Origin of the sequence: Pedobacter fastidiosus (genome assembly GCF_014306625.1) — a bacterium.
Taxonomy (GTDB): Bacteria; Bacteroidota; Bacteroidia; order Sphingobacteriales; family Sphingobacteriaceae; genus Pedobacter; species Pedobacter fastidiosus.
This window is the reverse complement of record NZ_JACRYL010000003.1, coordinates 86,803-202,145: the sequence shown is the minus strand read 5'-3', so window position 1 is coordinate 202,145 and position 115,343 is coordinate 86,803. Positions and strand designations below refer to the sequence as shown.

General features: G+C 35.5%; 92 protein-coding genes and 2 pseudogenes (2 of these 94 only partly in view). 35 read left to right on the top strand and 59 right to left on the bottom strand.

The genetic code is table 11. From position 1 onward, the window contains the following. A protein-coding gene (gene rlmF, locus H7U22_RS04500; protein WP_187070153.1) for a 23S rRNA (adenine(1618)-N(6))-methyltransferase RlmF crosses the window boundary here: on the top strand, positions 1-367 show its final stretch. The gene continues 644 nt to the left of window position 1, outside the view; 367 of the gene's 1,011 nt are visible here — the last part of the coding sequence; the start codon falls outside the window, past its left edge; the stop codon is at positions 365-367. Between the two features lie 120 nt (positions 368-487). Here rlmF and H7U22_RS04495 read toward each other — a convergent pair whose 3' ends face one another. Continuing rightward, positions 488-1,177 carry a VIT1/CCC1 transporter family protein gene (locus H7U22_RS04495; RefSeq protein WP_187070152.1) on the bottom strand — a complete coding sequence of 230 codons (690 nt, stop codon included), beginning with the start codon at positions 1,175-1,177 and terminating at the stop codon, positions 488-490. Positions 1,178-1,260: 83 nt separating this feature from the next. After that, the gene (locus tag H7U22_RS04490) at positions 1,261-1,689 is read right to left on the bottom strand and encodes a cupin domain-containing protein (RefSeq protein ID WP_187070151.1); all 429 of its coding nucleotides are present in this window, start codon (positions 1,687-1,689) and stop codon (positions 1,261-1,263) included. Positions 1,690-1,983: 294 nt separating this feature from the next. Here H7U22_RS04490 and sucD point away from each other — a divergent pair, with 294 nt between their 5' ends. The 12 genes and pseudogenes from sucD (at position 1,984) to fabG (ending at position 16,185) form a co-directional block, all read left to right on the top strand. Next, positions 1,984-2,856: a succinate--CoA ligase subunit alpha gene (sucD, locus tag H7U22_RS04485; protein ID WP_187070150.1), complete on the top strand. Its 873-nt coding sequence runs from the start codon at positions 1,984-1,986 to the stop codon at positions 2,854-2,856. Between the two features lie 331 nt (positions 2,857-3,187). After that, positions 3,188-3,525 (top strand): annotated as a pseudogene (locus tag H7U22_RS23470) (GxxExxY protein). Positions 3,526-3,651: 126 nt separating this feature from the next. Continuing rightward, on the top strand, positions 3,652-4,149 hold the full coding sequence (locus H7U22_RS04475) for a methionine-R-sulfoxide reductase (RefSeq protein WP_187070149.1): 498 nt from the start codon (positions 3,652-3,654) through the stop codon (positions 4,147-4,149). A gap of 224 nt (positions 4,150-4,373) precedes the next feature. After that, a complete protein-coding gene (locus H7U22_RS04470) occupies positions 4,374-4,754 on the top strand; it encodes a septal ring lytic transglycosylase RlpA family protein (RefSeq protein ID WP_187070148.1) in 381 nt (126 codons plus the stop codon). A 455-nt stretch (positions 4,755-5,209) separates the two neighbouring features. Continuing rightward, positions 5,210-6,181: a ribonucleoside-diphosphate reductase small subunit gene (locus tag H7U22_RS04465; RefSeq protein ID WP_187070147.1), complete on the top strand. Its 972-nt coding sequence runs from the start codon at positions 5,210-5,212 to the stop codon at positions 6,179-6,181. Positions 6,182-6,398: 217 nt separating this feature from the next. Continuing rightward, complete coding sequence (locus H7U22_RS04460) at positions 6,399-8,783, top strand: ribonucleoside-diphosphate reductase subunit alpha (RefSeq protein WP_187070146.1); 2,385 nt, start codon at positions 6,399-6,401, stop codon at positions 8,781-8,783. A 203-nt stretch (positions 8,784-8,986) separates the two neighbouring features. Next, positions 8,987-9,220 (top strand): cysteine-rich CWC family protein, encoded by a 234-nt coding sequence (locus tag H7U22_RS04455; protein WP_317172936.1) that lies wholly within the window; start codon positions 8,987-8,989, stop codon positions 9,218-9,220. 737 nt (positions 9,221-9,957) lie between these two features. Continuing rightward, positions 9,958-11,922, top strand: coding sequence for an SPFH domain-containing protein (locus tag H7U22_RS04450; RefSeq protein WP_187070144.1), 1,965 nt, complete (start codon positions 9,958-9,960; stop codon positions 11,920-11,922). A 753-nt stretch (positions 11,923-12,675) separates the two neighbouring features. Then, on the top strand, positions 12,676-13,551 hold the full coding sequence (locus tag H7U22_RS04445; RefSeq protein WP_187070143.1) for a carbon-nitrogen hydrolase: 876 nt from the start codon (positions 12,676-12,678) through the stop codon (positions 13,549-13,551). A 153-nt stretch (positions 13,552-13,704) separates the two neighbouring features. Further along, the gene (locus H7U22_RS04440; protein ID WP_187070142.1) at positions 13,705-14,781 is read left to right on the top strand and encodes an agmatine deiminase family protein; all 1,077 of its coding nucleotides are present in this window, start codon (positions 13,705-13,707) and stop codon (positions 14,779-14,781) included. 30 nt (positions 14,782-14,811) lie between these two features. After that, complete coding sequence (locus H7U22_RS04435) at positions 14,812-15,336, top strand: hypothetical protein (RefSeq protein ID WP_187070141.1); 525 nt, start codon at positions 14,812-14,814, stop codon at positions 15,334-15,336. Positions 15,337-15,441: 105 nt separating this feature from the next. Continuing rightward, positions 15,442-16,185, top strand: coding sequence for a 3-oxoacyl-[acyl-carrier-protein] reductase (gene fabG / locus H7U22_RS04430; protein WP_187070140.1), 744 nt, complete (start codon positions 15,442-15,444; stop codon positions 16,183-16,185). A gap of 357 nt (positions 16,186-16,542) precedes the next feature. On the opposite strand, the gene H7U22_RS04425 is transcribed toward fabG, so the two are convergent. Continuing rightward, positions 16,543-17,277 carry a L,D-transpeptidase family protein gene (locus H7U22_RS04425; RefSeq protein WP_187070139.1) on the bottom strand — a complete coding sequence of 245 codons (735 nt, stop codon included), beginning with the start codon at positions 17,275-17,277 and terminating at the stop codon, positions 16,543-16,545. 215 nt (positions 17,278-17,492) lie between these two features. Between H7U22_RS04425 and H7U22_RS04420 the strand changes: the two genes are divergently transcribed. The 3 genes from H7U22_RS04420 to H7U22_RS04410 all read left to right on the top strand — a co-directional run bounded on the left by H7U22_RS04420 (position 17,493) and on the right by H7U22_RS04410 (position 23,694). Continuing rightward, on the top strand, positions 17,493-19,577 hold the full coding sequence (locus H7U22_RS04420; protein ID WP_187070138.1) for a hypothetical protein: 2,085 nt from the start codon (positions 17,493-17,495) through the stop codon (positions 19,575-19,577). 330 nt (positions 19,578-19,907) lie between these two features. Further along, the gene (locus H7U22_RS04415; protein WP_187070137.1) at positions 19,908-22,454 is read left to right on the top strand and encodes a DUF2339 domain-containing protein; all 2,547 of its coding nucleotides are present in this window, start codon (positions 19,908-19,910) and stop codon (positions 22,452-22,454) included. After that, positions 22,444-23,694 (top strand): hypothetical protein, encoded by a 1,251-nt coding sequence (locus tag H7U22_RS04410; protein ID WP_187070136.1) that lies wholly within the window; start codon positions 22,444-22,446, stop codon positions 23,692-23,694. The genes H7U22_RS04415 and H7U22_RS04410 overlap by 11 nt, the downstream gene beginning before the upstream one ends. Before the next feature lie 292 nt (positions 23,695-23,986). Here the strand turns inward: H7U22_RS04410 and H7U22_RS04405 are convergent, their stop codons facing one another. The 7 genes and pseudogenes from H7U22_RS04405 to H7U22_RS04375 all read right to left on the bottom strand — a co-directional run bounded on the left by H7U22_RS04405 (position 23,987) and on the right by H7U22_RS04375 (position 32,111). Next, positions 23,987-24,601: a trimeric intracellular cation channel family protein gene (locus H7U22_RS04405; RefSeq protein WP_187070135.1), complete on the bottom strand. Its 615-nt coding sequence runs from the start codon at positions 24,599-24,601 to the stop codon at positions 23,987-23,989. A gap of 199 nt (positions 24,602-24,800) precedes the next feature. Next, a complete protein-coding gene (locus tag H7U22_RS04400; protein WP_187070134.1) occupies positions 24,801-25,100 on the bottom strand; it encodes an FtsB family cell division protein in 300 nt (99 codons plus the stop codon). Between the two features lie 212 nt (positions 25,101-25,312). Further along, positions 25,313-26,608 carry a phosphopyruvate hydratase gene (gene eno / locus H7U22_RS04395; RefSeq protein ID WP_187070133.1) on the bottom strand — a complete coding sequence of 432 codons (1,296 nt, stop codon included), beginning with the start codon at positions 26,606-26,608 and terminating at the stop codon, positions 25,313-25,315. Positions 26,609-27,188: 580 nt separating this feature from the next. Next, entirely contained in the window at positions 27,189-28,310 is a 1,122-nt protein-coding gene (locus H7U22_RS04390) for an alpha/beta hydrolase-fold protein (protein ID WP_187070132.1), read from the bottom strand. A gap of 55 nt (positions 28,311-28,365) precedes the next feature. After that, positions 28,366-29,772 (bottom strand): annotated as a pseudogene (dacB, locus tag H7U22_RS04385) (D-alanyl-D-alanine carboxypeptidase/D-alanyl-D-alanine endopeptidase). Between the two features lie 9 nt (positions 29,773-29,781). Continuing rightward, a complete protein-coding gene (locus H7U22_RS04380) occupies positions 29,782-30,906 on the bottom strand; it encodes an ATP-binding protein (protein ID WP_187070131.1) in 1,125 nt (374 codons plus the stop codon). Between the two features lie 215 nt (positions 30,907-31,121). Beyond that, positions 31,122-32,111 (bottom strand): aspartate-semialdehyde dehydrogenase, encoded by a 990-nt coding sequence (locus H7U22_RS04375; RefSeq protein WP_187070130.1) that lies wholly within the window; start codon positions 32,109-32,111, stop codon positions 31,122-31,124. 48 nt (positions 32,112-32,159) lie between these two features. Between H7U22_RS04375 and H7U22_RS04370 the strand changes: the two genes are divergently transcribed. Continuing rightward, a complete protein-coding gene (locus H7U22_RS04370) occupies positions 32,160-33,179 on the top strand; it encodes a lamin tail domain-containing protein (protein WP_187070129.1) in 1,020 nt (339 codons plus the stop codon). Between the two features lie 103 nt (positions 33,180-33,282). Here H7U22_RS04370 and H7U22_RS04365 read toward each other — a convergent pair whose 3' ends face one another. From H7U22_RS04365 to H7U22_RS04295, 15 genes are all read right to left on the bottom strand, one after another. Continuing rightward, positions 33,283-34,152, bottom strand: coding sequence for a sugar phosphate isomerase/epimerase family protein (locus H7U22_RS04365; protein WP_187070128.1), 870 nt, complete (start codon positions 34,150-34,152; stop codon positions 33,283-33,285). Between the two features lie 8 nt (positions 34,153-34,160). After that, the gene (locus tag H7U22_RS04360) at positions 34,161-35,033 is read right to left on the bottom strand and encodes a sugar phosphate isomerase/epimerase family protein (protein WP_187070127.1); all 873 of its coding nucleotides are present in this window, start codon (positions 35,031-35,033) and stop codon (positions 34,161-34,163) included. Positions 35,034-35,043: 10 nt separating this feature from the next. After that, entirely contained in the window at positions 35,044-35,937 is an 894-nt protein-coding gene (locus tag H7U22_RS04355; RefSeq protein ID WP_187070126.1) for a hydroxypyruvate isomerase family protein, read from the bottom strand. Position 35,938: 1 nt separating this feature from the next. Further along, on the bottom strand, positions 35,939-37,174 hold the full coding sequence (locus tag H7U22_RS04350; RefSeq protein ID WP_187070125.1) for a nucleoside permease: 1,236 nt from the start codon (positions 37,172-37,174) through the stop codon (positions 35,939-35,941). Positions 37,175-37,328: 154 nt separating this feature from the next. Further along, positions 37,329-38,009, bottom strand: coding sequence for a 3-keto-disaccharide hydrolase (locus H7U22_RS04345; protein WP_187070124.1), 681 nt, complete (start codon positions 38,007-38,009; stop codon positions 37,329-37,331). An 85-nt stretch (positions 38,010-38,094) separates the two neighbouring features. Continuing rightward, the gene (locus H7U22_RS04340) at positions 38,095-39,552 is read right to left on the bottom strand and encodes a Gfo/Idh/MocA family protein (protein WP_187070123.1); all 1,458 of its coding nucleotides are present in this window, start codon (positions 39,550-39,552) and stop codon (positions 38,095-38,097) included. A gap of 30 nt (positions 39,553-39,582) precedes the next feature. Next, positions 39,583-39,963 carry a c-type cytochrome gene (locus H7U22_RS04335; RefSeq protein WP_187070122.1) on the bottom strand — a complete coding sequence of 127 codons (381 nt, stop codon included), beginning with the start codon at positions 39,961-39,963 and terminating at the stop codon, positions 39,583-39,585. Positions 39,964-40,061: 98 nt separating this feature from the next. Beyond that, positions 40,062-41,114, bottom strand: coding sequence for a sugar phosphate isomerase/epimerase family protein (locus tag H7U22_RS04330; RefSeq protein ID WP_187070121.1), 1,053 nt, complete (start codon positions 41,112-41,114; stop codon positions 40,062-40,064). Between the two features lie 9 nt (positions 41,115-41,123). Beyond that, positions 41,124-42,281 carry a Gfo/Idh/MocA family protein gene (locus H7U22_RS04325; RefSeq protein ID WP_187070120.1) on the bottom strand — a complete coding sequence of 386 codons (1,158 nt, stop codon included), beginning with the start codon at positions 42,279-42,281 and terminating at the stop codon, positions 41,124-41,126. Between the two features lie 77 nt (positions 42,282-42,358). Next, positions 42,359-44,059, bottom strand: a complete 1,701-nt coding sequence (locus H7U22_RS04320; RefSeq protein ID WP_187070119.1) for a GMC oxidoreductase — start codon at positions 44,057-44,059, stop codon at positions 42,359-42,361. A gap of 24 nt (positions 44,060-44,083) precedes the next feature. Then, positions 44,084-44,656, bottom strand: a complete 573-nt coding sequence (locus tag H7U22_RS04315; RefSeq protein ID WP_187070118.1) for a gluconate 2-dehydrogenase subunit 3 family protein — start codon at positions 44,654-44,656, stop codon at positions 44,084-44,086. Positions 44,657-44,852: 196 nt separating this feature from the next. After that, the gene (locus H7U22_RS04310) at positions 44,853-45,758 is read right to left on the bottom strand and encodes a sugar phosphate isomerase/epimerase family protein (RefSeq protein ID WP_187070117.1); all 906 of its coding nucleotides are present in this window, start codon (positions 45,756-45,758) and stop codon (positions 44,853-44,855) included. 46 nt (positions 45,759-45,804) lie between these two features. Continuing rightward, positions 45,805-48,735 carry a TonB-dependent receptor gene (locus tag H7U22_RS04305; protein ID WP_187070116.1) on the bottom strand — a complete coding sequence of 977 codons (2,931 nt, stop codon included), beginning with the start codon at positions 48,733-48,735 and terminating at the stop codon, positions 45,805-45,807. A gap of 195 nt (positions 48,736-48,930) precedes the next feature. Then, a complete protein-coding gene (locus H7U22_RS04300) occupies positions 48,931-49,953 on the bottom strand; it encodes a FecR family protein (protein ID WP_187070115.1) in 1,023 nt (340 codons plus the stop codon). Positions 49,954-50,057: 104 nt separating this feature from the next. Next, positions 50,058-50,618, bottom strand: a complete 561-nt coding sequence (locus tag H7U22_RS04295) for a sigma-70 family RNA polymerase sigma factor (protein WP_187070114.1) — start codon at positions 50,616-50,618, stop codon at positions 50,058-50,060. Positions 50,619-50,790: 172 nt separating this feature from the next. Here H7U22_RS04295 and H7U22_RS04290 point away from each other — a divergent pair, with 172 nt between their 5' ends. The 3 genes from H7U22_RS04290 to H7U22_RS04280 all read left to right on the top strand — a co-directional run bounded on the left by H7U22_RS04290 (position 50,791) and on the right by H7U22_RS04280 (position 53,298). Beyond that, the gene (locus tag H7U22_RS04290) at positions 50,791-51,738 is read left to right on the top strand and encodes an NAD-dependent epimerase/dehydratase family protein (protein ID WP_187070113.1); all 948 of its coding nucleotides are present in this window, start codon (positions 50,791-50,793) and stop codon (positions 51,736-51,738) included. 105 nt (positions 51,739-51,843) lie between these two features. After that, positions 51,844-52,572: a YebC/PmpR family DNA-binding transcriptional regulator gene (locus H7U22_RS04285; RefSeq protein ID WP_187070112.1), complete on the top strand. Its 729-nt coding sequence runs from the start codon at positions 51,844-51,846 to the stop codon at positions 52,570-52,572. Positions 52,573-52,722: 150 nt separating this feature from the next. Then, a complete protein-coding gene (locus tag H7U22_RS04280; protein WP_187070111.1) occupies positions 52,723-53,298 on the top strand; it encodes a transposase in 576 nt (191 codons plus the stop codon). A gap of 50 nt (positions 53,299-53,348) precedes the next feature. Here H7U22_RS04280 and H7U22_RS04275 read toward each other — a convergent pair whose 3' ends face one another. The 11 genes from H7U22_RS04275 to H7U22_RS04225 all read right to left on the bottom strand — a co-directional run bounded on the left by H7U22_RS04275 (position 53,349) and on the right by H7U22_RS04225 (position 74,005). Continuing rightward, a complete protein-coding gene (locus tag H7U22_RS04275; protein WP_187070110.1) occupies positions 53,349-54,128 on the bottom strand; it encodes a carboxylesterase family protein in 780 nt (259 codons plus the stop codon). Positions 54,129-54,195: 67 nt separating this feature from the next. Next, positions 54,196-56,493, bottom strand: a complete 2,298-nt coding sequence (bglX, locus tag H7U22_RS04270) for a beta-glucosidase BglX (RefSeq protein WP_187070109.1) — start codon at positions 56,491-56,493, stop codon at positions 54,196-54,198. A gap of 25 nt (positions 56,494-56,518) precedes the next feature. Then, positions 56,519-58,264, bottom strand: a complete 1,746-nt coding sequence (locus tag H7U22_RS04265; protein ID WP_187070108.1) for a discoidin domain-containing protein — start codon at positions 58,262-58,264, stop codon at positions 56,519-56,521. 347 nt (positions 58,265-58,611) lie between these two features. Next, positions 58,612-59,979, bottom strand: coding sequence for a glucoamylase family protein (locus tag H7U22_RS04260; protein WP_187070107.1), 1,368 nt, complete (start codon positions 59,977-59,979; stop codon positions 58,612-58,614). An 18-nt stretch (positions 59,980-59,997) separates the two neighbouring features. After that, entirely contained in the window at positions 59,998-61,665 is a 1,668-nt protein-coding gene (locus H7U22_RS04255) for a glucoamylase family protein (RefSeq protein ID WP_248284680.1), read from the bottom strand. A gap of 72 nt (positions 61,666-61,737) precedes the next feature. Next, positions 61,738-62,562 (bottom strand): LamG domain-containing protein, encoded by an 825-nt coding sequence (locus H7U22_RS04250; protein ID WP_187070105.1) that lies wholly within the window; start codon positions 62,560-62,562, stop codon positions 61,738-61,740. A gap of 17 nt (positions 62,563-62,579) precedes the next feature. Then, positions 62,580-64,064: a RagB/SusD family nutrient uptake outer membrane protein gene (locus tag H7U22_RS04245; RefSeq protein ID WP_187070104.1), complete on the bottom strand. Its 1,485-nt coding sequence runs from the start codon at positions 64,062-64,064 to the stop codon at positions 62,580-62,582. 11 nt (positions 64,065-64,075) lie between these two features. Beyond that, entirely contained in the window at positions 64,076-67,090 is a 3,015-nt protein-coding gene (locus H7U22_RS04240; RefSeq protein WP_187070103.1) for a SusC/RagA family TonB-linked outer membrane protein, read from the bottom strand. Positions 67,091-67,445: 355 nt separating this feature from the next. Continuing rightward, a complete protein-coding gene (locus H7U22_RS04235; protein ID WP_187070102.1) occupies positions 67,446-70,331 on the bottom strand; it encodes a ligand-binding sensor domain-containing protein in 2,886 nt (961 codons plus the stop codon). A 158-nt stretch (positions 70,332-70,489) separates the two neighbouring features. Further along, positions 70,490-71,437 (bottom strand): oxygen-dependent tRNA uridine(34) hydroxylase TrhO, encoded by a 948-nt coding sequence (gene trhO, locus H7U22_RS04230; protein WP_187070101.1) that lies wholly within the window; start codon positions 71,435-71,437, stop codon positions 70,490-70,492. A gap of 120 nt (positions 71,438-71,557) precedes the next feature. Then, positions 71,558-74,005 (bottom strand): DUF5686 and carboxypeptidase regulatory-like domain-containing protein, encoded by a 2,448-nt coding sequence (locus H7U22_RS04225; protein ID WP_187070100.1) that lies wholly within the window; start codon positions 74,003-74,005, stop codon positions 71,558-71,560. Between the two features lie 247 nt (positions 74,006-74,252). Here H7U22_RS04225 and kbl point away from each other — a divergent pair, with 247 nt between their 5' ends. From kbl to H7U22_RS04205, 4 genes are all read left to right on the top strand, one after another. Beyond that, the gene (kbl, locus tag H7U22_RS04220; protein WP_187070099.1) at positions 74,253-75,440 is read left to right on the top strand and encodes a glycine C-acetyltransferase; all 1,188 of its coding nucleotides are present in this window, start codon (positions 74,253-74,255) and stop codon (positions 75,438-75,440) included. 145 nt (positions 75,441-75,585) lie between these two features. Further along, positions 75,586-76,626, top strand: coding sequence for a phenylalanine--tRNA ligase subunit alpha (gene pheS / locus H7U22_RS04215; RefSeq protein WP_187070098.1), 1,041 nt, complete (start codon positions 75,586-75,588; stop codon positions 76,624-76,626). A gap of 2 nt (positions 76,627-76,628) precedes the next feature. Next, on the top strand, positions 76,629-77,039 hold the full coding sequence (locus H7U22_RS04210; RefSeq protein WP_187070097.1) for a Rieske (2Fe-2S) protein: 411 nt from the start codon (positions 76,629-76,631) through the stop codon (positions 77,037-77,039). Between the two features lie 2 nt (positions 77,040-77,041). Next, a complete protein-coding gene (locus tag H7U22_RS04205; protein WP_187070096.1) occupies positions 77,042-77,617 on the top strand; it encodes a TetR/AcrR family transcriptional regulator in 576 nt (191 codons plus the stop codon). A gap of 18 nt (positions 77,618-77,635) precedes the next feature. On the opposite strand, the gene H7U22_RS04200 is transcribed toward H7U22_RS04205, so the two are convergent. From H7U22_RS04200 to carA, 5 genes are all read right to left on the bottom strand, one after another. Next, positions 77,636-78,319, bottom strand: a complete 684-nt coding sequence (locus H7U22_RS04200) for an XAC2610-related protein (RefSeq protein WP_187070095.1) — start codon at positions 78,317-78,319, stop codon at positions 77,636-77,638. 56 nt (positions 78,320-78,375) lie between these two features. Next, positions 78,376-79,332 (bottom strand): Fic family protein, encoded by a 957-nt coding sequence (locus H7U22_RS04195; RefSeq protein ID WP_187070094.1) that lies wholly within the window; start codon positions 79,330-79,332, stop codon positions 78,376-78,378. A gap of 128 nt (positions 79,333-79,460) precedes the next feature. Beyond that, positions 79,461-80,570 (bottom strand): ABC transporter permease, encoded by a 1,110-nt coding sequence (locus tag H7U22_RS04190; protein ID WP_187070093.1) that lies wholly within the window; start codon positions 80,568-80,570, stop codon positions 79,461-79,463. Positions 80,571-80,667: 97 nt separating this feature from the next. Next, on the bottom strand, positions 80,668-81,432 hold the full coding sequence (locus tag H7U22_RS04185; protein WP_187070092.1) for an ABC transporter ATP-binding protein: 765 nt from the start codon (positions 81,430-81,432) through the stop codon (positions 80,668-80,670). Positions 81,433-81,631: 199 nt separating this feature from the next. Further along, entirely contained in the window at positions 81,632-82,744 is a 1,113-nt protein-coding gene (gene carA / locus H7U22_RS04180) for a glutamine-hydrolyzing carbamoyl-phosphate synthase small subunit (protein ID WP_187070091.1), read from the bottom strand. Positions 82,745-83,140: 396 nt separating this feature from the next. Here carA and panB point away from each other — a divergent pair, with 396 nt between their 5' ends. The 3 genes from panB to H7U22_RS04165 all read left to right on the top strand — a co-directional run bounded on the left by panB (position 83,141) and on the right by H7U22_RS04165 (position 85,376). After that, the gene (panB, locus tag H7U22_RS04175) at positions 83,141-83,956 is read left to right on the top strand and encodes a 3-methyl-2-oxobutanoate hydroxymethyltransferase (RefSeq protein ID WP_187070090.1); all 816 of its coding nucleotides are present in this window, start codon (positions 83,141-83,143) and stop codon (positions 83,954-83,956) included. 143 nt (positions 83,957-84,099) lie between these two features. Then, entirely contained in the window at positions 84,100-84,786 is a 687-nt protein-coding gene (locus H7U22_RS04170; RefSeq protein WP_187070089.1) for an RluA family pseudouridine synthase, read from the top strand. Between the two features lie 161 nt (positions 84,787-84,947). After that, positions 84,948-85,376, top strand: coding sequence for a hypothetical protein (locus H7U22_RS04165; RefSeq protein ID WP_187070088.1), 429 nt, complete (start codon positions 84,948-84,950; stop codon positions 85,374-85,376). Between the two features lie 47 nt (positions 85,377-85,423). Here H7U22_RS04165 and H7U22_RS04160 read toward each other — a convergent pair whose 3' ends face one another. The 9 genes from H7U22_RS04160 to H7U22_RS04120 form a co-directional block, all read right to left on the bottom strand. After that, the gene (locus tag H7U22_RS04160) at positions 85,424-85,894 is read right to left on the bottom strand and encodes a hypothetical protein (protein WP_187070087.1); all 471 of its coding nucleotides are present in this window, start codon (positions 85,892-85,894) and stop codon (positions 85,424-85,426) included. Between the two features lie 133 nt (positions 85,895-86,027). Continuing rightward, the gene (locus H7U22_RS04155; RefSeq protein ID WP_187070086.1) at positions 86,028-87,473 is read right to left on the bottom strand and encodes a glycoside hydrolase family 30 protein; all 1,446 of its coding nucleotides are present in this window, start codon (positions 87,471-87,473) and stop codon (positions 86,028-86,030) included. Positions 87,474-87,795: 322 nt separating this feature from the next. Then, positions 87,796-89,211 carry a RagB/SusD family nutrient uptake outer membrane protein gene (locus H7U22_RS04150; protein WP_187070085.1) on the bottom strand — a complete coding sequence of 472 codons (1,416 nt, stop codon included), beginning with the start codon at positions 89,209-89,211 and terminating at the stop codon, positions 87,796-87,798. 11 nt (positions 89,212-89,222) lie between these two features. Further along, positions 89,223-92,135, bottom strand: coding sequence for a SusC/RagA family TonB-linked outer membrane protein (locus H7U22_RS04145; protein ID WP_187070084.1), 2,913 nt, complete (start codon positions 92,133-92,135; stop codon positions 89,223-89,225). Positions 92,136-92,427: 292 nt separating this feature from the next. Beyond that, the gene (locus H7U22_RS04140; protein WP_187070083.1) at positions 92,428-94,332 is read right to left on the bottom strand and encodes a 7TM diverse intracellular signaling domain-containing protein; all 1,905 of its coding nucleotides are present in this window, start codon (positions 94,330-94,332) and stop codon (positions 92,428-92,430) included. Between the two features lie 63 nt (positions 94,333-94,395). Next, complete coding sequence (locus H7U22_RS04135) at positions 94,396-95,700, bottom strand: sensor histidine kinase (protein WP_187070082.1); 1,305 nt, start codon at positions 95,698-95,700, stop codon at positions 94,396-94,398. A gap of 39 nt (positions 95,701-95,739) precedes the next feature. Next, positions 95,740-96,417, bottom strand: a complete 678-nt coding sequence (locus H7U22_RS04130) for a response regulator transcription factor (RefSeq protein WP_187070081.1) — start codon at positions 96,415-96,417, stop codon at positions 95,740-95,742. Positions 96,418-96,559: 142 nt separating this feature from the next. Then, positions 96,560-97,759 (bottom strand): aspartate aminotransferase family protein, encoded by a 1,200-nt coding sequence (locus H7U22_RS04125; protein WP_187070080.1) that lies wholly within the window; start codon positions 97,757-97,759, stop codon positions 96,560-96,562. Positions 97,760-97,787: 28 nt separating this feature from the next. After that, complete coding sequence (locus tag H7U22_RS04120) at positions 97,788-98,498, bottom strand: LytR/AlgR family response regulator transcription factor (protein ID WP_187070079.1); 711 nt, start codon at positions 98,496-98,498, stop codon at positions 97,788-97,790. A gap of 239 nt (positions 98,499-98,737) precedes the next feature. Between H7U22_RS04120 and H7U22_RS04115 the strand changes: the two genes are divergently transcribed. The 7 genes from H7U22_RS04115 to H7U22_RS04085 all read left to right on the top strand — a co-directional run bounded on the left by H7U22_RS04115 (position 98,738) and on the right by H7U22_RS04085 (position 107,227). Next, positions 98,738-98,968, top strand: a complete 231-nt coding sequence (locus H7U22_RS04115) for a hypothetical protein (protein ID WP_187070078.1) — start codon at positions 98,738-98,740, stop codon at positions 98,966-98,968. Positions 98,969-99,036: 68 nt separating this feature from the next. After that, on the top strand, positions 99,037-99,801 hold the full coding sequence (locus H7U22_RS04110; protein WP_187070077.1) for a GLPGLI family protein: 765 nt from the start codon (positions 99,037-99,039) through the stop codon (positions 99,799-99,801). Beyond that, a complete protein-coding gene (locus H7U22_RS04105; protein WP_187070076.1) occupies positions 99,801-102,431 on the top strand; it encodes a peptidase associated/transthyretin-like domain-containing protein in 2,631 nt (876 codons plus the stop codon). Before H7U22_RS04110 ends, H7U22_RS04105 begins: the two co-directional genes overlap by 1 nt. A 147-nt stretch (positions 102,432-102,578) precedes the next feature. Then, positions 102,579-102,935, top strand: a complete 357-nt coding sequence (locus H7U22_RS04100) for a hypothetical protein (RefSeq protein WP_187070075.1) — start codon at positions 102,579-102,581, stop codon at positions 102,933-102,935. 58 nt (positions 102,936-102,993) lie between these two features. Next, positions 102,994-103,737, top strand: a complete 744-nt coding sequence (locus H7U22_RS04095; protein ID WP_187070074.1) for a GLPGLI family protein — start codon at positions 102,994-102,996, stop codon at positions 103,735-103,737. Between the two features lie 103 nt (positions 103,738-103,840). Beyond that, positions 103,841-104,590, top strand: coding sequence for a GLPGLI family protein (locus tag H7U22_RS04090; RefSeq protein ID WP_187070073.1), 750 nt, complete (start codon positions 103,841-103,843; stop codon positions 104,588-104,590). Then, a complete protein-coding gene (locus tag H7U22_RS04085; protein ID WP_187070072.1) occupies positions 104,591-107,227 on the top strand; it encodes a TonB-dependent receptor in 2,637 nt (878 codons plus the stop codon). A gap of 107 nt (positions 107,228-107,334) precedes the next feature. On the opposite strand, the gene H7U22_RS04080 is transcribed toward H7U22_RS04085, so the two are convergent. From H7U22_RS04080 to H7U22_RS04040, 9 genes are all read right to left on the bottom strand, one after another. Next, positions 107,335-107,772 (bottom strand): hypothetical protein, encoded by a 438-nt coding sequence (locus tag H7U22_RS04080; protein ID WP_187070071.1) that lies wholly within the window; start codon positions 107,770-107,772, stop codon positions 107,335-107,337. A gap of 5 nt (positions 107,773-107,777) precedes the next feature. Continuing rightward, positions 107,778-108,434: a hypothetical protein gene (locus H7U22_RS04075; protein ID WP_187070070.1), complete on the bottom strand. Its 657-nt coding sequence runs from the start codon at positions 108,432-108,434 to the stop codon at positions 107,778-107,780. Between the two features lie 33 nt (positions 108,435-108,467). Beyond that, positions 108,468-109,028: an RNA polymerase sigma factor gene (locus H7U22_RS04070; protein WP_187070069.1), complete on the bottom strand. Its 561-nt coding sequence runs from the start codon at positions 109,026-109,028 to the stop codon at positions 108,468-108,470. An 88-nt stretch (positions 109,029-109,116) separates the two neighbouring features. After that, a complete protein-coding gene (locus tag H7U22_RS04065) occupies positions 109,117-110,073 on the bottom strand; it encodes a transketolase family protein (protein WP_187070068.1) in 957 nt (318 codons plus the stop codon). Positions 110,074-110,243: 170 nt separating this feature from the next. Continuing rightward, complete coding sequence (locus H7U22_RS04060; protein WP_187070067.1) at positions 110,244-111,089, bottom strand: transketolase; 846 nt, start codon at positions 111,087-111,089, stop codon at positions 110,244-110,246. A gap of 57 nt (positions 111,090-111,146) precedes the next feature. Then, a complete protein-coding gene (gene bcp, locus H7U22_RS04055) occupies positions 111,147-111,611 on the bottom strand; it encodes a thioredoxin-dependent thiol peroxidase (protein ID WP_187070066.1) in 465 nt (154 codons plus the stop codon). A gap of 261 nt (positions 111,612-111,872) precedes the next feature. After that, positions 111,873-113,606, bottom strand: a complete 1,734-nt coding sequence (locus H7U22_RS04050; protein WP_187070065.1) for a M23 family metallopeptidase — start codon at positions 113,604-113,606, stop codon at positions 111,873-111,875. Between the two features lie 3 nt (positions 113,607-113,609). Further along, positions 113,610-114,221: a fumarylacetoacetate hydrolase family protein gene (locus H7U22_RS04045; protein WP_187070064.1), complete on the bottom strand. Its 612-nt coding sequence runs from the start codon at positions 114,219-114,221 to the stop codon at positions 113,610-113,612. A 78-nt stretch (positions 114,222-114,299) separates the two neighbouring features. Beyond that, positions 114,300-114,833, bottom strand: a complete 534-nt coding sequence (locus H7U22_RS04040) for a T9SS type A sorting domain-containing protein (RefSeq protein ID WP_248284679.1) — start codon at positions 114,831-114,833, stop codon at positions 114,300-114,302. Between the two features lie 180 nt (positions 114,834-115,013). On the opposite strand from H7U22_RS04040, the gene H7U22_RS04035 reads away from it, so the two are divergent. Further along, positions 115,014-115,343, top strand: the 5' end (the start) of a protein-coding gene (locus H7U22_RS04035) for a KUP/HAK/KT family potassium transporter (RefSeq protein ID WP_187070063.1). Its footprint extends 1,629 nt past the window's final position; the window shows 330 of its 1,959 coding nt (coding positions 1-330); the start codon lies at positions 115,014-115,016; the stop codon falls past the right edge of the window.

The window sequence follows — 115,343 nt, the reverse complement described above, 5'->3', positions numbered from 1 at the left end:
TTTGGGTGGAAAAGAGAAAGAAGTGAAACACGTTTTAAATTTTGGTGGAAACAAGGCTGAGCTTTGGTGCCCAGGTGGCGAACGTGCTTTTGTTGAACAGATGATTATTCAAAGCGAGCAAATTAAAAATCAAGTTTTGTGGTTTACCTCTTTGGTTTCTAAAAGTGCCAATTTGAAAAGTATTTACAGCGCTTTGGTTAAGGCAAATGCTTTCGAAGTTACAACTGTTCAAATGTCGCAAGGACAAAAAATAAGTCGTTTTGTAGCGTGGACTTTCCATGATGAAGCAGCGCAGGCCGAATGGGTAAAGGGATGGAAAACAGAGCCGAAAAAGGAAGCTCCAAAACCTGAAGTAAAAAGTATCTAACTTTAAAAATATAAGCAAAGCCGGATTAGCTGTTAAAAGTTGATCCGGCTTTTTTGTGTACTATTTTTTTGTGGATTAAAAATCTGAAGTTAGATGATCTAGAAAAATTTCTATTCTCAATTAACTTGTTTTAGCATCAAAAATATAACCTGCTAAAGCTGTAATAACCATGGCTACGGTTCCCCAAAAGCAAATTCTGATTACACCTTTCAGCATATTAGAACCTCCTGCTTTTGCTGCCAATGCGCCAGATAACGCTAAGAAAACAATTGCAAACCCATACTGATAGAAAACCATTGATTTTATTGGGGCAAAAAACGCCACTAAAAATGGCAGGATTCCACCACTAACAAAAGAAGCACCTGATGCAAAGGCTGCCTGTAAAGGTTTTGGCTGAGTATGCTCGTTAATGCCTAATTCGTCTCTTGCATGAGCTTCCAAAGCATCTTTTTCGGTAAGTTTAAGAGCAACTTGCATGGCCAAATCTTCATCCAAACCTTGGGAAACATAAATTTTTGCGAGTTCTTTTAGTTCAACCTCGGGCATGGTTTCCAACTCCATTTTTTCCCGTTGCAAATCTGCTTTTTCAATATCGGCTTGCGAGCTAACAGAAACATATTCGCCAGCCGCCATAGATAAGGAGCCAGCAACCAAGCCTGCTAAAGCCGCCAAAACAATCGGACTTCTAGTATCGCTTGCTGCGGCAATGCCGATAACCAAACTTGTTGTAGAAATAATTCCATCGTTAGCACCAAGTACAGCAGCCCTGAGCCAGCCGGTTCTGTTTGTGTAATGTTCTTCTAATTGCATTTTCAGTTTGGTTAACTGTTCCAAATTTAACTAAATGCTTCTTGGTTTAATGCTGCGATATTAATCCAGAAAGATTCTAATGTTTACTTCTTTTCGTAAACAATCAAAATTACCAAGTCATTATTTGGATTGGGTGCAATCCCGTGAGCACTTCCTGGACGCGTTAAAATGGCATCACCAGTTTTTACAGGAAACGTTTTTCCATTCATTTGCATTTTTCCGTTACCGCTGATAACATAATAAATTTCATCTTCTTTTTGTAAATGGTAACCTATTGAAGAGCCCGGTTTCAAAATCCTTTTTCTGAAGGCTGTTTTCAAATTCTTTGCTTCTCCAAAAAAATTAAAACCAATGGTTTTGCCACCTCCAGCATGCGTTCCAGGTTCTTCCTTTGCTACATTTATATCATTTTGGAGGATATATTTTGCGGTATCTATGCTTTGTGCTTTAGCATTAAGGCAAGCGATGGTTGCAATAAAGGCAATCGCTATTAGAATGAATTTCTTCTTCATGAGTTTTTTTTAATATTTGGTTTTCAGCTTTGGTCTTTCGACTCTAGTCTTTGGTCTTTCATCTTTCAAAGTAAATTTAGGCGTTTTGTTTGGTTGTTGCCAAAAGCACAGAACTTTGTTATCTAAACCCGATCGGAGCGAGCACGGAGTGTAACGAAGTAAAGTATAGAGCGGGGCTGAATGCGCCATAATGCAATTCCTTACATTTTCCTGAAAAAAGGGCTCAAATAATATGGTTTTAGATTTGAATTCCGTTGCAATAATATTAGCTTTGCACAAAAAAAATATTGATACATGAGCGTTTTAGTAAATAAAGATTCTAAGGTTATCGTTCAGGGTTTTACCGGAAACGAAGGAACTTACCATGCTGAGCAGATGCTGGCCTATGGTACAAACGTAGTTGGTGGTGTTACCCCTGGCAAAGGTGGGCAATTGCATTTAGATAAGCCTGTTTTTAATACTGTTAAAGATGCTGTTGACCAAACGGGAGCAAATGTATCTATCATTTTCGTTCCACCGGCTTTTGCTGCTGATGCGATTATGGAAGCTGCCGAAGGTGGTATTAAAGTTATTGTTTGTATTACTGAAGGTATCCCGACTAAGGATATGATTCAGGTTAAAGAATATATTTCTGATCGTGATGTTACACTTATCGGCCCTAACTGCCCAGGTGTAATTACTGCTGATGAAGCTAAAATTGGTATCATGCCAGGCTTTATCTTCAAAAAAGGTCATGTGGGTGTAGTTTCAAAATCTGGAACTTTAACTTATGAAGCTGTAGATCAGGTTGTTAAAGCTGGTTTAGGGATTACTACTGCAATCGGTATTGGTGGTGATCCAATTATTGGAACAACTACAAAACAAGCTGTAGAATTGTTAATGAACGATCCTGATACACACGGCATCATCATGATTGGTGAAATTGGTGGCGGAATGGAAGCTGAGGCTGCTCGTTGGATTAAAGAACATGGTACTAAGCCTGTTGTTGGTTTCATTGCTGGTCAAACTGCACCTGCGGGACGTAGAATGGGTCATGCTGGTGCTATTGTTGGCGGTGCTGATGATACTGCAGCTGCTAAAATGAAAATTATGCGTGAGTGTGGTATTCGTGTAGTAGAAAGTCCCGCTGAAATAGGTGCTGCAATGGCAGAAGAATTAGCAAAATAAAAGTTTCACCCTGTTAAAGTTTGAGGGTAGGTTTGGTTTGTGCTGTCTCTCTCCAGAAAAGAGGGAATTCGAGTTTATTATTACAACCCAAAGCATAGGGTTTCGTTATAGGAAAGCGCTTCGATTATTCGAGGCGCTTTTTTTATAGCCACAGCCAGTGAAAGGTAAAGCAACTTGGAATTCTTATTTTCAAGGTTGCCACGGAAACACAGAGTACACGGAAATATAAAGGGGAAAAAAAACGAGAAATTTAATTAGCTTAGGTTCAAATTATCTTTTATGAATTATGAATTAGACAAGATAATTTTCCCTTTAAAACGAGACTGATTTAATTATTAATGCTGCAATCGAAGTTCATAAAAATTTAGGTTGTGGTTTCTTAGAGGTTGTTTATAAAGACGCACTTTGTATTGAATTTGAAAGCAGGGGCTACTTTTATGAAAGAGAAAGGCATTATCCGGTGTACTATAAAGATATTTTATTATCGCACAGCTTTTATGCGGATTTTATAATTTTCGATTCTGTGATTTAGAAGTTAAATCTAAGAATGAAATTGCAAATGAAGATTTAGCCCAAACTATAAACTACCTAAAATGTTCTGAGTGTAAAGTTGGTTTAGTTCTAAACTTTGGTAAATCAACTTTAGAAATAAGGCGTGTTGTTTTCTAGATTAGTTAAGTTTTCCGTGTCTTCCGTGCTTCCGTGGCAATATTCTCTTTTATCATCTCTTTGTAAACACTATTACAAACCTTTAAAGCAACAAACCAAAACAAAATCTATAGCGTATATTGTAGCATGAGAATGATGTTAAATAAACTATTTTTAATTTCTGCTGTTGTTTTAATTACAAGTCTTTCTGCCTGTGCACAAAAGAAAGACAAAGCAAAAGAAGAGCAGTCTACAGAGCAAATTATATCAAAGAAAAAAATGAACTGGAATCCGTTAACCCCTGAAGAAGAAAGAGTAATTGTTAATAAAGGAACTGAGTACCCAGGTACTGGTAAATACGAGCATACCACAGATAAAGGAACCTATACTTGTAAACGTTGTAACGCAGCTTTATATCGCTCTGAAAGTAAGTTTGATGCACATTGCGGCTGGCCGGCATTTGATGATGAAATTAAAGGTGCTGTAAAGCGTCATACCGATGCCGATGGTTCTCGTACAGAAATAGTTTGTGCTAACTGTGGTGCACATTTAGGTCACGTATTTTTGGGCGAAGGATTTACCAATAAAGACACTCGTCACTGTGTAAATTCTATCTCAATGAATTTCGTGCCGGATAAAAAATAAGGTGGGTAGAGTAGGGTTAGGTAGAGGCGTATAACGATAAGTTGTACGCCTTTTTTTGTATATGTAGATTTGTGATTTTTTCTTAGAAAACAAGCTCGTTTTTTGCTCCTAATCCAATGCTTTTGGTCACCAGACTTTAGACTTCGGATCTTCGATTTTTCCACAAATTATTGATTATAAACTAAATGCTTATATTTGCAGGCTCGATAAAGAAAATTTAGCCTATGAAGTATCTTCTGTTATTAAGTTTTAGCTTTCTGTTTTTTCAGAGCAATGCGCAAAATTCTGATTCATCAAATGAACCGGATAGTATCAAAAAAACGGTTCTTGCAACTTATTATAATAGAAAATTCGAAGGTCGCCGAACCACAAGTGGCGCAAAATACAGAGCTAAAAAACTCACAGCCGCACATAGATCTTTACCTTTTGGAACCAAGGTTACCGTAACCAATCCAGATAATGGAAAATCGGTAACTGTTAAGGTAAACGATAGAGGTCCTTTTGTAAAAAGATTGGCTATAGATTTATCGGAAAGCGCTGCAAAACAGATCGGTATCTTCCATAAAGGCGTTGCTCGGGTTAAAGTCAGCTACACCCTAGAGTAATACTCTTTTTTGCTCTAAAACCTGTCTATTTTACCTCCAAAATTTAAGTTATTAACACTTATTTTGGTTTCCTAAACCCTTAAAAAGAAATGATTAGCTTTTTTTTCGCTCGAAAATGATAATTAGCTGATTGATTTATCCACTGATTTCAAGGTAGTGTTAACAACTTTGATTCACAAAAAGTACCTCTGCTATATATATTTGTTTAACAAAGTTCTTTAACTTCTTGCGCTTTAAAACAAATATAAAAGCTTAGTTTTTAGTAATTTATAAGTCTATCTCTGTGATTGAAAATTTAAATTTACCTAACTAAAAACTAAGTTGTTTGCTAAGCGGCGAGGTTAGCACTTTCACTACAGCGTTTTGATAAAAGACATTACAATCACCATATAAAATTGGTGGATGCGTGCCTTTGTCGGCTCTGTGCAAATTGAAGATTAAAAAAACATCAGCATATGGAACAGGAATTACTACTACAAGAAAACAAAGATAGATTTGTGCTATTGCCAATTAAATATCCGGCAATATGGGAGATGTACAAGAAGACCGAAGCTAGTTTCTGGACGGCAGAAGAAATCGATCTTTCTGACGATCAAAAACACTGGGACAACTTGAACGATGGCGAAAGACATTTCATTTCTCACATTCTTGCTTTCTTTTCTGCTAGTGATGGTATTGTTAACGAAAACCTTGCTGTAAACTTCATGAGCGAAGTTCAGTTACCTGAAGCTCGTTGTTTTTATGGTTTCCAGATTATGATGGAAAATATCCATGCTGAAACCTATGCCTTATTAATTGATACTTATATTAAAGATCCAGAAGAGAAAGACCGTTTGTTCCATGCGATTGATACTGTTCCGGCAGTTAAAAGAAAGGCAGAATGGGCATTACGATGGATTGATAATGGAACTTTTGCAGAACGCTTAGTGGCGTTTGCTGCGGTTGAAGGTATTTTCTTCAGCGGAAGTTTCTGCTCCATTTTCTGGTTAAAAAAACGCGGCTTAATGCCAGGATTAACTTTCAGTAACGAGCTAATTTCTAGAGATGAAGGTTCTCATTGCGAATTCGCCTGCTTGTTATACAGCATGTTGAGCAACAAATTAAGCGAAGAACAGGTTCACGGAATTATCAGCGATGCTGTAGAAATTGAAAAGGAATTTATTACAGAAGCTTTACCAGTTGCTTTAATTGGTATGAATGCGAAATTAATGAGCCAGTATATCGAATTCGTAGCCGATAGATGGTTACAAGAATTGGGTTACACAAAAATTTACAATGCAACCAACCCATTCGATTTTATGGAAATGATTTCATTGCAGGGTAAAACCAATTTCTTCGAGAAACGTGTTGGAGATTATCAAAAAAGTGGTGTATTAACCTCTGCTGATAATAACAAACAAGCGTTCTCTTTAGACGAAGACTTTTAAGAAAGCTTAAAGCAAAAAGACTAAAGCTTAAAGCCCCCATGCATCGTGATTGCGAGGAACGAAGCAATCTTTTGTGTAGAAAACTAATAATAATTATAAACGCGAAAGGTTAGGTCTTAATACTTGACAATCGCTACTTGATACTAAAATAAAATACACGCCTTAAAAAGCCCTTTCCTTTTGGGGAGGGTTGGGAGGGGCTTAAATCTCATAAATTATGTTCGTACACAAAAGAGATGGCCGCAAAGAAGCGGTACAATTTGACAAAATAACTGCCCGCATTCAAAAGCTATGCTACAGTTTAAATTCAGACCTTGTAGATCCAATCGATGTAGCCAAAAAGGTTATCGAAGGTTTATATGATGGCGTAACAACCTCTGAATTAGATAACCTTGCTGCTGAAACTGCCGCATCGTTAACTACAAAACACCCAGATTATGCGTTGTTGGCATCGCGTATTGCGGTTTCTAACTTGCATAAAAATACCATCAAATCATTTTCAGGTACGATGAAGATGTTGCATGAGTATTTTGATCCCAAAGCACAAAAATCTGCTCCGCTTATTGCAGATGATGTTATGGAGATCATCACCAAAAATGCAGATATCTTAGATAGTACGATTATCTACGATCGTGATTTTGGTTTCGATTATTTTGGTTTTAAAACATTAGAGAAATCTTATCTTCTAAAAGTTAACGGTAAAATCGTTGAGCGTCCGCAACATCTTTTCATGCGTGTATCAGTTGGTATCCACAAAGAAGATATTGATAGCGTAATCAAAACCTACAACTTAATGAGCGAGCGTTGGTTTACACATGCTACACCAACCTTATTTAACGCTGGTACACCTAAACCTCAAATGTCATCGTGTTTCTTGTTAACTATGCAAGATGATAGCATTGAAGGAATTTATGATACATTAAAACAAACCGCTAAAATTTCTCAAAGTGCTGGTGGTATTGGTTTAAGCATCCACAACATCCGTGCAACGGGTTCATATATTGGTGGTACAAATGGTACAAGTAACGGCATTATTCCAATGTTGCGTGTATTTAACGATACCGCTCGTTACGTAGATCAAGGTGGAGGTAAACGTAAAGGTGCCTTCGCAATCTATTTAGAGCCTTGGCATGCAGATGTTTTCGAATTCTTAGACTTGCGTAAAAACCACGGTAAAGAAGAAATGCGAGCCCGTGATTTGTTCTACGCCCTTTGGATTAACGATTTGTTTATGCAACGTGTTAAAGATAATGGCGAATGGACTTTATTTTGTCCGCATGAAGCACCAGGTTTGGCAGATTGTTTCGGTGCAGAATTCGAAGCTTTGTACACTAAATACGAAGCTGAAGGTCGTGGTCGTAAAACCATTAAAGCACAAGAACTTTGGTTTGCTATTTTAGATTCGCAAATTGAAACCGGTACACCTTATATGTTGTTTAAAGATGCAGCGAACAGCAAATCTAACCAACAAAATTTAGGTACCATTAAGAGCTCTAACTTGTGTACTGAGATTATCGAGTACACCTCTAAAGATGAAGTTGCAGTTTGTAACTTAGCATCATTAGCTTTGCCTCGTTTCGTAATCGGCGGTCAGTTCGATCACCAAAAATTATACGATGTAACTTATCAAGCTACGTTAAACTTGAATAAAATCATCGATCATAACTACTATCCTGTTGTAGAGGCAGAAAACTCAAACATGCGTCACCGTCCGGTTGGTTTAGGTGTGCAAGGTTTGGCTGATGCTTTTATCTTAATGCGTTTACCTTTCGAAAGTGATGAGGCAAAACGTTTAAACAAAGATATTTTCGAAACGATTTATTTCGCATCGATGACGGCATCTCATGATTTAGCGGTAAAAAATGGTGCTTACCAAACTTTCAAAGGCTCACCATTATCTAAAGGTAAATTCCAATTCGATTTATGGAATGTAACGCCAGATAGCGGTCGTTGGGATTGGAATGCATTACGTAAGAAAGTAGTTAAAGATGGTGTTTATAACTCATTGTTAGTTGCACCGATGCCAACAGCATCTACATCTCAAATTCTAGGCAACAACGAATGTTTCGAGCCTTATACCTCAAATATCTACACTCGTCGTGTATTAAGTGGAGAATTTGTGGTGGTAAACAAACACTTATTGAAAGATTTAGTTGCTTTAGGTTTGTGGGATAACGATATGAAAAACAAAATCATATTGGCCAATGGATCGGTTCAAGCAATTGATGCAATTCCAGATTATATCAAAGAATTGTACAAAACAGTTTGGGAAATTAAAATGCGTAATATCATCGATATGGCTGCCGATCGTGGTGCTTATATCTGCCAATCGCAATCATTAAACTTGTTTATCAATGCGCCGAATACTTCAAAATTAACTTCAATGCACTTCTACGCATGGGAGAAAGGATTGAAAACCGGTATGTATTATTTACGTACTCAAGCAGCATCACAAGCGGTTAAATTTACGGTAGAAAATCAAGGTGGTAAAGCAATTGAGGCGGTTATTCCAGCTGAAATGACACAAGATCAAGTTGCAGAAGAAATCGTTGACGGACCAGTTTGTTCAATGGAAGAAGGCTGTATCAGCTGTTCAGGTTAAATTAACACGTCATTGCGAGGCTGGACAAGAGTGAGCCGAAGCAATCCCCGTGTTTCTTTGCAGAAACTTGAATCACATATTCAAAATTAAGTAAGGTTTTGAGCAAACGCTCAAAACCTTATTTTTTGTCGTTACTTTTGTAGCGCAATAGTTCATTTGTCAATGGTTCACTAGTCTCAACAGCGCCAAATACCAATGAACTAATGACCGATGAACCAATGAACACTCACAAACATAGCAAGCACGAAATCATTCCCTGCGAAAGATGCGGAACCGCTATTGAATGCAAGGCTAATTCTTATACCAAATGCCAATGTAGCGCAGTACAACTCAGCATTAACGAAGTACAATATATCTCAGAATTGTACGACGGTTGTTTGTGTGCTAAATGCCTGTTCGAATTACAACAAGAATATCGAGAAGAAATAGGGGTTTAATCCACTTAACCTGAGTTCGATCATTAAAATACCTTTTACAATCGCCGTGAGCACTACTTTATAAGAACGGTCGTCATTGCGAAACTGGCCACATGTGCGAGCTGAAGCAATCTTTTTTGTCTAACAGATTGCTTCGTGCCTCCCAATGGCGGACACAGTGCTTATACCACTGTTTTCAAGAAATATAAATTTAACTCAGATTATTACGCAGTTTCTTAGTATATGTGTTTGAGAAAATTCGCAAGTTTTAATCCTTTTGAAAAGAATGTTTCTGTGCGTTTCGGTTACCGTAGTCCCGCTTTCCCTACAAGCACAATGAAAAATTGTGGCTTTTCGTCCAATAAGGTTTAAATAACAGAATACATTCGCTCATCTCAACACCTTTCCGCATTCCTAACCTGTATCATTTTTGACCCAAGTGTCTAGGTCCGAAACAGGACATGTTTTTTTAACTTATTAACAATTCCTAATTATTCTCTATAGGAGTATTCGAGATGAAACCTAAAACGTTAGTTTTGGTGTTTTTGATGAGGTTTAAACAGTGATTTCGAGAAATGTCAAGTACAGGTGGTATTTATACTTATATCGCTCTCAAATCATCCTTGAGGCCTTAAAATCGATGAAGATATATATTGAAAATCGATGTTAAATCTCATAACAAAGCACTTCATTTGCTATCAATATCATGCTTAATAAATGGTTTATTAGGTTAAAAAAAATAGAAAATACATAATATTATGGAAGCGCTCATTTCTAATTACTGGTGGGTTTTAGTGGCACTGTTGTGCGTAGTTTTATACAAATATATTTTACGGTTTTTATTTGGGATGGTAATCGTTCCCGAAGATAGAATCGGGTTAATTACCAAAAAATTTGTGCTCTTCGGTTCGGATAAAGAATTGCCAGATGGAAGAATTATTGCCGTAAGAGGCGAGGCAGGTTTTCAAGGCAAAACATTAGCACCGGGATTATATTTCGGGATGTGGTTTTGGCAGTATAGCGTAACCATGGAACAATTCACCATCATTCCCGAGGGTAAAATTGGGTTGATTATGGCCAAGGATGGTTCGGAAATCCCGACAGGAAATATCCTCGGACAGAGAGTAGAATCTGATAATTTTCAAGATGCTGTGAAGTTTCTTGATAACGGCGGACAAAGAGGCCGGCAGACTTCTTACATCACCTCTGGTTCCTACCGGATTAACACCATGTTGTTTCAAGTATCGGTTACCGATATGATCCGGATTCAAGAAAGTATGGTTGGTATTGTAACCACTTTAGATGGTTTGCCAATCGAGGCCAATCAAATTGCGGGTAAACTGGTCGATGGACATAACAACTTCCAAAACTTCGATAATTTTATTAAAAACGGCGGTAATCGTGGTTTGCAACCTCAGGTAATTTTGGCAGGTTCTTATAACTTAAATCCATGGGCAATCCAAATGGAAGAAATTCCAATGACAGAAATTGCAATTGGTTATGTTGGGGTCGTTATTTCTTACATCGGTACCGAAGGCAGCGATTTAACGGGCGCCGATTTTAAACACGGTAACATAGTTGGAAAAGGTTCTAAAGGTGTTTGGTTAGAACCGCTTGGACCAGGGAAATACCCGATTAATAAATACATTATGAAGGTAGAATTGGTGCCAACAACTAACTTGGTATTAAATTGGGCATCTGCTCGAAGTGAAGCACATAACTTGGATAAGAACTTATCAACCATCACAGTGCGTTCAAAAGATGGTTTCCCTTTTAACTTAGATGTGGCACAAATTATTCACGTTCCAACAACTGAAGCGCCAAAAGTTATTGCCCGATTCGGTAACATGGTAAATTTGGTTTCGCAGGTTTTAGAACCCACAATTGGTAACTATTTCCGTAACTCGGCACAGGACAGCGATGTAATTGCTTTTTTGAGTACCCGTAAAGAGCGTCAGGAATCGGCGAAAGAGCACATTCGTAAGGTATTAGATGAATATAATGTGAATGCGGTTGATACCTTGATTGGTGACATTGTTCCGCCAGAAGCGCTAATGAAAACGCTAACGGATCGTAAAATTGCCGAAGAGGAACAAAAAACCTATCAAACGCAAAAAATGGCGCAAGAACAGCGTCAAGGGATGGAGAAAGAAACCGCGATTGCCGATATGCAGAAAGATATTGTTAAGGCGCAACAAAGTGTTGAAATAGCTGAGCGTACCGCAAGTGCTACAGTTAAAAAATCAGAAGGTGATGCCGCCGGCGTAAAACTAGCCGTTGGTGCAGAAGCTGAAGCCACAAAAATGCGGGCACATGCAGAAGCTGAAGCAACAAAAGCAAGAGCACAAGCAGATTCTGAGGCAATTAAATTAAGAGCTTCAGCAGAGGCAGAACAAATTTCGCTAACGGGTAGTGCTGAAGCGGGTAAAATTTTAGCCGTTGGTAAATCTACTGCAGAATCTTACGAATTGGCAGTTAAAGCTTTAGGTGGCGAAAACTTTACGCGGTATAAAATTACAGAAGAATTATCGAAGGGTAATGTTAAGTTAATCCCTGATGTATTAATTGGAGGCAATGGAAACAACGGTGGCTCAGCGATGGATGGTTTGTTGGGTCTGAAATTAATGGAGCTTATGGATCCACAACAGCGAAAAGAAGTAGTAGCAGTTGCTGAAATTATAGAAACAAAACCAAAACCAAAAAGGGACAACATTAACCCTTAATTTTATTTTAATACTGAAAGCCTCGATGAAAATCGGGGCTTCTTTTGTTTCCGTTGACTGAAGCCAAACGGCAATGACATCGAACGTGATTATAAACCCGAGTTCCTTAATATTTCTTGAAAACAATAATTATAGGCGCCATGTCAGTCCTTGCGGGGCACGAAGCAATCTATTTTAGGCAAGAAAGATTGCTTCAGCTCGTAAAAGTCCAGCTTCGCAATGACGAGCGTTCTTATAATATGCTCACAGCGATTGTAAAAGACATTTTTAATTAGCAAAATCAGGTTATCTGATATGAATTCATTGCAGGCTGCTTTAGCTGCCTGAACATAAATAAATTTCCATCGGCTTTAGCCAAAATTATACATCCTGCAACCTCAAATATTTCCAACACTTTAACCTCTCTAAACGAGATAGAAGTAGCAGCCTATTGGTTTTACTTTAAGTTTTGACAACTCTAATAGCGTTGTAGAAAGAGAGTTGTCAAAACTGAAACCACTAGTTACAATTGATAGTTCGACTAACAATTAATCAGAATTATTGTCTTTGTTCCAAAGAAACTCCTTCGGAGCTTTTCTAAAAAACAATTACACAATTATGCCGTTCTACTTTTAAACAAAATAGTAACTTTGACGAAAATTTTGAATGAATGAATTTTGTGCCAAAGGCATCCCTATGGGAAATGAGTGAATGGCGTATTAGCAGTAACATTCTATCATTTAATCGTTCTTTCATTCTATCATTTCAATAAACATGAAGAAAGTAAAAGTTGGCTTGGTACAAATGACTTGTACTAAAAATAAGCAGGAAAATTTAGATAAAGCGATTGTTAAAGTAAGAGAAGCAGCTTCAAAAGGTGCTCAAATTGTGTGTTTACAAGAACTTTTTACTTCATTATATTTCTGCGATGTGGAGGATTATGACAATTTCGATTTAGCTGAAGCTATTCCTGGTCCATCTACGGATGCTTTACAGGTTGTGGCTAAAGAATTGGGGGTTGTTATTATCGCCTCATTATTTGAGAAACGTGCAGCTGGTATTTACCACAATACAACTGCAGTTTTAGATGCTGATGGTTCTTATTTAGGCAAGTATCGTAAGATGCATATTCCAGATGATCCAGCTTTTTACGAGAAATTTTATTTCACTCCCGGCGATTTAGGCTATAAGGTTTTCGAAACTAAATTTGCTAAAATTGGGATCTTAATTTGTTGGGATCAATGGTATCCTGAAGCATCTCGTATTACCGCTTTAATGGGTGCTGATATCATGTTTTATCCAACCGCAATTGGCTGGGATACCACACAGGATGAAGAAACCAACCAAGATCAATACAATGCTTGGCAAACCATTCAACGTTCGCATTCGGTTGCTAACGGCGTTCCGGTAGTGAGTGTAAACCGAGTTGGTTTTGAGCAAGATGGTGCCATGAAATTTTGGGGCGGTAGTTTTGCCACAAATGCACAAGGCAAGTTGCTCTATTTGGCATCGCACGACAATGAAGAAACAGAAGTTGTTGAGTTGGATTTAGATCAAAGTGACTTTATGCGCAAACATTGGCCGTTTTTAAGAGATAGAAGAATCGATTCTTATCAGCCGATAACAAAAAGGTATATAGATAACGATTAAGCGCAAAGGTTAAAGACCAAAGTTTAAAGCGAAAAACTTCATAAGCGATCGTCATTGCGAGGCACGAAGCAATCTTATTTGATAAGTAAAAATAGATTGCTTCGTGCCTCGCAATGACGAAAAATAAAATATGTCTGTCATAAAACTACACAAATGTCAAATTTCCCTCCAAGAGAAGATTCAAATATTAATCAATTCGATTATTCTCCGAAACAACAAGGTTATGCTTTCCCTGCAGAATGGGTAAAACATGAAGCCACTTGGTTAAGTTGGCCACATAAGGAAGCTTCATGGCCAGGGAAAATTGAAAAGATCTATAAACCTTATTGTCAATTTATTAAAGCGGTAGCCGAAGGCGAAATAGTCCGGGTCAATGTTAAGGATGAAGAAATGAAAGCTTTTGCTGTTTCAGAATTAACAAAAGTTGATGCGGATTTAAGTCAGATAGAATTTTATTTCAACGAAACAAATGATGCCTGGTGTCGCGACCACGGACCCGCATTTTTGCTTAAGGGAAATGAAAAAGCAGTTGTAGATTGGGGCTATAATGCTTGGGGCGGAAAATATCCGCCGTTTGATTTGGATGATGTAGTTCCAACCAAAATCGCTAAGTCTTTCGATTTGCCTTTATTTACACCCGATATTGTGATGGAAGGCGGTTCGGTAGAATTTAATGGATCTGGAACGATTTTAACCACTACAGCTTGTTTGTTGAACGAAAATCGCAATCCACATTTAACCAAAGAACAGATTGAAAAATACTTGCTCGAATATTACGGACAAGAACAGGTTTTATGGTTGGGTGATGGAATTGTGGGTGATGATACAGACGGACACATCGACGACATTACACGTTTCGTAAACGAGGATACTGTTTTAACAGTTGTAGAAAGTAATCCATTGGATGAAAACTATATCCTCTTACAAGAAAATTTGGAGACTTTAAAAGCTCTGAAATTGAAAGATGGTCGCTCACTTAATATTGTAGTGTTGCCAATGCCATCTCCAGTTATCTATGAAGATACCCGCTTGCCAGCATCCTATGCAAACTTTTACATTGCCAACTCAGCGGTAATTGTGCCTGTTTTTGATGATGTAAATGATCAGAAAGCTTTGGATATTATTCAGGGCTGTTTCCCGGATAGAAAAATTATTGGGATAAATTCAGTTGATTTAATTTGGGGATTGGGAAGTTTTCATTGTTTAAGTCAACAGGAACCGGCGGTTTAAATGAAGTATAATGACCAATTAATAAGCGAAATGATAAATTCAAAAAGACTTAGGTTAAGTTTTTGGGATAAAATTTCACATTATTGGATTGTGATTTTAATGCTTTTTGGAACTGGTTTTTATTGGTATCAGATTATTAAAGGTTACTTTAACAAAATAGAGCCCGCTTACCACAGTTCTGAGGAATTATTTAATGTTGGTTTTTGCTTTCTAATAATTGCTATCTTATTTTTTGCTATTCAATATCGTAGATTAACTTTTAAAAAGGTAATTATTGACTATCCTGAAACCAAATTTAAAAGAGCACTATATATAACAGTTAAAGAAAATGGGTGGAATGTTTTAAGTAAAAATAATGTTTACGTTATCGCATTTCACAAAACTCGTACATATTTTAACTCTGGAGAGATAATTACAATTATTAAAATTGAAAACGGAATTTTGATTAATAGTATTTGTGATCCAAGTGCCAAAACGGCTTTGTTTTCTTTTGGGTGGAATAGAAAGAATAGAAATGCCTTTATTCGTAATTTAGAATCGAAGGTATTGGAATAGAATAACTAAAATAAAAAATTTTAGTTTTTGGATTAATATTAACTTTACAACAGTTTAAATTTTTTATACATTATATAAAAGTCCCCTTTAGGGGATTTAGGGGTTATGAAATTACTAGAAGGAAAAACAGCATTAATTACTGGCGCATCGAAAGGGATTGGTCGTAAAATAGCTGAAAAATTTGCTGAGCAAGGTGCTAACGTTGCTTTTACCTATTTATCATCAGTAGAAAAGGGTGAAGCTTTAGAGCAAGAATTGCAAAGTTTTGGAACAAAGGTTAAGGGTTACCGTTCTGATGCATCAAAATTTGCAGAAGCTGAACAACTAATCAATGATATAGTTGCCGAATTTGGAACAATTGATATCGTTGTAAATAACGCTGGTATAACAAAAGATGGTTTATTGATGCGCATGAGCGAAGAAAATTGGGATGACGTAATTAACATCAACCTAAAATCAGTATTCAACGTAACCAAAGCAGCCTCGAAAGTGATGATGAAAGCCCGTAAAGGTGTTTTTATTAACATGAGCTCGGTTGTGGGTGTTACCGGTAATGCAGGACAAGCAAATTATGCGGCTTCAAAAGCAGGCATTATTGGCTTTACAAAATCAGTAGCTAAAGAATTAGGCTCTAGAAATATTCGTGCAAATGTAGTTGCTCCAGGTTTTATCCGTACCGAAATGACTGAGGTTTTAGATCCTGCAGTAGTTGCAGGTTGGGAAAAGGATATTCCACTTAAACGTGCAGGCGAAACTGAAGATATTGCGAATGTTTGCGTGTTTTTAGCATCAGATATGAGCGCTTACGTTACCGGACAAACTTTATCGGTTTGTGGCGGAATGCTGTAAGAAAGTTAGAAGGTGAAAAGGTTTTTTTTCTATCTTTTTTGCTATTCGGGGTTTGCAATCCCGTCTTTCTTAACACATTTTTAATCTTTAAATAATATGGATTAAAAATCCATAATTCGAACGATCGAGATTACAAATTTCGACCAACAGGATTTAAGGTGGAAGGTTTTCTTTCTGTCTTTTTTGCTAGTCGGGATTTGCAATCCCGTCTTTCCTAACACATTTTTAATCTTTAAATAATACGGATTACAAATCCATTATTCAAACGATGGAGATTACAAATCTCGACCAACTGGAGCTTAAAAACCCAAGATAAAAGCGAAAACCTACTAGTTTTAAAACTCTAAGTAGGTTTTTTTATTTTACAACATACTTCCCCTTAACTTCATCAATTTTTGGCGAAACCTTATTCTTCTCAAAAGCCAAGTAACCTACTTGCAAAATTTTCCAAAAACTACCTTGTGCGGGAAACTGAGCTAAATATTTCTTCATATTTCCATCTGTCATTTTGAAAGGATAAATGTTAACCGGAATTTTTTCCTGACCAGAATTTCTAGCTTCAACACCTAAAATATAAACTTCTTTAATCTTTTCATCTGTTAAGGGAATGCACCCAACAGTTACACAATTTCCATGAATATAAATATCACCTCCTGGTTTTCTATCCTTTCCAGTTCTGGCCAAGTCAACATTATTTGGGTAATTAACGCCAAGCGATAGATGGAAACTGCTCATGGGATTAAAAACATTAATGTAATAAAACCCCTCTGGTGTTTGTCCATCACCTTCAATAACTTTTGGTCCGATAGTGCCAGAATGTGCGCAGAAATCGTAGGTTCTAAATAAAGAAAATTTCTTGTCTGTTTTTCCTTTTAACCAAATTTCCAGTTTTCCCTCTGTTTTATAGGCGTTGATCACCATGGAGAAATCATCTCCATATCCACCAGCCTTTACAAACTTTTTTAAATCTTCCCATTTTTCGTTGTAGGCTTTTTCTACTCTCTCGAATTTAATTTGGGTTGCTTTAAAATTGTTTTGAGCATTAACCATGACGCTTAGAGATAATAAAAATGTTAAACAGATTAATTTCATAAAATTTGGTTTGGATAAAGCTAAATATTTAATAGTAAATTTTGCCACGGAAACACAGATTTACACGGAATTAATTCTTTCTTTTCCGTGCTTTCTGTGTTTCCGTGGCAAGAAATAACGAACTTTTAATTTCAGTGCCCTCTGTGGTAAAAACCTTTTGCGTAAATTCCTTGCGGCCTTTGCGGTTAAACACAAAATTAGCATCTTTATAAAATATGAATGGCTTTTTTGCTGGTACGTCTATTTTGTATTTTCTCGGTTGCCTTGCTTTGGGTGCACTATATGCTTGGTTGCTTTACCGAAGCAATAAAAATCTCGATAAGAAATTACTTTATGGATTAACGGCAATCAGAATAATTGCTGTAACCACTATCGCTTGGCTCATATTTGCACCTTTAATTAAAACGCTGAATTATACTTTGGATAAGCCAATAATCCTAATTGGGCAAGATAATTCTCTTTCAGTTGGGCAAATTAAAGCATTGGGTTTTGACCAGAAACTGTACGAGCAAAACCTTAAAGTTTTACAAGATAAATTATCGGATAAATATGAGGTAAAAACCTATCATTTTGGAGATTCTGTTGCAGATGGATTTGATTTTAAAAACCAGGCTAAATTAACGGATGCCTCCGCATTTTTCCAAAAGGTAAGAGACGAATATACCAATAGAAATGTTGGCGCAATTGTACTTGCTACAGATGGTATATTTAATCATGGTGGGAACCCACTTTATAGCATAAATCAAATTAATGCACCTGTTTACAGCATTGCGCTAGGCGATAGCATTCCAAAACGCGATGTATTAATTTCGAATGTAAATTACAATAACATCGTTTATTTAGATGATGATTTTACGATTGAAGTTCAGGTTCAGGCATTTCAAAGTAATGGAGAAAGCTCAACTCTAAGTATCAATCAAAATGGGGCAAAGGTTGAGCAACAAAGTATTGCAATTAGTGGGAATTCTTTCGTAAAAACTATTCCATTAAAATTGCATGCTGGTAAAATTGGTGTTCAGAAATATACTGTCCAAGTTGGCGCATTGAAGAATGAAATTACAACCAAAAATAATTCGCAAACATTTTACGTTGAGGTAATTGATGGAAGGCAAAAAGTATTAATTGCTTCAGTGGCTCCACATCCTGACTTAAGTGTTTTAAAAGAAGCCATATCCCTCAATAAACATTACGAAGCCAAACTAGCACTTGCTGATGATTTAAATTCAATTGATCCATCAAAATTTGATTTAATCATTCTTTATCAATTACCTGATGAGCAAAATATTTCAGCTGGCTTTTTACAAAAACTGGCAAATTTTAAAAAACCGATTTGGTATATTCTTGGTGCGCAAAGCAATATTAATGCTTTTAATAAAATTCAAAATCAGGTTAATTTGGGGTCAGCAAATGGATCGGTTCAAGAGGTTTATCCAGATTTAGCGAATGGCTTTACAAGTTTTAACTTATCGGAAGAAGGTAAAAAGCAATTTGCAACTTTCGACCCATTATTGATGCCATTCGGTAGATTAACTGTTAATGCAAGTGCTACACCCGTTTTTAATCAAAGGATTGGGAAAATTAGTACGCAACAACCATTATTGTTCTTCACAAACGAGAACGGTTTAAAAGCTGGTTATTTAATGGGGGAGGGTTTGTGGCGCTGGAAATTATCAGAAGCCGAAAACGAAATTGAACAATCTGTATTGAACAATCTAATTTCCAAAACGGTTCAATATCTTTCTGTTAAGGATGATAAGCGGAGATTTAAGGTTTTTACTTCTAAATCTGCATACGATGAAAATGAATCGATTCAGTTTAATGGAACGCTTTACAACGATAGCTATCAACCTGTAAATGAATCAGAAGTTAATCTTCAAGTAAAAAACGAAGCCGGAAAAGTCTTCAACTATGTTTTTTCCAAGACCGAAAACGGTTATCAGCTTGATGCTGGAACAATGACAGCTGGAAATTATTCATATACAGCTAATACTACGCTAGGGGGAAAAAAATTTACGGCCACTGGGAGTTTTTATGTAAATGCATTAATTGCTGAATATCAACAAACTACAGCTAATCACCAATTGCTGAATACAATCTCCAAACAAAGCAATGGTAAGATGTTTATGCCAGCAGATTTACTACAAATTGCCGATGAAATTCTAAAAAATGAAAACATTAAAACCATTAGTTATGAAGACCGTAAGTACAACGAGCTCATTAATATGAAATGGTTGTTTGGATTAATATTGGTTTTAATAAGTTTAGAGTGGTTTTTAAGAAAACGGAATGGAGAACTGTAAGTTTGAGGAATTGAATATAAATTTAACCGTAACGTACGCAAAGAAAAATCGCAAAAAACACAAAGTCGATAAAGGTTTCTAAGGTGGTGAATTAAAAATCTCAAACGCTTTCAACTCTAATTTCCTTTATTAATAAGTTTTTAGATATTTCAATTACACAAATAAACTTGTGTTTTGTTATATAATATAATAATTTGTTATGTTTGACTGTGAAATGAGCTTAACTCAAATCCACACCAAAAGCTAAGTGGCAATTTAGTCCATCCCATCCATTAGCTTATTCCAGACCTTTGTTTGGGAAAATTAAAATATTAACAAATTAACGTATCCATGGAAATTGTACTGTGTATTTTTATACTGCTCGCTCTTATTATAATTTATACTAAGATAAGTTCGAAATTTGATGACCTTTCTAGAAAGCTAAGTTACCTGCATGATTTATATCAAACTTTATTGATTAAACAGCCGTTGCCAGAAAATAAAGCTGATGGTGCAATTTCAACCGAAAAACCTGCTGAACCAAATATTTCAGAAGCAATTATTGAGGAATCCAAACCAATTATAGTTGAGGAGATAAAGCCAGAGCCAATTAATGTATTTACTCCGGTAATTCCTCCCAAAAAGGAATTGTTTATGGATGAGCCAATTATGGGAGTTTCAACTATGGAGGAGAAACCTGAACCAATTTCGCATCTATCTGCAGAGGCTGACATTCCTTTGGTTGATGAAACTTCGTGGTGGGATAAAATAAAAGAAAAAAATCCTGATTTAGAAAAATTTATCGGCGAAAACCTGATCAACAAAATTGGTATCCTGATTTTAGTTTTGGGCATAAGCTATTTTGTTAAGTTTGCCATCGATAAAAATTGGATAAGTGAGCCAGCCCGAGTAGGAATTGGAATGCTAGTTGGTGGTTTAATCATGCTAATTGCCCATAAACTAAGGATTAACTATAAGGCATTTAGCTCCGTGCTGGTAGCGGGGGCAATTGCCGTATTTTATGTAATTATTGCTATAGCATTTCACGATTACCACCTTTTCGGGCAAAAAGTAGCTTTCTCAATCATGGTGCTTATTACTGCTTTTAGTTCTTTAGTCTGTATTTCTTATAACAGAATAGAATTGGCCGCACTAACATTAATCGGCGGTTTCGCGGTTCCATTTATGGTAAGCACAGGCGAGGGTAATTATATAGTTTTATTTAGCTATATCGCTATTCTGAATATTGGTGTTTTAAGCATTGCCTATTTTAAAAGATGGATGTTGATTAATATTCAGGTTTATGTGTTTACCATAATCTTATTTGCAGTATGGTTATTTAAGGCGCTAAATCAAGTTCATCCACCTTATTTTGGAGCAATTGCGTTCGCTTTCTTATTCTATATTATTTTTATATTGATGAATATTTTAAATAATATTAAAAATAAATCAACCTTTTCTGCAATACAGATTGCTATTTTGGTCAGTAATACATTTATATTTTATGGCGAAGGATTATCGATTATTGCTAATTATCACCCAGAGTTAAAAGGTTTGTTTACTGCCTTATTATCTATTTTTAACCTTGTTTGTGCATGGATTATTTACAAAAAATCTGGCAACGACAAAAATGTGATCTATCTATTAATAGGCCTTTCGCTAAGCTTTATAACATTAGCGGTTCCTATTCAATTTAAAGGAAATTATATAACCTTATTCTGGGCTGCCGAAGCTGTGTTACTGATGTGGTTGGCTCAAAAATCTAAGGTTGTGAGTTTTAGGTTTGGTTCGATAATCGTTCATATATTAATGGGCATAAGTTTAGTTGTAGACTGGATTAATATCTACGGAAACGAAGATGAAGTGCTTAATATCTTGATTAATCCAGCGTTTATTAGTAGTATTTTTAGCCTTGCATCTATTTTGGCCGTTTGGCGGTTGTTAAAAACAGAAGAGGAAGAAGAATTTTCACAATTTGGTATTCCGTTTAATGTTCAAGTTTATCGTCAATGGCTCCAAACCTGTGTATTATTATCCGCCTATATTGCTGGTTTTTTAGAAATTAATCATCAAGCATTTTATTATTTAGAAGATACTTATGCGCCAAGTTCTGTAATGGTACTTTATCATTTTTTATTTAGTGCGCTATTGATATATTTCCAGAGAAATAAAACCGGTTTTACTCAAGCTTTTACAATAGCCCTTTCTATTTTAAATATTGTTCTTTTTGTATTCCTATTTTCAACATTCGCCTTTTCAGAAACTGAATCCGGTTTACGCTTACAAACCTTTGGTAGCCTTGCCTATACACTGCACTTCGTGATGTTGTTGATTGTGTTTTATTTTGTTTTCTTCCTTCGAGAAAAGCGAGAATACCTAAAAATTAATGCAAATATTTTAATTTGGATTTCCTCGTTTTTGGTTGTATATCTTGTAAGTTCCGAACTGATGTTGCATGTTATGTTTTTCTCTTTAGATAAGATCAGTGCATCAGAAATTAGCAAATATATAGCTGAGAATCTGAGTGCAACGAGTGGTAGGATATCTAGAAGTGATGCATTACAATATTTAGCAGATTCAAAAATTCACGATATAAAAATGTTGGTTGTAAAAACTGGTTTCCCGATTTTATGGGCCGTTTTGGTTTTTATATTTTTAATATTTGGCATTAAAAATAAGGCTAAACACCTTCGTATTGTGGCACTAACACTTTTGGGTATTACAGTTGCAAAACTATTTATCTACGATATAAGAAACGCATCCGAAACGGGTAAAATTATTGCCTTTATATTATTGGGTGTGCTTATCTTAATTATTTCGTTTGTTTACCAAAAAATTAAAAACCTTGTTATTACTGATGAAGTTGTCGAAAACAAAACCCCGACTGATGAAGCATAAACGCAATTTATTCGCAACTTGCCTATTTGTAATGGCCTGCTTTTTTGCAGATGCTGTTTCAGCGCAAAAATATTCAGTTTCGGCTAAGGTTTCACCTATAACAAAGAGTACAATTTATGCTCTTGAAATTCCTCCTTTAATACGGTCATTATCCAAAGAAGATTTAAGCGATTTTAGAATTTTTGATTCAAAAGGAGATGAGGTGCCCTATTTTTTAAATCAAAAACCAGGCATAAGTACTTCAACTCGATATAATGATATTCCGATTATCGAAAGAAAAAGCATCTTGAACAAAAATTCCTTTATCATAATCGAAAATACTTCTGGTCGAAACTTAAATAGTGTTCTCCTTGATGTTAGCAATTCGGAATTAGTTAAAACTTTTAACGTAAGCGGAAGTAATAATAAACTAAACTGGTTTGGCTTGGTAAGTAATAATCAGTTAGATGGTTTGGCCGATGCGGAAAAAACTTCAGTTCAAAAAGTCGTTGATTTCCCGGTTAACAACTATAAATATATAAAAATTGATTTCAACGACTTAAAAACTTTGCCTTTAAATATCCTTAAGGCGAGTACAGCTTCAGATTTAACTACAAACTCGGCATTACAAGAAATTAGTTCGAAAAATTACACCATAAAAGACTTTCCAAACGAAAAACTGACGCGGATTTATTTCAAATTTAATAACGTTCAAATTATTGATCAGTTTGCATTTATGATTCAAAAACCGCTTTTTTATAAAAGAAATGCGGTGTTATTTGTAAATAAATTACATCAGTACAAACGGAAAACGGAGTACCGTAAAGAAGCTATTTGCAGTTTTGAACTTGCATCCACAGGCCAGAATGTTTTCTCTTCTCAACAATTGCGAGAAAAGGAATTTTTTATAGAAATTGAAAATAAAGATAATCCTCCACTTACTGTTGCTAATGTAAAACTTTATCAGAAGCCTATCCGTGTGGTAGCTAATTTAGATTCAAATGAGACTTATACAATAAAAACAGGTAATAGGGAAGTTAGTGCTCCAGAATATGATCTTTCATATTTTGAAAATACCTTACTAAATCATTTATCTACAGCTTCAATTTACGATGTTAAAACTATTGAAGAACTCAAAGCACCCAATAAGCCAAAACCAATTTGGCAACAAGGTTGGGTTATGTGGTTAGGTATCGTTCTAGGCGGAGTTATTGTTGTTTATTTTTCGGCAAGTATGCTTAAAGATTTGAATAGTAAATAATCAATTTTGGCATTTATTTAACCGCAAAGTGCGCAAAGAAAGGTGCATAGAACACAAAGTTGGACTTTGAGAAGAAATAAGATTTAACCACAGAGTTCACGAAGAATAAGCACAGAGAACACAAAGCTAGGTGCTGTTTATTCAATAATTAATATCTAAGGTGTTCTTAGGTGTCTAAGGTGGTAAGAAAAACAATTAATTATTCAACCACAAAGTCACGGAGAACCCAAAGTTGGTTGCAAGTTAATGTTATCTAAAAGCTAAGCTTAAATGCTTTTAGATGGTTAAACCGTTAATGCCATTCATCCTTATAAACAAACTTCGGCATTTGCCATTCGTATTTTATAGAAAGCAATCTGATGGCTAAACCAACCACAGCAGCTAAGATTGTGGCCATTAATTCACTTCCGTGAAAATGCTCAACACCAATGTAAACGGCTCCTGTTACAATTGCAGCACTTGCATATATTTCTTTGCGGAATAAAAATGGAACCTCATTACACAATACATCTCTGAGAACGCCACCTGCGCAGCCTGTAATCATTCCGCTAAATAAAACGATTAGATAAGGTAAATGAATTTCTTGAGCAACCTGACAGCCAATTATAGTAAAAACAACTAAACCCATCGCATCTAGGTATAGAAACAATCTTTTTAGCTTAGTCATGATAGATGCAATGAAAGCAGCGAATAATGCTGCAACAGCCGTAATGATTAAATATTCTGGATGCTCTACCCAACTCATTGGATAATGACCGAAAAGAACATTTCTAACGGTTCCGCCACCTAATGCAGTAACCCAGGCAATAATACAAACCCCAACCCAGTCCATGTCTCTTCTGCCTGCAGAAAGTGCAGCTGTCATAGCTTCGGCGGTAATGGCGATAATGTATAAAATGTGGAGCATTGAGCGAAAATGGTTAACTGCTTAAATTGCTTAGCTGTTTGAAATGTTTAGCGAAAAATTGTTCGATTGTTTTAATGTTCAATTGCTATATCCAAAACTGCAACCAAAAACATCACATCTTTAAATTCTAAAATCTTGATAATCTCGGTTTAGTCCTGCCTTATCCTTAAATCCTAACATCCTGTTGCAAAATCCTGGTTTAGTCTTTCTTCTCTTCGTGAATAATCACAAAAACATCTTCATTGTCTTTTTTCATGAAATATTTTTCACGAGCAAACTTTTCAGCTGTATTTAAATTGGTATTCAGTTCGTTTAAATCTTTTTTAACCTGAGTGGTTTCTTTCTCGAAATATTCTTTTTCTTCCTGTAGTTTATTTGCTTGACTGCGATATTCGTACTGCGACATCATGTCATTTTTATCGAAAAACAGCATCCACATGGCGAATGCAACTGTCGCAAGGAAATATTTATTGCGGAAAAGGTCTATTAAACGTTTCATAATTTTCTCGAAAAATCGTCGTTGCGAGGTACGAAGCAATCTCACTAATTAGATTGCTTCGTACCTCGCAATGACGTAAATGTATAAAAAAACATCCGAAGATTTTAAATCTCCGGATGTTCTGCAAATAAGTTTTTCAACTTGTTAACACCCCAAACCCCTAAAGGGGCTTTTCGGCATTTCCTTAAGTCCCCTTTAGGGGATTTAGGGGTTTATTTCTTCGCGTATTTAAAGTTTTTACCAATGAAACGAGCGTTTTCACCCAATTCCTCTTCAATGCGTAATAACTGATTGTATTTTGCAATTCTATCAGAACGAGATGCTGAACCAGTTTTAATCTGTCCGCAGTTTAATGCAACAGCTAAATCTGCAATGGTAACATCTTCAGTTTCGCCAGAGCGGTGACTCATTACAGAAGTATAACCATTAGTTTGCGCTAATGAAACCGCATTAATAGTTTCCGTTAAAGAACCGATTTGGTTAACTTTTACCAAAATTGAATTTGCGATTTCTTCATCAATACCACGTTGTAAACGCGTTACGTTTGTTACAAATAAATCATCACCAACCAATTGAACCTTATCGCCAACTTTATCAGTTAAAGCTTTCCAACCCGTCCAGTCATTTTCATCCATACCATCCTCAATAGAAATAATTGGATATTTTACAGATAAATCAGCTAAATATTGAGCTTGTTCTTCACTTGTACGAATTGCGCCTTTATCACCTTCAAATTTAGTGTAATCGTATTTGCCATCTTTGTAAAACTCAGATGATGCACAATCTAAAGCCAAATAAATATCAGAACCTGGTTTGTAACCCGCTTTTTCAATTGCTTTTAAAACAGTTTCAATCGCATCCTCAGTGCCATCAAAAGTAGGAGCGAAGCCACCTTCATCACCAACAGTTGTAGTTAAGCCTCTATCGTGAAGAATACCTTTTAAAGTATGGAAAACTTCAGTACCCCAACGTAATGCTTCAGAAAAAGATGGAGCACCAACTGGCATAATCATAAATTCTTGGAAAGCAATCGGCGCATCAGAGTGAGAACCACCGTTAATGATATTCATCATCGGTATTGGTAAAGTATTTGCATTTACACCACCAATGTAGCGATATAAAGGTTGACCAATCTCATCTGCAGCCGCTTTTGCAGCCGCTAAAGAAACACCTAAAATAGCATTAGCACCTAAGTTACCTTTGTTTTCGGTACCATCAAGGTCTAACATTAATTTATCAATTGTATTTTGTTCAAAAACATCTATACCTCTTAATGCATCAGCAATTTTGGTATTTACATTTTCTACAGCTTTTAAAACGCCTTTACCTAAATATGTAGATTTATCTCCATCGCGTAATTCAACAGCCTCATGTTGGCCAGTAGATGCACCACTTGGTACAGCTGCACGCCCGAAAGCGCCTGCTTCTGTTACTACTTCTACTTCTAGTGTTGGATTGCCTCTCGAATCGAGAATTTGTCTGGCATGGACATTAACAATTATGCTCATTTCTATTTGATTTTTGTGATTTTTTTATCGTGCTTAGTGTATAAAGTACAATTACTAAGCGTAACATCAAAGTTAGTATATTTTTTAAATAAATAAAGTGTTTAAGGCGTTAATGTTACGATAGTTAGTTCGCATATTTCGTCATGCTGAATTTAATTTAGCATCTATTTTTGGAAAGCAATAACAGTATTATTTCGGTTAAAGCAGTCCCGCTTTTTGTTGCAAGTTTTTTAGCTTCTGTCATTCTGAGGAGCGAAGACCTGCGAAGCAAGCATGAATTCAATTTAAAAAAATAAGCTAACTATGAAAAATCTGTTTCATCGGTTGCAGATGATTCGTGCCTGAGCATGACAGCATATTCAGGGCTGCTTCTAAAAAAATCTTTCCACTGCAATCGGGTTTAGAAACTCAGGTACTGTAATTCTTGGGAAGAAATCTACTATCGTCAGAAACTACCCCGCCTTGCAGGCACCCCTCAAGAGGGGAATGCCCCTCAGATTTATAACAGCATTTTGCACCCAGCATTCCCCTCTTTCAGAAGGGTGTCCGCAGGACGGGGTGTTCTTTAAAATAAGGGAATTTACTTAGTTATAAATTGATAAAAAGGAACAAACTCCCTATGCCAAAACCATTCAGTATGTTTCCCATCTTCTTTCTCTAAAAGAGCTACATTCTTATTTTTTCCATCTGAATTCAAAATACCATAAACTTTTTTCATATCACGAACCATTGCGGGCCCTTCTTTATCCCCGGCAACAAAAAATACTTTGTTATTACTCAGCTTTGGCAAACTTAAAGTAACCTCATCATAAATTTTCGGTGCTAGCCAAAACGCCGGACTAAAAACTCCAGCCGAACCAAAAACTTTAGGATATTCTGCAATGGCATACATAGAAATTAATCCACCCATAGAACTTCCTGCGATAGAAGTGTTTTTAACATCTTTCAATGTTCTATAATTCGAATCAATAAATGGTTTCAAAGTTTCAACCAAAAAAGAAACATAAGCTTTGCCTTCGCCTTTACCATACTTACTATCGTATGGATTATATTCTATCAACCTATCTTTACCACCATGGTCGATACCAACAATGATCATTTCTTTTGAGCCTTCTTTTATCAAACTATCCATTACCGAATCAACTGCCCATTCATCTGGTCTTGGTGGGTTGGCATGAAATAAATTCTGTCCATCCTGCATGTAAATTACAGGATATTTTTTTTTCGATTTTGAATAATCCTTGGGCAAATAAATCCAAATTTGGCGATGCTTATTTAATTGCGGTATAAAAAAGGCAGAATCTACAATATGAACATGGTCTCCGAAGTGATATTCTTCCTTTACCTGTTTAAAATTATCAGTCCAATTTGCTACATCAATATTCATCATTGTATCAACAGTCAAGTTCAATGTTCTGTTTGCAATAGGTTTGCCATCATTTTTCGATTCGGCTTTATCCCAACTTCCTCTGGTGATTTTAAATTCTTGATTGCCTTTAGGTAAATTTAAATGGATAAAATAGGTTAAACTGTCTTTTTTCGTTAAGTTGTAGTTGCCACCTTCAGGATTCCAATCGTTAAAGTTTCCTGCAATAAACAAACTATCCGTAGTTTTTTTTGGAATATGAACAATTAAATCAACCTTCGTCTGAGCCAAAATTAAATTGGGCATCAGGAGAAAAAAAGCTATAAATTTAAGCATATGTTGTTTGTTGAATCAATTAACCAATTTATAAAATTTAAACAGTTAAGCCATTTTATTTAAGCTCATCTAAAACTTTAAACAGTTTTTTATTTATTCCACTCCCGCTGTAATTATTGATGTTGATTACGATGATGTACTTATTGCCAGCAGAATCTGTATGATAACCAGCGAACGCAGAAACATCATTAATGGTTCCGCTTTTTAATTTCATGCCATTATATTCTGGAAATGCTTTGTAATAATCAGCAAACCAAACTTCTTTTTGCGCTTGGAATAAAACGCTAGCCATGGCCGAAGTTGTAATGCGGTCGCCCGGTGAAAGCCCGCTTCCATCTATAATGTTTAAGGCACTTTTATCAATTCCTTTGGCTGATCAAAAATCTATTTCAGTTTCAGCACCTTTGGATGTTGAAGCCGGCTTACCAGATTTTAACGCAATGGTTTTAAGTAAAGTCTCTCCATATAGATTGATGCTCTTTTTCAAAAACCAATACGTAATTTCGCTTAAAGTTGGCGAGCTGATTGTGTTTATTTTTTGAGTAACCACAGGAATAGATTGATTGTTTAAAGCCATCAATCTGGTTGTTGTAGCCTGCTGGCTTGTCGAAATTCCCAATCTTTTTAAAGTGTCCTGCAAACGGTAAGCACAGTCAAAAGCAGGATCGGGGAGGGCAACAGAAATTCCCGATTTAGCAATTCCCATTCCCCAGCTACCGCGTAAATAGGCAACATTGCTGTAGGGAGGAAAAAAGGCATAACTCCTATCGCCTGTTCCCGAGCCACCGGTTTTTAGCTCATTAATAATTTGAATATAAGGAGTTTCAGGAACGGTTTTAACAACTTTAACTTCATCAGCTGTGCTAGAACCTGGACGCAAGTGAATATCAAACTGATTTTCTCTCCAAGCCAAACCTGAAGTTCCTGCACCGTAATAATTTCCTATATCTTGCCAAACCCAACCCTCTGGTGTTGTTTGCGTACCGAAAATACGGTCGTCGCCAATAACAGAACCATCAATTTTTTTAATCCCTGCTGATCTTATCGCTGAAACCCATTGCGTTAAAACCGCGTTTTCTTTATTCTGATATCTGTAAGAACCCAATGTTGGGTCGCCACTTCCAATTATGATTAAATTCCCTTTTAAAGTTCCATCAGCAGTTATATTACCCGAATAGGCCAATGTAGTTTGAAATTGAAAATCTTTACCCAAAATACTGAATGCCGTTGCTGCGGTAATGGTTTTTAAGGTAGAAGCTGTTGCTAACCCAATCTGCTCATTTTTAGCAAAGAGCGTTTTGCCAGTATTTGCATCTAATACGCAGAGTGATGTTATCGCATGTTTTGCCTGTTCGTCATTTAGCAAATTGTTAAATGCTTTTTCCAGATTTTGGATTCTGTTTTGGGCAAATGATTGAAAAGATAACGCAATTAGAAATATGGATATTTTAAAAATCTTCATTGTAGATATTTACATTAAAAAGCTCGAATAGTTTTTTTTATTAATTACAGATGTTGTATTAATAGAATAAGCATCGGTAAAAGTAGTTGGAAATTTAACTTTTTTATTTTCGTTCCACTTAATTTCAATTGCATTGATATTTCCATCTACTTCTTCAATCAAATCTATTTCCTGTTGCTGAAAACTTCTCCAGAAATAATATTTGGCAAATCTTCGTTTATTGTTGTTCTTTTTTATGAATTCAGATATGATATAATTTTCGAATAATGCTCCGGTATCCTGTCTTAATCCTAAAGAGCTAAAATTTTGGATTACTGCATTTCGGATTCCGTTATCGTAAAAATATATTTTTCTGCTCTTCTTGATTTCGTTTCGGAGGTTCTTGCTAAAAGCTGTAAGTTTAAAAATTACGAAGCATTGTTCCAACAAATCGATATACTTTTCTACCGTCTGTTTATCTGCATCGATAATTTGTCCGAGTTCTTGGTAAGAAACTTCATTTCCAATTTGTAAAGCCAACGCCTGAACCAATTTTTCTAACTGAAGCGGTTTTCTAATATTTGTTAGAGATAAAATATCCTTAAATAAATAGCTGTTGGTTAAGTTTAATAAAAGTTCTTTTTCTTCACTAGGATAATTGATGGCATCAGGATAACTTCCATAGATTAATCTTTTCTCTAAAGCCTGCTCCTCAGCCAATAAGCTATTGTGATTTGCTAATTCTGACAAAGAAAAAGGGAAAAGGTTATATTCAAATTTCCTGCCAGTTAGTGGTTCTTTTATTCCTGTTGCCAGCTCAAGTGATGATGATCCTGTAACCAATAGCTGTATATCAGCAAAATTATCAACAATAATTTTTAAAGTAATACCTATTCCATTTACCCTTTGGGCTTCATCAATAAAAATTATTTTATTATTTCCAATAATCGATTTTAACCTCTCAACACTTGTGTTTTCTAAAACATTACGAACTTCAGCTTCATCGCAGTTTAAAAAAACGGATGGTAATCCAGTTTCTTTCACTAGTTGCTTTAATAAAGTTGTCTTACCTACCTGCCTTGCACCCGTAATTATAACTGCTTTTCCTTTAAAAAACTTTGATTTAATAACTGAATTTAAGTCTCTTTCAATCATAATTTTATCTATCAATTATATAAAGGTATATAAATTTTAGATTATAATCTCTAATTTATATATAATTTTTAGATTATAATCTCTAATTTATATATAAATTAGAGATTAGGATTGATTTTATCGTAAAAAAAGCGATGCGTAAAAACACATCGCTTTTTTATTTGGCTTTCATGCTGATCCAATAGCTATCTGATCTACATGACGTTATAAGTATTTTAAACTAATTCTTTTTGAATTAAGTATTCTGCAATTTGAACTGCGTTTGTTGCAGCGCCTTTACGTAAGTTATCGGCAACAATCCAAAGGTTTAAAGCTTTCAGAGCCGATTCATCTCTACGAATTCGACCTACAAAAACCTCATCTTTTTCATGCGCATCTTTAGGCATTGGGTATTTTAGGTTCGCAACATCATCAACAACGATAATGCCTGGCGATTTTTCTAAAATACTACGAACTTCTGCTATGTCGAAATCGTTTTCAAACTCGATGTTAACAGATTCTGAGTGACCACCCATAACCGGAATACGAACGGTAGTGGCAGTAACTTTAATGCTGTCATCGCTCATAATTTTGTTCGTTTCCTTAACCATTTTCATTTCTTCTTTGGTATATCCATTTTCCATGAAAACATCTATATGTGGAAGAACATTCAAATCGATTTCGTAAGGATAAGCTTTTGGTCCATCAATGCCTTTACGCTCATTCATTAATTGTTCAACTGCTTTAACGCCAGTTCCTGTAACGGATTGGTAAGTTGAAACCACAACGCGTTTAATTTTATATTTATCATGCAAAGGTTTTAAAACCACTACCATTTGTATGGTAGAACAGTTTGGGTTTGCAATAATTTTATTATCGATAGAAAGCTCGTGCGCATTAACCTCGGGAACAATTAATTTAACAGCTGGATCCATTCTCCAAGCAGAAGAATTATCAATAACCGTTGTGCCAGCTTCTTTAAAACGTGGCGCATGTTCTAATGAAGTATTTCCGCCTGCAGAAAACAAAGCGATATCTGGTTTCATCCCGATTGCAGTATCCATGCTAACAATTGGGAACTTCTTACCCTTAAAAGTAATTTCCTTGCCTACACTCTTTTCTGATGCTACGGGAATTAACTCTGTTAAAGGGAAATTTCTTTCCTCCAATACTTTTAACATTACGGTGCCTACCAATCCGGTTGCACCAACTACTGCTACTTTCATTTTAAATTTTAATTATTATATTTATAAACATTTGATATAAGCCCAAATATGGTAAAAATTACGCTTATATCCCTATTGTTACTCGTTAAAATTGCATTAAACATTATAAATCTTGGCGCTTCAAAAGAAAGTAAGGTTTATTTTAATGCACAATCCATCCCAAATAAAATAGAATATTCTGAAGCTTTATTTAATATGAAGCCGCGGAATAATGCCCTTAAAATAATAAGTAAGGGAGATATTTTAATTTCTGAAGTTTTATTTAACCCCAGAAACGGAGGGGTAGATTTTGTTGAAATTTATAATAATTCAAATCATGAAATTGATTTGAAAGAATTACAATTAGCAAATGCAAATACCGCTGGCGAACCGGCAAGTATTAAGAATATTTCCTTAACAAAGTTGATGATTGCACCGAAAACCTATTGGGTAATTACGAGCAATCAGGCTAATATTAAATTAAATTACGAAGCAAAATTTCCCTTGCAATTTGTTCAGTTAACTAGCTTACCCGCTTATAGTAATGATAAGGGATCTGTGATTTTGTTGAGCAGTAATCAAGTTGTGGACCGATTAAATTACAATGCAAAAATTCATCATCCACTGATACAGGATGAGGATGGGATTTCAATTGAAAGGGTTTCTTTTGAAGTAGATGCCAATGACCCAAATAATTTTAAATCGGCTGCTGCTACCGTTGGTTTTGCTACACCAACTTATAAAAATTCACAAGAATTTAATGGAGAAGAAAACTTCGTAAACCTTCAATCCAAAACTTTTTCTCCAGATGGCGATGGCTTTGAAGATTTTTTAACGCTGGATTATCAACTGGCGGAAAACTCTAGTTTAGCAACTGTTAATGTTTTTTCTGATCGGGGGAAATTGGTTCGAAAACTGTTGGTCAATCAAACCATTGCAACTAAAGGTAATTTGAATTGGGATGGGTTAAATGATCAGGGTACAAGCTGTGGAATTGGAATCTACATCGTTTTATTTGATGTTTTCGACCTGAAAGGAAATACCAAGCGGTTTAAAAATACTTGTGTTTTGGCGGGGAAGTTGAATTAGTTCAATGCCGTCATTTCGACCGCAGTGGAGAAATCTTTGAACGGTTTTTTTTGTTCAGAGATCTCTCCGTTTCGCTGGCGCTCCAGTCGAGATGACGAGAGGGTTATATTAAATTGGCCTTAATGTAATCGCAACTTGTTTTTATAGATCCAATTGGATCAGGGTAATAATTGTTTTCGTGTTCTACAAAGAAGTGCTGCATGCCAGACTCTTTAGCCTTTGCAAAAATGCTTTTAAAATCAATTGATCCTTTTCCAACTTCTGTATTTAATTCGGGTTTCGCTCTGTCCATATCTTTAACATGCCACATTGGGAAACGGCCAGGATGGGCAAAGATTAAGGCTAAAGGATCATTTCCAGATCGAACAACCCAATATAAATCCATCTCAAAGCCAACCAGATTTTTATCCGTTTCGCTTAAGTAAACATTATATCCTGTTGTATCGCCAATTTTCTTAAACTCAAAATCGTGGTTGTGGTAGGCGAATTTTAAACCAGAAGCTTTGGCTAATTCAGCAGCTTTATTAAAGGCAAGTGCGGTACTTTTAAAACCTTCTACACCTTTGGATGTATCAACATGAGCGCCCGCAATTGTAAAATATTTTCCTCCAATTGCAGCGCAAGCCTCAATGTCGGCTTTTAAACTATCACTGTTTCCAGTTTTAATAAAATTATCCATTCCATAATGCCCGCTCGGTGCCTTTAAACCATTAGCGCTCAATAAAGATTTAAATTCCTTTGGTGTTAAACCCCAAAATTTACCATTTGAATAGCCATAAGTTTCAACCTCTTTGTAACCCGCCTGAGCTACTTTTTCAATTATACCTTTAACGTCTTTTGGCAATTCATCTCTTAAGGAATACAATTGCAAACCAACATTTTTATTCACTTTATCAAATGCTAGAGAAGGAATTATTAATGTAGCACCAGCTACCAATCCAACTTGTTTTATAAAAGTTCTTCTTGAATTCATGACAGTTCTTAAATCAATTCTTTTTTAATATAGGCACAACTTGCCGTAACTGATCCCATTGGATTAGGTTTGTAATTCGTTTCATGCTCCACAAAGAAATGTTTCATGCCCGATAGTTTAGCTTCTGCAAAAATAGGTTTGAAGTTGATTGATCCTGTTCCAACTTCAGCATTTAAACTCGGGTCGGTTTTATCCATATCTTTAACATGCCACATGGTAAAACGACCTGGATTTTCTTTAAACAATTTCAATGGATCATTTCCAGATCGAACAACCCAATATAAATCCAATTCAAAATCAACTAGGTTTTTATCCGTTTCTTTTAAAAGAATCTCATAACCTGTGGTATCTCCTTGTTTTTCAAATTCAAAATTATGGTTATGATAAGCCAATCTCAAGCCAGCATCTTTACACATTTTACCTGCGACATTTATTTTCAGTGCAAGTTTTTTATAGTCTTCGGCATTTGTTCTCACACTTGGATCTAACCAAGGAATGGTTACATATTCACTGCCCAAAACCTTTGCGGCTTCAATTGCTGCCTTTAATTCGTCGGTATTTCCATCAGATAGATAGGTGCCTAAGCCATAATGACCGCTAACAGCCTTTAAGCCATTAGCATCTAACAGTTTCTTGAAATCGCTAGGCGAAAATCCCCAAAATTGGTCTTTAATAGAAAAGCCATAAGTCTCAACTTCAGAAAAACCAGCTTTACCAACTTTTTCAATGGTTTCTTTTACGCCTTTTGGAAGCTCATCTCTAAGAGAGTAAAGCTGTAAACCAACAACTTTTTTGCTGGAAACGCAAGCGAAAGATGGAACTAAGAGTGCCGCGGCTGCAGCCATGCTGCTACTTACTATAAAACTTCTTCTTGATAACATAATGGGATTATTAAATATCACAAATGGAAATCGCCTTTTTTAAAGAGGCAAATTTGTCTTCGTTTTTTGGTATAAATTCTTGTGCAACGAAACCTTTAAAGCCGGTTTCGGCAATGGCTTTCATAATTGCTGGATAATATAATTCCTGGGAATCATCAATTTCATTTCTACCCGGAACGCCAGCAGTATGGTAATGAGCAATATATTGGTGATTATTTTTAATTGTGCTGATTACATTTCCTTCATCAATCTGCATGTGGTAAATATCGTAAAGGAGTTTAAAATTTTCAGAACCTAAACGTTTGCAAAGTTCTACACCCCAAGACGTATTATCACATTGGTAATCTTTATGATTTATTTTACTGTTCAAAAGCTCCATAACCAAAATAACATTATGCTTTTCTGCCAGTGGAATAAGTTGTTTTAAACCTTCAACGCAATTTGCCCAACCGGTTTCATCGTCTTTTCCTCTGCGATTTCCGCTAAAGCATATTAAATTTTTATATCCGGCTTCGGCAACTAGCGGAATCATTGCAGCATAATTTTTAATTAGTGTTTCGTGGAATTTTTTATCGTTAAAACCATCAACTAAATTAATTTCTGCACCATTACACATGGTCGATTCTAAGCCATGCTTTTTTAAAATCGGCCAATCTTTCGGCCCAACTAAATCTATACCTTTTAAACCAATCTTTTTGGCTTCAGCACAAAGTGTTTCTACATCGAAACTACTAAAACACCAACGACAAACTGAATGATTTATATTGCCTTTTAGTTTTGTAGATATAGGCTTTGATTCTTTTTTATCCATTGCTAAAGCAGAAAAACTGGAAGAAACACCAATCGCAGCAGTTCCTGCGATGATGTTTTTTAATGCACTTCTTCTGTTTAAATCTGAAGACATATTAAATGGCGTTTGCTTCTATTTCTGATTTGGTTTTATCGTTAAATAAAACTGCAAAAAGTACGAAAACTACGGCTGCTATTCCCGCTGGGATTATCCAGATCATTTTCCAATCCGTTATATTTCCAGTTTTGTATAGATCTGTTATATGGCCGGCAACTATAAAACCAATTAGCATACCAACGCCGTAAGTTGCCAGTGTAATTATACCTTGTGCGGCACTTTTAACTTGCTCGCCAGCTTTTGAATTGGTATAAATTTGACCAGAAACAAAGAAGAAATCATAGCACACACCATGAAGTGCAATTCCGATAATCAACATAAAACTTAAGTTATCCGCATTGCCATAAGCGAAAAGTACGTAACGTACAGCCCACGCTAACATACCAACCAAAATAGTTTTCTTAAAACCGTATTTTGAAAAGAATACTGGAATTGCAAGCAAAAATAGTGCTTCGGAAACTTGGCCTATTGCCATTTTTCCTGTTGGATTAGATACTTTAATATCTGCTAAGAAAAGTCCAGCATTTTGATAATAGAATGCCAATGGAATACAGATTAAGATAGAGGAGATGAAGAAGATGGCAAAGTTTTTATCTTTTAATAATTTCAATGCATCCAAGCCTAAAATATCTCTAACTTTTACACCGCCTTCAGAAACTTTTGGTGGTGTAGCTGGTAAAGAGAAACTAAACAATCCTAAAATAAGAGATACGATTCCAGCCATTAAAAAAGTGTTTTTTAACAATCCAGATTGAATTCCTTCAGGAGAATCCCAATGAAAAACAAAACTGATTAATAAGCCAGCTATAATCCATCCGATGGTTCCGAATACGCGAATGTTTGCAAATTCTTTTTCCGGATCTTTCATCTGATTAAAAGAAACAGAGTTAACTAATGCAAGCGTTGGCATAAATAAAATCATGTAGCCTAAAACATAAGGATAGAACACACTCACATCAGCTGCTTTATACATTTGATACATTAAAACTGCGCCAACGATATGAAGAACGCCCAAGATTTTTTCAGCGTTAAAATATCTGTCAGCAATTAAGCCAACAATAAAAGGAGCAATAATAGCTCCCCAAGATTGAGTAGAAAATACGGCTCCTGTTTCAGAACCTGTAGCCTTTAAATTGTTCCCAAGGAATGTTCCTAAAGTAACAAACCATGCGCCCCAGATAAAAAATTCTAGAAACATCATGGTAGAGAGCTTAAAGCGAGTTGTGGTGTTCATTTGGTTAGTGGTTATGTAAGATGGTATAGGTAAGAGGTGATGGATTTCTTGGCCATAAACATCTCACATTAATAATTTTATTTATTTACAATGGTGTGGTAAGAGGGTTTTTGTAATTCACATTATACATCCTCCCTCTTACATTTACCATTATTTATAGTTCTTTAATGGAGATATTTCTGTACCAAACTTCATCACCATGATCTTGCAAGGCAATTTTTCCAGTTTTGTAAGTACCCCAATTTTCCCAAGTTGCAAATTTACTTCCAGCTACAATCTTTTTCCAGCTGTCATCCCAAAGGGTTGTTTTTACTACTTCAACGCCATTTAAAAATAACGTTAATTTGCCTTTTTTACTAATAATTTCTGCGGTATTCCATTCTCCAACAGCTTTAACTGGTTCAGAAGAACTTTTTACCAAATCGTATAAATCGCCTGCACGGTGTTTTGTAATTTTTCCATCAGGATGGCCATCATTATCAATTACTTGCATTTCTAAACCAGTAGAATAGGTAGCGTGGTATTTTGGCTCTTCGTGAACGTAGAAAATTAATCCACTATTTGCCTTTGGAGCAACTTTCCATTCGTATTTTAAATCGAAATCTCCATATTCTTTATCGGTAACTAAATCGCCACCACCATCAGAACCTTTTGCTGCCAAATCTAAATGAAGTGCACCATCTTGAACTTGCCAACCACTACCAACAGATGTTTTATTGTAAGTGTGCCAGCCTGTTGTTGTTTTGCCATCAAACAAAGGTTTGAAACCTTTTTGAGCTTTTGTTATTTGTGTTACTGCCAATAAAATACAGGCAGAAAGGATGATTTTTTTCATTTTTTTTTATTTGTCGGCATTATAAGGTACGAAGTCATCTTAATTTAAATAGATTGCTTCGTACCTCGCAATGACGGGTGTTTTATTATAGTGTTAAATTATTCCAGCCTTTGCGGTATTCGCGTTTAACAAACTGGTTTGCCTCATCGAAATTGGTTACTTTCATGTTGTCGTTATCCCAAAGCATTTTGGTATATCTGCCTGGATAAGTGGTTTTGTCTCCAACGGTTTTTTGAATGTCGAAGCTTCTGATGGCTAAGTTTGCCATTAATAAAGCCTCCGTAAGTGGACCAGCAATTTCAAATGGCGAGCTTACCTCTTGTTTGCCGTAACCAGCAATAGCAGCTTCAACCCATTGAGCATAATGTCCATCGGCAGCGCCTTTTACACGAGCATACTTTTCAGGAACTTTAATGTCTTTATTTCTGCTTAATGGCAATAATTTTGGATTAGCGCTATAGGTTTCGGCCATCATTTTGCCTTTTGTACCAATAAACAACGTACCGTTTCCGCCATCGCCAAAAGTTTCATTTGCTTCTAATTCTTCCGGACGTTCAGGTTGAATTCCACCATCCATCCAATGCAAAGTAACATCACCTTTGGTTTTATTTGTTTTGGGGAATTTTAAGGTAACATGACTAGATGGAGGGCAACTTTCCGGGAAATAACCTCGTTTAAATTCATCAACATATACCGAACCAATACTAGCTTCTACTTCTTTGGCATATTTTAAGTTTAATACACTAAAAGGAGCTTCAATTAGGTGGCAACCCATATCACCAAGTGCACCAGTTCCATAATCCCACCAGCCACGCCAGTTAAAAGGAACCAATTTATCAACAAAATCTTTTTCAGGAGCGGTACCTAACCATAAATTCCAGTCTAATTCTTTAGGAATCTCTGCTTTTTTATTTGGCCAAGGAATTCCCTGTGGCCAAACAGGGCGATTAGTCCACGCGTAAACCGTATGCACATCACCAATTAAACCAGCTTCATACCATTCTTTCATTTGTCTTGGCCCATCGTTAGATGCACCTTGATTTCCCATTTGGGTAACTACTTTATATTTTTTTGCTGCTTGTGTTAAAATACGAGCTTCGTAAATATCGTGTGTTAATGGTTTTTGAACATAAACGTGTTTGCCTAACTGCATGGCAGCTAAAGCAATAATTGCATGGTTATGATCGGGAGTAGAAACAGAAATAGCATCAATATTTTTGTGCTCTTTATCTAGCAATTCTCGCCAGTCTTTATAGTATTTTGCCTTTGGAAACGCTTTTACGCTATTTGCTGCTCGGCGATCATCAACATCGCATAAAAATGCGATATCGGCTTTACCACTTTTTGCAAACATTGCAATATCGCTCTGACCTTTACCACCGGCACCAATACCGGCAACTAAAAGGCGATCGCTCGGAGCTAAAAAGCCTTTTCCACCCAAAACGTGGCGTGGAACAATCATAAATGCAGCGGCCGCAATAGCGCTGGTTTTAATAAAATCGCGGCGGTTACTCGCATTTTTATTTTCTTGCTCTGTTTTCATATTAGTAGTTGAGGTTTGAAACTAATTATCTTATTTTTTTAATGATAAAATATATTTCACCATTAATTTTGCATCGTCTTTTTTAACAGTTGGGTGAGCTGTCATTGGCATTGTACCCCAAACTCCTGTTCCGCCTTTAATAATTTTATCAGCCAAACTGTTGATGTTTTTTTCTGTCGCTGGATATTTTTTTGCAACATCTATATAAGCTGGGCCGATAATTTTATTGGTTTTATTGTGGCAACCCATGCAATCAGATTTGTTAATTAATTTCTCACCAGCACTCATTTGTAAAGCGTGGCTTTTTAAAGTTGCCGTAGCAACAACAGTCTTCTCTTTTGCTAAATCTGCTTTAGAAAAGGATGCCATAAATAGTACAACGGCACCTAAGATTAGAGATGTTTTTTTCATGTGTTTTGTTGTTTTTAAAGAATTCAAGCCTGCGTAAATCGTTTTATATAAATAACTCCATTTTGCAGGTTTTCATTGTTGTGTGTGTTTTATTTATTTTATAAACCTAATATTTTTCTGTTAAAATCGCTATCACTTCCTGATGCGGCAAAATCATCAAAAGCTTTATCAGTTACTTTTATGATGTGATTTTTTATAAATTCTGACCCCTCTCTTGCACCATCCTGTTGATTTTTAATACAACATTCCCATTCCATAACCGCCCAACCTTTAAAGTCATATTGAGCCAATTTACTAAAAATGGTTTTAAAATCAACTTGCCCATCTCCAGGAGAACGGTAACGACCAGCCCTGTTTGCCCAACTTTGGTAACCTCCAAATGTACCTTGCTTGCCCGTAGGGTTAAATTCTGCATCTTTTACATGGAAAGCTTTGATCCTTTCGTGGTAAAAATCGATGTATTGAATGTAATCTAATTGTTGCAACACAAAGTGAGATGGATCATACAATAAGCATGCCCGAGGATGATTATTAACGGCTGATAAAAACATTTCATAAGTTTCTCCATCAAATAAATCTTCACCAGGATGAATTTCATAGCAAACATCTACACCGCATTGATCAAACTCATTTAAGATTGGCATCCAACGTTTTGCAAGTTCTGCAAAACCTTCTTCTACCAAACCTTGAGGGCGTTGTGGCCATGGGTGAAAATACTGCCATAATAAAGAACCACTAAAAGTTGCATGCGCATTTAAGCCCAAATTTTGTGATGCTTTGGCTGCATATTTCATCTGCTGAACAGCCCATTCAGTTCTGGCTTTAGGGTTTTTATGAACTTCTTTTGGCGCAAAAGCATCAAATAAATCATCATAAGCAGGGTGTACAGCAACTAACTGACCTTGAAGGTGCGTAGAAAGTTCTGTTATTTCTAATCCGTAAGAAGCTATCGTTCCTTTTAATTCATCAGCATAAGTTTTGCTTTCAGCAGCTTTTTGCAAATCAATAAATCGGGTATCCAAAGTAGGCATTTGAATGCCTTTGAAACCCAGTCCTGCTGCCCATTTACAGATATTATCCAATGAATTAAACGGTGCTTCGTCACTTATAAACTGAGCTAGAAAAACCGCTGGTCCTTTTATAGTTGTCATTGTCTATTCTTAAATTTTATAATCCGTCCATTTTTGTTCCGACTGACTAGAAGCTACTACATTTTCAATAAATGCCATTCCTCTAATTCCGTCATCAGCGTTTGGAAAATCTAACATTTCAGATGTTGGCTCTTCATTGTTTAGTTTTGCATCAACCGTTAAAGCAAAGTTTTTATAGATGTTTGCAAAAGCTTCTAAGTATCCTTCGGGATGGCCTCCTGGAGTTCTTGTATTGTGCTGAGCAAAATTTCCCATGTAGCCATTGCCTGTTCTATAAATTTGAGCAGGAGCATTAGACCATTTAACAATCAAAGTATTCGGTTCCATTTGATGCCATTCCATGCCACCTTTTTCTCCGTAAATTTTAATTTTGAGTGCATTTTCTTCTCCTGCGGCGATTTGCGATGCGACTAAAACACCGTTAGATCCATTATCGAATTTCAAAAGTACATTTCCATCATCATCAATTGCTCTTCCAGGAACAACAATATTTAAATCTGCACAGATTTTGGAAATTTTTAAGCCAGAAATATATTCTGCAAGGTGAGCTGCATGTGTGCCAATATCGCCCATGCTACCACTTTTTCCAGTTTTTGCAGGATCTGTACGCCATGCTGCCTGTGCATTTCCTTCTCGTTCTGATAAAGTACTTAACCAACCTTGAGGATACTCAACCATGATTTTTCTGATTGATCCTAATGCACCCTCACTTACCATTTGTTTGGCCTGTTTAACCATTGGATAACCAGAATAGGTATGGGTTAGGCAAAGTATTAATCCAGTTTCTTCTACTTTAGCTTTTAATTGTTTTGCTTCATCTAAAGTTAAAGTCATTGGTTTTTCTATAACCACGTTAAAACCTTTATCTAGTGCCATCATTGCCGGGGCAAAATGGGCAAAATTTGGGGTAACGATGGTTACAAAATCGATTCTTTCATCAACAGGAAGCTCACTTTCTTTGGTGAGCATTTCCTCGTAATTTTTGTAGATTTTATTGTCGGGGAGAAAAAGGAGTTTTCCAGATTCATAGCCAACCTCAGGATTTACACTTAAAGCACCTGCGTTGAGCTCAATTAAACCATCCATGTTGGCAGCCAAACGATGTACGGCACCGATAAAGGCGTCTTTTCCGCCACCTATCATGCCCATTCTCAATTTTCTTCTCATAAAATATAAGGTTATGGCAAAAGGTTTAAGGCGCTAGGTACTAAACCTTACGCCTTAAACCTTTTTACTTTACCTAATTAAATATTATTTTTCTTTAATTCTTTAACTGCGTAATCACATGCACGGGCTGTTAAAGCCATAAATGTTAGTGAAGGATTTTGGCAGGCGATTGATGGCATACATGATCCATCGGTAACGAAAACATTTTTAACCTCATGCATTTGGTTCCATTTGTTTAGAACTGAAGTTTTTGGATCGTTACCCATTCTTGCTGTTCCTTGTTCGTGAATAGCCATACCTGGAAAACAACCATTATCATACGTTTTAACATTTTTCATGCCTGCTGCTTCTAACATTTCAGCTGCATCATTCATCATGTCTACACGCATTTTTTTCTCGTTTTCTTTGTATTCGCAATCAATTGCCAATACTGGCTGACCCCATTTATCTTTTTTGGTCTTATCGATGTAAACTCTATTTTCATAGTAAGGCAACATTTCTCCAAAACCACCTAAGCCCATGGTCCATTTGCCTGGTTTAGTCATTTTTTCTTTCAAACCAACACCGAAAGACAGTTCTGCAACATCATTTTGCCAATTGCTTCTGCTTGCCCCACCTTGATAACCGAAACCACGTAAATATTCACGTTTATCGTTATTTACATTTTGATAACGCGGAACATAAATTCCGTTAGCACGGCGGCCATAAGTGTATTTATCGTCGAAACCTTCTGCATCGCCAGAGGCTCCACAACGGAAATGGTGATCCATTAAATTATGACCTAATTGACCGCTTCCATTTCCTAAGCCATTTGGATGCGCTTCGGAAGTTGAGTTTAACAATACGAAGGTAGAACCCAATGTAGAACCGTTTACGAAAACGATTTTAGCATAAAACTCCATCTCCTTGTTAGTCTCCGCATCGATAACCATTACGCCTTTTGCTTTTTGAGTATCCTTATCGTAAATGATGTGGTTAACGATAGAGTAAGGCCTAACGGTAAGTCGTTTTGTAGCCATTGCAGCTGGTAGGGTAGAGGATTGTGTGCTGAAATAAGCCCCGAAAGGACAACCACGACTACATAAATTTCTATATTGGCAATTTCCACGGCCTTTATGTGGAACAGTCAGATTCGCCACACGGCCAATCATCATAATTCGCTCTCTTTTATAGCGTTCCTCAATTCGGGCTTTAACAGATTTCTCTACTACGTTTAAATCCATCGGTGGTAAAAATTGTCCATCAGGACATAAAGCCCAATTTTCTTTAGATCCACTTATTCCTGCAAATCGCTCTGCATAATCGTACCACGGAGAAAGGTCTGCATAACGAATTGGCCAATCATTTCCATGACCATCTTTTGCATTGTCCTCAAAATTGTGATCGCTAAAACGGTAACTCTGGCGACCCCACATGAGCGATTTACCACCAACATGGAAACCACGATACCAATCGAAACGTTTATCTTCTGTATACGGGCACTCCAAATCGTTTACCCACCATTTTTCATTTGCTTCTTGGTACGGATAATCTCTTTTTTGTACAGGGTGAGTACGCTTTTGTTCTTCGGTTAGTTTTCCTGCATGCTTAAAATCCCAAGGGTTTTTCATTGCGGTTTCATAACCTGTAATGTGCTCAATATTCATTCCTCTTTCGAGCATAAGCACACGTAATCCTTTTTCTGTAAGTTCTTTTGCAGCCCAGCCACCACTAATTCCCGATCCTATAACAATAGCATCGTAAGTATTTTCTTCTTTTAAATTTATATTTAAATTCATGATGTTTTGTCGTTGTAGTTTAAATTAGGTTGCCCAAGATTTTTGTCCGGGTTTTAATTTAGCATTGCCATCGTAGCGCCCAGGAACGAGCACATATTCGCGAGCTTTTGTACAGCCAATTTCTGATGAATAATAACCTAATAAAGTTAAATCTCTGGCAGTTGTAAAGAAGTAGATCAGATCTTTATTGTCGTCAGATTTTGCTAACGAAATTGCCCTCAAATCGATCATCAATTTTGTACGTTCAGCAGGCGTTAATTCAAGATATTTCTTGTTGAAATCTTTCTCTGATTTTGCCTGTAAATCTTTAAAGCCTTGAGCAAAAGATTCCTGCATTTTTGCAGGATAACAATCTTGCATCATCATTGGAATAAACTTCCCTAATCCAGCGGCTTTAGCACCTGCGGATGATTTGGTAGTAGGTACAATGATATCAGCAAATTCGGCAAAAATCTTCTCATCTTGTAAAGAGTAGGATACGAAGTTTTTTTCGTTTTCTGGGAGCGTAAAACTTTCAAATAAAACGCCCATTGTACTTGCGGAGATTGCTCCTCCCAGCAAGAAAGCGACGTTTTTGAGTGCTTCTCTTCTTTGCATCGTTTTTATGATTTTATATATTGGTTGTCATTGTGTTTAATAGGTAATATTAGAAAAAATAAGCCGTAATTTTTAATCCTTTTCGGTTAAATTATTCGTCTGCAATGCGATTGTTACCGAGTAGAATTATTCTAAATAATTTGTTAGAACTTAGTTTTTAATCTAACTAAAACGTTTTCGTAACTTTTTTATTCCTTTAAACTAAATTCCTTTTTATGTAGTTGTAACTTTCAGTGATACTCTCATATGGATCTTTTTTTATTATATCCTGTTCCGTAAAAATGTAATCTAACCCTGCTAGTTTAGAGGCTGCGAAAATACTTTTGAAATCTATTCTGCCAGAGCCTACTTCGGTAAAAATACTTTTATCTTGTTTGTCCATATCCTTTACATGGAACATTTTAAAACGACCTGGATTTTTCTTAAACATATCAATCGGGTTTAAGCCTGCGTTTACTGCCCAGAAAATATCGAGCTCAAAATTGACCAATTTAGCATCGGTTTCTTTAAGTAGGATTTCATAGCCTGTTACACCATTCCCCTGATCTTTAAATTCGAAATTGTGATTGTGGTAAGCCAACTTAAGATTTGATTTTTCGCAAAGTTCTGCTGCAGTATTAAATTTCGCAGCCATTCTTTTGTAGTCATCTAAAGTTCCTGTTGCTCTTATATCCGTAGGTAAAGCTGGCACAACAAAATATTTCTGTCCAACATTTGCAGCAGTTTCTATGTGCGATTTTAATATTTTATCATCGCCAGTACTTAAAAACTCCGTAACGTTATAATGGCCACTTGGCGAGGTTAAATTGTTTTCTTTTAGTAAGGCGTTAAAATCTTTGGCTTCTAATCCCCAAAATCCTTTCACTTCGTATTTACCCGGATAGCCATAATAAGTTTCCACTTGGTTATAGCCAATCTTTGCCAAATGCTGTATAGTCGATTTAACATCTGCCGTAAGCTGCTCGCGAAGGGTAAAAAGTTGGATGCCTATTTTGGAAACTTTTCTAGAATTTGCGTATGCAGAACTGATTATTGCTGGACTTATAAATGCCGCAGTTGCAAACAAACCAGCCCCTTTTAAAAATGATCTTCTTGTTGTCATATGATGTTTAAATTAAAAAGCCGGAGTGTAAACTCCGGCTTTAATGTTAAAATGAATAAGCTAATGATCCCCAGAAAGTACGTTGAAGTAAAGTTCTGCCAATCATTAATTGACCAGGAGTTACTGTTGCGAAATTTCTAAATTGATCTCCGCGAACATCACCCTCGGTTAACACTTTTGCATTTAACAAGTTGTCTGCCCAAAATCTTATCGATACTTTCTTAGTGAAATTGTAGCCTAGACCAGCTTTCATAACCACGTAAGCCGGTAATTTGTAGCTATCACTAGGAGAAGTGAAGCGACTGCCAACATAGTTAGCTGCCACGTATAAATTAAAGTTTTTGTAATCGTAGTTTGCTCCAAGCTCTGTATTTAGAACTGGAACTCTTTCTGTTCTGTTGCCAGTAAAGCTGTAGGTACGATCTCCGAATTCTGCCAATACTGCTGCATTGCCTTTTGTAGATGCCTCGTAGTCTGTGTATTTAGAATCTTGCAAAGTACCTGTTAATCTTAAACTTAAAGGTTTTGCAATTTTGTATGATACTTCATATTCTGCACTGAAGGTACGGGTAGAGCCAAATGCAACCAATGCTTGTGTACCTGCTGCAGTTGTTGGAACGTTGATGGTTAAAGAGGTGTTTTTAATCGCTGAATAACTTCCCGAGGCGAAAATGGCCAAGTTATTTTTAGCATATTTAAAACCAATTTCGCCTAAATAAACCGGACGCTTCTTAATATTTGCTGCGTTATAGGCTGCTGCATTATAATCGCCAATATTTGGTGCGTTATACGCTTTGGTGGCTCTAACGAAAATACTAGAGGTAGAATTTATTTTATAATTGGCTCCTATTGATGCGGCCCAATTGGTTAAGGTTTCATCATATGGTGTATAACCAAGAATTGTAGCTGTTGCTGCGGCAGTAGTATTAACCGTTCCATTGGTGTTTAATGCGTAGTACGGTCTATCGCCTTTAACATTCTGATTATCAATTCTAGCACCAATATCTAAACGCCATTGCTCAGAAATTTTAATCTCATCTGTTGCATAAGCAGATAAAGTTCTGGTATCGCCAATAAATGTATTTTTAGTTTGAACGGTTCTTTCTGCTGCTGTTGGAGATTGTAAAATGATGCTCGGATGTTCCTTAAATTCTGAGAATGATCGGAAGGCATAACGTAAATCATCACGATTGTATTGATGAATTCCGGCACCAATACCCAAACTGTGGTTTTTAATGGTTTTCTTCAAATCCAGATAATCTACAATTTGAACATCACTATTAATCTGTCCATTTGCTGATGAAGTAATAACCTGATCGCCACCAACAAAAGGTGCCACTGCTCCACCAGGATAATAATAAGGTGTTGTTGCGGTTCTGGCCGCTATTCCACTAGGAACGGTGTAGGTAGAATTGGTGTGTGTATTTTGGTAACGGAAGTTATTTACAATTTGCCAGCCACCATCGGTTAAATAGTTAAACTGAAATCCGGCAGAACCTAATTTAGTGTGGATTCCATCAGTTAAACTAAAATTATGTAAACCAGTTGCAGGATCATTGTAACTCCATTCTGTTTGTAAAGGAACAATTGATTGCGATGCCATATCGTAATCGCGATAAGTAGTTGGTTTCCCAGTACCATCGTAAGGATAATAACTGGTTAATAGAAACTGAACTTTATCATTCAGATATTTTCCATAAACGCGGATGAAACCTTTATTGTTTTTGAAGTTAAAGGTCATATTTCCTTTAACTTGTCCACCTGCATTGGCTGGTTTAAAACCTTGATCTACAACCCCATTATCTGTACGATAAAATCCGCCGATGTTGTATTTAATCTGATTATTTATTTTGCCACCTGTATTTCCATCAAAACGATATAAGCCCTGAGAGAAACCTGTAGTAAATTTTACTTGTCCATATTGTTTATCCGCTCCAACATAACTGATGTTATTTACCACTGCACCAGGTGTATTCGATTGGATAATAGATGCGTTACCGCCTCTTACAGCTTCGATGTTTTGAATGGTTAAATCGGTTTTGTAATACTGATCTACAGAAGGATTGGTGTTAAATCCCGTAGGAAGTAAAGGCAAACCATCTTCTTGAATCCCTAGAAAAATATAACCACCCTGCTGAGGGAAACCACGTACCCAAACGTTTCCGGGCCCGTCGCCACCAGTACTTTCTACCGTTAATCCTGGTATGGCTTTCAATAAATCGGTGCTGTTTAAAGGCGCTCTGTTGGTAATGTCTTTGTTGCTAACCGATGTTAAAGCTACACTACTTTCCAATTTTTTCTTCGGATTACCACCAGTAACCATCACACTTTCCAGCTGAAGATTATCTTCTGATAAGCTAATGTTTAAATTTTCATCAGCATTTCCTGGCGATAGATTAACTTCTTTAGAAATAAAGCCTACATAACGCACAACCAATACACGACTATCAACCGTTAAGCCCTTTAGCGCGAAAGCGCCATTCGCATCTGTTGTTGTGCCAATGGTTTGGCCTTTTACCGTTACGGATACTCCCGGAATTGCATTTCCCTTACTATCTGTAACCTTACCGGTAACAATACCTTCAAAAGCTTTAAGCAATTCCAAATTGTTATTGGCGGGAATAGAATAGAGCAAAATTTGATCTTTAACTATCCTATATCCCACATCATAACGTTTTAGCGAATTCTCAAGAAAGTATTTAAGTTTTTGGTTAACCACATTGATAGAAACTTTTCTATCAGAGTTTATTAATTGTGGACTATAAACAAACTTAACATTTGCCAATAGTTCGGTTTTTTCTATAATGGTTTTAATATCGGTTTGATCTGCTTTTAGGGAGATCTGTTTGTTCAAGAAATCTTGGGCATCGGCATTTTTAGCGAATGCGCTACAAGTAAAAATTATAATTGCAAGTAATTGGTAAATCGAAACTCTCATTGCATATATAGTCAGCGAAATAAGTTGATTTTTTTTCATAAATTTGGTTATTGTTCATTAAATGAATGGATTTATTGGACATAGAAATACCATGAATACAATAAAATGTATTTAACTCGCCGGCAATGCCCCACATTGTCGGCTTTGTTTTTTAAGAATATATCATGGATTTTTTAGCGCCGATTACGGGCTATTTGAGATCAGTTTTTTCTTCATAATTTTTATATATTTTGGTTAGTTTTTATTCGAAACCATTATACTGGTTCCTTGTATGTAATATTTGCTTGATATAGATCCACAGATAAGATCAAGTTGCTCATAAAGGCCTTTTTTGCTTAAATCTCCAGTAAAGGTGTAATTCAAAACCAGCTCATCGTCAGATTTTATTTCAATACCGTATGCTTCTGATAAAACACTAAATAGATCTTTTAATTTTTCTTCTTTAAACTTATAAGATATGTTGCTAGGAACGTTATAGGCCACTGCCAATGGAATAGGCTTTTCTACCAAAGTCTTATTCAAATTATGCTTAGATAAAATACCCTTTTGGTTGGGCAATAGTAGAATAGGTTTAGCAATTTTTTTATCTGATAAAGAAAAGAACGTTGCTTTTTCATTTTCATTTACCTGAACCTTTCCTGTTCTTACGTCTACTTGTGCTGGTTGTGTATTTACACACTCTTTTACAAAAAAGCTGGTTCCTAAAACACGGATTACCAAATGTTTATTATAAACATAAAAGGGCCTCTTAGGATTTTTGCTTACCAAGAAAAATGCGTTTCCATTTAAAAAAACCTTTCTTTCTTTTGAAGCAAAAACCTGAGGATATGTGATACTGGCTTTAGGATTTAGCGTGATTTTACTAGAATCGCTAAGCGCAATGATAATGGAATGGTTGGTGTCGTTGGTTTTTTCGATTAAAGTTAGCTCGCCATTTTCATCCATAAAAGATTGTTCAGCGGGATTGTAGTTTGAAAAATATAAACCACCAATAAGAAAAGCTACTGTAATTGATGCTGCGATGGCAAATTTTGGCCAAAGTTTTTTAATTTTTAAAGGTTGTTTTAATTCAGCTTCAACAGGATTTATTTTAAGCCAAATATTATCTTGCATCTCGTTAAGCTCAGTAGAAGAAAGATCTTTAAAGTTTCTGTTGTTTAAATTATGATACCATTTATCTACCCAAAGCTTTTCGGCTTCAGTACAATTCCCATCGTGGTAACGGGTAAGTAAATCGAAAAATGATTTTTGATTCATAATGAAAATATTTGGCTCTATACATACAAGTAACGCAACTCCAGCGAACCCCTAAATACAAATAAGAAAAAAGCTTAAATTTTAATTAAGTAGTTGATAATCAATTAAAAAAAGATATAAAAATTTTTGATGTATTCTTTTAATCTTTTAATGGATTGGGTGATGTGGTATTCTACAGCCTTTTCAGATATGTTCAATTCGCTCGAAATATCTTTGGTAGATTGGTGCTGATATCGGCTTAATCTGAAAACCTCCTGAGTTTTTTCGGGCAAAGAATTAATTCCTTTCTCGATAATATCGGATAAATCGTGTAAATCAACCAAGTTAGCTGTGTCTTGATGATCCTCGGAATAAGTTAAGCTTTGATATTCCATATACTTATTTTCCATAACCAAACTTCGGATGTGGTTAATAACGCTCAGTTTTAGTGCGCCAAATAAATAAGCTTGTAGATTATTGATCTGCAGATTTAATCTTTTTTCCCATAAAGAAATGAAGATATTCTGAACCAATTCTTCAGCAACCGTTTTATCGCCAGTTTTTTTATAGGCGGCTAAAAGCAATTCTTTATTAAACGCTAGATAGATTTTTTCATAAGCCTGCTTATCTCCTAATTTTAGGCGATTAAGCAAATCAATAGATTTCTCAGGCTCAATGGGGTTCATTTCGGTTATTTGGTAATCAGAGATTGATAGTAAATGTAATAATTTTATTCGTTTTAGCACCTTTTGTCGGTATAAATACGGAAGTTGATTAATAAATAAGAAGATAGTTCCTGTAGATATTTTATTGCTTTTTATCTCATTTTTTTACCTTTGCTCATTCTCTAAAAATACTATGCAGGAAAAAATTGTTGTTTTGGGCTCAAATGGGCAAATCGGTACCGAGTTGGTTACTATGTTACGTAAAATATATGGCGATGATCATGTAGTTGCATGCGATATTCGTAGGCCAGATTATGACATTAAAAACTCGGCTCCATTCGAATTTGTAAACGTTTTGGATAAGGAGATGATCAAGGGAATCTTTCAAAAATATAAGCCTACTCAAGTTTATCTTTTGGCAGCATTGTTATCCGCAACAGGAGAGCAAAATCCAAAATTAGCATGGGATTTAAATATGAATGGTTTGCTTAACGTGCTCGATCTTGCCCTAGAATATAAAACAGCAAAGGTTTATTGGCCGAGTTCTATCGCCGTTTTCGGTCCAAATTCTCCAAAAGACAATACTTCGCAATATTGCATTATGGATCCAAATACTGTTTATGGGATTAGTAAATTAGCTGGAGAAAGATGGTGCGAATATTATAATCAAAAATACGGTTTAGATGTTCGCAGTATTCGTTACCCGGGATTAATTAGCTGGAAAGCTGCGCCAGGTGGCGGAACTACAGATTATGCCATTCACATTTTTCACGATGCATTAAAAAAGGGAAGCTATCAGAGTTTCTTAAATGCAGGTACAGAATTGCCAATGATGTACATGGATGACGCCATCCGTGGAACCATCGAATTGATGGATGCGCCTGCCGATCAAATTTCTGTTCGAAGCAGTTATAACTTTGGTGGAGTTAGTTTTACACCGGAAGTTTTAGCAGCAGAAATCAGAAAACATATTCCAGATTTTACATTATCTTACACAGATGAAAGCGATCCACGTCAGCAAATTGCAAACAGCTGGCCCCGCTCTATCGATGATAGTTACGCCGCTAAAGATTGGAATTGGAAACCAGAGTTCGATTTATCGAAACTCACAGTTGATATGTTAAATAATTTGAAAAAGTAGCTAAAAGACTAAAGCAAGTTCAACAGTTGCAATAAAATAGAAAGTGGATAAGTATATTTAGGCTTATTTGCCTCGATACTTGATACTAAATACTTGATACTAAAAATGGGAAGAGCATTCGAATTTAGAAAAGAAAGAAAATTTAAGCGCTGGGCCAAAATGGCGGTTCAGTTTACGCGGATAGGTAAAGATATTGTAATGGCGGTAAAGGATGCAGGACCTCATCCAGAAACCAACTCGCGTTTACGTACTGCAATGCAAAATGCTAAGGCGGTAAATATGCCAAAAGATAGGGTAGAGGCAGCAATAAAACGTGCTTCTGATAAATCTATGGCCAATTATGAAGAGATTGTTTATGAAGGTTATGCGCCTCATGGTGTTGCAGTTTTAATTGAAACCGCAACAGATAACACCAATCGTACAGTTGCCAATGTAAGAAGTTACTTTAATAAAACAGACGGCTCTCTTGGTAAAACAGGGTCATTGGATTTCGTTTTTAACCGTAAATCAATCTTTCGTTTTGTGCCTGCCGAAAATTTAGATTTGGAAGAATTAGAATTTGAATTGATTGATGCAGGTTTGGAAGAACTATACGTTGAGGCTGATGAAGAAGGAAACGATATTGCCGTTGCTCAGGGTACTTTTGAAAACTTTGGACCTTTACAAAAAGCTTTGGAAGAAAAAGGAATCGAACTGAAAAGTTCTAAATTGGAGCGCATCGCATTATCACATCACGAAGTTACAGAAGAGCAAGCGCTAGACGTTTTAAAACTGATTGATAAATTAGAAGAGGATGATGATGTTCAGGCGGTTTATCACAACATGGCTGAATAAAACTTGCTGAAAATAGTTATTAGGGCTTGAAGATTTTTCTTCAAGCCTTTTTTATGCGGTTTTAAATGTATAGAAGTATGATTTATCAACCTCGTAGGTTTTTAAAACCTACGAGGTTTGATTTAACTCACAATTTCTTTAAGTTTAAATATGATTAACACGCTCCAATTTGAAAATGGATGTTTTTACCATATTTACAATCGCGGAAACAATAGCGGAATTATTTTTAAGGAAGATGCGAATTTTCTATACTTTCTGATATTATTAAAAAAACATATTTCACCAATAGCTGAAATTTATACTTACTGCCTCTTAAATAATCATTTTCATCTTTTAATAAAAATAAAAGAGAATGAAGATAATAAGGTAAAATATGAACAAAGCTTCTCAAATCTTTTCAACGCTTACGCCAAAGCTTATAATAAAAAATACAATCGTACAGGAAAGTTATTTGAAGAAAGATTTAAGAAAATAAAAATAGATGATGAATTCTATTTGACAGAGCTTATTTATTACATACATGCTAATCCTCAAAAACACGGAATCTTAAAAGATTTTAGAGATTATAAATATTCTTCTTATAACACAATTATATCTTCAAAACCTACAGTATTAAGCAGAGATGAAGTTATCAAGTGGTTTGGTGGATTATCCTTTTTTATTGAATATCACCTCGATAGGCATGTCAAATTATCCTATGATAAACTAGCGGAATTCGATATTTAAACCTCGTAGGTTTTGAAAACCTACGAGGTTGCCAACGCGAAATATTAACTTCATTTCTTATGACTAAACAACCAAGGCAACAACTCTGGCTCTGCAAAGGTACTATCCCAACTGTTGTGGTTCGCATTAGGGTAAAGTGTAAATTTAACTTCGTCACCAACGATTTTTAAACGCTCGGCAATAACCATCGAAAAGGCTGGATCAACAACATCATCTTTTGCTCCGTGAAAAATCCATAGTGGAACTTTTTGATACTTCTTAATGTTATTCGTATTGTCTCCACCACAAATGGAAATGGCTGCGGCAAAGGTATTTCGTTTACGGCGGAGCAATTCGAATGTTCCCATGCCGCCCATAGAAAGGCCACCTACGTAAACCTGCTCTTTATTAACAAAGGGTTTTTTTAAGAAATCTTTAACCATACTAACCAGTGCATGCATGGCTTTTGTAGGTTTTCCGCCCTCAACAAAAGTTATTTTTCGTTTGCCACTTTCATCTTTCGCATTATTAATGTTTGCCCAAAAATCGTTATCAGGGCATTGCGGGAAAACCACAATAGCTGGAAAATTTTTGCGCACATCATCTTTCAGAAATAAAGCTCCACCATGAACCAATTGCTTTTCATTGTCGTTTCCTCTTTCCCCACTGCCATGCAGAAAGAAAACGATTGGATACTTTTCTGCAGGATTAAAATTTTCGGGAAATAGAATTCTATAATAAATAGAATCTTGGCCCTTAATGAAACTCCCTTTATCGTACTTTTTAAAATCTTGAGCCTTTAAAATGAAAGCGAAAAAAAGAAGATTGATGGTTAGAAATATATTCTTCATATAACAAAATTAAAAAACCCCAGCTATTTTGCAACAGTCTGGGGTTTATAACCAACCTAATAATATTTTATTTTAATGTAAACGATGTTTCCTTCACATCACGCGAGTTTGTGCCGATAAATAATTTAAAATCACCAGGTTCTGCAACAAATTTTAAATCCGAATTGTAGAATTTAAGGTCGTTTTCTGAGATGGTAAAACTTATCTGTTTGCTTTCGCCAGCTTTTAAGCTAATTTTTTGGAAGCCTTTAAGCTCTTTAACCGGACGCGTTATGCTTCCCACTAAATCTCTAGTGTAAAGTTGTACAACTTCCTTGCCGTCGTATTTTCCTGTATTTGTTAAGGTAACCGATGCCGTGATGGATTTACCTTTGGTTAAAGTATTCGAACTTAATTTAATATCGCTGTAACTAAAAGAAGTGTAACTCAAGCCATAACCAAATGGGAATAATGGATCGTTGCTCACATCTAAATAATTTGAACGGAACTTTTCGAACCATTTTCCATCTGCTAAAGGTCTGCCAGTATTTTTGTGTGCATAATAAAGTGGCACCTGACCCACGTTTTGAGGGAAAGTTGTACTTAATTTCCCTGAAGGATTTACGTTCCCGAAAAGAACATCGGCGATTGAATTACCTGCCTCGCTTCCAGGAAACCAAACATTTAAGATTGCGGGAATATTTTCATTTTCCCATTTCAAAGCCAATGGGCGACCCGTAAATAAAACCAAAACAATTGGTTTGCCGGTTTTCGCTAAGGCTTTTAATAAATTTTTCTGTGTTTCAGGAATTTGAATATCGGTAACGCTACTGCTTTCTCCTGTAAATTCAGAGCCTTCACCAATTGTGGCTACAATCACATCCGATTTTTCTGCAACTTTTAAAGCTTCTTTAATCAGATCAGCTTCGCTTCTTGGATCGCGAACATAAGTTGGATTGTGGATATTTACATAGCGATGCTCCATTGCAGAATCTGCCAAGAAGTTGGAACCATGAGCAGTTAAAATTTTAGCGTCATTACCCAGAGCATTTTTTAAGCCTTGTAAAACTGTAACCGATTTATCAAACAAAGCCGCAACGCTCCAAGTACCGTACATATTCGCAGTGTTATCTGCCAATGGGCCGATTAAAGCAATTGTTCCAGTTTTTTTAAGTGGTAAAATATTGTTGTCGTTCTTTAATAAAACGAAACTCTCTGCAGAAACCTCTCTAGCAATTTGACGATTCTCAGGACTGAAAACTTCTTTTTCTGCCCTTTGTGCATCACAGAATTTATATGGATCTGCGAATAAACCTAATTTATATTTGGCTTGAAGAATTAATCTACAGGCATTGTCAATTTGTTGAAGGGTAACCTTTTTCTCAGATAAAGATTTTTTCAATGTGCCTAAAAAACCTTCTCCAACCATATCCATATCTACACCTGCGTTTAAAGCTAAAGCAGATACTGTTTGTAAATCGCCCATTCCATGCGCAATCATCTCAGGAATTCCAGTATAATCTGTTACAACAAAACCTTTAAATCCCCATTGGTTACGAAGCACTTCTGTCATTAACCATTTGCTCCCAGTCGCAGGAATTCCATCAACTTCGTTAAACGAAGCCATAATACTTGCTGCACCTGCATCAACGGCGGCTTTGTACGGAGGAAGATATTCATTGTACATTCTAACTTTGCTCATGTCGGTAGTATTGTAATCTCTACCGCCTTCTGCTGCACCATATAATGCATAATGTTTTACGCAGGCTAAAATCTCATTGTTGGCTTGTAATTTACCTTGGTAACCTCTTACCATTGCTTTTGCAATCTGCGATCCTAGATAAGCATCTTCACCGCTTCCTTCAGAGATTCTTCCCCAACGTGGATCGCGAGAAATATCTACCATAGGAGAGAAGGTCCAGTTAATTCCACTTGCACTGGCTTCAATTGCTGCAACTCGGGCCGATTTTTGAACAGCGGCCATATCCCAAGTACAACTCATTCCTAATGGAATAGGAAAAACAGTATTGTAACCATGAATCACGTCCATTCCAAATAACAATGGAATTTTCATTCTGCTATTCTCTACTGCTACTTTTTGAACAGCTTTAATTTTTTCAACACCTTTAATGTTAAATAAACCTCCTACTTGCCCATCTTTAATTTTCTTGGCAATGTCGCTACTATTTGCCTGTCCTGTTGTTATATCGCCAGAACTCGGTAAATTAAGTTGTCCGATTTTTTCATCAACGGTCATTTTTGCCAATAAGTTATTAATGAACGTATTCATTTTCGCTTCTTCGGCAGAAACTGGTTTTTTGGTTTGCGCTGATGTGTTCAGTGCAAGAATTGTTAAAAAAACAACTAGGATGTTCGCTCTATTCATTATATATGTGTTTATTCTTTAAAATTTAATCAACTTTTTTTACAGTAGTTTTTATTGAAACTCCATTCTCGTTTATCGCTTCTATAGAAAAGTAATATGCTTTTTGACTGTCCATTGCCTTAAACCAATATTCATTAAAATCATGAATCATGATGCAGTTATAGAGTTTGTCTGGTGCAGTTCCGTAATACAAATTATAGGCAAAGGCATTATCAACAGGTTGCCATTTAATGTAAGCACTCCGTTTATCTTTTTCGGTTCTCAGCACAATTAAGTTCTTTACTTCTGATGGTTTTTCGCCATTTCCATTGCCGAAAACACGTAACCCACTAATGGCAAATTTGCCAGTTGGCATGTGGATGTTTACCATTTTGATGAATCTTGTTTTTACAGGTTTAGCCAGTTCGATATAATCATGAGGAACATCGGTTTTGTTCTCACTTTTATCTACAAGTGTAGTCCATTTTTTACCATCAAGCGAGGAAAGAATTTTGTATTGATGAAAAATGCCAATCTGTTTGCCAATAAATTCAGCATCTTGATCAGCATAGTTAATCTGAATTGCGTTAACCGTTGCTAAACTTCCTAAATCGGTTTGAATCCATTCGCCATTATTAGCCGTTTTTGCGCTCCAATAGGTTTTTATACTTTCATCAACAGCATTGTTGGCATTAAAACTGCCGAGTGTAGAAGATACGGTAACTGGCTTTTTGTAGTTAATCAACATCCAACCTGGACCAGCAGGGCCATTTTCTTTTCTTTCTGCCGGAAGATAAAGCGGATAATCGCCAAAAGCTGTATTCGTCCACATTACATCATCTTTATCAAAACCTGTCGGCCAAATTCCCATTCTTCTTTCCCAAGTATTCTTTACACAAATAATGCTTGTAGAAATGTGCCAATAGTTTTTGCTGTTGTCTTGAAAAGTTGCCCCATGACCAGCACCTCGCGAAAAGCCACCGCCTTTGTAACTTAAAGGATCAGACTGAGGTGTTGAAGGGCTATCATAAAACAACGGTTTGGTTCCAACCACAACTCCATCCGAATAACCGCTAAACTCGGTTCCGGGAGCACCATATTGGAAATAATATTTGCCATTATGTTTGGTCATCCAAGCGCCTTCAGCAAAAGGATCAAGAAAAGTGTCGTCCATATATTCGCCGAATCGCTGCCAGCCATACCGCCAACTTTGAAGTAAATACATGGGTGAACGCGTTCCTTTAGGTTGAAAAGTTTTACGATCTAACTCTACACCATACATCGGGTAATTATTGCTACTTCCATTGTACATATAAAATTTGCCATCATCATCGGTAAAAAATGATGGATCCCATCCGCCAATTTCTAGCGAATCAACTAGTGGGAACCATTTGTTTCCGATTGGATCTGTGCTTCCCCAAAGGGTAAAGTTTTTAGTATAAGTACTTCCGAAAACAACAACCGTATCGCCAATAATGCCAACTCCGGGAGCGCACAGTTCATCCTTGGTTTTATTCCACGGGCGAAGAAATTTACGCTCTATGAATTTCCAGTTCAGCATATCGGAGCTGTGCCAATAACCCCATTGGTTGGTGCTAAAGAGTAGAAATTCGCCTTTGTAATTTACGATAACAGGATCGGCTGTGGCACGATGTTTTCCCCATTCTGTAAAAGATTCGAAAGGCGTGTAGCCGTAATCTACATTTATGGGATTACAGTAGGTTCTCTGCTTTTGAGCAAAAACGCTAAAGAAAGTTGTTAAGAAGAAAAGTGTGAGTATGGTTTTTCTCATTAGTTGTAATTATATTTTTCCATTATTGCGAGGCACGAAGCAATCTCACTCGCAAATAAGATTGCTTCGTGCCTCGCAATGACGATTTATCTCTGGGCTTTCAAATCCCAATTTTGTTAATCTTTTTTTTACCTCACCCTATCAGAGTCTTTTGCTTTAACTTTTTCTCTGCTCTCCCTCTCCTGTAAGAGAGGGATTTAGTGGGCGGTGAGCAAAACCCACTGGTTCAAAGCACACTCTTTAGTTTCCCCCTCCAAAGGGGGGATAGCTTGATGCAACCAACATTTAGTCGCTTGCAGTTTTGCACCCAATCTCCCCCGCTGGCGGGGGAATTAAAGGGGGTGGTTTTATTTTATCTCTGGGCTTTCAAAACCCAATTTTGCTAATCCTTTTTGTACATCAGGATTACTCATAAATAATTTCCAGAGTAATCCAGATCTATGGTTTTCGATCATCACCACCATTGGGCCTTGATCTATTCCTAAATATCTTTTTGGATACCAATTTTCAGTTTCTGAAAAGGCATCATAAAAACCATATTTACCCCAAACCTTATCGCCTAAATTCTCATATAAATGTCTAATCACTTTCATAGATTCTTTTGGAGTATATGGAAGAGAGGAAATGGCTGCGGTAGGGGAGATCACTCCAAAATCTTCTTGAGGATTATGTGCTGCGTAACCTTTAACAGAATAACTTGCCGTTAAACCCCAGTTATTTTCACCGTAACCTTTAAAGCCTTTTGGATTAGCCACACAATAATCATGGATGGCCAAAGTTTGATTTACATTATTTTCCCAATAATCAGCATACTGATCTTTTAAGCCTTTCGGATTTAAGCCCAAATAAGAATAATGTGCCCAAAATAATGGTCCGACGGAATTCTTTTGACCTTGATAATCTAAAGTAAAAGGATGCCCATATAATTCAAATTTGGCTTTAATTGCTCCATTTCTTGCCCAACCTTGGTGATAAACTTCCGCTGGAACGGTATGCGTTGGAGAGGAGGCAGCTAAAACATACATGATTAAACATTCGTTGTAACCTTTAACTGGAAAATTCATTTCCCATTTATATTCTGGCGACCAATGCCAATAAAGCACATTTTGATCTCCATTACGGTACCAATTAAAGTCGATGCCTTTCCAAAGTTCATCAGCTTTTTTTGCCAAAGTTTTTTCTTCAGCATTTCCATTTTTGTAATAAGCATTAATGCATATAAGAGATTGAGCCACGAAAGAGCTTTCTACAAGATCGCCACCATTATCTTTCTTTCCGAAAGGATGAACCTTCGCTGTTTCTCCATAAATCCAATGCGACCAAGCACCGTGAAAACGATCTGCTTTCGCTAAGAAATCCAGAATTTTGTTTAAGCGTTCTAGCCCTTCTTTTTTAGTCACGTATCCTCGATCTATCCCACTTAAAATAGACATTAATCCAAACCCAGTAGCACCAGTTGCAACTGTACTTTTGTCGTTATCTGGATAAATATTATCTACATGGAAGCGTTCTCTAGCTGCACCAGAAGTTGGCTCTGCACCATCCCAAAAATATTGGAAGGTTTGTTGCTCTACTAAATCCAATAACTGATCGTCTGAAAGATTTTTCTTTATAGTTAAGTCGGGATTATAAGTTTCCTTAACTTTTTGTGCACAGGATGAACAGGTTAAAGCGGTTAAAAACAAAAAGCAGAAGTGTCGGAATGTAATTTTCATTGGATGTATAAAGGGATGTTAGAGATTTGGACTACTGAAACCGAGATTTTTCATGCCTGCTTTTACTTCAGGTGCGCTCATAAATAAGTTCCAGATCAATTTAGATCTATAATTTTCTATCATTACGATTATCGGACCTTGATCAATTGCAAGAGTTGATGATGCAAACCATTGATCTTGCAACGAAAACGCATCGTAAAAACCGTAATCCCCCCAAGTTTTATTGCCCAATTTGTAATAGAAGTATTTAAGTGCCTGCATCGATTCTGTTGGGGTATAAGCCATAGATGAAAGGGCTGCCGTTGGTGCAATTACACCTACATCATTTCCAGGTGCACTTGCTGTGTAGCCATTCGGAATATCGCTTGCAGTTAAACCCCAAACATTTTCTCCATATCCATAAAAACCAAGCGGATTGGCTTTACAGTAATTGTAATTAATTAACGTATGCGCTTTTGTTTGTGTTTCGTAATTGGCATAAGCATCAACTAGGCCGGTAGGATTAATTCCCATAAAAGAATAGTGGGCAAAAAATAATGGGCCTCCATTTGCAGATCCGAGTGGCAATTGAACACCATAATACGTATTGCCATTTTTCATTGCACCATTTTGTGCCCAACCTGTATCGTAAACTGTTTTTGGAATAGAATAAGTTGGAGAAGAGGCTGCCATAACATAAGTAACCAAACATTCGTTCCAACCTTTAATCGGCAAGTTCATGTCCCAATTATAGTTCGGACTCCAGTGCCAATACAAAGTATTGCTATTATCTTTACGATACCAGCTCCATTCTACGCCATTGTAGATGGTATTAATGTCGTTTCTTAAAGTCGTTTCTGAAGCATCAGCTCCATTAAAATATTGACGAGCAGTAATTAAACCAGCCATTAGGTAAGAAGTTTCTACTAAATCGCCACCGTTATCTTTTGTGCTGAACGGAATTACTTTTCCAGTATTACCATCCAACCAATGTGGATAGGCACCATGAAAACGTTCTGCTGTTTTTAAAAAGGCAACAATTTTTTGCATTCGGGTAAGCCCATCGGCTCTGCTAATAAAATTGCGACTAATACCAGTAACCAAAGCCATGATTCCAAAGCCTGAACCACCAGAAGTAACCGTGTTGCCAGATGTGTTTCTTTCCCTTGCCAAACCGCTATTAGGATGGCCAAAATCCCAGAAATACTTGAAAGTTTGCTTTTGAACTAGGGTTAGCAGTTCATCGTCGGTGATGCGGGGGAATTTATCGGTATCATCAACAGCGGTAATTAAATTTACGGTTATTGCCGTTTGAAGTTTATTGCCCGCTTTTGAAAGAAGACCAGTATTAACGGCTAAAATATATTTTGTAATAGGTTTTAAGGTTGATGGAGTAATTACAACTGTATTATCGTTATTCTCTAAAGTTGGAGTAAATGCAATGGCCGTACCACTTGCATCATTTAATGTAATGTTTCCGCTAACGGAAGTTAAGTTTATAGGTGTAGAAAAGGTAATTTTAACAATAGGAACGTTGTTTAAACCATAATAAGTAAAGCCACTATAAGTGCCATTTACTTTCAGATCAGAAAAAGAATAAGATGATGGTGGAGTAACTGGGGCAATAGGAGTAGGGGTATCGCTTTTTTTGCAGGCAAAAATGAAAACGGAGAGAATTAGAATATAAGAATAAAATTTGCTCATCATTTGGAAGTTAAAAAGGGTTGCCGAAACAGCAACCCTTTAATTGTTTATTGCCTTAATAAGATTTAGGAAGGTCTATTTTCCTCTTGCTTCAAGTTTAGATAAAAATCCAACCTCTTCATCAGATAAAGCTTTATTGTAAATTCTCACTTCGTCTAATTGACCAGTTAAAAAACTTGCCCAATCTTGTTTGGTCGTGCCAGTTGTTTGACTCGGAGTGGTTTGGAATTGAACAGTTCCAAATACTAAATTACCTGAATTGGTAAAAGCCAATGGACCAGATAAACCCGTTACAGTTCCAGCACTAACTCTTGAACCATTTACGTACACTTTAATGTTTCCTGAAGTGGCATCGTAAGAAATCGCTAACGAAGTCCATTTTCCAAAAAGATTTAGAATGTTATCAGCAGCGTAAGTTTTGTCTCCACCTTTGTTAATATGAATTCTTAGTTTTCCATTTTCATTAGTACTACCATTTTCTACAAATACTTCTAGATTCCCCCAGAATTCTGATTTGTTGGATAAACTGAATAAGCCAATAATTCCTGTTGATGGTGGTGGAGTATTTATCCATTCCGTTACGGTGAAGCTAGTCAAACCAGTTACTTTGGTTGATGGTGAACTTAAAAAATAGCTGTTTGCCGCTCCTTGTAAAGACTTACCTTTAATACCAGTACCAAAACTAGTACCAGTATTGGTTCCTCCTCCATTTGATACACTATCAATTAAGCTTCCGTCAAAAGCCCAATAAGCAGCAAGATTACTAGGTGCTACCTGTTTTGCACTTGTATATCCACCAATATTTAATGCTGGAGAATAACTAGATGGATCGAAATCCTTTTGGCACGATGATAACCCCATGGTTATAGTTGCCATCAATAAAAAATATTTTGTTTTCATTTTTTTAAATTAAGCTGTTAATAACCTAGGTTTTGTGTTAAAGTACCTGCGCTTTTATCAATTTCAGTTGACGGAATTGGCCAAACTTCGTTTTTGTTAGCTTTCCAACCCTTTGCACCAAATACTGCAGTACCTCTGCCCTGACGAATAACATCAAAATAACGATCCGATTCCATTGCCAGTTCAACTTGTCTCTCTTTCCAAATAGCTGTACGTAAGGCATCTTTATCAGAAGTTGTAACATCAGGTAAAACACTTAAACCCCCCCCTCTTGCACGTGCTCGAACGAGATTTAATGAGGTTTTAGCCAAAGTAGGGTTGCCTTGCTCATTGGCAGCCTCAGCGTTCATTAATAAAACATCTGCATAGCGTAGAACTCTTACATTTTGTTGTGCACCTTCATTAAACCCAGTTATGATTAGGCTAAAAGGGACGTAAGATTTTTGATTATACATCGGGTTGTCTCCGCTAGGATCAATGGCATCGCCCTCAGGAGTTGTTTCCCCTCTGAAAATAATCGTAGCATCTCTTCTTACATCGCCTGTTTCATAAGCAGCAGCCAAAGCAGCTGTAGGTACATTAAAGCCCCAGCCAGCAACACTTCCTCTAACACCTTGAACCTGACTATACTGTGATGTAGCTGAGCCTGCAATACTTTGAATAATTTCACATTGAATTTCAAATACAGATTCTACACTGTTTTCATTATTTAAACGGAAACTTTGTTCATAGTTTGGAACAAGGCCATAACCCATTGTCATAACTGTATTGGTCAGTGACAATACATCAGCCCATTTCTGTTGATACATAGCAACTTTTGCATGCAATGCTAAAGCAGCGCCTTTAGTAGCTCTACCTTTATCAACTGAAGCATATGTTTGTGGCAAAATGGTTGCTGCATCATTTAAATCTTTTTCAATCGCAGCATAAACTTGTGCTTTGGGAGTTCTTGGAATATTGAACTCTGAAGCATCTTTAGGTACGTTTAGTCGCAACGGTACATCACCAAAAGCACGTACTAATCTAAAATAAGAATATGCACGAACAAATTTTGCTTCTGCCAAATAACGAGATTTAAGATTAGGATCCATGCTAATAGCAGGAATATTGTCTAAAACTTGGTTGCAAAGATTGATATTTTGATATTGACCTGTCCAAAAACCTTGTAACTGACCTTCAGTAGAGGTAACGGTAAAGGCATCGAATCCATTTAAATAGCTTGCATCGTTAGCCGAACTTCCTTTTTCAGCATCATCGCCCGCTATACTTTCTACCGCTAAGGCAGGGAAAGCAGTGTTTTCCCAACTTCTTAAATTAGCATAAATAGAGTTTACTGCTTTAGTTGCATCATCTTGAGTTTTCCAGAAGGTAACAGCAGGTTGTTGTGCTTGAGGATCTACATCTAAAAAACTTTTTTTACATGCAGGTAATACTAATAGACCGGAGCATAAAGCAATAAGTCCAATCTTTTGTATATAATTATTTTTATAATTTATTTTCATTGCTGTATTTATTAGAAAGTAACTTGAAGACCTAATCTATAAGTAGCTGATAAAGGATAAACGCTAGCGTCTATTCCTGCATTTGTTGGTGTACCACCAATTTCAGGAGTAAATCCTTTATAACCGAAAATGTTTATTGCGTTTTGAGCATCAACAAAAACTCTTACTTTTTGCATTTTCCATTTGTTGATTAACATTGAAGGTAATGCATAGCCTAATTGAATATTTCTTACACGAATGTATGAACCGTCTTCAACATAGAATGAGTTTGGTGCTGCATTTGTTGTGGAACCTACGTTAGCAGATGGATAGGTTGTGGAAGTTCCTGCACCATGCCATCTGTTATCATAAAAGTCTTTACTGAAATTCTCATTACCAAAGCGGTAAGCCACGTTTGCATTGTAAACATCAACACCACCAACACCTTGTACATCAATAGCTAAATCGAAATTTTTGAAGCCAAATGTTGTGTTCAAACCATAACTATACTTTGGATTAGGATTTCCTAAAACAACACGATCTTTCCCATCAATAATTCCATCACCATTTTGATCTACATATCTGAAATCACCTGGTTTAGCAGTTGTTTGAGCTGAAGAAGCAACTTCTGCAGCAGTTTGAAAAATGCTTGCAACTTTGTAACCAAAGAATTGACCAATAGCGCCACCTTGAATTGTGCGTGTTGCCAATGCACCATTTGCAATACCTGCACCGCCGGCATAAATTGGATTTTGGCCAGTTACAACTGATAACACTTTATTATTATTGATACCGATATTAGCACTTACAGAATAACTAAAGCCACTTTTTGATTTATCAGCATAAGTAGCTAGGAATTCAAACCCACGATTCTGGAAATCTGCTTGATTTCCAATTAAAGTTCCTGATGCTGTGCCAATTGAAGTTAAAATTGGAATTTCGAAAATTGCTTGTTCAGTTTTTTTGTTGTAAACTCCAGTTTCAATACTTAAGCGATTATCCAAAAATCTAGCTTCTATACCAAGATCTGTTCCTGTAGTTCGTTCCCAATTTAAAAATGATGGTACCAAAGAGTTTACATTAGCTCCTGTATAACCTACGCCATTGAAGAACGCGACTAAGTTTCCTCCTTGGGCAACAGTTAAAGTTGTTGGGTTAATTGGAACACCTGCGTTACCAACCTTACCCCAAGATCCTTTTAATTTTAAGTAATTTACGATTTTTTGGTCTTTCATAAATTCTTCATTACTAATTACCCATCCTGCTCCAACAGCTGGGAAATTTCCCCAAAGATCTCCACCACCAAAAAATTGTGATGCTCCATCTCTACGAATGGTTGCGTTTAATAAATAACGATCCTTGAATGAATAATTTACGCGACCGAAGTAAGAAGCTGAAGTTGTTAAGCTCCCTCCATCTACAACTGTACGGGTAGCCGCAGTACCTAATGAAAGATATAAATCTCCATCACTTGTGTAAGGAACATCAAATGCTGTTGAATTAATATAATAAGATTTTCTTCTCTGAGCAGTTGTACCAGCTAAAACAGTGATGTTGTGATCTCCAAATGTGTTTTTGTACGTCAAAGTATTTTCTAGAATCCAGTTTCTAGTTTCTGTTCTATTAATGTTTAAAGTACTTTGGGTTGTTCTTTGTCCTTGGGTAGCTGCATAAACGGGTGAATATGCCCGCACTTCATTCTGTCCGAAATCACCACCTGCACTTGTTCTGAAGGTAAAGTTTTTAGCGACAGTTAGTTCTGCATAAACATTACCATTAAAACGGTAGTTTTTAGATTTTTGATTGAAATAATCTAAAGTAACCTGAGGGTTAAAATTATTACCACCGCCTAGGCTGAAGTCATTCGCGTCACCATAGCTTCCATCTGCATAATAAACTGGAACTACAGGGCCAGCTGCATATAATTGACGAAAGATACCACCATCAATATCATTTGTATTAATAGATGTACCGGAAACTGTATAACCAATTTTTAAAGGTTTTAAAACCTGAAAATCGTTTGACAATTTAGCAGTGTAACGCTGATAATTTTGTGTTTTAACAATACCATCTTCGTTAGTATATCCTAAAGAGAAATTATAAGTAGTTTTTTCAGTACCACCGTTTACAGAAATCTGATGATTGGTTTGCAATGCATTTCTAAATGCCTGATTATACCAGTTAGTTCCTGTTCCAAAAGAAGCGGGATTAGCAAATAAAGGATTTGCTCCGTTTGAAGCCGATAACTCATTGATAATAGTTGCATATTCGGTCGCATTCGCCATTTCAACTTGATTGGTTACAGCTTTAAAGCCAACCGATCCATTATATGTAATAACTGGATCACCGGTTTTACCTTTTTTAGTTGTAATTAAAACAACACCGTTAGCTGCACGAATACCATAGATCGACTGTGAAGATGCATCTTTTAAAATGCTTAAGTTTTCAATATCACTTGGATTTAAAAAACTTACATCATCATACCAAACACCATCCACAACATACAGAACTCCAGTGTTTCCGTAGATTGTTCCCGTACCGCGAATTGTAATTTGCGGTGATGAACCAGGTGCTCCATTGTTTGTAATGGATACGCCAGCAACTTTACCCTGTAATGCACTTATTGGATTGGTTGATGCTTGCTTTGAGATTTCTTCTCCTTTAACTGTTGCAACAGATCCTGTTACGTCAATTTTTCTTTGCGTTCCATAACCTACAACCACTACTTGATCTAGTTGTTGAGAGGATGATTGCAATACTACATTAAGTGCAGTACGATTATTAACAGCTACTTCTTGAGTTACATAACCTAAGTAAGTAAATACCAATGTTGCGTTCGCCGGAGCGTTGATGCTGTATGCACCCGTTGCATCTGTTTGTGTGCCATTTTGTGTTCCCTTTACTAACACGCTTACGCTAGGAATGGTCGACTTGTCGCCACCATCTGTTACCCTACCTTTTACGGTAATGTTTTGCGCAAATGCTACGTTAATTGCGAGTAAACAAATTCCGGCTAGAACAGAAATTCTTGTAAAGATTCTTTTCATGCTTATTATAAATTTAGTTTAATTGTTAAGTTAAATGTGAGGTTGTTTTTTTATCTGTGCAAGTGTTCTCACCTCTACATTATTACATCAACTAAAAGAGTGGGGTATCTCATCAATTAAAACCAAATGGGATTTTGGGCTAAAAAGGCAGTTTTATCAATTGTAACTGAATAATTACCTGTACACAGGTGTACAAAATACACCAAGTAATTTGTGGGGTAAATTTTTACGTTATGAGAGGTAATGATGTAGTAGCTAAACTTGAAATTTAGAGGGTTAACCAATAAACTGAGGTTTTGTGCAAACGTTCCCGACCTGCCATGAGAATAGATTATTGCAAAAATCCGACCCAGTTTTACAATTCCATTAAAAATTCGGTTAGATTTTTATCGTGTGGTACTTCTAGCTTTTTGCGCAAGCGATATCGACGGATTTCTACGCCTCTTAAGCTAATGTTTAATAGGGAAGACATCTCTTTACTACTCATATTCATTCTTAAATACGCACAAAGCTTTAGGTCGTTTGGAACGAGATCAGGATGTTGTGCTTTCAGTTTTTTGAAGAAGCTTTCATGAGCCTCATTAAAACTATTTTCGAATAAATGCCAATCTCGCTCATCGTTCATTCCGTCATTAATAACCTTTTGTATTTTTCGGGTTTGATCTTCTGATAATTTCTTGCCACTTTCATCTTTCAACTTAGCAATCTCATCACTCAGTTTTTGGAGCAATTCATTTTTATAAACCAAAGTCATTGCAGAGTTGGCTAATTCTCTGTTTTTTGAGGCCAGCTCTGCCTGAAGTTTTTCTGTTTGAAGCTTATGAATTTGTCTTTCATTTGCTTCAGCTTCCTGTTTCAGAATTTCATCTTGCTCAGTTTTTAATCGATCGCTAATTTTTTGACTATCCTTCTGAAGTTTTCGCTCATAAATTTTCTTGCCCATTATTAAAGCCACTACTGCAAAAATTAGGTAGAAGAGTATGGCCCAGTTATTTAAATACCAAGGCCTTAAAATCGTAAATTCATAAGTTGTAACCTCACTTATAGATGAATCATCAGTTTTTGCCCTTACTTTAAACTTATAATTGCCACTACTTAAATTGGTGAAATCCTTTTGTGTAGCATAGCTCCAATCAGACCAATCTTTAGAATAGCCTTCTAAATAATATTGGTATTTTACCTTGGCCTGTCTGTAGTATGGAAGTGCAAATGAGATCCGGATGTTGTTTCTGCTATAGCGAATCTCGGTTTGATCGCCACTATTTCCAGTTTCACTAATGGTGAAATATTTGTCGGTAATATCATCTACTCGTCTGATTAAAACCGAAGGAAGCTTGTGGTTTGGTAAAGTTGCATTCTGGCTGGTATTGTAAATCACAAAGCCGTCATCAACACTAATTAAGTATATAGAACTGCTAATCCGACTTATATTCTCATAATACTGAACCATCCTTCCATCCAATAAGCTAAACTGATTAGAATCAATATCGATTTTTCCGGGTTCTGCAAAGTTTACTAAAGCCGTCTTACCATGATCTATAAACCAGTATTTTTTATCGCCCGCACCTATAATTTTATTTGATGTAGAGAAAGAACCGAGTTTTTTATTGAGTACCTCGTACTTTGTAAATTTGTTGCTCAATTCATCGTAAGTATAAAATCCAGCGTCAGATGAAAAGACAATTTTATTTTCTAAATTGAAAATATTAATGTTGTAATTACCTGGAAGTCCGTTTTTTTCGTCGAAATATTTTGTGCTCGTTACTTTTGTATAATCTGGGCTCAAAGTTAATTTATATAATCCCTTGTAGGCATGAGCAACCCAAACATCGCCTTTATTGTCTTGCTCTACATAGCGAGATGGCGCATCAAAACCTCCTATTTTAGTAATAAATTTTAAGCCAGAAGCTGGCGATTTTGAAAAGAGTGCAAGCCCGGTATATGTTCCTTGAATTAAATTATTCGGACTGGAGTTTAACTTCTTAATTGTCCAGCCACCACTCGAATGAGAAACCCATTCAATTTTATCTCCAAGCACTTTAAATGTTCCATTGTTGTGGCCACAAATCAGTTCATTGTCTATAATGACCAATTCCCAAACTTGGCCTTGTGAATTGGGAATCAATTTAAAATTAAAGGATAGTAATTCTTTATTAGGTGCCCATTCACTATAAAATAAGCCTTGATTGGTTCCGAGATAGATTTTGCCATTAAAAATGATGCTGGAATATACTGTTCCAAATTGCCCCGTTTTATCGAAATAGAAATAAAGGGGAGAGTTTAATTCAATTCTGTCGATTCCGTTATCCAAGCCGGTCCACAAATTTTGTTCATTATCGGCATATAAACTTAAAACTGTATTGTTTTGGAGTCCGCTGGATTTATTGATTTTCTGAACAATCCGACCATCTTCATCTATAATGATTAATCCATTTAAAATGGTTCCGTAAGCATAATATTTACCCAATAAACTTACGCCATTGTTTAGCTGATACGTTTTTAAATAGTTGTTTGCTGGCGTATTTAAAGCTAAAAAATCTTTACCGTCGTAAACAAACAAACCGTTTTTACTCGTACCAATAATAAAGCCTCCGTTTTTATATGGTAAAATGGATAAAATACCCTCTTTGCCGAGTTTGTCGCTTTTTGGTACAAACTCTAATTTATTTCCTTTTAGCTCAAAAAGCCCTTTGTCTAAAACCTCAATAAAATATCGGTTGTAAACCTTATGCAAAAATAAAAAAGACGAAGGCGACTTAACGATTTCAATTTTATTGTTTTTATAAATGAAGATTCTAGAAAAGGATTGAAAGATTACCCGGTCTTTATCTACATAAATTTTCCAAACTTCATCGGTAACAGTTACACCTTTTGGTAAAAGATTAGTGAGCGAATTGTATGCAAGTTTATTATCTTTTATTGCCCAATAACCAAATTCCCCAAAGCTTCCCGTGTAAATTCGACCTTTATTATCGGTAGCTACAGATCGAACAATTTGCCTGTTCGGCATTTTATATTTCTGCCAATAACGTCCATCAAAAGTGAGCAAACCTTCAGCATTTCCAAAGTACATTACCCCATTTTGATCTTTTGCAATGCTCCAATTCTGATTTCCAGAAGCATAAACTGCTTTTGGATAATTTTCTATATAAGGAACGCCGATACTTTTAATATCAGAAGCAGAAAGTTTAAAAGATATTAGAATGAGGGATATGAAAAGGAAAAGTACTGTTTTTTGCATAGAATGGTTATTTGGCTAAGCCATTGTTGCAACAAAGTAAATGAAAAAAAGTGGATATAAGCTAATAGACAATAGTTAATGGTTAAAAATGAATTGTTGACTAATGTCCTAATTCTGAAACCAATAGATATTAACCATTAACTATAAACAATTGACCCTTAACATAAAACTTCCGCTTTTTTAACAACTGGTTGTGGCACTTTTACATAATAGCCAGTTCCATCATATGGGCGTTTTCTTGGGTTAGTTGTACAAACAGTAGAACAGCATCCATCTAAGGCATCTCCACAGTCATCGCATTGCGTAATGTGTTCATTACACTCTGGATTGGCACAGTTAATCATTTTTGGAGTGGTTTTGCCACAGTTGTAGCAAACAGAAACTATTGATGGATTTACCTCGTTAACATCAACTGCAATTCGATTATCAAAAACATAGCACTTACCCTCGAAATCTTTTCCTCCAGCTTCTTTTCCATATTTTATTATTCCACCATGTAGCTGATAAACATCATTGAAGCCGTGATGCAAGAGCAGGGCGGATGCTTTCTCGCACTTAATTCCTCCGGTACAATAGGTTAATATTTTTTTGTCTCTGTATTGGGCAAGTTGATTGATCTGTTCCGGGAAATCGCGGAAATTCTCAATATCAAGCGTTATCGCATTTTTAAATTTGCCAAGATTGTGCTCGTAATTAGAACGAACATCAAGAATAATTACATCCTCGTCATCTTTCATTTTCATGAAATCCATAGGCTCTAAATGCTTTCCTGTTTGTTCGTTTGGGTTGATAATCGATGTATCTCTTAAACCAGAGTGAACAATTTCCGATTTATAACGACAGTGCATTTTTATGAAAGATGGTTCTTCCACATCATCAATTTTAAATTCTGTTTTGGCAAATCTTTCATCTGCATGAATGGCTTCCATGTAAGCTTTACAAGCCTCGGCTGTTCCAGAAACGGTGCCATTTAAACCTTCATCGGCAACAATAATGCGTCCGACTAAGTTTAGCGATTTACAAAATTTAAGGTGATCGGTTGCAAATTGCTCCGCGTTTGCTATGTAACTATAGCAATAATAAAGTAGTGTTTGATATTTTTCCATAACGCTATTGATACCGTTGCAAACGGCGTTTAAAGCGTGGCAAAGATAATGCTTTAAGCTGAAAAGACCAAAGCAGAACGCTTTAATCCTGCTTTGGTCTTTCAGCTTTAGTCTTTGGCCTTAAAAGCCATAACTAATTCTAAATCCTTGGGTTAATTTACGTGCGCCATCATAAGCAAAACCATAGCTTGCTCTTAAAACCAATCGCTGTAAACCAAAATAAAACTCTTTGTAGTTTCTTTTTTCTGGTGAGGACAAATAACCTCCACCTATAAATTCTTCTAATCTTGCTTTACGCAACAACGGAACTTTATTCATAAAAAAGCCTGCGAAATTATGCTCTAAATGAGCTTCGAAATATTGCTGATTGGTGCTAAATTGATAAAAATCTAGATATTGAAATTTCCTAATGTTTGGTGGGAAGATGGTTGAAATGTTTCCGGAAAAATGTTTGTACTCTGGATAATACAATGATTTATTGTTTAAGAATTTTCCTACACCCACCAAGAAAGAGGTATATCCCCATAAACCCAAACCAATTCTATCTTGATAAACTTCTGCTTTTACAAAATCATAATCAACATCGCTGCTTAAAACATCTTTAAAACCTTTCTTGTATAAAACGGTAATTTTGGGAAATTTAGATTCCGTGTAAAACTTGCCATCGGGGCGGGTAATATATTTCTGGCCAATCGTATAAACCAAACTTGCTGTGGCACTAAACGAGTTATAAGTTGGGAATAATGGAGTCTCAGAATCTGGCGTAAACGGATTGTTGGAGGTAAATTCCCGATCCTTGGCATCAATAAATTTAAAAGTCGAACTGTTGGTTAACGTGTGATTTCTTGCATAATCTACGCTAATACTTCCTTGCAATCCATTCGCCAATTCTCGAGTCGTATTAATATTGAAAAAACTCTTTTCATAGTATTTCGGGAAATTCTTTTCATAAAATAACGAGTTGATGGAATTTCCAAGTAAAGTCATAGAACCAAGATTGTTTAAATCGAAAATTCCATTTCCAAAAGACGCACCAATACTTGCACGTTTCAGTGGGTCATAGTAATAACTTCCTGTTAAACTTCCTGTTAGTTTTTGGTTTGCAAAACCGTAACGCAACTCTGGACGGATGCTGTACGATCGTCTATTTTCAAAATCTTTGCGATAAGTTACGCCATACTTTATAGCAAAACCTTCAACTGTGTTGTAAAATATTGCTCTTAAAACCGGATCAAATGTGTAATACTCCTTATCATAGCGGTCGTTTTTGCTATATCCTCTAAGTAGTAATTTTCCAATCCCAAATTTATTATTGTCTTTTTCTATTGAATCTAAATACTTTTTAGATTCTTTCAATTTAGCCACACTATCCTTTTTAACGTAGTTTAGCTTTTCATCAATTGTCAAAGGAATCGGGCGATTGCTTTTCCAGTATATGGAATCCTTTTTGTTAACCATTTCGGTTATTTTTAGGATTTCGCCGTTAAAAAAATTCTTCGGAAACTTAGGATCTAGATTGTAATTGCTATAAACACCTACATAATAACCGGCAAACTTAAAGCCCAAAACATTGCCAGCAAACTGGAAATTGATGTTGGTTGGCATGTAAACATCTTTAACCTTTGTAAAAGATTGGTTAATGTTTAAAGTATCAATAAAGTTGATTCCTGCATTTTTGGTTAAGAATAAATCGGTATTGTAAATTCTCCAGCTCTCATCCATAATGTAAATTATACCTCTAAAAACGGGATCGTTTTCACGGCGAGGAATCACTTCGATTTTATGAATGATTTCTCCATTTTCCTGAGTTTCGCCAAGCAGTTTATATTTATAATAGAATAGTGCATTATCAGCGATTGGTGAAATAAATCCCCTCGCACTTAAAGTGTTTTCCAACAGGTAATTGTCGTAAAAATTGATGATTAAATCTGATGCTTTATTAAAACTGAATGCATTATTTCGTCCTGCAACTTTAGATGAAATCATTTCTTCGTGAACATCATTTGGTCGTCTGAAACTAAACTTGCTTTCCGATTCTGACAAATAAATGATCCCTTTTCGGTTGGTATCAAGTTCTAAAACTTTTTGAATATCTTGACCGAAAAACTTCTTTGGAGCACCTTTTAACCGCTGAACACCTTTTATGTAAACATTGCAATCAAAAGCCTTAACTTCTGTTAAATGGTTTTTGCGTTCTTTTATCGCCTTGCGAATTATTGCATAAGCAGGGTCTTCTGCATTCCCTCTAATGGTAACATTATCTAGCGTATAACTTTCTGAAGATAGGGTAACATTAAGGTTTTGATCTTCATCAAGGTTGATAATATGCTCTTGCTGTTTATATCCAACAGCCCTAAAACTTAATGTTTGTTGTCCTTTATTTAATCTGATAGAATATTTTCCATCAATATTGGCTGATGTGCCTTGAGTTGTGTTTTTTAAATATACAGACGCAAATGGAACGGTCTGTCCACCAGAATCTTTTATTGTACCCGTAACTGTGTATTGTTGTGCAAAAGCGAAATTAGTTATGGATGTTAAAAGAATGAGTGCGCAGAATCTTAGCATATGTGTGATTAGTAAGCTATAAATATCGAATAAGTTTTAACACTATACATATAGGTAGGTGTTAAAGTTTGTTAAGATGAAAAAAAAATAAATTTTCAGTCGATTTTAAAGTTCAAAAAACATAGAGATATTACATTAATAGCGAATCAAACGTTTGTTCTTAAGGCGTTTATCAAATGTTGGCTTTTTAGGACTGTAAAGAGTTTTTTTATAACTTTGGCGCAAAATCAACCATTAGCAAAAAGCCATGTATAAAACATTACAACCAGCTCTTCAAAAAGAGTTAGAAGAGATAGAAAAAGCAGGATTGTTTAAACGCGAACGTATTATTATAACGCCACAAGGTGCGGATATTAAAGTAAGCGGCGGGGCAGAAGTTACCAACTTTTGCGCTAACAATTATTTGGGTCTTTCTTCTCATCCAAAGGTGATCGAAGCTGCAAAAAAAGCGATTGATGATCATGGCTATGGAATGTCTTCTGTTCGTTTTATCTGTGGTACACAAGATGTACATAAAGATTTGGAGGCAAAAATTTCTAAGTTTTTAGGTACTGAAGATACCATTCTTTACGCAGCTGCTTTTGATGCAAATGGAGGTGTTTTCGAACCTTTGTTTAACGCGGAAGATGCGATAATTTCTGATGAGTTAAATCATGCATCAATTATTGATGGCGTTAGACTTTGCAAAGCGCAACGTTTCCGTTATAAAAACGCAGATATGGAAGATTTGGAAAAGCAATTAATTGCAGCCAAAGATTGCAGACACAGAATCATTGTTACCGATGGAGCTTTTTCTATGGATGGATCAGTTGCTCCTTTGGATAAAATTTGCGATTTAGCAGATAAGTACGAAGCCTTGGTGATGATTGATGAATCGCATTGCTCTGGTTTTATTGGTAAAACTGGTCGCGGAACACATGAGCATTTCAATGTAATCGACAGAATAGATATTATTACCGGAACTTTGGGTAAGGCTTTAGGTGGTGCGTCAGGAGGATTTACATCAGGTAAAAAAGAAATTATTGATATGCTTCGCCAACGTTCTCGTCCATATTTATTCTCGAATACTTTAGCACCTGCAATTGCTGGTGCATCTATCTCAGTGTTAGATATGTTGAGCGAAACGACTTCATTAAGAGATAAGTTAGAAAGCAATACAAAATACTTCCGCGAAAAAATGACTGAAGCTGGTTTCGATATTAAGCCAGGTTTCCACCCAATTGTTCCAGTTATGCTTTATGATGCGAAGATTGCTCAAAGCTTTGCTGCTAAAATGCTTGAAGAAGGGATTTATGTAATTGGATTTTTCTATCCGGTTGTTCCTCAAGGAAAGGCAAGAATTAGAGTTCAATTATCGGCTGCACATGAGCAACATCATTTAGATAAAGCAATTGCAGCGTTTACTAAAGTTGGAAAAGAACTTGGCGTAATTTAAAAATACTCCTGTTTAGAATATATAAAAGCTGCCAGTGGTGGCTTTTATTGTTTTGAGTTCATTTTGTGCAATAATTACATTTAAATAGATTATTTGAACCGAACAACCCTAAAAATTTTAGAAAATTAGCTGTATATTTGAAGCCATGTTACAAGATAAAATAACACAATACACTGAAAAAATTAATGCTTTTGTAACTGAAAAAGCAGACGAATTAGAACAGTTCCGAATTAAGTATTTAGGAAGCAAAGGAATTATTAAAGAAATTTTTGATGATTTTAAATCTGTTTCTGTTGAAGAAAAAAAATCTTTGGGTAAAGTTTTAAATGAATTTAAACAACTTGCCGAATCAAAATATCTTACGTTAAAAGAATCTACAGAGCGTGCTAATGTTAAATCTGATGATTTACAGTTAGATATGACATTGCCCGGAGAAGGTTTTGAAATAGGTTCACGCCATCCTTTAGCTTTAGTTCGCCGTGAAATTGTAGAAATTTTTGCCAAACTTGGTTTCAATGTAGAAGAAGGTCCAGAAATTGAGGATGATTGGCACAACTTCTCTGCTTTAAATTTCCCTGAAGAACATCCTGCTAGAGATATGCAAGATACATTCTTCATTAAAAAGGGTGGGGAAAAAGGTGATATCGCTTTGCGTACCCATACCTCTTCTGTACAGGTTCGAATGATGGAACAAGGGAAACCACCATTTAGAGCAATAATGCCTGGTCGCGTTTATCGCAACGAAGCAATATCGGCAAGAGCGCACTGCTTTTTCCATCAAATAGAAGGTTTGTATGTGGATGAAAATGTATCATTTGCAGATTTAAAACAGACATTATTTTATTTCGTTCAAGAACTTTATGGCGAAGGCACCAAAGTACGTTTCCGCCCTTCATACTTTCCTTTTACAGAGCCATCTGCAGAAATGGATATCTCTTGCACCATTTGTAATGGTTCTGGTTGCCAATTTTGTAAATACAGTGGTTGGGTAGAAATTTTGGGCTGTGGAATGGTAGATCCAAACGTATTGGAAAACTGCGGTATCGATTCTAAAAAATATAGCGGTTTTGCCTTTGGAATGGGAATCGAACGTATTGCTAATCTAAAATATGTGATTAAAGATTTACGATTATTCTCTGAAAATGATGTTCGTTTCTTGAAGCAATATAAATCTGCTTTGATTTAATAATGAGATACTTACTTAGCATATTGTTCGTATTTATTCTCTTTACCGGTTGCGGTAAGGAAGATGATTTTATTCCAGAAGTAGCCGTAAATTACAGCACGCTTTTAACCGATCCAAGTTTAACAGGTTTGAGCTCTGGTAAAGCAATTGTAGTTAATGGTTATGGTATTTCTGGTTTAATTTTATATAGAAACGTGGCTGGAAAATACTTGGCTTACGATAGATGCAGTTCGGTTAATCCACAAAATAAATGCGCAGTTACCGTTGATGACTCTAATATCACGGTTACTGATCCATGTTCGGGTGCAAAATTTTTGCTCGAAGATGGAAGTCCTGCTAAAGCTCCAGCAGTAAAATATTTAAAACAGTACACTGTAGGGATTACAGGAAATACAATACGGGTAAGCAATTAAAAATGGAAGCTGAAAAAATTAAAGAAACAGTAAAAAAAGCCGCTAAAGAACTTTTTAGAAAATACGGATACCACAAAACCAGTGTAAACGAAATTGCTAAAAAAGCTCGAATAGCCAAAGCAACCATTTATAAATACTTTGAAAGTAAAGAGCAGGTTTTAGATAGCATCTTAATGGATTATCTAGACTCGAATCTTCATGAAATACTGCACAATAAATTGAGCTACGCATCAGAAGAGGAGCACTTGAAGGCTTTAGTAATGAAAACCAGCAGACTTTCTTTTACGGCTTGTAATGAATTTATCGGCTGGGATTTTGTTCGAGAAAATGCAAACTCACAAGAATTTTTAAAGCATTTATCTGATCAATTGGAAGCGTTGCTTTTAGCGGCTTATCTTCAATTGGATAACTTTAAAAATAATCCCGCAAGGCGAGAAGGGTTAGCCTTTTTGTTAAAAGCAAGTAAGAGTATTGTTTTTTCTTTTGCTTTTACTTCTGTAAGCGATTCTGATGTTCGCAAAAACTTTGTGAGTTTTCAAAAGGAAATTCTTCCATTCTTAGTTAAGGCTGCATTATAACAAAGAATTACTGCAAAATTATTGTTTGTAGTAATCCTTTATTTTAAATTTCTGCACTGTTTTTTTAACTTTTCCTTCAACTATTTTTTGAGTAATTACGGTTACATCATCTCCAATACTCGAATCTTCAATAACAGAAGATACTTCAATTAGCCCTTTCTTATCGTCAAAATTATAATTGATTGTTTTATCATAGCAACAACCATCCTTTTGATGGATGGCAAGTTGTTTTAATTTTCGATCTACATCAAACATACCCAAATTTTCACTTGCCAGTTTTGTAAGTTCTTTGTTTAGGATAAATTTATTTCCAATGCTATTCAGATAAACATCGTATGATGGCCCGCTATAAGCGCCATTACTTCCATTTCTAACTGCGATATCTTCTAAGCCATCGAAATTAAAATCGCCAAAAATTAAAGGAGTTTGATACTTGCCTAAATCTAACCATCCGAGATTTGCATTTTGCTTTTCAGTTAAAGAAAAATCCAAATCAATAGAATTGAAAGTCTGCAATTCTGCCTCAGTTGCCTTATCGTAAAGAATAATCGTGGCTTTTCCACCACAATTGCCATCGGCACAATTGGCTACAAAAATTTTGGCCTTGTATTGATTGGAACTGTTTAATGCAAGAAATTTAAATTGTGCTTTAGCGTAACCTGATGCAAATAATAGGAAACAGAAAACGAGGATGTTTTTCATTGTAAATATTTTCGGTAAAAATACTTCAATATCTAATTATCAAAAGTTAAAAAAGGTTAACGTTCTCGCTTTCTGTTTTTTACATAATTAGTAATAGCTTCTTTGGTTGTTAACCAGTTTCGGCCTTCTTTGTATGCGTCTATTTTACCTTGGCGGGCAAGCAAACTCACATATTCTTGGCCATATTTAAATTCTGGTTCAGAAACGATATGTGAAATGGTTTCGTACTCGCCATAAGTATTATTAGGCATTGCGTTAAGGTAAATGTTTAACGAGCGTTCAATGGCCTGAATCATTAATAAACACAATTTATGATAACTCCCTTTGTTTGCTTGATTAAGCGCTTCGTAATATTTTTTTCTATCATTTTTTAAAATAATGGCAGGTGGAAACCCTTTTCGCATTAGGAGCAAATTCATTGCAAGGCGTACCGTGCGACCATTGCCATCAAAAAAAGGATGAATCCAAACTAACTTATGGTGAAATAAAGTAGCCATCATCACATCATTTAAGCCAGATGTATTATCGTTCACAAATGAAATGAGTTCATCCAATAAATCAGAAACCTTATTTGCATTTGGAGGAGTAAAATTTGCCCCGATTATGCGTACACCACCATTTCTTAACCGACCAGCAAAATCATCTTCTATACTGCGTAAAACTAAACCATGAAGAGAAAGAATATCGATACTTCTTATCGTATAACTATCCTTAACAAGTGTGTATAAATAATCAATGGCTTTTTCGTGATTGTAAACCTCAAAGTGCTCTCGAAGCGATTTGCCTTTAACCGTCATGCCTTCTTGCAAAACCATTTGGGTTTCTTTTAGGCTAAGGGTATTGCCTTCTATACTATTCGAGTTATATGTCCATTCTAAACTCAGATCAGTTTTGATTCTTTGTAGGGCGCTATTTGGCAGAGGCCTTGATTCATCAAGCTTTGCTTTTTTCTCATACAGCCTGTCAATTTGAGGTTGTAATTCTTCAATATCTGTCAAATCAAATTTCCACACCCCCAAATGTACTAATATCGTTTCGGATTAAAAAGCACTTATCCGATATTAATAAATCTTTAACAAAAATATCGGATAATGTTATTTTATTTCTATCCGATATTAAAAATATATTTTCTATAAAGTTGTTACTCCCATTTAAAGACTTTAACAGCCACGGCATAAATGCCTATTCCCCAAAGTAAAAGAATCATAATCTGAAATTTAACATCCCACAAGCCCATTCCCTCAAAAGCAACTTTACGCATCGCATCATTTAAATACGTTAATGGCAAAGCTCTACTTATGGGTTGCAACCAGGTTGGAAAAGCCTCGATTGAAAAGAATGTACCCGATAATAAAAATTGAGGCAAGGTTACAATATTCGAGATAGGAGGAACCATACTTTCATTTTTAGCAACTCCTGATATGATAAAACCAAAACCCATAAAAACAATTACACCAAGAGTTGCCAGTATGAGCATATTGACGACCGTGAGTGCTCCATGGACGAGTGTAAATTCAAAAAAGAAGTGACCAATTAATATAATAAATAATGCACCAATTAAAGCAAAACCAATTCTGGCTATGCCTTCTCCAATCACAATGCTTGATCGTTTAACAGGCGTGGCAAAAAATCGTTTAATTACAAGCGTTTGGCGCAAGCTTAAGAACACAAATGCAGTACCGAATACACCAGTACTAAGTAGAGAGAAGCCTAATTGGCCAGGTAAAATAAAATCTATGGTTTTATATTCACGACCTTGAACCGTACTTTCCTTAATTTCTGCAACTGATGGTTTTAGGTTTTTGTCATAAAAGAGATTATTCAAAACCGATTTTAAAATATTGCCTTTATCCATTGATGCTGAGGTATAAACAACATTTACAGAGTAGGCAACAGAGTTTACTTTTCTGTGCACATCAATCATGGCATCTACGTTACCTTTTTCAAGAAGTTTATCATAGTCGGTTTTTGATTTGTTTTTAACCAAACGGATCATGCCAGTTTTTTCAAGCATCCCTATTACCGGGTTTTTCATGTCAGAACCGGGCGTTATGCCTACATCAATATGTGTTCCACCACCACCTAAAAATCCAAAAACCAGTATAAATATTAGGGGGAATGCCAAAGTAAAAACCACTGCCGACGGACTCCGTATAATGGAGCGGAAACTCGCTTTTGCAAGGGCTAATGTTGCTTTTGTATTGCTGTAACCCCCAGCCCCTAAAGGGGAGTTTGAATTTCCAGTATTCATATAAGTATAGTTTTTTTATGTTTTATTTATGCTGTCTTTGCTTTTTTGCAACTCTATTTCCATCTAGCTTTTAGCTTCCCCTTGAGGGGCTGGGGGGTTACTCCCGCCATTCTTTTCCAGTCAAATTAATAAAAACATCCTCTAGGTTTGCTTTTTTAACTTCTTTCTTGCGTTCAAAACCACTATTTACCAACTTATCAATTAAGTTATCGGGAGTATCTAAAGCAATGATTTGACCTCGCTCTACAAATGCTACTCGGTCGCAAAGTTGTTCGGCTTCGTCCATATAGTGCGTGGTAATTACAACGGTCGTTCCTGCATCTCTTATTTCAGTAATCAAATCCCAAAGGTTTCTTCTTGCCTGAGGATCTAATCCTGTAGTTGGTTCATCCAGAAAAATAATTTTGGGCTGATTAATTAAAGTAGTTGCTATAGAGAAACGCTGTTTTTGTCCGCCAGAAAGTGCTTTATATTTTGCTTTGGCCTTATCCTGGAGATTTACTTTTTCGAGCATTTCCATAGGCTTTACATCAGCTCCATATAAACCTGCAAAAAGTTCTAACAGTTCTATAAGGTTTAAGTTCGGATAATAACCTGCGGCCTGCAATTGAACGCCAATAATTTTTTTGATGCTTTGAGCATGTTTATCAACCGAAAAACCATCAACAATAATTTCGCCTGATGTTTTTTCTCTTAAGGTTTCGATGATCTCTAAAGTGGTGGTCTTGCCAGCTCCATTTGGACCGAGCAAACCAAAAATTTCGTTTTCGTAAACCTCAAAGCTTAAGCCTTGAACCGCAACAAAATCATCATATTTTTTTACCAGATTAGTTACGCTGATAATGGCCTTTTTTGTTTCCATATTACTAATGTAAGGAGCTTTAGATGAATAGAAAATGAATTTTATTACAATGAGATTAAAATGTCGGTAAAATGATGTTTTTAGTAGGTAAGAAGCTCATAATAAAAAAAATCTGCGAATCTTCAGCTTAACATAGCCACAGATTCGCAGATTTGATATGTAAAATTTTAGTTTTTAAGCTTTTACATTAATGCTTAAATTACCAAACTAGATCGCCTTTCATTACGTCAACGAAATCGTCGAATAAATAACGAGAATCGTGAGGGCCTGGAGAAGATTCTGGATGATATTGAACTGAAAATGCTTTTTTACCTTTAACACGAATTCCTTCGATAGATTTATCGTTTAAGTTTACGTGCGTAATCTCAACTTTATCGGAGTTTCTAACTTCATCAGGAATAACACCGAAACCATGATTTTGAGAAGTAACTTCGCAATGATTTTTAATGATATTTTTTACCGGATGATTTAATCCACGGTGACCATTAAACATTTTCATTGTGCCTATATCATTCGCTTCAGCCAACAATTGGTGACCTAAGCAAATGCCGAACAAAGGTTTATCTTCAGCTAAAATTTCTTTTATAGTTTCAACTGCGTAAGGCATTACTGAAGGATCGCCGGGGCCGTTTGAAATAAAATAACCATCGGGATTAAATTTTTCCATTTCAGCAAATTTTGTTTTTGCTGGGAAAACTTGAACATAAATATCACGATTTTCGAAACTGCGAAGAATGTTTTTCTTAATCCCTAAATCTAGTGCGGCAACTTTTAAACTTGCATCAGGATTTCCGTAGAAATAAGGTTCAGTTGTGCTCACTTTAGATGAAAGCTCTAAGCCTTCCATTGATGGAACCTCAGCCAATTTCTGTTTCAATTCATCTAAATCTGTAATTTCTGATGAGATAATAGCATTCATTGCACCTTTGTCTCTAATATGGCGAACTAAAGCTCTAGTATCAATATCAGAAATGGCAACTAAGTTATCATTCTGGAAATAATCTTGAATAGATTCCGTAGCCTGTTTACGGCTATAAACAATGTTGTAGTTTTTACAAACCAAACCAGCAATTTTTATCGATTCAGATTCAATTTCATCTTTCTGGATTCCATAGTTCCCGATATGCGAATTTGTGGTAACCATTATTTGTCCAAAATAACTTGGATCGGTAAAAATTTCCTGGTAACCTGTCATGCCGGTATTAAAACAAATTTCGCCAGTAGTGGTTCCAATTTTCCCGGCTGCTTTGCCGTAAAAAACTGTGCCATCGGCCAGTAATAAAATCGCAGGTAACTTGGTGTAGTTAGTCATGGTAATTACAATATGGATTTTGATTTAAAAAAGAGTTGAAAAAAGAGATGCTCTCAGCACTAAAGCTGTTTTTGCGGGGTGCAAAAAAAGATGAATATATCCCTTCCATTTCGGGGTACAAAGATAGGTTTTAAGAATGGGAATCTAAAAAGAAATGTGAAATAAGGGTGAAGCTAAATACAGAAAGAATAGGAAACTGTTTAAATTTCGCATATAATCATGTACAACTTCTGGTAAGTGAACGAGGCATTTTAAGCTGTTTTTTAAGTAAGGAGCATTTATAAATAAATCCATTAAACCTTTTGCTTTGGTCTTTGGTCTTTTCGCTATCATCATTTCGCTTTGGTCTTTCTGCTTAAATAAAAATCAATACTTTTGGAGTACAAAACAAAACCCATGTCAGTACACAAAGAAATTAAGCGAATAACCACACACATTTTGCAAGAAATGAAACAACGTGGTGAAAAAATATCTATGCTTACTGCTTACGATTATTCTATGGCTACCATTTTGGACGATGCCGGATTAGACGTTTTGCTTGTTGGCGATTCTGCTTCAAATGTAATGGCTGGTCATGAAACCACCCTGCCAATTACTTTGGATCAAATGATTTATCACGCTGCTTCGGTAATTAGAGCGGTTAAACGTGCCTTTGTAGTGGTAGATTTACCTTTTGGCTCCTATCAGGGAAATTCAAAAGAAGCTTTGAATTCGGCCATTAGAATTATGAAAGAATCTGGTGCCCATGGTGTTAAATTGGAGGGTGGTGAAGAAATTATCGAATCCGTTCAAAGGATAATTACAGCTGGGATTCCGGTAATGGGCCATTTAGGACTTACGCCCCAATCTATTTATAAATTTGGAACTTATACTGTTCGTGCAAAAGAAGAAGAAGAGGCTAATAAATTAAAAATCGACGCTTTAGCTTTACAAAATGCTGGTTGTTTTGCAATCGTTTTGGAGAAAATCCCTGCTTCTTTAGGAAAAGTAGTTTCTGAAAGCATTCAGATACCAACTATTGGAATTGGCGCTGGGCCAGATTGTGACGGACAGGTTTTAGTGGTTAATGATATGATTGGTTTAACGAAGGGATTTAAACCTCGTTTTTTGCGTCAATACATTAATTTATATGATGAAATTTTGGGTGCTGCGCAATCTTACATCCGCGATGTGAAGGCAAATGATTTTCCTAACGATAAAGAACAGTATTAGCCCCCCAGCCCCCTAAAGGGGGAGCTACAAGCGAGACGGAAATATCTCCTTAACGCAAATGGCAAAATGGAAATAGCGATCACAAAGTATTAGTATTATATGAACGATAGAAAATCAAGTTCCCCTTTAGGGGCGGAGGGGTTATGCCAATAACTGATAAAGACATACTTTTTGAAGACAATCATCTAATCGCCATTAATAAAAGGGCAGGCGATATTGTGCAGGTTGATGAAACTGGTGATGAACCTTTGGATGAACAGGTAAAGAAGTACATTGCTAAAAAGTATAATAAACCTAATGGGGCATTTTTAGGTGTTGTACATCGTTTAGATAGACCAGTTAGTGGCGTTATCCTTTTCGCTAAAACCAGTAAAGCATTAGAACGGATGAACGCAGTTTTTAAAAACCGAGAGGTTAAGAAAACCTATTGGGCTGTAGTTCGTAATAAGCCAGAGATTGAATCGGCAACTTTAGTTCATTGGTTAATTAAAAATCCACAAAAAAATGTGGTCACTTATTATAATTCGGAGGTTGAAGGCAGTCAAAGAGCCGAACTTTCCTATCGGTTGGTTGCAAAAGTAGGCGATTATTATTTATTAGAAGTAGATCCACTAACAGGCCGTTCGCATCAAATACGGGTTCAGCTTTCTTCAATGGGCTGTCCTATTGTTGGCGATAATAAATATGGCTATCCAAGAGGAAGTAGAAAAGGTAGTATTTGTCTACATGCCCGAAGATTAAGATTCGAGCACCCTGTTAAAAAGGAGCCTGTTAATATTTTTGCAAAATTGCCTATCGATGGTTTTTGGGAGCGCTTCGAAAATTTGTAGAACCACAATTCGATATGGGTTATTTTTTGCCCAAATAGTGGAAAAATTTCCCCAACTTAATTTCCCCACTTTTTAAATGGATGGTTTAAATGTGATCTAATGCAGATATTGTTTTTGGCATGGTATTTAAATATTGTTAAGCAAAAAATAACCAAACAATAATGAAAAAAACAATTTTATCTGTTGCGGCAATAGGTTTATTCGCTGCAACTTTAGCATCATGTAATAGCACTAAAAAGGCAGAAGGTTCAAAGGATTCATCTGCAGTTGAAGTTACAGATTCTACTAAAAAAGATTCAACAACAGTTGTTGAGAAAACTACAACTAAATCTGATGCACCTACTTTTTCTAGTGATGAAGTTAATAAAGGTTTAGCTGAATATGCTAAATTAAAAGATGAATACATCGCAGCTTTAAAAAGCAAAAATGCAACTGAAATCCAAGCTTTAGGTACAAAGTATGCAACTTGGGCGCAAAGTTCTTCAACTTGGGCAAGCAAATTGAAACCAGATGAGGTTCAAAAATATTCTGACTACATGACTAAATTGAGTCAAGAGTGGACTGCCGCTGCAACTGAAGCTGTAAAGTAATTAGTAATTTCTATATGATTAGGGTTGTGCTTCTGCACAGCCCTTTTTTATTTGCAATCAACAGGTTTAAATTCCATAGAATTTTCAAACTTGAGTTGACTGATGTTTTTAAATTTCATTTTTCCATCAACTTCCTCCGATTCTCCAAACCCTTCTACAAGTTTCCCATCTTTTTTTAGCCAAACAACTTGTCTAACAGATGCCATGCCTTCTGATTGAAAAGTATAATTTGCAATAATGGTATCACCTTTAACTATTCCGGTAATCGCTCCATTATTTTTATCTTTCTCGTAAAGCTTATAACTTAAATCTCCAGATACTGTATTGTTTGTTGTAATAAGTTTCAGTGTTGCCGTATCTCTATTTTTGATATATACAAAACACTGATTTGAGTTTTTAGTTGTATCTACATCAGCGATAATTGTAGAATCAGTAGTAGTTATAGTTTTAGTGGTGTTGCTTTGGCAAGATGCCAATAGGGCAGAAGCCACAGCCAAAATAGGAATGATATTTTTCATTAGATTATAGAATTGATTCTCTTATTTGAAGCAAAGCCCTTGCCAAGATTGGTCTAGAAATAATTTCGATAAAATTCTATAAAACTAGAAAGCCCCGCATAAGCGAGGCTGACTAAACAATTAAACTAGGTTTTTACCAAACGTAAGTTGCTACAGCACCTTTATCTAAAGTACTGGTAACAATTTTGCCGTTGTATTTTATATTAAAAACTGTTGCATCGTTATTGTTGTTGCAAACAATCAAAACATTTTTACCATCTGGGGTTTTAAAAGCTACGTTTTGTAAATTGCTAATCACATTCGAAGCAATACGAACCGAACCTGGTTTTACGAATTTAGAAGCATGACCAATAACATAATAGGCAACATTCCTACTCACCGCAGGGGCAACAGTAATAGCACCTAAACAGGTTGTACAGCCACCTTTATCAGTATGTGGATTATAATTAGGATCTGCAGCTAAATTCCACTCCAAAACATTTCGGCTCCAGTTACGCGTAGCACCAACAATTAATGTAGAAACATGCCATTTCAAGTCTTCAGAGAAATTGCCTGGCCCTCCAACCCATTGCTCAGTGAAGTAAACATTTTTATCGGGGTGTGCGTTATGTACTTGGGTTAAGGCCGAGATGCTCCCTGCGTATAAGTGAAAAGCAGAACCATCAACATATTTTTTAGCTTCAGTATCATTTAATATCGCAATCGGATATTCAGGTTTATCTGCATTATGATCATAAACAATTATTTTTGTAGTGATTCCTGCAGTTTGGAAAATTGGTCCTAAAGCTGTTTTAATAAAGTTGGCTTGATCCAAAGCTTCCATATACATACTTGGATTATTGCCCGGGTGCAATGGTTCATTTTGAGGCGTAATGGCATCAATTGTAATTCCTTCTGCTTTCATAGCCTGAATATATTTAACCAAATACTTAGCGTAGGTTTGATAATATTCTGGTTTTAAACTACCTCCAATAAAATTTTTATTTGTTTTCATCCAAATTGGTGCACTCCATGGAGAACCCAAAATTTTGATGGTAGGATTAACAGCAACAATTTTTTTAAGTACAGGAATTAAATCTGCCTGTTCTTTGGCCAAGGAAAATTTAGCAAGTGCTTCATCCGTTTCGCCATCTGGCAAATCATTATAAGTAAATGGTGCAGCACTCAAATCGGAGGCGCCGATGCTGATTCTTAAATAACTTACGCCAATTGCATCATCAGATGTTCCGAACAATTCGTTAATCAATTTATCTTTATCCGCTGCCGGAAGTGCGTTTATTAAACTTGCACTTCCACCTGTTAAAGTATAACCAAATCCATCTATACTTTGAAATGTAGTTGATGGATCAACTTCAATAGTGGGATTACTATTCGTGGTTGCTGAAAAATTAAGAGCTACATTTTGCTTTTTAAATAGAACTGATTGATCGCCTTTTGTCAGCCAAAAACCGACCTCAGTTTTCACAGGTTCCGTGGAAACTGGTGGTTGCTCGGTAATTGCACTCTTCGGACTTTTACTGCAAGCACAAGCAACAATTAAGATGCTTAGGGCAGTACCCAAATTGTAAATTGGTTTCATAATTATGGTTTTGGTTAGAGATTTTAGGGTATTCCTCATAGATTTTTTAAAGAAAATAATGCGATAATGAATAATTGAAATAAGGCTTGCTCCAGAAAACTGGAACAAGCAATATGCTCTGCCAAATGGCAGAAGGTTTAATTTGTGTAATTAAAACTCTTTTCTGATGGGCCAATCTCAACTTTGAATTTTCGACCTCAGTATTGATTTAGAAAAACATTTTAGGTTTACTACTTTTAAAAATGTAGCATGCAAATGGTCTTTGTAAAAGGTATTTATAAATCAAAGGCGACTAACGCCGCCTTTGATTTATTTAAAGAAACTAACGTACGTTAGGGTTTTTGTCTAGTTCATCCTGCGGAATCGGGAAATATAGTTTTCCGGCAGTAACATTGTAATTTAAATTTGCACCAGCACCATCTGTCTGGGCATTCATTACAGCCATCGCTCTGTTAGTTCTTAATAAATCGAACCAACGTTGGCCTTCAAAAGCCAGTTCTAAACGACGTTCTTTTTCAATTGCTAAACGCATGCTTGCTTGATCAGTTGCTGATGTAATACCTAACTTCACACGGCCACGGATTGTGTTTATAATCGTTGCAGCAGAGGACCATCCACCAGCACTTAATTCATTTAAAGCCTCCGCTTTTAAAAGCATAATATCGGCTAATCTCAAAATATAGTTGTCAGATTTATCATCAGCACGATATTTATTGATATATGGGTAGCTAGTTTTAGACCAATAAGAATCGCTCCAGCCTTCAGATACTACGTTATTAAATTTGATACTCGAAGCTTTACGAACTGCATCGCCTTCATTATCAAATGCTTTTGCTAAATCATTCGATGGTGTATTAAATCTTTTCCATCCCGTACCAACAAGAACACTCGGCATCCAGTTACCGTGTAAACCGCCGTAACCATCGTACTGCATTTCCCAAATGGCCTCTGAATTGTTTTTGTGGTTAGAATCCCAAAGGAAATCATAGTTAGAAATTAACGAATAACCTCCATTGATAACCGCATCACAATAGGTGCTTACTTTAGCCCAATCTGGAGTAGCTTTAGAAGCATAAACCTTCGCAAGTAATGCATTTGCCACACCTTTAGTCATAATACCTTTATTTGGTGCAGATGAACGTGCATTGGCAGCACCGTATTCCAAATCGGTAATTATTTGCGCATAAATTGCATCAACACTTGCTTTAGATGGATAAAATTCCGAATCATTTGTTGGTACTTTAACAACCAACGGAACCGAACCCCAAGTTCTAACCAAATTGAAGTACATATATGCTCTTAAAATGCTCGCTTCAGCCAGAATCTGCTTTCTTCTATCTCCAGCATCAAGCTTCGCATCCTGAATGTTTGGAACATTAGTTAAAATTAGATTACAGTTTTTAATATCGCTATATAAAGAGTTCCAATCTCTGGTTACGTTTCCATTTGTAGAATTAACAGTAAACAAATCTAACTGGATGTTTGCTGGATTATCTCCACCTGCATAGGCATTATCTGATCTTACGTCGCCGTTTGTCATATAATCCCAAATGTGGTAATCGTTATACATACCATCATAAGCACCTTGAATTAATTTCTCTGCTGCCGCTGCATCAGCAAAAGCTACATCGGGCCCAACTTGTGTAATAGGGGTTTGATCTAAGAAATCTTTTTTGCAGCTGCTTAATGCCAATGTAATGGTGCTTGCCGCGATTAATGAATATATTTTAAGTTTCATTGTTTTCTAAATTAAAAGCCTACGTTAACACCGAATATAAATGTTCTTGATTGAGGATAAGTACCATAATCGATCCCCATTGATGGTCCGTTTGCTGAGTTTTGATTAACCTCTGGATCAAATCCAGTATAGTTGGTAAACGTTAACAAGTTATAAGCGCTGGCATAAATCATAAATTTACTCATTTTCAATTTGCCCAAACTCATTGTTCCAAAGTTGTAAGAGAATGTAGCTGTTTTTAAACGCAAGTATGAACCATCTTCCACAAAACGGCTAGAGGTTAGCGTATTGCTACTATTATCTTTAATTGCTTTCGGAACATCAGTAATCTGTCCAGGAGTAGTCCATCTATTTAAAACAACAGCCGATTGATTTTTCGAATCATTCATGCCTTCAAGTTCCATTCTAGATGCGTTAAACATATCGTTACCTTGAACGCCTTGGAATAAGAAGTTTAAACCAAAGTTGCCGTAAGTAAATGTATTGTTAACACCATAGGTGAATTTTGGTTGCGCAGATCCGATAAACGTTCTATCATCAGCAGTAATTGCGCCATCACCGTTTAAATCTTGATAAACGATATTTCCTGTTTGAGGATCAACGCCGTTTGAAACATAACCATAGAAACTTCCAAGCGGACGGCCTGGAACAACTCTGATTGCTGCATCACGCTCGTAGATTCCACCAAAATTAATCGATCCAACTCGGCTCCCTAAACTGGTTACTTTGTTGCGGTTTAATGAGAAGTTAAGGTCTGTGTTCCAGGTAAACTTATCATGAACAATGTTTTTGGTTGATAAAACAAACTCTAAACCTTTATTTTCCATATTACCAACATTGCTTGCAATGCTACCGAAACCAATAGAATTTGGAAGTGGTTGGTTAATTAATAAATCTTTAGTCTTTTTCAAATATGCATCAGCAGTGAAAACGATACGGCTATTAAACATCGTTAAATCTAAACCTATATTGGTTTGAGTAGTCTCTTCCCATTTCAAGCCTGCGTTTGGCAATTGAGAGAATACATACGATCCTTGCGTAGTTGGTGTATACAATTCTAGATAAGAATAATCTCCAATACCTTCATCGTTGCCAACTTTACCCCAACTTGCTCTTAATTTTAAATCATTAATTGCCTTAACATCTTTTAAGAAATTCTCTCCAGAAATTCTCCATCCAACTGATGCCGATGGAAAGTAACCATATTTGTTTTCCGAACCGAAGCGAGATGAACCATCTGCTCTAAAATTGGTGCTAAATAAATATTTGCTATCGTAGGCATAAGTTAAACGAGCTAAATAAGAACGTTTAGACCATTGCGAAGCTGTTGGTAATTGAACAGGGATTGATGTTCCTCTATCTAAAAGCTGACCGTTAGTGCCAATGAAATTCTGCTCATTGTAACCTAAATAGTAATATTTCGATTCTTGTAAAGTCATACCACCAGTTGCAGTAAATGCATTTTTACCCACATTTTTAGTGTAGTTTAAAATGTTCTCATTTAACCATACTCGGTCTGTACTAAAGTTTGCATTTCTAACCCCTTTTTGAGCTCTACCATAATCAGTAGAATAAGGATCGATAAAATACGAATAACGATTATCGTTATTGTTTGTACTGATGCTTGATTTGAAAGAGAATGCTGGCGTAAATTTCACCTCGGCAGCAAATGCACCTAAAAATCTGAAATTTCTACTGCTGTTTTTCGCAGCCATAGCATTCGCAACAGGATTTTCTGAACCACCTTTATATGGATTGAAAGCGTATGTTCCGTTTGCCGCATAAACACCAATTGTTGGCGGAGTAGTTAGCGCAGATAAAATTGTTCCACCTCTTGCAACGTTCGCATTATCGCTAACATCAATAGAGTTGCTTTGCGTTATTGCAGCGTTACCCGTTAATTTTAACCATTTGGTAATGTTTTGCGAACCATTAAAGTGTGCAGTATATTTATCTAATTGAGCCGGATTTACTACACCTTTATCTTGTTGGTAACCTGTAGAGAATGAATATACACCACCTTTAATACCTCCAGAAACTGATGCCTGATAACTATTTTGAGTTCCGGTGCCAAAGGTTAAATCTTGCCAATCGGTGTTTTCGTTGCCTAAACCATTTGTATCATAACCTAATTCCTTCATCAATGCGATGTATTGATCTCTGTTTAATACCTCTTGTTTCTGCCACAAGTTAGAAAAACCTGTAAAAGCATTAAAGCCTACTCTAATTTTATCAGAGCTTCCTTTTTTAGTGGTAATTAAAATAACACCGTTCGCACCGCTCGATCCGTAAATTGCAGCAGCAGAAGCATCTTTTAAAATTACTAAGCTTTCAATATCAATAGGATTTAAGAAACTCGCATCTCTCGATGTAACTCCATCAATAACATACAATGGGCTATTAGATGCATTAATTGAAGTATTACCACGAATTGTAATGGAAACACCCGAACCAGGTTTACCAGACTGAGAACTGATTTGAACCCCTGCAGCTTTACCCTGTATGGCTTGAAGTGGATTTGTAACCGGTTGATTTTCGATATCTTTTGCAGATAACGAAACAACAGCAGTTGTTAAATCTTTTTTGGTTGTAGTACCATAACCAATCACCACAACTTCATTCAGTTGTTGGTTGTCATCAGACAGGGTTACGCTTACCGTATTACGATTATTTACAGCCTCTTCAACTGTTTTATAACCTATAAAAGTAAACTCTAATGTCGAATTTTGTGGGGCACTAATCGTAAATGAACCATTGTCTGCCGTGGAAGCACCTTGGTTGGTTCCTTTTATTTTAACAGAAACGCCAGGTAGTGGCAGTCCCTTTTGGTCTTTTACCAGACCCTTTACAGTAATATTCTGGGCCATACTCACCGAGATGGCACAAAGAATACATACAATAAGCAATGTAAACTTTTTTCTCATAATTTTTGCTCTGATTAAAATTAATATGAGGTAAAGTTAACACCGATTTAACGTAATAAACAAGCTTTATATATAATTATTTTTAGTTAACTAATTGATAATTAGCATTTTGTGTTAAAATCGATACGCTTTAATACCGTAACTATTTTCTATAGTTTCAGCTTGATTATCAGCGTTTAAGCTATCTAATGATTGAGCCAAGCGGAAGCGAATTGATACGCTTGGATACCTATCGTTTTTAATCAAAAAAATGTTTTCGATAACGCATTTGTGACGAAGAAATGAGACTATTTTATTCAATTACAAGCTGGCTCCAGCCATTTTTTGCTGATTTTTTTAGTGTTTTCTTCCTGTCTTCCATTACCTTTTTTATGCGGGCACCAAAGGTCCAACAGGTGCTTTGCCTAATCGATAAAAGCTCAGATAATTTATGCGATGATATTTTTCCTTTTGATGAATAGATTAGAAAAATCATATAGAAGGCTTTATTAATCGGAATCCGCATATTATGAAAAATGGTATAGGTTGTAACCGACTCTTCGTAACCACATTTACTGCATCTACGGCTATGTAAAATATGCCCATTAAAGTAATGATCGTTACTGCACTTTTTACAGTGATAACCGTTTGCCCATTTCAGTTCGGCTAAAAACTCATAGCAACTTTCCTTATCGGGATAAATTTTACTAAACTCCTCAAAATCAACCTCGGTATTCATTACACGATCGCGGGTAACTTTTTCTACATTAGTTTGGAGTTCAATATTATCATGTTCCAACAAAACATTCATCCTAGATATTTCTTCTGCCTGTTGTTGTAAGAGCAAGTTTACCTCTTCTAATGCTTGGTTTTTACTTTCGATGATCAAAGATTTGTGGTAAACCTCACGCGTGCGTTCCTCAACCTTACTTTCTAATTCGAGGTTTAATGTATCTTTTAGCTTAGCATTAACAGCCATCTGCCTGATGATTTTTTGCTGAGCTTTATCCTTTTTCATTTTCAAAATCCGAACCTTATCTCCGATAGCAAAGGATAGGAAAACCATTTCTAGCACGAAACAAAAGCTCAAGCTGTAATAACTAACTGCGCCAAAGTTTAACCAGCCAATGCCGAGCATAATCAAAAACTTGAGTGTAAAGCCGGCAAATAAGAAACTGTAGCCCAAAACGAAGAAACGTGCGGGCTGATAGCCATTTTTATAAATGTAAATCCCTGTAAAGAAAGCAACCGAAAGGGGCACAGCCTCAATAAATTTATAACTGAATAAAGTCTGATCAAATAAATAGCAATACACGAAAAATGCCAATCTAAAAGCAATTACTCCAAGGATGAGTCTATTTAATTTCGGTGCTTTAGCCTTTACGAAAAGCAATTCTCTGGTAAAAAGGAGCGCGAATACACTCGTAGCACAGAGTGCAAAAGCATAGGCAACTTGATTCCAAGCGGGCGCATTTGGCCATAAGTACTGATAAGCAATTCCATCGGTACTCATCTCAAAAAAGCCAACACTTAAATTATAAAGTACATAATATAGGTATTGCTTTTGCCTAATGGCGATGAACATAATCAGGTTATAAAAACTGAAAACGAGGATCATTCCATAAAAAATGCCGAAGTAGAAATATTCATCTAATGCATAAGAAATAAACCATTCGGCAGTTCTGAGCACAATGATCACATCAGAAATCTGTGAGGATTTTATTTTGAAATAATAGGTTTGTATTTCATTTCCCTTATTCTCAATTGGAATTTCAAAGTTTTTGTGATGAATTAAACGCTTGTTAAATTCGTTTGCATCACCAAGTTCTTCTACTTTAAACCTGTTGTCGCTTTGAGGAATGTAAGCGGTAATGTGATCAATGGTTTGATCAAAAAACTCTAAAATAAAAGGTTTTTTCGCCAAATCATTTTTCTTGATTTTTATCCGAAACCAATAGGTTTTATTAAGTTCTTTAGTTTGAGGTGTACTCGTTAAGCTTGCCTTAAATTGTTTCTCAAATTTTTCGCTTTTAACCTCATCAAAAGAAAGTTTGCCATTTGCATCTTCAACAACCTCAATTTGTTTAAAAGTAAAAATATGTTGGGGAACAGAATCTTGCACTTCAACAATTTGTTGTGCCTTTAAGCCTGAAATTGTAAATCCGAAGATTACAATAGTATAAAGAAATGCATTTTTAAAATAGGATGGAATCGGCATCGACAGCAAAGGTACAAAATTGTATTTATCCGCTATCTATAACGTAATCAGCACAATCTCATTTTAAAAAATTAATGAAATACTGGTGCCTTTTCCTTCTTCTGATTTAATCTCGACATCAATCTTGTGAAATTTCGCGATACTCTGTACAATGGCCAAGCCTAAACCGAAACCGCTTTCATCCGTATTGCCTCGCTTAAAGCGATCAAAAGCATCTTCAACAAGCGCTTTACTCATTCCAGAACCGGTATCGCTGATGATTAAAACATATTGTTGTTGATTCCTTTTCCCAGCGATAAATAAATTACCACCTTCAACGTTGTATTTTATCGCATTGTTGATGATGTTCATTAGTAAGGTATGAATGAGTGCTTTATTTCCGGTAAAGTTGAAATCATCTTCGAGATGGAGTGTATAGTTGATGTTTTTATCTGCAATACGATCTTCAAGATCTTCGTAAATATCAATTAATTCCTGCTTCAAATTAATTTCTTCAGTTTTTAAATATTGATTATTTTCTACTTTGGAGATCAGCAATAAACTGTTAATAATCACCTTTAAACGATTCAATGTTTTTAATGAAGCATAAATTTTGTTCTCATGCTCAACTGGAATTTCTGGCGTATTCAACATGTTTTCGAAACGTGTGCTTAAAATCGAAATGGGCGTAAGCAACTCGTGAGAAACATTGGCAATAAACTGCTTTTCTAATGCGAAAAGGGTGTTTATTTTCCGCATAAGTGAATTTATACTGTTATCCAGAATCTTAAAATCATCGGTATTGGTGGGGATATTTTCGTAATTATAATGTGTAGGGTCATCAACCCGATTAATCTTCTTATCTATAATTAAATAGAAAGGTTTGAGCAAAAAGTTTGAAAAAGCATAATCCGTAATTAAAGTAATTAATAAGGCAGCCACAAGAACAATCAGCATGTAAAATCGGATTATATTCTTGATAGACTGCAAAGCGGTCATGGTTTCGCCGATTTCTAAATTGTACCAATTGGTGTGGTACAAAAACTTATAATTCAAAATTCGATAAACCTCAACATCGCCTTCAATTTCTCTCTTTTCTGAATATATTTTTGCTATGGAATCCTTTTGGTTATCGGGAATATCGGTTAAAACTATAAATTCTTCCTTTAAGATATTGTAATCTGTAAAGGATTGCTGGTTGTTTAAAAGACTATCAATTTCATCATCATTGAGGTGTTCGATGATTTTGCTTTTCTTTTTTAAAAGCCTGTTATCCAATTGATTATAGGCTAATCTATCCAGAGAAAATAAAATGATAGCACCCAATACCAAGATAATGGCAATTTTGGTGATGGCATTGTATAAGGAAAACTTAACCTGTAACTTCATTTTTATTGATCAATAGTTCATTTGAAATATCCAAACTAACTAGCAATTAATTCTGTATCCGATACTTCTAACGGTTTCGAACCAATCAATTGGAGTAATTGCAGTTAATTTTTTTCTCAGGTTTTTAACGTGAACATCAACGAAATTAGAGTCTGAATTTACTTCCAAAATATCGCCCCAAACATGCTCTGTTAAGCTCATTCTTGAAACGACACGATTTTTGTTCAACACCAAATAATTGAAAATTTCAAATTCTTTTTTGGTTAAGTTTAACCGTTCCTCACCAAAAGAAACTGTTCTGTTTTGAATATTTAATAAGAAATCGTGAATGTTGATTTCGTTTTTTTCTAGCTTGTGTTTTCTTCTGGTAATGGCATGCATTCTAGCCAAAAGCTCATTTAAAGAAAATGGCTTAGGTAAATAATCATCCGCACCTTCATCCAAACCTTTTATGCGATCATCAACAGCGCTTCTGGCTGTTAAAATAATTACTGCATCATCACGATCTTTCATGGTTTTGAGTTGCTTCAAAACTTCAAAACCATCCCCATCAGGCAATCCTAAATCGAGTAAAATAAAATCATAATTGTTTACAAAAATCTTTTCCTCTGCTGATGATTTTTTCCAGGCATGTTCAACTATAAAACCCTCATTGCTTAAGAATTCATCCATTTCCAATGCTAGGCTTTTTTCATCCTCAACGATTAGTACATTCATTTTAGTGGCAAGTATTTAGTAGCAAGTATCAAGATCGAGCGCAAAAAACAACAAAAGTCACAAAATTTCCCCTTTTAAACTTTAGACTAAGCTTTTGGTCTTTAGCTTCAGTCTTTAGTTTTTCTACTTTAGTCTTTTAGCTTTAGTCTTTCCGCTCAACAACGAAGTTAATATTTTTTAAGATGATTGAACAAGCTTCTTCTATTTCTTCTTTGGTAATAATTAAAGGAGGAGCAATGCGCATGGAATTACTACAGTGCAGAAACCAATCTGATAAAAGACCATCTAAAATACAGGCATCAATAATTTTTTTATTTATTTCAAAGCTCTCGAATTCTACTGCCAACATTAAACCCTTGCCTCTAATTTCTTTAATTGCTGGATGTTGCAACAGCTTTTTAAAGAGCAATCCTTTTTCTTCAACCTCTACAACTATTTTTTGATCAATTATTGTTCTTAAAGTTGCCAAACCAGCTGCGCAGCATACAGGGTGACCGCCGAAAGTTGTCATGTGGCCCAATATTGGCGTATGTGATAAAACTGACATAATTTCGAACGAACTGATGAAAGCACCGATTGGCATTCCACCACCCATTCCTTTAGCTAAAAGCAAAACATCAGGTACAATATTGTAATGTTCGAAGGCGAACATTTTTCCACTTCTACCGATACCTGATTGAATTTCATCAAAAATAAGCAACGTTCCAGTTTCGTTACACTTTGCTCTTAATGATTGCATATAAGCTAAATCAGCCACTCTAATTCCAGCCTCACCTTGTATGGGTTCGATGAAAACAGCAGCGATTTCGTTGGTAATTTTATCTAAATCGGCTAATTTATTATGTTCAATAAAATAAACATGAGGTAAAAAAGGACCGTAACCTGCTGAATAGAATTCGCTTTCCATTAAACTTTCTGCACCATGCGTACTGCCGTGATAGGCATTTTTGCAAGCAATAAAACCTTTCCTGCCCGTGTAGCGTTTAGCCAACTTCATGGCACCTTCTACAGCTTCGGTTCCCGAATTTAAAAAGTAAGTACAGCTTAAACTTTCTGGTAAAATATCGGCCAATGCCTTCGCAAAATTTACCTGCGGGCTTTGCACATATTCGCCATAAACCATTAAATGCATGTAGGTTTCGGCTTGTTCTTGTATGGCTTTAACTACCGCTGGATGACAGTGGCCAACATTGCTCACGCCTATGCCCGCAATAAGATCGATGTGTTTTTTATCATGAGAATCGTAAATGTAGATTCCTTTAGCTCTTACAAATTCTAGTAAAAGTGGCTCTGGGGAAGTTTGCGCATTATGTTGTAAAAACAACTGACGTTGTGTAAGCATGCACAAAAATACGGAAATGGTGTTTATTTTAGTTTTTATTCGCCATTTTTTGATAAAATTTCGAGTACCTTCTACCTATCGCAATTTTTAAACCGTTATTTAAAATTACGTATGTGCGCTCAACTAGTTTTACTCTATTTTCAGCTACAATAAATGATCGATGAATTTGCGAAAAGCCATTTACATTTTTTAATGATATCAATATTTCTGATAGGCTTGAATTGGAGAATATGGTTTCTGTTTCTGTGGTAATTTTAGTAGCTCTTTCTTGGGCTTCGATTGATACTATATCTGCCACTTTTATTTTGATAAATTGGTTACGTTGCTCTACACTTTTTACAATAATAAATTCAAGAATATTAGGTTGAATGTTCAGCTTTGACTCCAAAAATAATTTTTCAGTACTCTTCGTAAACCTTGACTGAAGTATGGGCTTTAACAAAAAATCATCGGCTTCTAACTCATAAGAATTAGAAGCGTAATTAGCATGTGCGGTAGTAAAAATGAGTTTTTTTGTTCGATGCCTTATTAATTTTGCCAATTCTAAACCATTTATTTCTGCCATTTCAATGTCTAGGAAAATAATGTCTACCGGTTTTGAACGCTTAGTAATTTCTGAGAGTGCAACAATTGGATTTATATAAGTTTTTATCAACTTAAGATCAGGATCATCTGCAATATAATCAGTTAATAATTCTAATGCAGAAAATTCATCATCAATGGCGATGCAGGTGTACATGTGTTATTCCTTAATGAGTTTAAAACTTGGATGTAGTAATTAAGGAATGATTGTAACAAAACTATGTAATTAGTTTAATTTAAACAAAAGAATAATTTTTTAGGCAAAATATGTCGTTCATGTCGCCTCGTTTGTCGTTCATGTCGTTTCGATGGTTGTTGATGCAAAAAATATTATTTTGGTTTTTTAGAACATAGGTTTGAGGTAATTAATTAAATATAAACCTTAAACAAAAAACAATGAAAAAATTATTATTTATTGCAATGATGTGCTTAATGAGTGTAGGTGCGTTTGCAAACAATTTTATGGTCATAGTAGGTAACACTGAAAATAGTTTTTTTCTGTGTAGAGCAACAATAATGCAATATGATTCAAGTGGAAAACATATTTGTAGCTATGTTGCTTATGGGGATACCTGTTCAGAGGCAATGGCAAGTGCAAGAGAATTACAGGCTGAGTGTCAAGAATAATCCTTTCAACACTTTTTCAGTTCATACTGAAAAAGTGTTGTTCAATGAAATATTTTTAATTTAAATATATGAATTCAACAAAAAACAAAATAATAAAGATAAGTTTATCATTAATTTTCTTTTCAACAAGTTTGTTTGCGCAATTGTCAGGTACAATTAATTATAAGTTTATTGTAGTAGATCCTGTAACAAATACAACCAATATCACGAATTCAATTTTGTATATAACCGATAATAAGTCCTTACAAATTGGCATTGAGAAAAATATATCTCCTCAGAATTTGGATGATAATACGATAATTGAAATTGTGAAAGGCCGGCCTATCTTCATTTTTAAAAATTTCAAAATGAAAACTTTATTATTGTCAGATTATGTTGGTTTGAAAACTCGACTAATTGAAGATACTTTGCTCAATTTTAAGTGGGTAATCACAAAGGAAAAAAAGAAAATATTAAATTTCAATTGTACAAAAGCCCGAGTAGATTTCAGGGGTAGGCAATATGAGGCTTGGTTCACAAACGATATTCCAATACAAAATGGTCCCTGGAAATTTTGCGGTTTGCCAGGCCTTATTATTAAAATCAATGATGAAAAAAGAATTTTCACCTATGAACTAACTGGTATTGATCTAAAAACAAAAATAGACAAAAATATTCTTACAGTACCATTAAGTTATTTGAAAGATACGCCAATTACACATAAGGAATACACTTTATTGTTAAATAAGAAAATTTTGGCATATCAAAAGATGGCTAGGGTTATTCAAACTGGCAAAGAAGGTACATACCCATCTCCTACGGTTATTTTGCCAACAAAACAAGAAAAATTTTAATGCTTAGGGCACTTATTTTATTTATCTTATTTCTCCTAGTCCATAGTTTTTCTTTTGCTCAAACGGTAAAAATTAGCGGAAAGGTAAATTCAGGTAATCAATATCTGCCATCTGCATCAATACAATTAAAAACATATAGCGATGATTTGCTTTTTTACGGTTTCACCGACGAAAATGGTAATTATATAATTTCTGGAGCATTAGATCTATCAGATAAGTATTTGTTAATTGCCTCATACATTGGTTATAAAAGAGATACATCAATTGTTGGTAGAATTGCTTTAGTTGGTAAGGAATATAAATATAACTTCAATTTGGTTGAAGATAAAAACCAACTTGATGAAATTTATATAAAAGCGCCACCAGCAGTAGAGGTAAATAATGATACTACAAAATATAATGTTCTTAGGTTTACAAGCCCTGAAGATAGGAACCTAGAAAGCGTTATTAAGAAAATGCCTGGCATGGAGATAAACAAAGACGGAACTATATTTTTTAAGGGGAAAAGAATTAGTAAGGTTTTATTAGAAGGTGATGATTTAACAGGTGAGGGCTACAAAGCCATTACTAAAAACCTTAAACCTGAATTTATTGAAGAAGTACAAGCTTTAGATCATTATGTAGAAGATGATTTACTTAAAGGTATTATTAACAGTGATGATATTGTTTTAAATCTAAAAGTAAAAAATAAAAAGGCCCGTAAAATTATTGGAAGTGTAGATGGTGGTTTAGGTACCAATGATAGACGCCAGCTGTCTACCAATCTAATTTCATTTATCGATAAAACCAAAGCCTTTGCTTTTGCAAATCATAATAACTTAAATAGCGAATCGAACAGTAATATTTTAGATTTGGCTGATGAAAATCGAAAGCTTACAGGTAACAATCAAATTATTCGACATGAAATAGGTACTTATAATCCATTCGATGATAAACTTTATACCATTAACAATACTACACAAGGAAGTTTAAATGCCATAACAAGACTGAGTGATCGGTTAAAAATTAACTATTCACTTTTTTATTTATGGAGTAGGTTGAACGGGAAAACCTCATTGCAAAATACCTACTTTCCACCAAACGCAATTTATACTGAAGATAATGATCACAGACAGAGTTTAAATAAAACCCTAAAAGCAGATTTCAGTACAGATTACTTAGTGAAAAAGAATGCTCGCTTTTGGGCAAAGGTTACTTATAAGCAAGAACCCAAAAGCTTTAACAGTTCGGCATTTTCGATTTACAACAATATCATTGGGGATAGCATTTTACAAAACCAACAGGATTTAAATCGAACATTTAATGGACAATTAAAGTACACCGTTAAGGCAAATACGCGAACGGCTTACCTATTCTCGGCAAAGATTCTTGCAGATGATGTAAACCAAAGTTATAATGTAAGTTCAAACCTATATAGTGATATACCAATTTTTCATGGTTCAACTTATCTTTCGCAGGAAGTAAATAATCAAAACTTTAAATTCAAAATCGATGCTGAAGTATTGAAACGATATCATACAAGTTTTTTGTATTTCAATATCGGAAATGAAATAAATCAGTTCAAAGTGAACTCAAATTTGCTCGATGCCAATAACACTTCAGTAGGGCAAGATTATGTTAATAATAATCTGTTTAAAATGAACCAAACTTATTTAACCTCAAAATATGTGTATGACAATCAAACGGTTAAAGTTACAGCTCAATTAAAATCTACCATACAACTTTTAAAAAATATGGGCAAGGATAGTACATATTTAATACTTGAGCCTAATATTGTTTTTGCGTACAAACTTAACCAAGTTCAGAACCTATCTTTAAATTATAATTATAGGAATAATAATCCTCAACCTATTGAATATTATAAAAATTACATTTTAACAGATATCCGAAATTTTAACAGTGGTTTAACAAATTTTTATAATTACAAAAATCATTCTGTTAGCTTGAATTATGGATACAATGATTTTGCCAATTGCTATTTCAACTTTAATATTTCAGTAAATGGAAGTTATAGTAGGTATGGGTTTTTGTACACAAACTTTTTTGATAACACATTAAACTATTCTGAGAAGCAACCCTACAAAGGCATTAAAACTTTTAACGCAAATATTAATAATAAAAAATTTATTCCCTTTTTGGCTATTAGTATATCAGCAAATTATGCCCCATCTGTATCAAATTATTATAGTAAGTTTGGCGATGATGCAAAAAAATACACTTCAATAAATCATTCGATTAATACAAAAATTAATACTGGTTTTGGTTTGCCAATCAATTTTGGAATCGGTACCGAATTGCTGTTGAATAAAACAAATAGTGAAGAAGCTTTGGTAGCAAAAAGCAATGCTTACAAATATATATTCGAGTATCGATTCAAGATTAGCCCTAAAATTTTCAATTTTTCTTCCTACAGTATATATAGAATGAATAACCAAAATTTTAGTCTAATTAATACGGAATTACAATTTAATCCAATTAAGGGAAGTTTTAAATATAGCCTGCAAGGAAAAAACTTAGCAAACATTAAAGCCTTTACCAATGTGAATATTAATGAGGTTTCATCCTCTAATTACTCTTCATCTATTCTTGGGCGCTATATTATTTTTAATGTTTCTATGTCGATTAAATAGAATTTCAAAAGTGAAATTATGTCGTTCATGTCGCCTCGTTTGTTGTTCATGTCGTTTCGATGGTTGTTGGTGCAGAAATTTTTACTTTAGTTTTTTACAGCATAGGTTTGAGGTAATTAATTAAATATAAACCTTAAACAAAAAACAATGAAAAAACTATTATTTATTGCAATGATGTGCTTCGTGAGTGTAAGTGCGTTTGCTAGTGTAGCAAACGACGGAATTAAGACTATTCCAAAGTTAGCGACTAATAAAAAATTTGAGCTTTTAAGAATAACTGGAAGTTATGTAAGCGATTGTGGAGTGAAATGGAATTTTGTAATCAACACTAATAATCCCTTTAGTGTCGCAGGTCGGTTAAATGCCTTAATAGATAAATCAAATAAAGCATGCGGTACTGCAAAGACTCAGATAACTAACTTTATTGAATATCGACTAGATGAAACTAATGAGCGTGAATCATTAGAATTGGTATCTGAACCGGAATTAATATTTCAACCTTAAATACATATACTGCAAGGAAATAACGAATATATCCTTGCAGTATTCAAGAGAAACAAAAATGAAAAAAACACTTACCCTATGGCTCATATTAATTGCATTTTATACAAATGCACAAACACCGAAACCAAAAACAACAATTAAATACCAAGTAACATTTATAAAAAATAATAAAAAGATTGTTGATGATATTTGTGAATTATATCTAACTAAAAATGAAAGCTATTTTTATAGTTATGGTTCTGTTGAAAACCACAGAGTCATTGATGCAAAATTGCAGAATATAATTGCATCTGGCGGCGGTAATATAGATCTTACTCAAAAGGAATTAAAATCGAACTTGTACCCATTTCAAATTATAAAAAAATATACTTTGAAAAAGGCAATTGTTGTTGAAGAAATCGGCGATCAGAGATTGGGCTATATTAAGGATAGTCTCTCCACAAAAAGATGGAATATAACCAATCAAAAAAAAATGATTGGAAGCTACGTGTGTTATAAAGCACATATGAAGAAGGACACAAGTTTGATAACTGCTTGGTTTTGTAAGGATATACCAATAAGCGAAGGGCCCTTTTATTTCTACGGATTACCTGGGCTAATTCTGCAGGCAAGTAGCACAATGGGTTGGAATGCAACTGTTTTATCTATTTATAATACGACAAATAACAATTCTAAAAACTTCGGTAACGATTACATTTTAGTAACCGAAGAGAAAATAAAAAAGGCTAAACAAAATGAGAATGCGGATTTCAAGGAAGGGATTCAGTCAAATGGCGACAAGCTTGAAAAAAGCAAAAATTAGAGAATTTAGTTGTTTAAAAATTCTATCAATGTTTTAAGCCTATTGAGCAACTATTACATGATTGGGAGAATTTTAAAATCTCCAAATTATTTAAAACATAATCATGAAAAAAATTCTAATTCTACTATTTCCATTAATATCAATTTGCAATATAATAAATGCTCAAAAAAATACGATAATTATTGCGAGTGTAAAATATAAAGTGAAATGTACTGTAGATAAAGATGTAATTATCGACGATGTTTGCCAACTAGACATTACAAAAAAAAATAGTTTCTTTTATAGCTATGGTTTTGTGGAAATGATGAATGCATTTGAAGATAAATATAAAAAAGCTCAAGAATCAAATGTACCAGTAGAAACTAGTAAGGAGGATTTTAAAACTACACTATATAAGTTTTATACCATTAAGGATTATTTAAGCAAGAAAATAATAATAACAGAATATTTTAGCGATCAGGGATTAGGTTATGTTAGAGATAGTTTGGGTAATACAAAATGGATAATTACGAATGAAAAAAAAGTAATTAATAAATTATTGTGCATTAAGGCGCAAGCCACCATTGGGAAAATTAAAAGTACTGTATGGTTTTGTCCAGAAATTCCTTTCCAAGAAGGTCCTTTTTATTATAACGGTCTGCCCGGTTTGATCGTTAAAGCCAATAATAGTTTAGGTTGGGATGCTGAATTAATCTCAACTAATTTCAGTAGAAAAGATAATAAGGAAATTGTTATTTGGCCATACGCTTTGGTTACAAAAGCTCAATTTGATAGAGCAAAAGTGAATAACGAAAACTTACTTAAATCAGGTAAAATTCCAGGTGGGGGAAGTTTTGAAAAAGCTAGTAACTAATTGAGAACTATTCTTTTTATTGTTTTCATTTTTTGCTCATTCGTATCATACTCGCAGAGTATAATTAAAGGTAAAATAAAGAGTGGACAAAATGATTTTGTTGAAAATGCCAATATCATTTTATTTAAAAATAATAGTGATGAAGTAATTTCTTATTCTATTTCAAATGAAAAGGGAGATTTTTTAATTTCTTATCCAAGTAGTGCAGATAGTTTGAGATTGGAAATTAACTGCATTGGTTTTGCAAAACTTACAAAATTTCTTTCTAATAAGCCAAATCAGATCATTAATTTTTCCCTTCAAACAGCCGTAAATATATTGCCAGATGTTGTTGTGAGACAAAAATCTATTCAATTAAATGGAGATACGATAAGCTACAATGCCAAATCATTCTCGGATAAAAGTGATCGAGTAATTTTAGATGTGATAAAAAAGATCCCTGGGATAAAAGTAACAGAATACGGACAGATTCTATTTAATAACAAACCAATAAATAAGTTTTACATAGAGGGTAAAGATTTGTTGGAGGATCGATATAATATTGCAAGCAATAATTTGCCAGTTGATGCTGTTGATCAGGTACAGCTTTTACAAAACCATCAGCCAATTAAACTTTTAAAAGGACTGGAACAATCCGATCGTGCTGCAATCAATATTAAATTAAATAAAGATTCTAAGCTTCATTTACTTGGCAACGGACATTTAGGGTTAGGCTTTTCTCCTTTTTCTACTGATAATGGTCTGACCCTCTTAAAATTTAAGAAAAATGTACAGTTTATAAATTCATTGAAATATAACAATATTGGAATAAACTTAGATCAAGAACTGAATGAGCAAAATTATTCTGTTAGTTTATCAGAAAGCGGTAGTATCAAGCAAGATTTGGTGCATTTAGTTAAAGCGAGTACGCCTCCAATTAATCAATCAAGATTTTGGTTTAATAATAACTTATTAGGTAGTAGCAATTATTTGTTTGGCTTAAGTAAGCTATTAGATTTAAAAGTTAATCTCGCATATGAAAATGATAGATTAACAGACACCGCTAATTCAGTAACAAAAATTTATTTGCCAGAAGATACAATAATTATAAACGAAAATCATATTGGTTTAAGTAGTTATTCCAAGATCCTAGCTGGCTTGACAGTACAAGCAAATACCAATAAAGTGTATCTAAAAAACTCATTAAAATTTCAAAGAGTTTACAGTAAGGCCGAAGATTTAATATCATCGGGGATTAATCAAAAATTAATAAATCCATTTATCAACTTGATAAATGATCTGAATTCTATTATTAATTTGGAAAATAATTTAATAGGAATTACATCTTTTACTAGCTTTACTAATTTACCTCAGAACTTATCTATAACTCCTGGCCCATATGAGGATATTTTAAATTCAGATAGAATATATGATAAATTATTTCAAACCATCCAACGCAGAAGCTTTTACACTAATAACTTTGGCTCATTTACTAAAAAGTTGGGTATCTTTTCTTTTGCGAATAAATTCGGTATAACTTTTCTTTCCCAAGCACTTGAAAATAATTTGGGCCTTGAAGAAAATGGAGAATTCAATCCTGTTATTGGTAATTTTAAAAATCTGATTCAACGAAATAGATTGAAGTTTTATAATGATGCAAATTTAAATTTATCTCATGGAAGGTTTAATTTTTCTACAGGGATGAAAATAAGCTCAAATACTTTAATAAATAGCAATATTGATAAAAAACAAAAAGATAACCGATGGTACTTAAACCCAAATATTAGTATCTTATATAAGCCAAGCACTTTTTGGGAGACAAATATTAATTTATCAACTTCTAATAATTTTGATAACGAATATAATGCATCTTATATCTTGATGGATTATAGGAGTTTGATTAATAATAACGTACCCTTACAAGAAACGATAACTAAAAATTTATCCTATCATATTGGGTATAAAAATATTATTAATGCCGTGTATTCAAATTTAACTGTGGATTACTCAAAAAGTGTAACGAATGTATTAATGAGTACAATATTTGATGGAGTGCTTAACACAAAAGTAGCGATTGCACAAAATAATCCGACTAATGATTTAACCTTTAGCTGGAATATTAATAAATACTATTTAGGACTAAAAACCTCATTTGATTTATCACTTGCTTATAATGTGATTAAAATGAATCAATTACAGCAGAATGTTCTAGCTGGTTTTACTAGCAAAACATATAGTTTAGGAACAAACTTAACGTCAAAAGTTGGTGAAAATATAACGCTTAAATATATACTAGATCTGATGGTAAATAAAAACTCAAGCAAGATATTAGAGCAAGATTTTGACTTTACTCCGATCAAACTTCTAAAGCAGGATTTCAATTTTAAATATTTTTTAGAAAAGGATTTTCAAACGAATCTAAGTATTGAACATTATTACAATAACGCAAAAACTGGTAAAGGTTTGACTTATTTTTTTGCAGATTATTCTTTTCAGAAAAGTATAAGTAAGCCAAAGCTCGATTTCTCCGCTACGATTTCGAATATTTTTAACACTAAAACTTACAGTAGTTATTCTTATCTTAATAATATATTCATTAATTCAGATTATACTTTAAGAGGCAGAATGTTTATGTTTAAAGTTAGCTTTCAGTTCTAATAAATGAAAAAAGAACAACTTAGGAAACTAGGGATTATTAGTATATTAATTATTTTAATTGGCAACCAAAACAAAAAAAGACTTAGCGTCTAACTAAGTCTTTTTTATTATTTCGGTCCGCCTTTGTATCTATTAAGCAACTCTCGCTTAAATGATTCTTGAGCTCTAAAATATTTTCCTACTATTTTAATCGGCAAGGAAGATTTAAACTTATTGTAATATTTCTTTTCTAGATTAAGGTCTCTCTGTCTGAAATCAAGTTCGCTGGTTATTAAACTTTGAACCTGTGCATCTGTTAAATTATCAATTTCCGTTACCTTACGAAAAGAGATCATTTTTTGCATCCTTTCTTTGCGCAAAGCCATTTGCTCGCGTTGCATCTCATTATAAATTGGCCAAAAGATCTTTGCCTCATCTGGTGATAAATCAAGCTTTTGTGTAAAGTAGGCAATCTTAAGGGATTCTATTTCTTCTCCTCTTGGTTTTTGAGCCCTAAGCATGGTTGGTAATAGAAACAATAAAGTGGCGAAAAATAAATTCTTCATATTAATTAATTGTTTAATTCCTGAGTTAAATCACTCGAAGAGTAGTTGTTCAGGATGTAGTTTTCCATTTCTGTATCTGACGCAGATTTGGCATTGGTTACCGATGAATTAACATTTTGGGATTCGATGTGCTCAATAATTGTACTTTCATCAATATCGTACAACATTTGTTCCGTAGAAACGTCAGCCGATAATACTGGAAGTGTTTCTGTTAAAGTGTTATTCTGATAGAAATATAATCCAAAAGAGGCTATGAGTAAAAAGCATGCGGCACTTGCATACTTAACAAAGCTTTTTCTCCATAAAGGGATAATCTTTGCTTCTTTTTTAACTTCAGTTGCTGCAATTTTAGCGGCAATTTTGTTTTGTAGCGTATCAAAATAATTTTCTGGAACTGCAAAAGCATTTTCAGGTTTAACAATTTGACTTAATGCTACATGCGTTTCAATGCGTTCCGTTAATTCTTCGAAATAATTTTGAGGAACTTCAAAACTATTGTCTTTTGTATTTTGCTTAATTCCATCAATAAAAATGGAAGAAAAAATAGCCTCATCACAATTTTCGAAATATCCATCAGGAACGGAGAAAGGGTTACGTTTCCCCAAAGCCGCAAGGGCAGGAGCTTCGTTAATCCAATCGTTATTTTCTATATTTTCGTTCATCACAGATATATGATACAATTAAGATCAAAAGGTTTAATAGTCTATTTCATCATTTGTAATAATTGCTTCAATTTTTTTGGCCGCAATGTGAAATGATGCTTTTAAAGCACCAACAGACGTTCCAAGTACTTCAGATATTTCTTCATATTTCATATCATCAAAATATTTCATATTGAAGATAATCCGTTGTTTTTCAGGTAAGGTAAGAATCGCTTTTTGAAGTTTGAGCTCTAGCTTATCGCCATTAAAATAAGATGAAGCCACAAGATTATCTGCAAGCTCTGACGAAACTTCATCCAATGGAGTATTGTTACGCTGTTTTTGCTTGTTTAAAAAAGTAATGGATTCATTCGTCGCGATTCTATAAATCCAAGTGTACAGTTGTGAATCACTTCTAAATTTATCTAAGTTTTTCCAAACTTTAACGAACACTTCCTGAAGCAAATCATCACAATCATCGTGGTTAAGCACTAACCTACGGATGTGCCAGTAAATTTTTTGCTGATATTTTTTTAAAAGCAGGTTAAAGGCTTCGTTCCGAGTTTTCTCGACGGCAAACATTGCAAGAATTTCCGAATCTTCAACTTGTTTCATTTATAACAATTAAAAACCACAAAGACACAAATTGCACTAAGCTGTTGTGGCCAGTGTTTATTCGTGTCCTTGTGGTTAACTTTAATATTTATTTTTTTCTACCGATTACTTTTTGAACTGCTTCAACAATGTTAACGGCATCTAAGCCATATTTAGCCATTAATTGATCAGGAGTTCCGCTTTCGCCAAAAGTATCATTAGTGGCTACAAACTCTTGTGGAGTTGGCAATTCTGTAGTTAATAAACGTGCTACGCTTTCGCCTAAGCCACCAAATTTGTTATGCTCTTCGCAAGTTACCACACATCCGGTTTTCTTTACTGATTTTAAGATGGCTTCATCGTCCAAAGGTTTAATCGTGTGGATATTTATAATTTCCGCATCGATGCCCAATTCTGCTAATTTCTCTCCAGCTTCTATTGCTTTCCAAACCATGTGGCCAGTTGCAATAATTGTTACATCAGTACCTTCGTTAACCATCCAAGCTTTACCAATCTCAAATTTTTGATCAGGATCTGTAAATACAGGAATTACCGGGCGACCGAAACGTAAGTAAACAGGGCCTTCGTATTCAGCAATGGCTAAAGTTGCCGCTTTGGTTTGGTTGTAATCGCAAGGATTGATAACTACCATTCCTGGCAACATTTTCATTAAACCGATATCTTCTAAAATTTGGTGCGTTGCACCATCTTCGCCTAAAGTTAAGCCTGCGTGAGATGCACAGATTTTAACATTTTTATTTGAATAAGCAACAGATTGACGAATCTGATCGTAAACGCGACCAGTAGAAAAGTTTGCAAAAGTTCCAGTAAAAGGAATCTTGCCCCCAATGGTCATACCTGCAGCAATACCAATCATGTTTGCTTCTGCAATACCAACTTGTGTAAATCGCTCAGGGAATTCTTTAATAAAAGCCTCCATTTTAAGCGATCCAACTAAATCAGCACATAAGGCAACTACATTTTCGTTTTTCTGTCCTGCCTCATGTAAACCAGCACCAAAACCCGAACGTGTATCTTTTTTTTCTGTGTATGTGTATTTTTTCACGGTCTTATATTTTTTTAAAGGAGTTCAAGCTTGCTTCGCAGGTTTTCATAACCCCAAACCCCTAAAGGGGCTTCATTTGTTAATTAAATTAAATGTGATTTATTCCTTGTTAGGAATTTGGATAATATATTTTTACCCTGCTAATAGTTCCCCCTTCAGGGGCTAGGGGGTTAGTAATCCCCTAAAGTTTCTGGTAATTGTGCCAAAGCTAATGCCAATTGCTCATCATTTGGCGCTGTTCCGTGCCATTTATGAGAACCCATCATATAATCTACACCAGCACCCATTTGAGTACTCATTAAATTTAAAATTGGTTTACCTTTTCCTGTTAAAGTTTTAGCATAATGTAAGCCTTCAACAATAGATTGCATATCGTTACCATCGGTATTGATTACATGCCATCCAAAAGCTTCAAATTTAGCTTGAAGGCTATCTAAAGAAAGTACTTTTTTGGTTGGGCCATCAATTTGCTGTCCATTGTAATCAACACTGCAAATTAAACGATCCATTTCATGAAAAGGCGCAAACATTGCAGCTTCCCAATTTTGTCCTTCCTGTAATTCTCCATCACCATGTAATGTAAAAACATAAGAATTATCACCATTTAATCTTTTGGTTAATGCTGCACCAATGGCAACAGACATACCCTGACCTAATGATCCAGAAGCAATACGAATTCCTGGTAAATGCTCGTGAGTAGTCGGGTGTCCTTGTAATCTGGAATTTAACTTACGGAAAGTTGCCAATTCACTTTTATCGAAATAACCTGCGTGTGCAAGTGTACTGTACCAAACTGGTGAAATGTGTCCGTTAGATAGGAAGAATAAATCTTCGCCAACGCCGTCCATACTGAATTCCTTTTTGTGGTTCAAAACCTCAAAATATAAGGCGGTAAAAAAATCGGCACAGCCAAGTGATCCACCTGGGTGGCCAGATTGACATCCGTGAACCATTCTTACGATATCTCGTCTAATTTGCGAAGCGATATCTTCTAGCTCTTTAATTGTATGTTTCATTAAAATAAGAGGTTGTTGTTACATAGCAAAGGTAATATTTTACCCGCTATATCATAATTAGTTATTGATTAAATCGAGTACTTGTTGAGTTGAGTTTTTCGTGTCAACTTTTTTAATAATGTGTGCAATTTTTCCTTCACCATCAATAATGAAAGTAGTGCGTACTGTTCCCATATATTTTTTACCATACATATTCTTTTCTGCCCAAACACCATAATCGTTAACGATTTTTTGATCCGTATCCGCGAGCAATGTAAACGGTAAACTATGTTTGGTTACAAATTTTTGGTGCGATTTTTCATCATCAACACTCACACCCAATACTGCAATCCCTTTAGCAACTAAGCCTTGGTAGTTGTCTCTAAAATCGCAAGCCTCAGCTGTACATCCTGGCGTATCATCCTTTGGATAAAAATAAAGCACTACAGTTTTGCCTTTATAATCGTTTAAAGAAACCTCACTTCCGTTTTGGTCTTTCGATGTTATTGCAGGTGCCTGATCACCTTCTTTTAACTCTGCCATATATATGATTCAATTTTTAATAAATGAATAGTTGTAATCTATCGATTTTGCAATTTAAACAGTTTAACCCATTATAGTGTTCGATAGTTAATAAAATATGACTTTAACCTGTGTCAAATGTGTGATTACTGTTTATTATTTTTTGAAAGCAAGTACAGTATTTCATTTTAATGGAAGTCCCGTTTTGTGCTCATACGCCTGCAGGCCTTAACCACAGGCCGGTATCCGCGTCAATCGGGTTTAAAAACGAAGGATAACCTGTTATTTCGAAAAGGAAATTTTATAATTTCTGGTGTTCTCTTTCATATCAGTAACCACGAGTTCCAGCATATGCTTCCCACTTGCAGTTCTTTCATCAAAGCTATGCCATAATGTAGCAGATTTAGTATCAAATTCCATTAAAACCCATTTGCCGTCAATATAGCCGTTAAAGCTTTTAATACCAGAAAGGTTATCGCTGATTTTGAATGTCATTTTTGATAAGCCCGCCATGCTTTTTCCAGCAGAAATGTTCACAGGTATTATTCTAGGGGGAATCGTATCTACAGCAATATAAAAACTGCCAAAGTTTTTCGGCGTAGCCTTTACATATCCATTGTCAAAAGATCCACCTTGAGAATTTCCATTCGAGTTCACAATTAAAGCTTTGCTTCTTAAATTTTCTGGGAGGTTATCCGCTTTAATCCACAAATCAAAACCAATATGAAGTGGAGTGTAGCGGTTGTGGATTTGGTGCATTGCAGACCAAGAATTTCCAATTGTTTTAGGGAGTTTTTTGTAAGTAAAGTTTAAGTCACTGTAAAGCGTTCCTTGAGGGAAAATAACTTTTATATCATCAGCGTTGAATTCGTTAACCTTGTTGTAGGGGAAAATAATACCTGCTTGGACAGTTGGAACAACAACAGATGCCGAACCCGCATTTACTGTAAAAGGTAATACCGATTCATTTCCTTTCGAATCTGTCACGATATAACGAAGTTGATGAGATGCACCATCATTAAAATTGATGCGACCACTGTTAACTAAACTGCTGTATATTTTTAAAGGATTTCCGGGCTCTACAAAGCTTTTCTGAATGCTTCTTTTCGTGTTTAAATAGGTAGGAAAGTCGATGTGCGAATTTATAGCCTTGCTATCTTCGAAAGCGAAACGTTCCAAAGCTGAAGTGTAAACCATTTTGCCATCTACTTCTAATTGGATAGAATAAACACCATTAATGCCCGACATGCCGTTGTGCCGATCGGTAGTTACAATTCCGAAACCAACCTCGCCAGTTAAACTTACAGGTGCTACAGTTTTATAACTTCCATTTGCTCCAGCAATGGCGATAGCTTGTTTAGGTAAATTTTCATTAAAAACCTTACCATTTAATCGATAAACATATAAGCCGTGAATTACTGGAGGAATGTTATCGGGAATAATAATTCCGAAAAACTGTGGGTTAATGGTTTCCTCCGTTTTGGTATCCCTAATTTCGAAGTGAAGATGCGGACCTCCAGAACTGCCTCTATTTCCAGACCAAGCAATAACTTCGCCTTTGCGTACCGGGATTAAAGTTGCATCAGGAAACTCGTCAATCTCAAAAGATTTTTTCTCGTATTCTAAGTTTTTTACAACTGTTGCAATTTTAGGTGCAAACCGTTGTAAATGACCATAAACCGTTGTATATCCATTCGGATGGTTAATATAAAGCGCCTGTCCGAAGCCACTATTTTGAACCCTTAACCTCGAAATGTATCCATCAGCTACTGCGTAAACCGGATAGCCTTCCCGTTGATTGGTTCTAAAATCGATCCCAGAATGAAAGTGATTGCCTCGAATTTCTCCAAAAGAACCCGCTAGGGCAGGAGGCGTAATATCCAGAGGTTGCCTAAAATCTGTAATTGGGTATTTATTGGTGCTAAAAATTTGTTGTGCCTGAACTAAATTAAAGGTGAAGAGAAAAGTAAATACAAGAGCAAGTTTAACGGTTTTGTGAATCGGATTTTTAATCATGCTTTACTTTACGTCAAAATTTAAAAGTTGTTTTCCTTCTAACCACGCCTCTAACTTATCGCCTTTATTGATTTTGCCAACACCTTGTGGAGTTCCAGTAAAAATTAAATCGCCTTTTTTTAGGGTAATATATTGCGAAACAAAGCTGATTATCTTCTCGAACGAGAACAATAAGTCTTTAGTATATCCATTCTGACGAGTTTCTCCATTAACTTTTAACTCAAAATTTAGGCTGTACAAATCTTCAAAATCACTTTTTGGTGAGAATGTACTGATGGGGGCAGAATTATCAAATGCCTTTGCCAGTTCCCAGGGTAAACCCTTTTCTTTGTGTTTACTTTGAATATCTCGAGCAGTAAAATCTATACCCAAGCCAATTTCATCGTAATAATTAGAAGCAAATTTTTCGGCAATATGCTTTCCTTCCTTACAAATTTTCAGCACAACTTCTAATTCATAGTGAACATCGTCAGAAAAATCGGGCAAATAAAAAGGCTTATTATCTTTAAGAACTGCAGTATCAGGTTTTAAAAATATAACTGGAGTGGTTGGAACAGGATTGTTTAATTCTTTGGCGTGTTCGGCATAATTACGGCCAATAGCAATGATTTTCATATAAATACAAGGTTTGAGATAATAGACCTGAGATTTAAAAAAAATCTCGATCAATCAAAAATAGAAAAGAAAATGATGTTATAAAACAGATATCCGTTTTACTTGACTTTCAGAGCCTGCAACAACTCTTAAAAAGTAGATCCCAGCATTTAAACGACTAGGAAGGGCAAACGTTTTGGTTTGTTCGCCAGAATTTAAGCGCTCATTTGAAAGTGTCACCACTTCATTTCCGAGCAAATCTATAATCTTGATTGTAGTTTGAGTACCATCTTTTCCAATGGATAAGATAATATTTAACTGATCTTCGACCGGATTAGGATATATTTTTACGATAGTTAAAAGTTTATCTTTTGCAGTTGAAAGTGTAGCTGGTTTTGATGTTCCAGAATAAGTATTGAACATTCCAGAGCCACCAATTGATAGATATGATGGTTTATAAGGTTGAATGTTGGCTTTAATTTCAGGAATTCTACTAACTTTTTTTGTTTTCGCTTTAAGGCTAATTCTAATACTATCAGTCTGTTGCGCCCAAGAATTAACGCTGCATAGCAAAACAATGCACAATGTGCACATTATTTTAGAGAGGAGCATTATCTTAGTGTAGAGTTTCATCAAATTGGTATTGCAAATGTATTAATTTAAAACAAAGAAATTAAACATTTTGTTTAAAAGCCATAATTTAACACAATTTAACAATAATGTTTGTTTTTCATAGTGTTAAAAATACACAATAATTTGGTTGTGAAATTGTTATAGTTAGTTTACTTTTGCCGCACTAAAAATATCAACGAAGTGTCAAATCATAAAAATGTCAACGCATTAACCGCCGGCGGAGTTCTAATTAGTTTAGGAATTGTGTTTGGGGATATTGGTACATCACCCCTTTACACCTTAAACGCAATTTTTACAACAATTTTAGGTGGCAAGCAAGATATAAACCCAACAAATGTTTTAGGTGTGCTTTCCTGTATTATCTGGACGCTTACCTTACAAACTACAATTAAATATGTGATCATCACATTAAGGGCAGATAATAAAGGAGAGGGTGGGATATTCTCCTTATTTTCATTAGTTCGAAAGAAGGCTAAATGGCTTGTAGTTCCTGCTGTTGTGGGCGGCTGT

What these genes read in the sequence shown, in the direction of transcription:
- H7U22_RS04265 (WP_187070108.1), bottom strand. Translation starts at nt 58,264, where the DNA reads ATGAGAAAAACCATACTCACACTTTTCTTCTTAACAACTTTCTTTAGC.
- H7U22_RS04380 (WP_187070131.1), bottom strand. Translation starts at nt 30,906, where the DNA reads ATGATTGAAAGAGACTTAAATTCAGTTATTAAATCAAAGTTTTTTAAA.
- H7U22_RS04050 (WP_187070065.1), bottom strand. Translation starts at nt 113,606, where the DNA reads ATGATTAAAAATCCGATTCACAAAACCGTTAAACTTGCTCTTGTATTT.
- H7U22_RS04375 (WP_187070130.1), bottom strand. Translation starts at nt 32,111, where the DNA reads ATGAAAGTAGCAGTAGTTGGTGCAACCGGATTGGTAGGCACCGTAATG.
- H7U22_RS04240 (WP_187070103.1), bottom strand. Translation starts at nt 67,090, where the DNA reads ATGAAAAGAATCTTTACAAGAATTTCTGTTCTAGCCGGAATTTGTTTA.
- H7U22_RS04335 (WP_187070122.1), bottom strand. Translation starts at nt 39,963, where the DNA reads ATGAAAAAAACATCTCTAATCTTAGGTGCCGTTGTACTATTTATGGCA.
- H7U22_RS04460 (WP_187070146.1), top strand. Translation starts at nt 6,399, where the DNA reads ATGTTCGTACACAAAAGAGATGGCCGCAAAGAAGCGGTACAATTTGAC.
- H7U22_RS04060 (WP_187070067.1), bottom strand. Translation starts at nt 111,089, where the DNA reads ATGAAACATACAATTAAAGAGCTAGAAGATATCGCTTCGCAAATTAGA.
- H7U22_RS04140 (WP_187070083.1), bottom strand. Translation starts at nt 94,332, where the DNA reads ATGCCGATTCCATCCTATTTTAAAAATGCATTTCTTTATACTATTGTA.
- H7U22_RS04365 (WP_187070128.1), bottom strand. Translation starts at nt 34,152, where the DNA reads ATGAATTCAAGAAGAACTTTTATAAAACAAGTTGGATTGGTAGCTGGT.
- H7U22_RS04165 (WP_187070088.1), top strand. Translation starts at nt 84,948, where the DNA reads ATGAAAAAAACAATTTTATCTGTTGCGGCAATAGGTTTATTCGCTGCA.
- H7U22_RS04090 (WP_187070073.1), top strand. Translation starts at nt 103,841, where the DNA reads ATGAAAAAAATTCTAATTCTACTATTTCCATTAATATCAATTTGCAAT.
- H7U22_RS04360 (WP_187070127.1), bottom strand. Translation starts at nt 35,033, where the DNA reads ATGTTATCAAGAAGAAGTTTTATAGTAAGTAGCAGCATGGCTGCAGCC.
- H7U22_RS04235 (WP_187070102.1), bottom strand. Translation starts at nt 70,331, where the DNA reads ATGCAAAAAACAGTACTTTTCCTTTTCATATCCCTCATTCTAATATCT.
- H7U22_RS04340 (WP_187070123.1), bottom strand. Translation starts at nt 39,552, where the DNA reads ATGAAAACAGAGCAAGAAAATAAAAATGCGAGTAACCGCCGCGATTTT.
- H7U22_RS04285 (WP_187070112.1), top strand. Translation starts at nt 51,844, where the DNA reads ATGGGAAGAGCATTCGAATTTAGAAAAGAAAGAAAATTTAAGCGCTGG.
- H7U22_RS04280 (WP_187070111.1), top strand. Translation starts at nt 52,723, where the DNA reads ATGATTAACACGCTCCAATTTGAAAATGGATGTTTTTACCATATTTAC.
- H7U22_RS04120 (WP_187070079.1), bottom strand. Translation starts at nt 98,498, where the DNA reads ATGTACACCTGCATCGCCATTGATGATGAATTTTCTGCATTAGAATTA.
- H7U22_RS04495 (WP_187070152.1), bottom strand. Translation starts at nt 1,177, where the DNA reads ATGCAATTAGAAGAACATTACACAAACAGAACCGGCTGGCTCAGGGCT.
- H7U22_RS04325 (WP_187070120.1), bottom strand. Translation starts at nt 42,281, where the DNA reads ATGAGAAGAAAATTGAGAATGGGCATGATAGGTGGCGGAAAAGACGCC.
- carA (WP_187070091.1), bottom strand. Translation starts at nt 82,744, where the DNA reads ATGACTAACTACACCAAGTTACCTGCGATTTTATTACTGGCCGATGGC.
- H7U22_RS04290 (WP_187070113.1), top strand. Translation starts at nt 50,791, where the DNA reads ATGCAGGAAAAAATTGTTGTTTTGGGCTCAAATGGGCAAATCGGTACC.
- sucD (WP_187070150.1), top strand. Translation starts at nt 1,984, where the DNA reads ATGAGCGTTTTAGTAAATAAAGATTCTAAGGTTATCGTTCAGGGTTTT.
- H7U22_RS04250 (WP_187070105.1), bottom strand. Translation starts at nt 62,562, where the DNA reads ATGAAAACAAAATATTTTTTATTGATGGCAACTATAACCATGGGGTTA.
- H7U22_RS04400 (WP_187070134.1), bottom strand. Translation starts at nt 25,100, where the DNA reads ATGAAACGTTTAATAGACCTTTTCCGCAATAAATATTTCCTTGCGACA.
- H7U22_RS04070 (WP_187070069.1), bottom strand. Translation starts at nt 109,028, where the DNA reads ATGAAACAAGTTGAAGATTCGGAAATTCTTGCAATGTTTGCCGTCGAG.
- H7U22_RS04445 (WP_187070143.1), top strand. Translation starts at nt 12,676, where the DNA reads ATGAAGAAAGTAAAAGTTGGCTTGGTACAAATGACTTGTACTAAAAAT.
- H7U22_RS04135 (WP_187070082.1), bottom strand. Translation starts at nt 95,700, where the DNA reads ATGAAGTTACAGGTTAAGTTTTCCTTATACAATGCCATCACCAAAATT.
- H7U22_RS04295 (WP_187070114.1), bottom strand. Translation starts at nt 50,618, where the DNA reads ATGAACCCCATTGAGCCTGAGAAATCTATTGATTTGCTTAATCGCCTA.
- H7U22_RS04225 (WP_187070100.1), bottom strand. Translation starts at nt 74,005, where the DNA reads ATGCTAAGATTCTGCGCACTCATTCTTTTAACATCCATAACTAATTTC.
- H7U22_RS04475 (WP_187070149.1), top strand. Translation starts at nt 3,652, where the DNA reads ATGAGAATGATGTTAAATAAACTATTTTTAATTTCTGCTGTTGTTTTA.
- H7U22_RS04045 (WP_187070064.1), bottom strand. Translation starts at nt 114,221, where the DNA reads ATGAAAATCATTGCTATTGGCCGTAATTATGCCGAACACGCCAAAGAA.
- H7U22_RS04465 (WP_187070147.1), top strand. Translation starts at nt 5,210, where the DNA reads ATGGAACAGGAATTACTACTACAAGAAAACAAAGATAGATTTGTGCTA.
- H7U22_RS04040 (WP_248284679.1), bottom strand. Translation starts at nt 114,833, where the DNA reads ATGAAACTCTACACTAAGATAATGCTCCTCTCTAAAATAATGTGCACA.
- H7U22_RS04110 (WP_187070077.1), top strand. Translation starts at nt 99,037, where the DNA reads ATGAATTCAACAAAAAACAAAATAATAAAGATAAGTTTATCATTAATT.
- fabG (WP_187070140.1), top strand. Translation starts at nt 15,442, where the DNA reads ATGAAATTACTAGAAGGAAAAACAGCATTAATTACTGGCGCATCGAAA.
- H7U22_RS04185 (WP_187070092.1), bottom strand. Translation starts at nt 81,432, where the DNA reads ATGGAAACAAAAAAGGCCATTATCAGCGTAACTAATCTGGTAAAAAAA.
- H7U22_RS04115 (WP_187070078.1), top strand. Translation starts at nt 98,738, where the DNA reads ATGAAAAAATTATTATTTATTGCAATGATGTGCTTAATGAGTGTAGGT.
- H7U22_RS04075 (WP_187070070.1), bottom strand. Translation starts at nt 108,434, where the DNA reads ATGAACGAAAATATAGAAAATAACGATTGGATTAACGAAGCTCCTGCC.
- H7U22_RS04420 (WP_187070138.1), top strand. Translation starts at nt 17,493, where the DNA reads ATGAATGGCTTTTTTGCTGGTACGTCTATTTTGTATTTTCTCGGTTGC.
- H7U22_RS04345 (WP_187070124.1), bottom strand. Translation starts at nt 38,009, where the DNA reads ATGAAAAAAATCATCCTTTCTGCCTGTATTTTATTGGCAGTAACACAA.
- H7U22_RS04210 (WP_187070097.1), top strand. Translation starts at nt 76,629, where the DNA reads ATGAGATACTTACTTAGCATATTGTTCGTATTTATTCTCTTTACCGGT.
- H7U22_RS04245 (WP_187070104.1), bottom strand. Translation starts at nt 64,064, where the DNA reads ATGAAAATAAATTATAAAAATAATTATATACAAAAGATTGGACTTATT.
- H7U22_RS04205 (WP_187070096.1), top strand. Translation starts at nt 77,042, where the DNA reads ATGGAAGCTGAAAAAATTAAAGAAACAGTAAAAAAAGCCGCTAAAGAA.
- H7U22_RS04300 (WP_187070115.1), bottom strand. Translation starts at nt 49,953, where the DNA reads ATGAATCAAAAATCATTTTTCGATTTACTTACCCGTTACCACGATGGG.
- trhO (WP_187070101.1), bottom strand. Translation starts at nt 71,437, where the DNA reads ATGGAAAAATATCAAACACTACTTTATTATTGCTATAGTTACATAGCA.
- H7U22_RS04170 (WP_187070089.1), top strand. Translation starts at nt 84,100, where the DNA reads ATGCCAATAACTGATAAAGACATACTTTTTGAAGACAATCATCTAATC.
- bglX (WP_187070109.1), bottom strand. Translation starts at nt 56,493, where the DNA reads ATGAATAGAGCGAACATCCTAGTTGTTTTTTTAACAATTCTTGCACTG.
- H7U22_RS04470 (WP_187070148.1), top strand. Translation starts at nt 4,374, where the DNA reads ATGAAGTATCTTCTGTTATTAAGTTTTAGCTTTCTGTTTTTTCAGAGC.
- H7U22_RS04435 (WP_187070141.1), top strand. Translation starts at nt 14,812, where the DNA reads ATGATAAATTCAAAAAGACTTAGGTTAAGTTTTTGGGATAAAATTTCA.
- H7U22_RS04125 (WP_187070080.1), bottom strand. Translation starts at nt 97,759, where the DNA reads ATGCTTACACAACGTCAGTTGTTTTTACAACATAATGCGCAAACTTCC.
- H7U22_RS04145 (WP_187070084.1), bottom strand. Translation starts at nt 92,135, where the DNA reads ATGAGAAAAAAGTTTACATTGCTTATTGTATGTATTCTTTGTGCCATC.
- H7U22_RS04080 (WP_187070071.1), bottom strand. Translation starts at nt 107,772, where the DNA reads ATGAAGAATTTATTTTTCGCCACTTTATTGTTTCTATTACCAACCATG.
- H7U22_RS04200 (WP_187070095.1), bottom strand. Translation starts at nt 78,319, where the DNA reads ATGAAAAACATCCTCGTTTTCTGTTTCCTATTATTTGCATCAGGTTAC.
- H7U22_RS04305 (WP_187070116.1), bottom strand. Translation starts at nt 48,735, where the DNA reads ATGAAAAAAAATCAACTTATTTCGCTGACTATATATGCAATGAGAGTT.
- H7U22_RS04155 (WP_187070086.1), bottom strand. Translation starts at nt 87,473, where the DNA reads ATGAAACCAATTTACAATTTGGGTACTGCCCTAAGCATCTTAATTGTT.
- bcp (WP_187070066.1), bottom strand. Translation starts at nt 111,611, where the DNA reads ATGGCAGAGTTAAAAGAAGGTGATCAGGCACCTGCAATAACATCGAAA.
- H7U22_RS04260 (WP_187070107.1), bottom strand. Translation starts at nt 59,979, where the DNA reads ATGAAAATTACATTCCGACACTTCTGCTTTTTGTTTTTAACCGCTTTA.
- kbl (WP_187070099.1), top strand. Translation starts at nt 74,253, where the DNA reads ATGTATAAAACATTACAACCAGCTCTTCAAAAAGAGTTAGAAGAGATA.
- H7U22_RS04350 (WP_187070125.1), bottom strand. Translation starts at nt 37,174, where the DNA reads ATGAACACCACAACTCGCTTTAAGCTCTCTACCATGATGTTTCTAGAA.
- H7U22_RS04355 (WP_187070126.1), bottom strand. Translation starts at nt 35,937, where the DNA reads ATGTCTTCAGATTTAAACAGAAGAAGTGCATTAAAAAACATCATCGCA.
- H7U22_RS04415 (WP_187070137.1), top strand. Translation starts at nt 19,908, where the DNA reads ATGGAAATTGTACTGTGTATTTTTATACTGCTCGCTCTTATTATAATT.
- H7U22_RS04150 (WP_187070085.1), bottom strand. Translation starts at nt 89,211, where the DNA reads ATGAAACTTAAAATATATTCATTAATCGCGGCAAGCACCATTACATTG.
- H7U22_RS04315 (WP_187070118.1), bottom strand. Translation starts at nt 44,656, where the DNA reads ATGCAAAGAAGAGAAGCACTCAAAAACGTCGCTTTCTTGCTGGGAGGA.
- H7U22_RS04450 (WP_187070144.1), top strand. Translation starts at nt 9,958, where the DNA reads ATGGAAGCGCTCATTTCTAATTACTGGTGGGTTTTAGTGGCACTGTTG.
- H7U22_RS04105 (WP_187070076.1), top strand. Translation starts at nt 99,801, where the DNA reads ATGCTTAGGGCACTTATTTTATTTATCTTATTTCTCCTAGTCCATAGT.
- H7U22_RS04390 (WP_187070132.1), bottom strand. Translation starts at nt 28,310, where the DNA reads ATGCTTAAATTTATAGCTTTTTTTCTCCTGATGCCCAATTTAATTTTG.
- H7U22_RS04405 (WP_187070135.1), bottom strand. Translation starts at nt 24,601, where the DNA reads ATGCTCCACATTTTATACATTATCGCCATTACCGCCGAAGCTATGACA.
- H7U22_RS04310 (WP_187070117.1), bottom strand. Translation starts at nt 45,758, where the DNA reads ATGACAACAAGAAGATCATTTTTAAAAGGGGCTGGTTTGTTTGCAACT.
- H7U22_RS04370 (WP_187070129.1), top strand. Translation starts at nt 32,160, where the DNA reads ATGGTAAAAATTACGCTTATATCCCTATTGTTACTCGTTAAAATTGCA.
- H7U22_RS04190 (WP_187070093.1), bottom strand. Translation starts at nt 80,570, where the DNA reads ATGAATACTGGAAATTCAAACTCCCCTTTAGGGGCTGGGGGTTACAGC.
- H7U22_RS04255 (WP_248284680.1), bottom strand. Translation starts at nt 61,665, where the DNA reads ATGATGAGCAAATTTTATTCTTATATTCTAATTCTCTCCGTTTTCATT.
- panB (WP_187070090.1), top strand. Translation starts at nt 83,141, where the DNA reads ATGTCAGTACACAAAGAAATTAAGCGAATAACCACACACATTTTGCAA.
- eno (WP_187070133.1), bottom strand. Translation starts at nt 26,608, where the DNA reads ATGAGCATAATTGTTAATGTCCATGCCAGACAAATTCTCGATTCGAGA.
- H7U22_RS04100 (WP_187070075.1), top strand. Translation starts at nt 102,579, where the DNA reads ATGAAAAAACTATTATTTATTGCAATGATGTGCTTCGTGAGTGTAAGT.
- H7U22_RS04410 (WP_187070136.1), top strand. Translation starts at nt 22,444, where the DNA reads ATGAAGCATAAACGCAATTTATTCGCAACTTGCCTATTTGTAATGGCC.
- H7U22_RS04160 (WP_187070087.1), bottom strand. Translation starts at nt 85,894, where the DNA reads ATGAAAAATATCATTCCTATTTTGGCTGTGGCTTCTGCCCTATTGGCA.
- H7U22_RS04275 (WP_187070110.1), bottom strand. Translation starts at nt 54,128, where the DNA reads ATGAAGAATATATTTCTAACCATCAATCTTCTTTTTTTCGCTTTCATT.
- H7U22_RS04425 (WP_187070139.1), bottom strand. Translation starts at nt 17,277, where the DNA reads ATGAAATTAATCTGTTTAACATTTTTATTATCTCTAAGCGTCATGGTT.
- H7U22_RS04455 (WP_317172936.1), top strand. Translation starts at nt 8,987, where the DNA reads ATGACCGATGAACCAATGAACACTCACAAACATAGCAAGCACGAAATC.
- H7U22_RS04095 (WP_187070074.1), top strand. Translation starts at nt 102,994, where the DNA reads ATGAAAAAAACACTTACCCTATGGCTCATATTAATTGCATTTTATACA.
- H7U22_RS04490 (WP_187070151.1), bottom strand. Translation starts at nt 1,689, where the DNA reads ATGAAGAAGAAATTCATTCTAATAGCGATTGCCTTTATTGCAACCATC.
- H7U22_RS04320 (WP_187070119.1), bottom strand. Translation starts at nt 44,059, where the DNA reads ATGAATTTAAATATAAATTTAAAAGAAGAAAATACTTACGATGCTATT.
- pheS (WP_187070098.1), top strand. Translation starts at nt 75,586, where the DNA reads ATGTTACAAGATAAAATAACACAATACACTGAAAAAATTAATGCTTTT.
- H7U22_RS04130 (WP_187070081.1), bottom strand. Translation starts at nt 96,417, where the DNA reads ATGAATGTACTAATCGTTGAGGATGAAAAAAGCCTAGCATTGGAAATG.
- H7U22_RS04330 (WP_187070121.1), bottom strand. Translation starts at nt 41,114, where the DNA reads ATGACAACTATAAAAGGACCAGCGGTTTTTCTAGCTCAGTTTATAAGT.
- H7U22_RS04440 (WP_187070142.1), top strand. Translation starts at nt 13,705, where the DNA reads ATGTCAAATTTCCCTCCAAGAGAAGATTCAAATATTAATCAATTCGAT.